The organism is Sphingomonas sp. AC435, from assembly GCF_979253005.1.
On sequence record NZ_CEEDCJ010000002.1, the window covers coordinates 1 to 113671 of the forward strand.

A 113671-nucleotide genomic window follows, 5' to 3' on the forward strand; every position below is an offset into this window, starting at 1 on the left:
CCCCCCTCCCACGCCTAAAGCCCCGAACAAGACGGACCCGGCCCAGCCGGGTGGCTCGGCCCGGCGCCTATCCCCGGGACAGCGCGGCGACCCTGCCGCACACTCGGACTTTCCCCATGACCATAATCGCCACGCTTCGCCGCGACTGGCTGTCGAATCCGCGCGCGGACCTGCTCGCCGGCATCGTCGTCGCGCTCGCCCTGATCCCGGAGGCGATCGGATTTTCCGTCATCGCCGGCGTCGACCCGCGCGTCGGCCTCTACGCCTCCGTCGCGATCGCCACCGTCATCGCGTTCACCGGCGGTCGGCCCGGCATGATCTCCGCCGCCACGGCCGCCGTCGCGGTCGTCGTCGTGCCGCTGGTCCGCGACCACGGTGTCGAATACCTTTTCGCCGCGACGATCCTGATGGGCCTGATCCAGATGCTGGCCGGCCTCGCCCGGCTCGATCTGCTGATGCAGTTCGTCTCGCGCTCGGTCATCACCGGCTTCGTCAACGCGCTCGCGATCCTGATCTTCATGGCGCAGCTGCCGCAGCTGATCGGCCGCGGGTGGGAGACGTACGCGATGGTCGCGGCCGGGCTGGCGATCATCTACGTCCTGCCGCGCCTGACGAAAGCGGTCCCCTCCCCGCTCGTCGCGATCCTGGTGCTGGCGGCGATCGGAATCGGCCTCGACGTGCCCGTCACCACGGTCGGCGACATGGGCGCGCTGCCGCAGGGGCTGCCCAGCCTGCACCTTCCGCAGGTGCCGCTGACGCTCGACACGCTGCGCATCATCCTCCCCTATTCGCTGACGATGGCCGCGGTCGGCCTGCTCGAATCGCTGCTGACCGCGCAGATCGTCGACGACATGACCGACACCGACAGCGACAAGCGTCACGAGTGCGCCGGTCAGGGCACTGCCAACATCGCCGCCGCGCTCGTCGCCGGCATGGGCGGCTGCGCGATGATCGGGCAGTCGGTCATCAACGTCACGTCCGGCGGCCGCACCCGCCTGTCGACGCTGACCGCCGGCCTGTTCCTGCTGTTCCTGCTCGCGGTCCTCGGCCCCTTCGTCGGCCGCATCCCGATGCCGGCGCTCGTTGCCGTAATGGTCATGGTGTCGATCGGCACGTTCAGCTGGAACTCGATTCCCAATCTGCGCCGCCATCCGCCGACCTCCTCGGTCGTCATGCTCATCACGGTCGCGGTTGTCGTCCTTACCCGCGATCTCGCGCAGGGCGTGCTGGCGGGCGTGCTGCTGTCCGGCATCTTCTTCGCGAATAAGGTCCGCCGGATGTTCACAGTCGAGCGCACCCAGGACGGCACCGTCCCCACCTATGTCGTCACCGGCCAGATCTTCTTCGCCTCGGTCGACCGCTTCACGCGCGCCTTCCGCATGCCGGAGCCCGCCGCCCACGTCCTGATCGACGTCACCGCCGCGCATTTCTGGGATATCTCAGCCGTTGGCGCGCTCGACAAGGCCGTCGCCCGCCTGCGCCGCGACGGTGCGGAGGTGACGGTGATCGGCTATAACCGCGCCAGCGCCGATCTCGTCGACCGGTTCGCGCTCCACGACAAAACGGGAGTGGAGATGGGCGTCACTCCGCACTGACGCCTGTTCGCCGCGCAACCGGCGTGGCAAGGCACGCGCATGACGCTCGTTCCAGTCGCCGAAGCCCAGTCCCGCCTGTTCGCGCTGAAACCGCCGGTCGCGACGGAGGACGTGCCGCTCCCGCACGCCGCTGGCCGATGGGCCGCCGCCGACATCCTCGCCGCGCGGACCCAGCCAGTGGCGGACCTGTCGGCGATGGACGGCTATGCGATCCGCTTCGCCGACCTGCCCGGCCCCTGGACGGTGATCGGCGAAAGCGCCGCGGGCCGCCCCTTCGATGGGACAGTCGACGCTTATCAGGCCACGCGCATCTTCACCGGTGCGGCGATGCCTGCCGGTGCCGACACCGTGCTGATCCAGGAAGAGGCCGGCCGCGACGGCGACCGCCTGACGCTGACCGGCGAAGGCCCCGGTCACCTCGGCCGCAACACCCGCGCGCGCGGCCTCGACTTCCACACCGGCACCCGCCTCATCGCGACCGGCGACCGCCTGACCCCCGCGCGTATCGCCGTCGCTGCCACTGGAGGCCTCGCCACCCTGCCCGTCCGTCGCCGCATTCGCGTCGCGATAGCCGCGACCGGCGACGAACTCGTCCCTGCCGGAACGATGCCGGTCGGATCGCAACTGCCCGAATCGAACGGCGTCATGCTTGCGGCGATGCTCGCGGACCTGCCCGTCGACATCGTCGATCTCGGCATCCTGCCCGACCGGCTCGACGCCTTGCGGGACGCCTTCGCTGCGGTCCAGGCCGACCTGCTCGTCACCACCGGTGGCGCGTCGGTCGGCGACCACGATCTCGTCCGCCCCGCGCTGGAGGCGGCGGGCGGTACGATCGACTTCTGGCGGATAGCGCTGCGGCCCGGCAAGCCGATGATGGCCGGCCGCCTTGGCGATGCGGCGGTGCTCGGCCTGCCTGGCAATCCGGTGTCAGCCTTCGTCACCGCGACGTTGTTCGTCCGCCCGCTCATCGCGCATCTCGCCGGCGCACGCGATCCGCTGCCGCAGACCGGCACGGTGCTGCTGGGCGAGGACCTGCCCGCGAACGGCCCGCGCACCGACTATCTGCGGGCGGAAATTCGCGAAGGCCGTGCCTATGCCTCTACGATTCAGGACAGTTCGATGCTGCTGACGCTCGCGCGCTCGACCTGCCTCATCGTCCGGCCGACCGATGCACCGCCCGCAAAGGCCGGCGACTCGGCGCAAATCTTGGGGATCGCTTGACGGCAAGTTTTGCGTTCCATATAGGTTCCTCGTCTGTTCTGAAGGACAGCCGGGTTCCGACGGAGGGAAACGCGATGCTCACGCGCAAGCAGCACGAGCTGATCTGCTTCATCAACGATCGCCTCGCCGAGACGGGGGTGTCTCCCTCGTTCGAGGAGATGAAGGATGCACTCGACCTGAAGTCCAAATCGGGCGTTCACCGCCTGATCTCCGCGCTGGAGGAACGCCAGTTCATCCGCCGTCTCCCCAACCGCGCCCGCGCGCTGGAAGTGTTGCGCATGCCCGAGCGTGCCGACGCCAAGAAGGCACCAAAGACGAAGGCTCCGACGCCTCCACTTCCTCCACTTCGCCAGCCTGCGAACGACGTGGTCGAGATTCCCTTGCACGGCCGCATCGCCGCCGGTGTTCCGATCGAGGCGTTCGAAGGCTCCTCGATGCTCGCCGTTCCCGCCGCCTTGCTCGGCGCGGGCGAGCATTACGCGCTCGAAGTCGCCGGTGACTCGATGGTCGAGGCGGGTATCCTCGACGGCGACTATGCTCTCGTCCGCCGCACCGAAACCGCCCGCGACGGCGAGATCGTCGTGGCGCTGATCGAGGACGCCGAAGCGACGTTGAAGTATTTCCGCCGCGAAGGCGCGATGGTCCGCCTGGACCCCGCCAACCGCGCCTACGATCCGCAGCGCTACAGCCCGCAACAGGTCCGCATCCAGGGCAAGCTGTCCGGCATCCTCCGCCGCTACGACTGAAGCGGCGGGCGCTGTCCTACAGAGGGGAGCTGCGTTATAGCGGAAGAGTGAGCCGTCTGCGCCATTCTGCTCCCCTTCCCTCGGGGAGGGGCTGGGGGAGGGCCTCGCCGCAAGCGCGTCATTCAAGATATCGGACCGCCCAAAACGCCGCATTGGACTAACCTTAGCCTAACCTTCCAGCGGTCCGATCCCGCAAGGCACTGAAAACGCTCAACGTCGGAAACGACGGAACCCCGCCCCCGCATCCTCTTGCCCAGCCGCGAGAACCCACGGATGCTCATCCCCGGCCCGCCGTACCGTCGCCGTCCACCCCCCGCTCAGCCCGACGGCAACACCCCCGGTCCGCGCCAGCACATCCCGGTCCAGCCGCAACCACCGCGGCCGACACCCGACCGGCAAGCGCCGCTCGCTCACCACCACATCCGCCCCGGCGCACGCCGCGATCAGCGCCCTTACCGGCACCAGATATGCACTCCGCGTCATCACCACCCGCCGCCCGGCAACATCGACCGCACACAGGTCGGCACTGCACGCCGCCCCCGGCAAACCGTCGAGTGTCATCGGCGCACCCTTCACACCGCCATTCTCGCTCAGCACGTTCTGCATATACTCGCCCGCCCGCTCCCTCAGCAGCGCCATCGCCCCATATTCGGTCCGCACCGCCGCATGCCGCCCCGTCCCCGCTCACCAGCAGATCGGGCGCCGGCGTCATCGCCGCCCACAAGGAACCGACGGCCAGCGGCGCCAAACCCCAGCGCCGCCACCCCGTCCGCCACAGTGCAATCCACAGCCCGCCGACGACGATCAGCGCATACGCCGCGTCCGGCATGACGGGCCACGCCCGCACCGCCCCCGGAGCCGCCGCCACCATTTGCGCCAGCCACAGCAGCGCCCACAAAGCCCGCTCCACCAGCCACCACACCGGCGCACCCAGCCCCGCCACGTCCAGCAGCAACGCCAGCAGCTCCAACGGCATGACCACGAACGTCGTCCACGGGATGGCGACCATATTGGCCAACGCCCCGTACAATCCGGCACGATGGAAGTGATACACCGCGATCGGCATCAGCGCCGCCTCGACGACGATGCCGGTCATCAGCAGCAACACCGCACCCCGGCCCCATCGCCGCAGCAGGCCTTCCTCCCGCACCTCGGCGAAGCCACGCATCCACGGATGGTCGTGCAGCGCCACGATTGCGGTGATGGCGGCAAACGACAATTGGAAGCTCGCCCCGGCCAGCGACTCGGGCCACGCGACCAGCACCACGATCGCCCCCGCCGCCACCAGCCGCAGCGTCATCGCCTCCCGCCCCAGCGCCAGCGCCGCCAGCACCAGCAGCGCCGCCACGCACGACCGGATCGTCGGCACCTCCGCCCCCGTCAGCAGCGTATACCCGACCGCCGCCCCGGCCCCCACCGCAGCGGCGACGAGCGGCAGCCGCGCCCGCAATGCCAGGGCCGGCCAAAGCGCCAGCAGCCGCATCACGATCAGCATCGTCGCACCCACGACAGCAGTAATGTGCAACCCGCTCACCGACAACAGATGCGCCAGCCCCGCCGCGCGCATCGCCTCGGCATCCTCCTCCGCGATCGAGCCGACATCGCCCGTCGCCAGCGCCGCCGCCACGCCGCCGGCACTCCCCGCCACCCGCTCGGTGATGTGCCGCGTCAGCGTCGCCCGCAGCCCCAGCTCGACATCACCCGGCGACACGATCCGCACCGGTGCGAAGCCCCGCCCTGTCGCCCCAACCCCGGCGAACCACGCCGCGCGGGCATAGCTGTACGCCCCCGGCACCGCCGCATCCGGCGGCGGCAGCAGCCTCGCCCGCAATCGGATAACCGCCCGCCGCGTCAGGCCCGCCGGCACATCCGCTTCAGCAAGATTAACCCGCACCCGCCGCGGCAGCGCCGGCGCATCGATCGGCGCCAGCGTCAGCCGCACCAGTTCACGTGCCACCAGCGGCTCGACCCGCTCGACGCGGGCGTCGAACGCCGCCACCGCCGGCCGCGCCAGCACTGGTGCCGCCACCCGCTCCGCCCGCCACCATATCAGCGCCAGCCCAACCGCCATCGCCAGCGCGCCGACCGCGACCGCCCTGCTCGCCCTGCCGCCGCGACCCAACGCTGCCGCGAGGCACGCCGTCGCCGTCAGTGCCAGCAGCACCGCCGTCCACTCGCTCCGCCGAAGCAGTACGAACCACGCCGCCACCCCCGCCCCGAGCATCACTGGCAGCCACAACACCAGCTGGTCGCGCTCGGCCTCCAGCAACGTTTCCAGCCTATGTTGCACAGCCGCAATTTGTCGCCGCGCGGGGTGCGTGCTAGGGGCTGCGGCGGCTGAACTGGCCATTCGATCCACAGTCTGGGAGCACGCGCGCTTGAGCGCAACATCCGTTCCGGGCAGCACGCCCGAACCCACCTCCGTCGTCACGCGGTTCGCGCCTTCGCCGACCGGATTCCTGCATTTGGGCGGTGCGCGCACCGCGCTGTTCAATTGGCTGTTCGCGCGTCACAATGGCGGCCAGTTTCTGCTTCGGATCGAGGATACCGACCGCGCCCGCTCGACGCAGCCGGCGATCGATGCGATTTTAGCAGGCATGCGCTGGCTGGGGCTCGATTGGGACGGCGATGCCGTGTTCCAGTTCGCCCGCTCCGATCGTCATGCCGAAGTCGCGCATGCAATGGTCGCGAACGGCCACGCCTACCGCTGCTGGATGACGCAGGAGGAAATCGCCGCCCAGCGCGAGGCGGCGCAGGCCGCGAAGAAGCCGCTCCGCATCCGCAGCCCGTGGCGCGATCGTATCGACGGCCCGGCGGACCAGCCCTTCGTCGTGCGTTTGCGCGCACCGCAGGAGGGGTCGGTGACGATCGAGGATCGCGTGCAGGGCGCGGTGACGGTGAAGAACGCCGAACTCGACGACCTCGTCCTGCTGCGCTCGGACGGTACGCCGACCTACATGCTTGCGGTCGTGGTCGACGATCACGACATGGGGGTGACCCATGTCATCCGCGGCGACGATCACCTCAACAACGCCTTTCGCCAATTGCCGATCTACCGGGCGAACGGCTGGCCGGAGCCGGTCTATGCGCACATCCCGCTGATCCACGGCTCAGACGGCGCGAAGCTGTCGAAGCGCCACGGTGCGGTCGGGATCGAAGCGTATCGCGACGAACTCGGTATCCTGCCTGAGGCGCTCGACAATTACCTGCTCCGCCTCGGCTGGGGTCACGGCGACGCGGAGATTATCGCGCGGGACGAGGCGGTGAAGTGGTTCGACCTTGCCGCCGTCGGTAAAAGTCCTTCCCGCTTTGACCTGAAGAAGCTCGAACATCTGAATGGCCACTATATCCGCGAAGCCGACGACGCCCGTCTTGCCAGCCTCGTCGCGGCCCGGATGACCGGGGCCGACGAAGCCCGCCTGACCACCGCGATGCCGGCGTTGAAGCCCCGCGCGGCCAACCTCAACGAGCTGGCGGACGGCGCGCAGTTCCTCATCGCCGTTCGGCCACTCACGATCGACGAGGCGGCGGCCCCGCTCCTCGCGGGAGACGCACCGGCTATCCTGGCGGAGGTTCATGCGGCGCTTGACGCGCTCGACGGCTGGGATACGGACGGAATCGAAGCTGCGGTACGGCGGGTCGCCGACGCGCGGGGCTTGAAGCTCGGCCAGGTCGCGCAACCCCTTCGCGCCGCGCTGACCGGACGACGCACGTCGCCCGGGATCTTCGATGTCGTCGCGCTGCTCGGGCGCGAGGAAAGCCTGGGTCGCATCGCCGACCACATGGCCAGCTAAGAATACCAGCTAGAACAAGGATGGTGGAATGACCGACGCCGCGAAGCTCTCCCTCGGCTCCAAGCAGCTCGATTATCCGGTCATGTCCGGGACGATCGGGCCCGATGTGATCGACATTCGCAAGCTGTACGCGCAGACGGACGCCTTCACCTACGATCCGGGGTTCACCTCGACCGCATCGTGCCAGTCGACGCTTACCTATATCGACGGCGATCAGGGTGTTCTGCTCCACCGCGGCTACCCGATCGGCGAATTGGCCGAACAGTCGAGCTTCATGGAGGTGTCGTACCTGCTCCTGAACGGCGAACTGCCGTCCAAACAGGAGCTGGAGAATTTCTCGACCACGATCACGCGCCACACGATGGTGCATGAACAGCTTGCGACGTTCTTCCGCGGGTTCCGGCGCGATGCGCATCCGATGGCGATCCTGTGCGGCGTCGTTGGGGCGCTGTCGGCCTTTTATCACGACTCCACCGACATCCACGATCCGGCGCAGCGCGTCATCGCATCGCACCGCCTGATCGCCAAGATGCCGACGATCGCGGCGATGGCGTACAAGTACAGCGTCGGGCAGCCGTTCCTGTATCCCGACAACTCGCTCAGCTACACGGGCAACTTCCTGCGCATGACGTTCGGTGTCCCGGCCGAGCCCTATGTCGTCAATCCGGTAATCGAGAAGGCGCTGGACCGCATCTTCATCCTGCACGCCGATCACGAGCAGAACGCGTCGACCTCGACCGTCCGTCTCGCGGGATCGTCCGGTGCGAACCCGTTCGCCTGCATCGCAGCGGGCATCGCCTGCCTGTGGGGACCGGCGCATGGCGGCGCGAACGAAGCGGCGCTTAACATGCTGCGGGAGATCGGAACGCCCGATCGCATCCCGGAATATATCGCCCGCGCCAAGGACAAGAACGACCCGTTCCGCCTGATGGGCTTCGGCCACCGCGTGTACAAGAACTACGATCCGCGCGCGACGGTGATGCAGAAGACGGTGCGCGAGGTGTTCGCCGAACTGAAGGTCACCGACCCGCTGTTCGACGTGGCGTTGCAGCTGGAGGAGATCGCGCTGAACGATCCCTATTTCGTCGAAAAGAAGCTGTTCCCGAACGTCGACTTCTACTCGGGCGTCATCCTGTCGGCGATCGGCTTCCCGACGTCGATGTTCACCGTGTTGTTCGCGCTCGCCCGCACCGTTGGCTGGGTCGCGCAATGGAACGAGATGATTACCGATCCCGACCAGAAGATCGGCCGTCCGCGCCAGCTCTATACCGGGCCGACGCAGCGCAGCTACGTTCCCGTCACGGAACGCTGAGCCGATCATGCGGCCCCTGCGCGCGATCCTCCTGATCCTCGGCGTCCTCGCGACGCTCATGGGTTTGCTCTGGATCGGCCAGGGGCTGGGTTACATCCGGTGGCCCGCCTCCAGCTTCATGCTCCAGCAGCGCGTCTGGGCGGACTACGGTGCGGCGCTCGCCGTGGCGGGCTTGCTGATGCTGCTGGTGGCGCGGCGTCTTCCCAGGCGCTGAACGAAAATCCCATCCTCAAGGAGCGGAGGATCTGAGCGACTCACGAGCCGCCTACAACTCCGCCGGCAACGACAGCGTGAACTGCGCACCTTCGCCCGGTACGCTAGCCACGGTCAGGTCGCCGCCCATCGCCCGTGCCAGCCGACGCGCGATGAACAGGCCCAACCCGTTGCCGCCCGGCTCGGTCGGATCGACCCGTTCGAACTTATCGAAGATGCGCGCCTGATCCTCGGGGGCGATCCCTTTGCCCGCATCGATCACGGTCACTTGCGCCCGGTCGCCGACCATCGCCGTTTCGACCCGCACATTGCCGCCACTGTCTGTGTAGCGGACGGCATTGCCGACCAGATTTACCAGGATCTGCAACGCACGCCGGAAATCGCCCAGGGCAGGAACCGTGTCGTCGAAGCGGGGCCGGTCGATCGTCACGCCCGCCATATCTGCCCGCACCGTCAGCAGGCCCGCCGCACGTCGTGCGACATCGGCAAGATCGATCGATTCTATCGTCGGCCGAAACTCCGCCCGCTCGATCGCCTGAAGGTCGACCAGATCGTCCACCAACGACAACAGGTGCCGCCCCGCACTGGCTATATCGGCGGCATAATCGGCATAGCCCGGCGTGATCGGCCCGTCCGCCTGCGCGTGGATGCTGTCCGCATTCGCCACGATCCGCGCCAGTGGTCCACGCAGCGCACGGTCCAGCCCCTGCGTGAAGCTGGCCGGCAGCGTCTCTTCGACGTCTACCGCCACAGGCTCCTCACGCTCCGCCACCGATCCGACCAGCCCCGCAAACTCGCCGAGCGCATCGACCCGCGGCCGCGCTGACAAGACCACCGACCGCCCGTTCGGCTTCAACACCGCCGCCTGTCCCTTCAGCACGCGCCGACGCGCCAGCGCATCGAGGATCGGCATCGCGCCATCCGCATTCTCCGCGAAGCCGAACAATGCCGACAGCGGCTTGCCGAGCAGCCCCAGAGGATCGAACCCGTAGAGTGTCCCCGCGTCCAGCGACACGAAGGTCAGCCGCAACGTCGCGTCCGTCTCCCACCGCCAACGGCCGTCGCCGGGCACAGCATCCGGCACGTCGTCGATCGGTGCCCAGGCCGGCGTCTCCCCCCAGCCACTGGCGGCGAGGCGGACCTGCCCGCCCTCCGGCTGCGCGCGCACCCAAAGCGCAACATCGCTTTCATCGTCCGCGACGATCACGCGCCGCGCGACGACGATCCCCAGCCGCCGCGCCAGCCGAGCCACCGTCGCCAACTGCGGGACGGCCAGCATATGCCCCTCCGCGCCCCCCGCGCGGCGATTGAGCGAGGCGATGGCGGGGTCGGCGGATACCAGCAGCCCATCGAGATCGATCACGGCGTGCGCGACGGCCGCGGTCATCCGCCCTGCCCCTTCAACGCACGAATCGCGTCACGATAATCACGGTGCAGCGTCAGCGACGCCAGCGCCGCGCGGGCGTCGCCAACCAAAACCGCGGCGATGGCGTCGAGATCGTCCGCAAAGGCCTCGATATCGCGCGTCGGATCGGCATCGGTGAGAGCCAGCGCGATCTTGGCGATCGTCGCCCGGTCGAGATCGATCGCGCGGCACGCCAGCCACAGCCGATCGCCCGCCGGCTCCAGCGTGACGGTGCGTGCCTGATCCGTCGGCCAGTCGAGCGCCTGCGCCAGCAGCGCCACGAACAGCCGCAGACGTCGATCGCCCAGCGTTTCGACCAGCAGCTCGGGCAGTTCGCTCCGCCGCGGCGCGATCGCCGCCGCCAGTCGCGATGCGATCGCCTCAACCCGGTCGGTCTCGTCATGCGCGCTGAGGCTGCGCTCGGCCGAAGCGACGATCGCGCGATCCACATCCGCATCGGCATCGGCATCGCCCCGGATCGCCGCTGCGGTCCACCAGACCAGACGCCGATGCAGTTCGACGGGCAGATCGCCGTCGATCCCCGCCCCGCTCTCATTCGCATCCCGCCGGCGATTATCCGCTGCCAGCAGAGCCGCCGCCGCCGCCGCCACGACGCGGTCGGGCGCATTCGCCAGCCGCACCAGCAGGCTTGGCGCGTCCGGCCCCGTTACCACCACGGGCAATGCCGCCTCGATCAGGTCGAGACGCACGCGAGCGATCATCTCGCTCATCAGATCGGCGTCTTTCAGAACGCCCGCGCGCATCAGCCGCCCGAACACGTCGGGGGATCGCGTCAGCACCGTTTCCGCTTTGTCAGGTCGTTCCTCGTCGGCCAGCAGCCGCGCCGCATGACGGCGGATGTCGGCCTCCACCCCTGCAACGACACCTCGCATCGTCGCGGCCAGTGCGGCGCGCGTGCGATCATCCAGCCGCGTTTCATTGCTCAGGAAGAAGTCGGCGATCGCCCCGCTCAGTTCCACATCCGCCCGCTCGCCGACCCGCGCAGCCCGCGCCGCGACCGCATCGCGGTCCCAGGCGGGGACAGTGTCCGAGGGCGGTGATGGCGACATGGCGCGATGTCTAGCGCCAACGTCGTTAATGAGGGCCTAAGCCTGCCGGGCGCTAAGCCTTTTCGCGCAGCGACTCGACCGCCGCGGTCAGCGTCGCCGCCGCATAGGTCGCCGCCAGACCCAGCCCCGCTACCGGCCAGCCGATCACCGCACCCAGCGTGGCGGCGAGCAGGTAAGCGGGCGGCCCGCCCCACCAGCGCCGCCGCCGATCGCGCCGGATCGCCCGCTCCGCCAGCCCGCCGAGGAACAGCAGCCCCCCGGCCAGCAACGGCGCGACCCCGCCGCCGCTCCCAACGACCACGCCCGCCACCGCGAACGCCAGCGCGGGTAAGGTCAGGGTGCCGAGCCGCCCCACCTGCGCCAGCCGCTCCTCGTCCCTGAGCGCCGCCAGCACACGCGCGACGCCCAGCGCCAGCACGCCGACCAGCACCAGCGCCAGCCCCAGCCACCCGGGCCCGAACGCTTCCGTCGCCAGCCCCGTAAGTCCGACCGCTACGCCACCGCCCACGACGGCTTCGGTCGCGATGTGGCGGTCGAGCAGCTTCGGCGTCACCGACCGGGCGATCGGCCCGAGGATCGCGGCGTTGAACCAGTCTCGCCGGTCCGCCACCGTCGCGGCCAGCACCATGCGTCCACGCAAAGCGAAGGCGACGGCGCTGTGTTCCAGCCCGTGGCCGTCCCGCACATCCTCCAATGCCAGCGGCACATGCACGGCCTGCGCCTGTTCGGCGAGGCGCAGAATGCTGGATTGCAAGGCATAGTCGTTCGGCAGGGCGGCGACCTCCGCGATCCGGCGCGGATCGATGCGACCGACGCCGCCCCACGCAAGCTGTCCGCCTAACCGCTCGTAATCGGGTCCTGCGGTGTCCGTCGGCAGCACCAGCAACGCGTCGCCGCCCGTGTCGCTCTTGGCAAAACCGTCGATCAGCCCCTGCGTCGTGATAAGCCCGTCGGCGACCATCACGATCGTCGACAGCGGATGCAGGCGCGCCTGCGCCTCCACCGCCGACCGCACCGTATCGACAACGATGCCGCGCTTGCCGATGCGCCCCAATGCACCGATAAGTTCGGGTGTCAGCCGGCCGACCGACACGATGATCTGCGCCGCGCCCGCCGCGATCAGCAGCCGCGCCTGATATTCGATCACCGTCCCGCCGCCGAACGGCAGCGTCGCGATCAGCGTCCCCGGGCGGTCGAGCGCCTCGAGTTCGGCAAAAAGAAGCCCCGCAAGCATCGTGGGGCTGATAGGGACCGGGCGGCGAGGGTCAACCGCCCTTCTGTTGCTGGCGGCGTGTCCGGTGCGGCAGAGGCGCCAGCGTGCCCCGCGAGGCTCAGCGCTTGGGAGAACACCCTCCCCGAACCTCTAAATCGCCCCTTCACCGTCCAGCCGCGCCACGGCACGCTTGAGCTTGGACAGCATCACCGCATCCCCGACGCGCCCGTCGGCCGCGGTCGCCGCCAGCGCCATCAGGCGCACCGCGCCGAAACTCGCCGCCAGCCCCTTCAGCCGCGTTGCCCCCGTCCGCCAGCCGTCGACCTCCGTCGCAGATGCCATTTGCGCCAGCGCCTTGACCGCACTCTCGACGAACGCGACGCGCAATTCGGCGATCAGGCCGGGTTCGTCGCCGACTGCCGCGGCCAGGGTCGCATCGATTGCTCCGGGATCATAAGCCATGTCCCCGGTGCTACGCTGCGTTCGTTAACGACCGGTTGCCGCACGAGGCTGGCCGTGGCGTGGAAAAATGCTAAGCAAGGCCAAATCCATCGGCGACCAAGGGGGATACGCTGGGCAATCACGATCTCTGGCCGACCGCCGATACGGCGTCCGATTACCGCCGCTCAGACTATGAGGTCGAGCCGCAGGAGGAGGACGTGCTCGATCTGGTGGAGGCGGACATCGTCGCACCGCGCGCCGGATGGCTGCTGCCGACGCTCGCGATCCTGCTGTCGCTCGCGTGGGTTGGCGGGATGCTGGCGCTGACGTGGGATTCTTTGGCGACGCTCCGGCCGGTCGAGCTGGTGCAGTTCGTTGCGGCACTCGCCACCGTGCCCGCGCTGATCGGCATCGTCTGGCTCCTCGCGCAGCGGAGCAGCCGGGCGGAGGCACGCCGGTTCGCGTTGACCGCCCGCGCGATGCGCAGCGAGGCGCAGGCGCTGGAGCGTCGCATCCACGCGTTGTCGCAGTCGCTTCACCTGCAACGCGAACAGATCGCCCACCAGCTTTCGACGCTGGCGTCGGTCGGCGACGTGGCGGCGGACCGGCTGGAGTCGGTCGGGCGTGGACTGTCGACGGAGGTCGACGCCGCCCGCGCCCACGCCGCAACCCTTGCCACCGCGGCCGAGCGCGCCCGCGCGACGGTCGGCGAACTGCTCGCCGCCATGCCCGCGGCACAGGCCGATAGCGAAGAAGTCGGCCGCCGCATCGAGCAGGCCGGGCTGGGTGCCGCCGCGCACGTCGCCGCGCTCGATGCGCAGCTTTCCGCACTGACCGACCGCGCCCGCGAAGCCGACACGCTGTCGACCACCGCCGTCGCGTCGCTGGCCGGCCACCTTCAGCGGATCGGCGACAGCGGCCACACGGCCGGGTCGAAGCTGGAACAGGTCGCCGCGGCGATGGCGGAGACGGTGGAGGTGCTCGCCACCCGCGCCGCCGCAACGATGGAACGCTCGCGCGCGGATTTGGCGGATCAAGGCGATTCGATGCTCGGCCTCGTCGATCAGCGTCAGGCCGCGCTCCACGCCGCCGCGCACGACAGCGTCAGCGCACTGGGCGAGCGGGTCGGCGCGATCGACGCCGCGATCGAACTCATCGCCAACCGCCTGCACCAGCAACACGGCGCCAGCGACGTACTGGTCGGCGGCCTCCACGACGGCATCGCGGCGGTCGAACAGCGGCTGGACGCGCTGCACGCGACCGGCGTCGACCGGACGCAGCATTTGGCGGCATCGATCAGCGCGCTCGGCGGCTCCGCGGATGCGATGACGGAGGCGCTGAAGACCGGCGACGCGATGGCGATGAAGACGATCGGCACGACCGAGGCGCTGCTGCTCGCGCTCGACGCCGCCGCGCGCGAGATCGACGAGACGCTGCCGGAGGCGCTCAACCGCCTCGACGAGCGCATCGACGGCAGCCGCAAGGTCGTCGGCCAGGCCAAGCCCGAACTGCTCGCGCTGGTCACCGCCGCGGAAAGCACGCACGACGCGATCGAGGCGATCGCCGCCGTCATCCAGGATCAGCGCAAGACGCTCGACCAGCTATCGATGGCACTGCTCGACACGCTGGAGAACGGCCGCGACAAGGCGGACGCGCTTGGTGCGATGGTGGACGAGACGATCGGCCGCACCAATCGCTTCGCCGACGAGGCCGCACCCCGCCTGCTGGAGGCGCTGACCCGCGTCCGCGAAACCGCGCAGATCGCTGCCGATCGCGCGCGCGAGACGCTGGCGCAGGTCATCCCCGAAGCCGCCGCCGCGCTGGAGGACTCGGCTGGCGACGCGATGCGCCGGGCGACGACCAACACCGTCGAGCGTCAGGTCGATGCCCTCGCCGAGGCGACGCGCGGAGCCGTCACCGCCGCGACGGGAGCGACCGAGCGCCTGGCTGCTCACGTCCAGCGCATCGCCGAGCAGACCGCATTGGTCGAGGCGCGACTGGAGGAGGCGCGCGAGGTGCAGGAACAGGCCGACAGCGCCACGCTGTCGCGCCGCGTCTCGCTGCTGATCGAGGCGCTGAACTCCGCCTCGATCGACATCGCCAAGGTCTTTGGCCGTGACGTATCGGACAGTGCGTGGGCGGCTTATCTGAAGGGGGATCGCGGCGTCTTCACCCGCCGCGCCGTCCGCCTGCTGGAGGGTAGCGAACTCGCCCGCGTCGCGCGCCTGTACGACGACGACGCGATATTCCGCGACAACGTCAACCGCTACATCCACGATTTCGAGGCGATGCTGCGCGGCATCCTGACGCAACGCGACGGATCGCCGCTGGCGGTGACCTTGCTGTCGTCGGACATGGGCAAGCTCTACGTCGCCCTCGCCCAGGCCATCGAACGGCTGCGCTAACCGATTTCCTCGCGCTGCGAAGGACTGTTCTTCTCGATCTCGCTCAAAGGATCGCTGCGAAACCGCCGCCGCGCAGAGGTTCATCGTATCCTCTGAGATCGTGCGGTAGTCGGGGTTGCTAGGCGAACGCGCTTCTGTCTTCGCGCTTGGCCAGCATGGTTACCTGGCGCGGTTGACGGGTAAGGTCGACTGGACGACGCTGAGAATGGTGCTGTGAGGTTTGCGGCCGTACCTGCGTTCAGCCTCGTTACTGATGCTGAAGGTCTTTGCCGCAAGCGAGTACACAACAGAGGGAACAAAGGACGGGATTAAGCCTAAAAGACAGGATGCGGTTCCACCGCCTCGTCGGTCGGTCGCTGAAGGATATGCCACCGTATCACAGCACCATCTCCGGTTCCGTAATCCGGTGTATATGGACGTGGCCGGCGCTGATCCCGGCCAACGTCCACGACGCGGCCCCTCCCGGCGATCTGGTCCGCGGCGACGAACAGACGGTCGATGTCCACGAGTCCTACGCCACGCGCCCCGCGCCCCGCGCCCCGCGCCCCGCGCCCGGCCGCGGATGACTCCACACGCTGGCTATGACCATACTTCGCGTCAACAGCCTCAAAAGACGCGACGACAGGCGATCTTGCCGACGCTTGCTCCCCCTTTCGACAAGGGGGAGCTTCCCGTCAGAACTGGACGCTCGCCCCCAGCGTGAAGGTGCGGCCCAGCCTGTAGCGGTTGATGTCCACCGTCGCGCCGTCGAACGCCTGGAACTCGCGGTAGCCGGTGCCGGTCAGGTTGCGCGCCTCGGCCTTGATCTCGAACTGCGACCCCAGCACCTTGATGCCCTGACGCGCGACGAGGTCAAGGCGGATGCCCGGCTTCTCGATCAGGTCGGGCAGGCGCGTGCCGCCGCCCCCGCCGATCGGACCGCGGTTGGTCACGCGGTTCGAAGCGTAGTTGAACAGCACCGTGAACTGGCTGAGCGACGCCTTGTCCTCAATCCCGAGTTGCAGGTTCACGAGGTGGTCCGACTGACCCACCAACGCCGCGCCGTCCTGGAACAGAATATTCGCGGGGCGCAGGATCGGGCTGGTGCCGACCGACAGCGGGCTGGCGATTAACTGGTCGCCGGCATCGATGCTCGATTTAGTGTAGGTATAGTTGACGATGGCGACGAGGCGGCGCGTCGCGAAGAAACCGTCACCCAGCGAGTCGAGCGGCACGTATTTCTGCACCTCGACTTCGCCACCGTAGAGCTTGGCGCGCGGAGCGTTGGCAAACCCGGTCTGGAGCGTGTCCGACCCCGCCGGGAAGAAGGCCACCGCCTCGATTGGATCGTCGATCCGCTTGTAGAACCCGGCGAGGCTGAAACGCTGATCTCGGGCGAAGTACCATTCGCCGCGCAACTCGGCGTTGTACAACTGCGAGTCCTTGAGGAATGCGTTGCCGAAGAACAGGCGGTCGCTCTCGAAATCCTGATATAGCTGTGGCGCGAGTTCGCGAAACTGCGGGCGGGCCAGCGTCTTGGACAGATGCGCCCGAAGCTGCATATCCTCTGCGAAATTCCAGGTGACCGTGACCGCCGGCAACCAATAATCGTTCTTCAGACTGGTACCCGCCGCACCGCCCGACGGCGTCACCCGCTCCGTCGCCGTTTCGTACCGGACACCGGTCGTTGCGCGCAGACCATCGGTGATCTCGCCCTCGACCTGCGCATAAGCGCCGTGGACGCGCAGCAGCGCATCATAGGCCGCCGCACCCTGCCCCGTCGACGTGTTGCGCAGGTTGATCCCGTAAGCCTGGATCACATAGTCCGAGAGCAGATAGTCAGGCCGCAACTGCGGTGCCGCACCCAGGACCGGGCCGTTGTTCGGTCCCGAATACTGAAAGGTGTAGCGGCTCGAGTCCCGCTGCGTATCGGTATAGGCATAGCCTACCGAGAAGGCGAAGGGCCGGTCGAACGGCACGTTCCAGGTCAGGTTGGCCTGACCTGAATATTGCGTTTCGTCTAGTTCGGAAAAGGCGATCGAGGCCGCCTGAAGACCGGACAGGTTGTTTTGATAGTCGCCGATCGCGGGATTGTACTGATAGGTGAAGCTACGCTCGTACGGACTGTTGCGGCTGGTCTTCGCATAGGCGCCACGAGCGTCGAGGCTGAATTGATCGGAGAGCTTGAATTCACCGACGAGCTGCGTGTCGAACAGCTCGCGCTCGAACCAGCTCGTGTTCTGAACTAGGAAGGGCTGGATGCCGTCCGCGCCGACGCCGATGTTCGCCGTGCTGCCGCGTGACAGACGACCCTGCTTGACGGTGTCGTGCAGGTACAGATTGGTCCAGCGGATCTTGTTCTCACCGAACTCCGCACCGAATCCCAGCAGACCGTTCACGACGGCGCGGTTGTCGGTCAGGACGGTGCGGAAGTCGCGTGTGAGGATACCCGTAGGATCGTCCGTCGACTGCTGCGTATTGTCGCGCGTGCGCCACGTGTTGCTGATGCCCGCGGCGGCAATCGCGCCGACGCGGACCGTGCCGATGTCGATCGAGCTGCCCAGGCTGAGCTCGCCCGACAGGTTCGCCGGCAACTGGTTGTTGCGCTGAAGCAGCGTCGTCTGCGCGTTGTTCAGCCCGATGATCTGGCTCGACGTCAGCGACGTACCGTTCTGCCCGGCCTGATCGATGAAGCCAGGAGTCTTGCGAACCCCGGAATCATAGCCCGTCCAGTCACGGCTGCCGCCGTCATAGACATAGCCAAGCTCGGACGTCGTCACGGTGTCCGCGCCGACCGATCCACCCATCTGGAAGAACGTTTCGTCCGGCACGGCCTTGGTCGTGAGATTGATGACGCCGCCGCCGAATTCGGCGGGGTAATTCACCGAGTAGCTCTTCTGCACCAGCGCCGACGCGATGACGTTGGTCGGGAAGATGTCGAGCGGCACGACGCGGCGCAGCGGTTCGGGCGACGGCAGCGGCGACCCGTTCAGCAGCGAGGAGGAATAGCGGTCACCAAGGCCCCGGACGTAGACGAAACCGTTGCCGACCACCGACAGACCCGTGACGCGGCTGAGCGCGCCAGCGATGTCGCCCTCGCCGGTGCGGGCGATGTCGGCCGTCGACAGGACGTTGATGACTTCCGGAGTCGCACGGACGGCATTGGGGATGTTGCGCCCCACGACGACGATGTCGTCGGTGTTGGCACCCCCGGGTGTGGAGACCTCGACCTGGTCCTGCTGCGCCTCCGCGGCGGCGGCAGGATCGGCGGCATCGATGGCCGGCTGACCGGCCTGCGGCGACACGACGCTGCCCGCAGGCGCGCCGGCTTGACCACCGGCCGGCGCGGCCTGCGCGAAAGCGGCAGCGGGCGCGAGCATCGTCGTCGCGAGTAGGAATGCGTGGATCGGATGCTTCATGGCGGCCCCGGCTCTCGAAAAATATGGGATGCAGGCGACCTCCCCCGGCCGCCGCCTCGGACGTGACGGGGCGGCGAACCGATCGCCGCCCCGTCGCTCAATCAGTTCGGCAGGCCGGTGCAGCTGCCGCTGGTCGAGCCGAAGTTCGCGCGGTTGGAATTGCAGGTCCAGCCGCGGAAGCTCGTGTCGTTCGGGCCGCTCACCGCGCCGACGAAGCTCGTCTGCACGAAGAACGACGTGTTGGCCGGATTGAGCGTCGCGGCGTTGAACGGCGTGGCCGTCGTCGCCGCGCCGGCGGGCAGAAAAATGCCCGTCAGCAGGCCGGTGCCGGCCTCGACGTTGTTCGTGCCGGCCGTGAATACGGTACGCTGTTCCGCGATTGTGACCGTCACACCGTTGACCGTGGTTTCGGCATAGGGCGACGCGCCGCCGCAGCTGAACAGCACCGAGTCGAACATCGGCGGGCCGTTATCCTCCAGGCCGGCATTGGCCGGACGGATCGTCGACTTGCCGCTGGCGTCGATGCCCGCGATGATGTTGAGGCATGCCGCCGGGCTGACAACGATACCATTCACGAAGCGCGCATCGGCGCCGCCGCGAATACGGATCGCGGCATTGGTCGCGGTCGAGCTCTGCACGAAGGTGAAGTTCGCCAGGTTGTAACGCTGCCGCGGCAATGCGTCTTCGTTGCCGTTCGAGTCGATTTCGGTGGAGTAGTTATCGGTCTGCGTGTTGGTCGGCTTCTGCACGGCGAGCAGGAACTGGACCTGACCCTGCCAGCCCACATCGGTATCCAGGCCGTCGTCGTCCGACCCGGTCAGTGCCAGATAGCGCAGGTTGGTACGGCCGCCGAAGATCTCGATGCCGTCGTCCGACGAATTGTGAATCTGGATGTGGTCCAGCGTCGTGCCCGAGCCGGTGCCGCCCAGCGTCAGGCCCTGAAGCTCGTTGTTCGGGCTGATGATCGTGCCCGAATAGCGGATCTGGACATAACGCATCGTACCAGAGCTGTCGTTCGCGATGGCACCGCCGTAGAGTGCGGTGTTGGTGCCCTCGACGACGTTCTCGCAGCTTGCGGTGCCACCGGCGACGGCCGCGTTGCAGTTCGAGATCGGCGCGCGGCCGGCCAGAATGACTCCGCCCCACAGGCCCTGGCTCTCGTCGGTGACGCCACCTGTCAGGTTCTGCTGCGCAGTGAAGATGATCGGCTGGCTTTCCGTACCCTCGGCGTTGATGCGCGAGCCGCGGTTGACGATGAGATAGTCGTTATCGGCATTCGTGGTGTTGGCGTACAGCAGTACACCCGGGTCGATCGACAGCACGGCCGACCGGCCACCGGGGGCAGTGCCCGCGCCGCCGACATCGACGCCGACGTTCACCGCGCCGCTGATTTCGTAAGCGACGCCGGCCAGCTTCTGCAGCCGCAGGTCGCTGGTGATGCTGGAGGGGAGACGGCAGCCACGGTAATTGCCGACCACGCCGGCATCGTTGGTACCCGCCGGGCACGACGCCGCCGGCGTACCGGGTGCGGGCGTCGGCGTGGCGGTGGGCGCGGGAGTCGGAGCCGGTGTCGTGGGGACGACGATCACGCCTTCGCCGGGCGAAGCGACGCTGTCCGCGCCGTCGCAGGAAGCGAGCAGCATGCAGGCGGTGCCCGCCAAGAGGATGCGGGTCGTGCGCGCGAAATGGGCCATTGGTCTGATTGCTCCCGGTCGATGTCTGTCAGGCGTGTTCGCCTTCGGATCGACCAAGGTCCCCCCTGTCGATCTCATCGCTGCGACTAGGGGAGTTCGATGACGGTAAAATGCCGTTTCGGCGTCGGTTGCGTGACTCGCAGGTTTCGGTTTTGTGACGGCGCCCCAGATCGGGACGGAGCGATCCGCCCCGTCCCACTGATGAATTAATCCAGCGTCAGCACGATCTTGCCCCGATCGTGCCCGGTTTCCTGCCGGTGCTGCGCGGCGGCGACGTCCGCCAGCGGGAAGGTGGCGGCCACTGTCACAGACACGCTGCCCGACTCGATCAGGTCGGCGACTTCGCCGAGCTGCGCGGCATTGGGATCGACCACCCAGCGCGGGACGGTGCGGACCTTGTGGCGGGCGGCCTCGTCCGGATCGGGGCTGTCGAGCGTCGAGACCAACATTCCGCCTTCGCGCAACACGCCCCACGAGCGCGCCCGCGTCTCGCCGCCGATCAGGTCGAAGACGAGGTCGACATCGGCCAGCTGCTCTTCGAAAGGCTGGACGCGATAGTCGATCGCCCGATCGGCACCGAGATCCCGGACATAGTCCAGATCACGTTCGGAGCAGGTGGCGTACACCGTCGCACCCCGCGCCTTGGCTAACTGGATCGCAAGATGCCCGACGCCGCCGGCGCCACCGTGGATAAGAACGGACTGCCCGGCCTGGAGTCCGCCATGATCGAACATACCCTGCCACGCAGTAAGGGCGGCGAGCGGTACCGCAGCCGCCTGCACGAAGTCGAGCGACGTCGGCATCGCCACCATCTCCACCGCGCGCACGACGACATATTCCGCCTGCGCGCCGCGATCGAAGCCGAGATAGGCGAAAACGGGATCGCCGTGGCGCAGCATGTAGTGCGCGCGGGTCCCGACCGCCTCGATCGTGCCCGCCAGATCGCGGCCCATCGTGATCGGCAGCGCGTCCTGCTTCAGCCGATCGAACTTGCCCGTCCGCATCTTGCGGTCGACCGGGTTGATGCTGGCCGCGCGCACGCGGACCAGTACCTCGTCGTCGAGCGGCTGCGGGATCGGCACCTGCTCCAGCGTCAGGACATCCGCGTCTCCGAACCGCGGCAGGCGGACGGCGGTCATCGTGGTCGGCAGCGTCATCGGCGGGACTCCTGAGATACCGCCGAAGAACGACTTGGACCGTGAGTTCGCTCCGACCCCAAAGCGCCTGCGAATCAAATCCTCCCCGTTTACGGGATGGTGGCACGCCAAGGGCGTGACGGAGGGGCGGCCACCCGCGTTTCCGTCTTCGGCTCTTGCACGGCTTCACGCGGGCCGATGTAAACTGCGCAACGACCAAAACCAAAAAGCCCGCCGCTTCCTGCTGGAAACGACGGGCCGTATTGGTGGGCGCGACAGGGATTGAACCTGTGACCCCACCCGTGTGAAGGGTGTGCTCTACCGCTGAGCTACGCGCCCGATCCCGCGGTCCTCAGGACCCCGGGAAAAACCGGAGCCGCGCGTCTATCCACCGACGCGCGGCCTGTCCAGTGTCAGTTGACCGAATCCTTCAGGATCTTGCCGGCCTTGAACTTGGGCTGGGTGGACGCCTTGATCGTCATCGGCTCGCCGGTGCGCGGATTGCGACCGGTAGAGGCTTTGCGCTTGGAAACCGAGAAGGTGCCGAAACCGACCAGCCGGACCTCGTCGCCCTTCTTCAGGCTCGCCGAGATCGCATCGAATACGGCTTCGACCGCCCGCACCGCATCCGCGCGATTCAGCCCCGATGTATCGGCGACCGTCGCGATCAGCTCCTGCTTGTTCATCCTTTGAAATCCCCCGATTCGACTCGATACTTGACGCCCCGGTGGATCACCGGCGCGGAGGCGTCACTAAGGCGGCGCGACCCCCCGGTGTCAACCACCGCAGCGGCTAAGCTGCGGTGGTTGGACGTTTAACGCAGTCGTGACCGGATGCTATTGCGTCACCTTCAGTGATGACGCTCCACCCCGGCCGGCGCGATCGCCGGCGGCGGCAGTGCCGCAAGCTCATCGGCATCGGTCCAGTCGATCGCCTCCAGCGGCTCGGTCAGCGCCAGCTTCAGCACCTCGTCGACATGACTGACAGGGATGATCGTCAGCCCTTCCTTCACATTGGCGGGAATGTCGGCGAGGTCCTTCTCATTCTCCTGCGGGATCAGCACCGTGGTGATGCCGCCGCGCAGCGCCGCGAGCAGCTTCTCCTTCAGCCCGCCGATCGGCAGCACGCGACCGCGCAGCGTCACCTCGCCGGTCATCGCGACCTCGCGCCGCACCGGCACGCCGGTCAACGTCGAGACCAGCGACGTGACGAGGCCGATGCCCGCCGACGGACCATCCTTCGGCACCGCGCCCTCGGGCAAATGGACGTGGACGTCCTTGCGGTGGAACACCGACGGCTTGATGCCATAGCTGGGCGCACGCGCCTTGACGAAGCTCCACGCCGCCTCGACCGATTCCTTCATGACGTCGCCGAGCTTGCCGGTGGTCTTCACCGCCCCCTTGCCGCCGACCGTCACACTCTCGATTGTCAGCAACTCGCCGCCGACCTCGGTCCACGCCAGCCCGGTGACCGCACCGATCTGATGCTCCGTCTCCGACAGGCCGTAGCGGTACTTCAGCGTGCCTGCGAACTCGTGCAGGTTGTCGCGGTCGACCGTGACGCTCGTCGCCTTGCCCTCGAGAATGCGGCGCAGCGCCTTGCGGCACAGCTTGGCGATCTCGCGCTCCAGCGTACGGACGCCGGCTTCGCGCGTGTAATGCTGGATCAGCGCGCGCAGGCCGTCCTGCGTCAGCGTGAACTCGCCCGGCTTCAGCCCGTGCGCTTCTACCTGCTTGGCGACCAGATGCCGCTCGGCGATCTCGACCTTTTCGTCCTCGGTATAGCCTTCCAGACGGATGATCTCCATCCGGTCGAGCAGCGGCTGCGGCAGGTTCAGCGTGTTCGCGGTGCAGACGAACATCACGTCCGACAGATCGATGTCGATCTCCAGATAATGATCCTGAAACTTGCCGTTCTGCTCCGGGTCGAGCACCTCCAACAGCGCAGACGCGGGATCGCCGCGGAAATCCTGACCCAGCTTGTCTATTTCATCGAGCAGGAACAGCGGGTTGGCCGCACCGGCCTTTTTCAGGTTGGTGACGATCTTGCCCGGCAGCGAGCCGATATAGGTGCGGCGATGGCCACGGATCTCGGCCTCGTCGCGCACGCCGCCCAGCGACTGGCGGATGAACTCGCGCCCGGTCGCCTTGGCGATCGACTTGCCGAGCGAGGTCTTGCCGACGCCGGGCGGTCCGACGAGGCACAGGATCGGCCCCTTCAGCTTGTTGGTGCGCGCCTGCACGCCGAGATACTCGACGATCCGGTCCTTCACCTTTTCCAGCGCATAGTGATCCTCGTCGAGGACCGCCTGCGCCGCCGCGATGTCGCGCTTGATCTTCGACTTCTTGCCCCAGGGCAGGCCGAGCAGCACGTCGAGATAGTTGCGCACGACTGTCGCCTCGGCGCTCATCGGCGCCATCGTCTTCAGCTTCTTCAGCTCGGCGGTCGCCTTGGTCCGCGCCTCCTTGGACAGCTTCAGCGTCGCGATCCTCTGGGTCAGTTCGGCGATCTCGTCGCCGTCGCTCTCGTCGTCGCTGTTGCCCAACTCGCGCTGAATCGCCTTCAACTGCTCGTTGAGGTAATATTCGCGCTGGGATTTCTCCATCTGGCGCTTCACGCGGCTCTTGATCTTCTTCTCGACCTGAAGAACGCCGAGTTCGCCTTCCATCAGAGCAAACGCCATCTCCAGCCGCTTGGCCGGATCGATCTCGACCAGCAGCGCCTGCTTGTCGGCGACCTTGACCGCGATGTTCGCGGCGACGGCGTCGGCGAGACGCGCGGCCTCGTCGATCTCCGCCAGCTGCACCGCGGTTTCCGCCGGCAGCTTCTTGTTGAGCTTGGCGTAGTTTTCGAACTGGTCGACGACCGAGCGCATCAGCGCCGACACCTCGGTACCCTCGACCGCCACGTCCTCGATCATCGCGACCGTCGCAGCTAGGTAGCCTTCGGCCTCCACCAGTTCGCCAAGACGCGCCCGCTGCTTGCCCTCGACCAGCACGCGGACCGTGCCATCGGGCAGCTTCAGCAGTTGCAGCACGGTGGCGGTGACGCCCATCTCGTACAGGCTGTCGCGCTGCGGATCGTCCTCGGCCGGGTCGAGCTGCGCGACGAGGAAGATCTCCTTGTCGGCAGCCATCGCCGCTTCCAGCGCCGCGACGGATTTGTCGCGGCCGACGAACAGCGGGACGATCATGTGCGGAAAGACGACGATATCGCGCAGCGGCAGCACGGGGAAAGTCTGGGTCATGCAAGCTCCGGTCGGGCACCGTACGTGGTGCCCCGTTTCACCGACTATATGGTGATCGTTCCGATTCCATCAATCGTGCCTCTTGCGTCACGGCGTGAACCCGGCAACCATCGTATACCATGATAGCTTCCATTCTCGCACTCGCTGCCGCGCTCCAATCGGCTGCCACTCCCCCCGCCAAGGGCACTCCCCCGATCACGGAGCAGACACAAAAGTCCGGAGGCGTGCGGCCGGCCGAGCAGTTGGCGGTGACGTTCGATTCGGCCGACCTCCAGTTCGAGGTGCTGCCGGAGACGTACAGCCTGAACGGCATCGCGACGCTGGGCTTCACCGCCAAGTCGCCGGTGTCGCGCCTGCTGATCGACCTCGACAAGAACCTGCCGGTCACCGCCGTGTCGATCGACGGCACCGCTTTAAATGCGGGATCGTGGTCGAACCCCGACGGGCAACTCGTCATCCGCCTGCCGCGCCGCCTTGCCAAGGGGCAGCGTGTGTCCGCGAAGATCACGTACGGCGGCGTGCCGCATGTCGCCGTCAACGCACCGTGGGACGACGGCGTCGTCTGGTCGAAGACACCGGAGGGCAAGACGTGGTTCGCGACGACCGCGGAGGGCTATGGCTGCGACCTGTTCTGGCCGTGCATGGACTTCCCGGAGGGCGAGCCGACCGTCGTCACGCTGCACATTACCGTCCCGAAGGGGCTGAAGGCGCCATCGAACGGCAAGCTGATCGGCGTGGATACGCTGCCGGACGGCCGCACCCGCTGGAACTGGCGAGCCAAGCGCACCAACACCTATGCGATCGCGCTGAACGTCGGGCCGTACGAGGAGATCAGCGGATCGTACAAGAGCCGCTTCGGCAACACGATCCCGATGTATTACTGGTATCTACCGGGCGAGAAGGCGCAGGCGGAGAAGCTGTTCGCGGAGTTCGCGCCGACGCTCGACTTCTTCGAGGCGCTGGTCGGCCCCTATCCCTTCGGCGACGAAAAGGTCGGCGTGGTCGAAACCCCGCACAAGGGCATGGAGCACCAGACGATCAACGCCTACGGCAACGGCTATGCCAAGGCGATCGAGGGGTTCGACTGGCTGTTCCAACATGAATTCACGCACGAATGGTTCGCCAACCAACTGACCGCCGCGAATTGGGACGATTACTGGCTGCACGAGGGATACGGCGCGTACATGCAGCCGGCGTACGGCCGCTGGCGCGAGGGCGAGGCGCGCTATGCGGCGATGATGCAGTCGCAGCGCGGCACGATCATGAACAAGGTCCCGATCGTCCGCGGCAAGATCATCTCCGAGGAGGAGGTGTACGAGGCCTCGAAGGGCGGGCCGGGTCAGGACATCTACGTCAAGGGGTCGTGGATGCTCCACACCCTGCGCAACCTGATCGGCGACACGGCCTTCTGGGATGTGACGCGACTGGCGGTCTATGGCCGCGCCGATCCGAAGCCCGGAAATTTCGAACCGCGCTTCGGTTCCACCAAGGAATATGAGGGCTTCGTCCGTCAGGTGACCGGCAAGGATTATGGCTGGTTCTTCGACGTGTATCTGCGTCAGGCGGCGCTGCCCGAGTTGGTCGAGACGCGCAGCGGGAACACGCTGGCGCTGTCGTGGAAGGTGCCGGACGGCGGCGCGTTCCCGATGCCGGTCGAGGTGCAGGTCGGCGATCGCATCGAGAAGCTGGCGATGACCGGAGGGCGTGGCACGCTGGAAGTGCCGGCCGACGCGCATGTGGTGATCGATCCCTGGGCTCGCGTGTTGAAGCGTTCGACCGCCGTCGAGGAGCTACAGGCATGGAACGCCAGCCGGAAGAAGTGACGAACACCCAACTCGGCATCCGCCGCGCCGCCGAAATGGCGGCGGTGTTCATGATCGGCGACGGGCTGCTGGGCATGCTCCAGCCGAGTCGTCACGTCGATCTCTGGCGATCGGACGTGGCGGCTGTCGATATTCTGGTGAAGCCCTTCGGCGGGAAACCGGGGCGGCGGCGGGCTTACGGGTTGCTTCAGTTTGTGGCCGGCGTCGCCCTGGCCTCTCGCCTCTCTCGCTGAACGACAAAAAAGAGGCCGCCCCGGTCACGCGGGACGGCCTCGAGATGCTGGGAGGGTGTCGTCGCTCAGGGGCAGGACACGCAGGCGCCGATGACGGCGGCCAGCGGGATGAGAGCGAAGACGAGGGGAAAAAGCTGCTTCATGACGCACCTGATGGTGAGAGGTCTTACCCGACATAATGCAGGTCAGCGGCAAAGGTTGCGCTGCGGTGAACGACGAACCTACGCCCGACGTACCGATCCGGGACGCCCGCTCAGACGCGGACCGTTGCATCCTCCCGCCCCTCATGTCCGAAAATCCGCAGATAACGGGCGATCTCGTCGGGCGGACCGCTCGCCTTGGCGGGATTGTCCGAGAGCTTCACTGCCGGTCGGCCGTTCGCCGCGACCACCTTCGCCACCAGCGAGATCGGCGCGAGCGCGTCGCCACCGCCGCTGTCGCAGCCGCGAAAGTCGTTGGTCAGGTTCGTACCCCACCCAAAACTGGTCCGCACCCGCCCGTGGAAATGGCGGTAGACGCGCCCGATCGACTCCACATCCATCCCGTCGGAGAAGATGAGCAACTTCTCGCGCGGGTCGCGACCATGCGCGGTCCACCAGTCGATGATCGCCTCCCCCGCCGCGATCGGCGGCGCGCTGTCGGGGCGAAAGCCCGTCCAGTCCGCCACCCAATCGGGGGCATCGCGCAGGAACGCCGCCGTCCCGAACGCGTCGGGCAACACGACCAGCAGATTGCCACGGTAATGCCGCTGCCACTCCTCCAGCACCCGGTAGGGCGCGCTCGCAATTGCGGCATCATCATCGGCCAGCGCGGCGAGCACCATCGGCAGTTCGTGCGCGTTGGTGCCGATCGCCTCCAGCCCGGCATCCATCGCCAGCAACACGTTGGAGGTGCCGATGAAGCGCTCGCCCAGCCCCTCCTGCAACGCCTCGACGCACCAGCGTTGCCACAGAAAGCCGTGCCGGCGTCGTGTACCGAAGTCGGACAGGACGAGGTCGGGCAAGGCGGCCAGCCGCTCCACCTTGTCCCACAACCGCGCCTTGGCCCGCGCGTAGATCACGTCGAGTTCGAACCGCCCCCGTCCCTTCAACGCCGCGCGTGACCGTAGCTCGTTGACGATCGCCAGCGCCGGCACCTCCCACATCGTCGTGTGCGTCCACGGGCCGGCGAAGCGGAGTTCGAATTGGCCGTCGACCGTCCGCAGCTCGTAATCCGGCAACCGGAACTCCGCGAGCCACGCGATGAAGTCGGGCGCGAACATCCGTGCCTCGCCATAGAAGCTGTTGCCGGCCAGCCAGATCAGCTCGCGCTTGTCGAACCGCAACGTGCGGGCGTGATCGAGCTGCGCCCGCAACTCGCCCTCGTCGATGATGTCGGCCAGCCGCACGGACCGCGTGCGGTTGATCAGCGTGAACGTGGCGTCGACGGTCGGATGCGCGTTACGGATCATCTGCAGCATCAGCAGCTTGTAGAAATCCGTATCGAGCAGGCTGCGTACGATGGGATCGAGCCGCCAGCCGTGGTTCCACATCCGCGTGGCAATGTCCGTCACCGGCATGAGGCGCCCTGCCCACTCGTCATCGTCTCGCCCCTTGCATCGGAACGCTACGATCAGCATCGCCGACCGTTCCGTCTCGCCCCGGTCGACACCCTAACCCCATGGGAAACTTCATAAACTATGTTGGACTTGGCGTCGGTGCGGGGAAATCATCCGGGGCGGTCGCGTTCGACCACGAACTGCACCGCATCCAAGAGGTCCCGATGAGCCAGCCCGCCCCGCCCGATCACCGTTATCTGCGCATGGTTATCGGCGGTATCATCGCCCTCGTCGCGCTCATCATCGTCATCAGCACCGCACAATATTGGGCGACCTTCAACTAAGCCGCTACTCCGCCGCCATCCGCGCCCGGAACAGCTGACCGCGCTCGATCAGCAGCACCACGACGAGCACGGCGAGTCCGATGCCGAGATACCCGATCGCCAGCGGCATCGTCGTGCCATTATACGCCTGACCGATGATCGATCCGACGATTACCGCGCCGATGCTGGTGATGAAGCCCTGTACCGACGACGCGCTGCCGGCGATGTGCCCGACCGGCTCCATCGCCATCGCGCCGAAATTCGATCCGCACAGGCCGATGCAGGTCATGCTCAACGCCTGGAACAGGATGTAGCTGACGAGCGACTCGTTTCCGCTGGCGATCACCGCGATGTGGACGATCGACAGTCCGATCAACGCGAACACGCCCGCTTGCGAGATCAGCCGCGTCCCCAACCGCTCCACCAGCCGGCTGTTGGCAAAGCTCGCACATCCCATCGCGAACGCGCACAGCGCAAACAGCAGGGTAAACCGCTCGCCCGCGCCGAACTCGTCGACGAAGATCTGCTGCGCCGACGAGACGAACGCGATGATCCCGCCGAACGTCAGCGATGCGGCGAAGGCGTAGCCGACTGAATAGCGATCGGTCAGTGTCGTGCGGTACGCGTTGCCGAGCGACGCCAGCGAGATCGCCCGCCGCCGCGCCACCGGCAGCGTCTCCGGCAAACGCAGCGCGCTCCACGCCAGCACGAACGCCGCGAACGCGCCGAGCGCGTAGAAGATGAAGCGCCACGGCCCGAATGCGAGCAGGCCCTGACCCAGGGTCGGCGCGAGGATCGGCACGAGGAAGAAGATCATCTGCGCCAGCGACAGCGTCCGCGCCATCTGCCGGCCGGAGAACTTGTCGCGCACGATCGCCACTGCCAGCACGCGGGTCGATGCGGACATCAGCCCCTGCAACATCCGCGCACCCAGCAGCGCTGCGAACGTCGCCGATCCCGCCGCGAAGATGCTCGCCGCGACGAAGCCCGCGAGCGTGACAATCAGGATAGGCTTGCGCCCAAACCGGTCGGCGAGCGGACCATAGACCAACTGGCCGGTCCCAAACCCGAGCATGTAAGCGGTGACGATCCACTGCCGATGATTGGCGGTCGCGATCGCAAGGTCGTGGCCGATCTGCGACATGGCGGGCAGCATCAGGTCGACGCCCAGCGCATTCACCGCCATCACCGCCGCAACGAAGGCGACGAACTCCTTGGGGTGCATGTCGGTTCTGGGCGGGTCCGCGGCAGGCGTGCCGGTTTCCGGCGTTTGTTCGGTCATCCCGGCCGCTTAGCGCGGGATCGACGACGAAACCATGACGTCATGAGCCGGCCGGTACCTTCTCGACCGGATCAATGCGATGAGTCGTTTCAAGTCCTGGCGAATAGGGCGACTGCACGATCTTGCCGTCGTCATGGTCCTGAAGGGCCCTGGGCAATTCTGGTGGACACAGCCCAAACCGCGGTGATAACTTCGCGGCGCACGTGATCTTGGGGAAGGTCACCGGTTTCCGGGGGGAAGTCATGCCATATCGCAACGCCTGGCCATTCATCCTTGCGCTTATAGCCGCGACGATCTTCGCGTTCTGGCGCAGCTACTTCGGTCGACTGTCAACCTCGTCGATCGGATTTCACATCCACGGTGTCACGGCGGGCCTGTGGCTCATGCTGCTGCTCGCGCAAAGCTGGACGCCGCACCACGGCCGCATCGCGATGCACCGCGTGCTGGGGAAGACGACGTTCGTCGCGATGCCACTGTTCGCCGCCGGTTCGATGGGGGTGATCCACTCGATGGCGGCGGGCACGGTCGGGGGCGATCCGTTCTACGCGATCTGGGGCGCGCGACTGGCCTATATCGACGTGCTGGCGCTCGCCGCGGTGCTGTACGGCGTCGGCATGGCGCTGCGCCACCGCCGCAACATGCGGCTCCACGCCGGCTACATGCTGTCGACCGCGCTGCCGCTGGTCAGCCCGGTATTGGGCCGCGTCTTCAACCAGACCGTGCCGGGCATCGTCATCCGCGGACCGCAGGATTTCCACCTGTTCGGGTGGGGCGTCCAACTCGCCAACCTCGTCGTGGTCGCCGTTGCCCTGTGGCTCTGGCGCCGCGACCCGCGCACCGGCCGACCCTGGGCGGTCGCGCTGGCCGTAGTCGCCGTCCAGATCGTCGGATTCGAAACACTCGCCGCCACCGATGCCTGGCACGGCATCTTCACGACGATCGGCACGCAGCCATTGCCCGCGCTGATGACCTTCGGTCTCGCCGCAGGCATCGTAACGATCGCAGCCGGCTGGTCCTCGTCGATCCGCACGAACACCTCACCGGCGGCCGCGGTGTAGCTGGTACCGCGCATCATCTCTCGAAATGCTTGAGTTGGTATCGAAGCATCCCCGTGCGACTATTCGTCGAACAAGACGGGCCGGGCCGACATCTACGATAGCAATTGCGTTCATTGTCTATCCCTGTCAGCCTCAACTATCGACTTTGGGGTGGGTGCCATGATCTGGACTGCGATACTGGCGCTTCAAGCCGCCACCGCCAGCTTCGACGCAGTCGTCGCCGCGCCCGACAGCCACCATATCCTATTGGAGGACGACACGATCAGGGTCTTGCGCGTGGAGGTGGCGCCCGGTCAGACAGAACCCGTTCACGATCATCGCTGGCCGAGCGTGATGTACTTCCAGAGCCCTCAACCCATCACCTACATCGTTTACAAGCTCGTCGATGGCCGACCGGTCGAAGTCGAACGCATGGATGCTCCAGCGTTCGAGGCATCCAAGACGGTCAGAGGCGAGCCGGAAGGGTTGCACGCCGTCAAGAACCGCGGTTCCGCACCCTTCGTCGCCGTGAGGGTCGAATTCAAGAACGGCAAGCCTCCGTCCGCCGATGCTGTAAAGCCGTAGCGTGCGTGCGGCCGCTAGCCAATGAATTCCTCGGCGAGCCAGTTTCAGTTCCGCCGTCCGACGCGATGCTGCCCTGGCGTTCACTTCCGCCCGAAGAGCTTCTCCACGTCACTCATCTGCAACTTCACCCAGGTCGGTCGGCCATGATTGCACTGGCCGGAATGCGGCGTGGCCTCCATCTCCCGCAGAAGCGCGTTCATCTCCATCACCGACAGTACCCGTCCTGCCCGAACCGATCCGTGGCAGGCCATCGTCCCCGCCACCGCATCGAGCCGCTCGCGCAGCGATAGCGCCTCGTCGAATGCGGCGAGTTCGTCGGCGAGATCGGTGACCAGCCCGCGAGGATCGGATTGGCCCAACAGCGCCGGCGTCGCGCGGACCAGCATCGCGCGCGCGCCAAACCGCTCCAGCTCCAGCCCGAACTCCGCCAGTTCGTCCGCCCGCGCCTCCAGCCGGTCGCACGCGGGCTCGTCCAGTTCCACCACCTCCGGCAGTAGCAGCGCCTGCGCCGCGACTCGACCGCCGGCCAGCGCCGCACGCATGCGTTCCAGCACCAGCCGCTCATGCGCGGCATGCTGATCGACGATGACGAGGCCGTCCTCCGCCTCCGCGACGACATAGGTCCGCGCCACCTGCCCCCGCGCCACCCCCAAGGGATGCGCGATCGTCGCAGGAGGCGCAGTGTGCGCGGGTTCGGCCCGTGCCTGGGGCGGCGGGGCGTTGAAGTAGCCGGGGCGGCGATCGAACAGGGTCGTCGCGACGGGCGCAGGCTTCGACCAATGCGGCACCGCCGCGACCGGCTCCGGCTGCCACCGCGTCAGCGCGTCCGCGGCCGGGCGCTGCACGCTGCGATGACCGGCATCGTCCAGCGCGCGGCGCAAACCCGACACGATCAACCCCCGCACCAGCGCCGGATCGCGGAACCGCACCTCCGTCTTCGCCGGGTGCACGTTCACGTCGACCTGCTCGCCCGGCAGGTCGAGGAACAGCGCGACGACGGCATGGCGGTCGCGCGGCATCATCTCCGCATACGCTCCGCGAATCGCCCCGATCAGCAGCCGGTCCTTCACCGGACGGCCGTTGACGAACAGATACTGGTGGTCGGCCACCCCGCGATGGAAGGTCGGCAGACCGGCGACACCGCCCAGCACCACCTCCTCGCGCACCCAGTCGATCGCGACGGCGTTCTCCGCCAGCGCCCGGTCGGTCAGCGCCGCGACCCGCGCCGGCCGGTCCTGCCCCGGCGGCACCGACAGCACGCGCCGGCCGTCATGCTCCACCGACACCCCGACATCGGGCCGCGCCATCGCCAGCCGCCGCACCGCATCGAGGCAGGCGGCATACTCGCTGCGCGGGCTGCGCAGGAACTTGCGCCGGGCGGGCACGCGCGCGAACAGGTCCTCGACCAGGATGCGCGTACCGGGCGGCAGCGCAGCCGGCCCCTCCTCGATCACCTCCCCGTTGTCGACCACGCGTCGCCAGCCGTCCGCACCCGCCGGCCGGCTCTCCAGCGTCAGCCGCGCGACGCTCGCGATCGAGGGCAATGCCTCGCCGCGAAAGCCCAATGTCGACACCGCCTCGATCGCCTCGTCCGGCAGCTTCGACGTGCAATGCCGCTCCAGCGCCAGCGCCATGTCGTCCGGGTTCATGCCGCAGCCGTCGTCCGCGACCTCGATCCGCGTCAGCCCGCCTTCGGAAAGGTTAATGGCGATCCGAGTCGCCCCCGCGTCGATCGCGTTCTCGACCAGTTCCTTCAACGCGCTGGCGGGCCTTTCCACCACTTCACCGGCAGCGATACGATTGACCAGATGCGTGGGGAGACGCCGTATTGACATGGGGCCGGCACTTAGACCAAGCGCAGGCATCCCGCGACCCCGCACGATGTGAGAAACCGCCGCTTACTTTTGTCGGGGCGGGTTTCGGGGGATGCCGACGCGATTGCCCGACGACCCGAAACTTTCCGACCCCAGCGGCCGGCCTGATACGGAACCCTTCATGAATCCCTTCCGCTTCTTCAAGTTCATGTCGCAGGATATGGCCATCGACCTCGGCACCGCGAACACGGTGGTGTATGTCCGCGGCCGCGGCATCGTGCTGAACGAGCCGTCGGTGGTCGCGGTGGAAACGCTGAACGGCGTGCGCCGCGTCAAGGCGGTCGGCGACGACGCCAAGCTGATGATGGGCAAGACACCCGGCACGATCGAGGCGATCCGCCCCCTGCGCGATGGCGTCATCGCCGACATCGATGTCGCCGAGGAGATGATCAAGCACTTCATCCGCAAGGTGCACGGCCCCCGGAAGTTCGCGCGCTGGCCGGAGATCGTGATCTGCGTGCCGTCGGGATCGACCAAGGTCGAACGCCGCGCGATCCGCGACGCCGCATCGAATGCCGGCGCCAGCCAGGTGTTCCTGATCGAGGAGCCGATGGCTGCCGCGATCGGTGCCGACATGCCGGTAACGGAGCCGATCGGGTCGATGGTCGTCGATATCGGCGGCGGCACGACCGAAGTCGCGGTGCTGTCGCTGCGCGGGCTCGCCTACACCACATCGGTCCGCGTCGGCGGCGACAAGATGGACGAGGCGATCGTCAGCTACGTCCGCCGCAACCACAACCTGCTGATCGGCGAGGCCACGGCCGAGCGCATCAAGCAGGAGGTCGGCTGCGCGAAGCCGCCGGCTGACGGCATCGGGGCGGTCATCTACATCAAGGGGCGCGATCTGGTGAACGGCGTGCCCAAGGAGATCCAGATCAATCAGGGCCAGATCGCCGAGGCATTGTCGGAGCCGGTGGCGACGATCGTCGAGGGCGTCCGCGTTGCGCTGGAGAATACTGCGCCCGAACTCGCCGCCGACATCGTCGATCAGGGCATCGTCCTGACCGGCGGCGGTGCGCTGTTGCAGGGTCTGGACGAGGTGCTGCGCGACGAAACCGGCCTGCCGGTGATGGTCGCCGAAGACCCGCTGACCTGCGTCGCGCTCGGCACCGGTCGCGCGCTGGAGGATCCGATGTTCCGCGGCGTCCTCCAGAACGGCTGACCTCCAGGGAAGGAGGCCGGCGCATGGCGCCCGTCCACGACCGCAGGGCCGGATTTTCAAGGCGGCGGCAATACAGCATGTTCATCGGCTACGTTCTGGCCGTGGCCGGAGCGGTGGTGGGTGGCGTGTTGCTGGTCGCCAGCCGCTTCGACCCGCCACTGTTCGCCGGCATGCGCATGGCCGCGGCGGGCGTGACCGCGCCGGTGTCCTCCGGGCTGTCGGCGATCGGCCGCGGCATCGCCGTCGTGCCGGAGACGATCAACGGCTGGATCTTCGCCCACCAGGAAAATGCCGCGATGAAGCGCGAGCTGGCGGTCACCCGGCCACTGCTGTCTCGCGCCCGCGTCATCGCCTATGACAACCGCCGGCTGCGGACGCTGCTCGCCCTGCGCGATCGTGACGAGCAGGTCGTCGTCACCAGCCGGCTCGTCAGTTCCTCCGCGTCCAGCGGGCGGCGGTTCGCGCTGCTGAACGCCGGGCGGCTGAACGGTGTTCTGCCGGGCATGCCGGTGCGTGGGCCGGAGGGGCTGATCGGCCGCATCACGGAGACGGGGCTCAACGCCGCGCGCGTGCTGCTGCTCTCCGACCCCGACAGCATCGTCCCCGTTCGCCGCACGCGCGATGGCCTACCCGCGATCGTCGCCGGGCGCGGCGACGGCGCGGTCGATCTGCGCTCCGTCAACGCCACCAACGTGCGCTTCTCCCCCGGCGACCTGTTCGTGACCAGCGGCACGGGCGGGCTCTATGCGCCCGGCATCCCCGTCGCGCGCGTCGTCAAGGGCGGGTCCGACACCGTCATCGCCCGCACCTTCGCGCAACCCGACAGCTTCGACTTCGCCCTCGTCAGTCGTGTGTTCGTGCCGTTGCCACCACCGCCGCCCGCGCCGGCCGCCGCGCCTTGAGCACGATCGAGTACAACCCCTTCGCGCCACCGCTGGCGCCCGGGCGCGCCCGCGCCTTGCCGTGGATGACGGTGATGGCCGGATCGCTGACGACGGCGGTGCCGGTGATCGCGACCATCCCGATCCTGCCGCCACTCGGCCTCCTGATGCTCGTCACGTGGCGACTGCTGGCGCGGTTCGCCTTGCGTCCGTGGGCCGCGGCACCGCTCGGCGCGTTCGATGACCTACTCAGCGGGCAGCCGCTGGGATCTTCGGTGCTGCTATGGTCGCTCGTCTTCCTGGGCATCGACCTGATCGAGCGACGACTGGTCTACCGCGACTTCTGGCAGGACTGGCTGATAGCGTCGGCGGCGATCATTCTGTGCCTGGCCGGCGGGCGCATCCTGGCGGTGCCGATGGGCGCGCAGGTCGACGGCGCGATGGCAGCGCAGGGCGTCGCGACGATCCTGCTGTTCCCGGTCGCCGCGCGGCTGGTGGCGTGGATCGACCGCAAGCGCGGCATGAACTCCGGCCTGCCGACCGGGGACACCGCATGAGGCGCAACCCGAAGATCGTCACCGAGGCGATGCAGTCCTACAGCTTCTCGCGCCGCGCATGGCTGCTCGGCGCGGCGCAGGCCGGCGTCGGCGTGATGCTGGCGGGTCGCATGGCGTGGCTCTCGATCGCGCAGAACGAGCATTACAGCGACCTTTCCGAGTCGAACCGGGTCAACTCCACGTTGATCCCGCCCCGGCGCGGCTGGATCGTCGATCGCAATGGCGTACCGATCGCCAACAATCGCACCGACTTCCGCGTGGACATCATCCCCGATCGCCTGCGCGACGAGGATCGCGTGCTGGGGCTGCTTCAGCAACTGCTTCGCCTGACGCCCGAGGACATGGCGCGCGTCAAGATCGACCTCGATCGCGCCGCGGGGTTCCAGCCCGTGCAAGTCGCGGAACGTCTCGACTGGGATCGGTTTGCCGCCGTCAGCGTGCGCCTGCCCGAACTGCCGGGCGTACAGCCCAGCCGCGCCTTCGCCCGCCACTACCCGGCCGGTGCCGCCGTGGCGCATCTGACCGGCTATGTCGGTGCGCCCACCGCCGAGCAGTTCAAGGCCACGCGCGACGGCCTGCTCGTGACGCCCGGTTTCAAGCTCGGCAAGGATGGACTCGAGAAGGCGCTAGAAAAAGGCTTACGTGGTCAGCCCGGTGCAAAGCGGGTCGAGGTCACGGCCCGCGGCAAGCTGGTCGCCGAACTCGCGACCCGGCCCGATGTACCCGGCAAGACCGCCAAGCTGACGATAGACGCCGGGCTTCAGGAATATGCCGCCCGCCGGCTCGGCACCAACTCGGGCTCGGCCGTGGTCATCGATTGCCGCACGGGCGAGATGCTGTGCATGGTGTCGGTGCCCGCTTATGATCCCAACAGCTTCTCGGACGGGATCAGCCATTTGGAATGGCAGATGCTGTCGGAGGATGACCATGTTCCCCTGATGAACAAGGTCACGCAGGGCCTCTATCCACCTGGATCGACCGTCAAGCCGATGAACGCATTGGCGCTGCTGGACGCCGGGGTGTCCGCCGATCAGCGGGTCAATTGCACCGGCGCGATGCGCGTCGGCACGGGCGTGTTTCACTGCCACAAGCGCGGCGGCCATGGCCCGCTCGACATGAAGGGCGCGGTCGCTCAGTCGTGCGACATTTATTTTTACGAAATGGTCCGGCGGCTCGGCTACGACCGGATTGCCCCGGTCGCGCGCACCGTCGGGCTGGGGGAGAAATTCGAACTGCCCTTCACCACGCAACGCTTCGGCACCGTGCCAGATTCGGCGTGGAAGCTACGAAAATACAAAGACGAATGGCGCGTCGCGGACTCGCTGAACGCGTCGATCGGCCAAGGCTACGTTCTCGCGAACCCCCTCCAGCTCGCGGTGATGGCAGCGCGCCTTGCGTCCGGTCGCGCGCTCCAGCCGAGCATCCTCGCCGATCGGGTGCACCGCGACGCGCCCGCCCTGCCGTACCAGTCGGAACATCTGCAACTGGTGCGGGAAGCGATGTGGGGCGTCGTCAACGGCGGCGGCACCGGCGGCGCGGCACGGCTGCTGATCCCCGGCGTCCAGATTGCCGCCAAGACCGGGACTGCGCAGGTCCGGCGCATTACGATGGCCGAACGCCGGTCGGGCGTGCTCAAGAACGGACAACTTCCCTTCAAGCTGCGCGACCACGCGCTGTTCGTCTGCTTCGCGCCGGCCGACAACCCGCGCTATGCCGCTGGCGTGGTGCTCGAACATAATGGCCACACCGTGCGCAACCTGGATACGCCGTTGATCGGCCGCGACATCATGACCTATCTGCTCGATCGCGAGCGCGCGCTCGCCAGCCTCGCCGAGGTCGAACCGACCTGGGGTGGCGACATCGCCACGCGCATGGCGGCGACCGAGGCGGCGTACCGCGCCGCCCGCAACCCGCCTCCCGCCGCCGCCGCGACCAAGACCGACGCGGTCGTCCCCAGCGACGCGCCCGCGGTGGAGCGCGCGACCGACCTCGCCAACCAGACACAGGCTGCGCTCGCGACCAACACGGTCGCCGAGGAAGGCTCCACCGAAGGCACGGAGCGCGACGAATGAGCGGCCGCACCGTCCCGGAGGGCCTCGCCCGCCTGCCCTGGAAGGTCATCCTGCTGGTGATCGCGATCGGCGTGTTCGGACAGGTCGTGCTGTACTCGGCCGCCGGTGGTTCGTTCAGCCCCTGGGCGAAGTCGCAGGGGTTGCGGTTCTTCGTCCTGCTCGCCGGTGCTGTCGCGATCTCGCGCGTGCCGGAGCGCGCGTGGAAGGCCGGCGCGTTGCCCGCCTATGCGCTGATCCTGATCGCGCTGGTGCTGGTCGAACTGCTCGGCGCGATCAAGGGCGGCAGCCAGCGCTGGCTCGATCTGGGTTTCATCCGCCTGCAACCGTCGGAGTTCATGAAGCCGGCGATCGTCCTCGCCTGCGCAAAATTCTACGACATGCTGCCCGCGGGCGAAACCCGCCGCTTCTCCGCGATCTGGCCCGCAGCGCTGCTGATCGGCCTGCCCGCCGCGTTCGTCATGAAGCAGCCGGATCTCGGCACCGGCCTGATGATCTGCGCGGGCGGTGCGACGGTGATGTTCCTCGCCGGCATCCCGCTCCGCCTGTTCGTCGGCGGCGCCCTTGCCGCGGCGGTGGCGATCCCGCTGGCGATCAACTTCGTCCTGCACGATTACCAGCGCAATCGCATCCTGATCTTCCTCGATCCGGAAAGCGATCCGCTTGGGACCGGCTATCACATCAGCCAGTCGAAGATCGCGATCGGGTCGGGCGGTATCTGGGGCAAGGGATTCCTCAACGGAACTCAGAGCCACCTCGACTATCTCCCTGAAGGTCATACGGATTTTGTATTCGCGACAATGGCGGAGGAGTGGGGGCTGGTCGGCGGCTGCCTGCTGATTCTCGCCTTCCTGCTGGTCATCCGCTGGGGCATCGATGTCGCGCAGGCCGCGGAGGGGCGCTTTGCCCGGCTGACTGCCGCCGGGCTGGCGACGACGATCTTCTTCTACGTCGCCATCAACCTCATGATGGTGATGGGCCTCGCCCCCGTCGTGGGGATTCCCCTGCCGCTGGTGAGCTTCGGCAGCTCGGCGCAGCTGACTGTGCTGCTCAGCCTCGGCATCCTGATGTCGATCGACCGCCAGAATCGCCGCCGCCCGCGTTGGTGAGATTTGGCGCAAACGCAAAAAGGGGGTTGCGCCCCTCGCCCACGCTGCTAACAGCGCGCTTCCCGACGCGGGGCGGCACACTCAGCCACCCGATGAACGGTACGGACGCATAGCTCAGTTGGTAGAGCAGCTGACTCTTAATCAGCGGGTCCTTGGTTCGAGCCCAAGTGCGTCCACCAGATTTTCCAGGGGCTTCGCGGTGACGCGAGGCCCTTTTGGTTTGTGGCTTCCCCGACTATCATCACCCTGGGCGATCACGCCCGCAACAGCGGAACCCTACATGGCAGGCTTCAAGGCCCCCGATTTCAACGAGCGTAACGCCGCCGCGCGCGACGCCAGGCAGCGCGCGCTGGAGCAACTGCGCGCGAAACCCGCGCTCGACCCCGAGGTCGTCGCCGAGCGCGCGGCCAAGCAGGCTGCGAAGGAGGCTGCGGAGGCCGAGAAGCGGGCCGCCAAGGCCGCCGCGATCGCCGCCGCCAAGGCGGAGCGCGAAGCCGCTGCCGCCGCCAAGGCTGCCGCAGAGGCCGAAGCCGCCGCCGCCAAGAACCCGGCCCGGCTGCTCCCCACCGAGGCCGAGCTGAAGGCCGCTCGCGATGCGCGCTATGCCGCGCGTAAGGCCCGCAAGCGTTGACCCCACGCGAGTTGCTGGGCATGGCGGAGGTGCCGGGCGGTCCGCCGCTCCGGCTGTTCCGCCGCGGTGGCGACTTCATGATCGTGCTCGAACGCAACGAGCTGATGAGTACGCGGATGAACGGGTCGGAGATCGCGCTGGGCACGATGGCGTGCGAGCGTCTGGGCGACCGCCCTGCCCCGCGGCTGCTGATCGGCGGCTATGGCATGGGGTTCACGCTCAGGGCGGTGCTGGGCCTGCTCAAGGCCGATGCCAGAGTCGTGGTGGCCGAGCTGGTGCCCGGTATCGTCGAATGGGCCCGCGGACCAATGGCGGCGCTGACCGATGGCTGCCTTGACGATCCCCGTGTCGATCTCCGCCTGACCGATGTCGGCGCGGTGCTCGATGCGCCGGACGGTCGCTTCGATGCGATCCTGCTCGATGTCGATAATGGCCCCGACGGGCTGACCCGGCCAGCGAACGACGGGCTCTACACGGCCCGCGGACTTACCCGCGCCCGCATGGCGCTGCGGCCGGGCGGCATCCTCGCCATCTGGTCCGCCGCGCCCGACGCCGCCTTCGCGCGGCGGCTGTCGCAGTCCGGGTTCGAGGTCGACGAGGTCCGCACCAAGGCGCGCGACAACGGCAAGGGACCAACCCACGTGATCTGGTTCGCGACCCGGCGCTAGGTCACTCGGCCAGCGGCCCCAACCAGCGTTCGTAGGGCCGCCATGACTCCAGCGCCGCCATGCTGATCGGCTGGCGCACCTGTTCGGCGCTGGGCGTCCGGATCGCCCGCTCGGTGCGATGGAAGTCGAGGCACGCCTGCTCGAACGGCAGGCCGAGATGATCGAGCAGGCGGCGCACGGTCGTCTCCGTATCGATCACCAGATCCTGCAATTCGACCCGGTGGACGGCGCCCGGCAGCAGATCGTCCCAGAGCGCCATCATCCGCACATAGCCGCGCCGATAGGCCGCGACATCTGCCAGCGCGTTCGCGAAGGTGAAACCGCGCGAGAAGAGCTGTTTATAGATCGACAATCCGCCACCCAGCGCGTCGCGGCGCACGTCTATAATCTTCGCGTGCGGCAGGATCGCCTTGATGAGGCCGACATGGCGGAAGTTCGCGGGGGCCTTGTCGATGAACAAGCGCCGCCCCGTCCGGCGATGGCTTCGCGTGCGGCGCAGATATTCGCGTCCCAGCGCTTCGAGTCCCTTGGCGTCGGTCGCTGCGAGCGTCTGCTGATACGATATGCCCCTGCCTTGCGGCGACAGCGCGATGTGCCGGACGATCGCCTCCAGGTCGCCGAGTTCGCGCGTCGCCTCGATCGCGGAGTGACTGGCGAGGATTTGCTCCACCAATGTGGAGCCGGACCGCGGCAGGCCAACGATGAAGATCGGGCCCGGCTCGGCGCATCCGGCGGCGGCGCTGCGCTCGAAGAACGCGGGCGTCAGAGAGCGACGCGTCGCTTCGATCTCCGCGTCGATCGCGCGAGCGTCATGCGGCTGTTCGGCGCGTTTGTCATGGTTCGCGGCCTGATATTGCGCGAACGCCGCGGCGTGATCGCCCGCAATCTCGCGCGCCCGCGCCAAGGCGAACGAGAGCGGCGTGCGGTCCGCCGCCGACAGGTCGTCTCGCGCCAGCCAGCCTTCCATCGCCACGACCTCGTCTTCGGTGAAGCGAAACATCTTGATGTCGGACAGCGCCCAATACCCCCGCCCGACTTCCCTGCCGGTAGAGATCGCACGGCGATAGCTGCCGATCGCCGCATCGGTGTCGCCCAGCGTCCGCTGCGCGTTGCCCAGCGCCAGCAGCGCTTTCGCGTCGTCCGGATCGGCATCGACGATCGCCTGCAACCCGTCGCGCGCGCCCACATGATCGCCACCCTGCTCCATCAGGTGCACCGAGATCGTGCGATACGCGGCGACGTCGGGCCGCGCGCTGCGTCGCACCGCGACGATCGCCTGCGCATCGGCTATGGCGAGCCGATCGAGCACCTCGACCAAGGCGGACCAGATGTCGTGGCGGTCGGGCGCCTGTTCCGCTGCGGCGATCAGAAGTTTACACGCCGACGCGTCCTGCCCGGCCTGAACGCCGATCCGCGCCATCATCAACAGGGCCGGCACGTTGCCGGCATCGTCCTGAAGTATCTCGGTCAGTGTCGAATGAGCATTGCGGACGTCGCCTGTTGTCAGGAACCGTTGCGCCGCCTCAAGCCGGGCCGATGCTACTGCGGTTTGCCGGGGGTTTGAAGGTCGCGAGCGGGTCGTCTGGGTCATCGGCCAGACAGTAACTCCCTTTAGTGCCAAGTTTCCAGCCGTCGCGTAGGCAGCCGCCCCTACCCCACCGCCCGATGGTTGAACCGGACACGATGTCCGTTTATGGGCGACACCAAGCCTTTTCAGCCGAGCGCATCATGACCCAGGACGATTCCGCCGACCCCGCCGCGGTCCAGCACGACGGTCATGGCCGGCACGATGCAGAGCCCGGCGCGGACACAGCCCCGCCGGCCAAGCGCAAGCTCAGTGGCCGGGCGAAGGCGATCCTGCTGATCGTCGTGCTCGGGCTGATCGTCGCCGGCATCCTGTGGTTCATCGATTACCGGGCGCACGTCCAGTATCTTCAGGAAACCAACGACGCGACGATCCGCGCCGACGCCGTCACCGTCTCCCCCAAGACGGCCGGCTATGTCGCGGAAGTGCTGGTCACGGACAATCAGGATGTCGCCGCCGGTCAGCCGCTCGTCCGCATCGATCCACGCGACTACCGTGCCCAGATGGCGCAGGCCGACGCGCAGGTCGCCGTTGCCCAAGCGCAAGCGGACAGCGCCCGCGCCCAGATTCGCGAGCAATATGCCACGATCGAACAAACCCGTGCGCAGCTGGTCGCCGCACGGGCGCAGGCGGCGTTCGATGCCTCCGAAGTGGCGCGCTACACGCCCCTCGCCGCGTCCGGCGCGGAAACCCGGGAAAAGCTCGCCCAGCTTCGCGCCACCGCCACCCGCTCCGCCCAGGACGCCCGCGCGCAGGCGGCGGGGCTGCTGACCCAGCAACGCCGCATCGCCAGCTTCACGTCGCAGGTTCGCCAGGGCGAGGCGCAGGGCCGCGCTGCGCAGGCCCAGAGAGAGGCCGCCGATGTCGATGTTCAGGCGACGCTGCTGCGCGCGCCGATCGCCGGCCGCGTCGGCGACAAGACCGTGACCGTCGGCCAATATGCGCAAGCGGGAACCCGGCTGATGTCGCTCGTCCCGCTCGACAAGCTCTACATCGTCGCGAACTTCAAGGAGACGCAGTTGGCCCTGATGCGCGTCGGTCAGCCTGCGACGATCAAGGTCGACGCGCTCGACGGGGTCGAACTCCACGGCCGCGTCGTCAGCCAGTCGCCGGGCACTGGTGCGCAGTTCTCGCTGCTCCCACCCGAGAATGCGACGGGCAACTTCACCAAGATTACGCAGCGCGTGCCGGTCCGCATCGCGCTGGAAGCGACGGCGGACGCCCGCCGCCTGCTCGTGCCGGGCCTGTCGGTCACGGTTACCGTCGACACGATCTCGGCCAAGGGCGATCTCGACCGCATCCGCGACCAGCAGAAGCAGTTGCAGGACCGGCAGGCGCGCTGATCATGGCCAGCGTCGCCCTCGACCGACAACCCGCGCGCAGCCTGCCGGAGAAAGCCGACGCCGCCGCGTGGCTGGCGGTGGCGGCGGGAACGATCGGCGCGCTGATGGCGACGCTCGACATCTCGATCGTCAACTCGTCGCTGCCGACTATTCAGGGTGAAATCGGCGCGAGCGGTACGGAGGGGACGTGGATCGCCACCGCCTATCTGGTGGCGGAGATCGTCATCATCCCGATGTCGGCGTGGCTGACCAGGCTGTTGGGTCTTCGTACCTTCCTGCTGATCGCGGCGGGGCTGTTCACGGCCTTTTCGGTGCTGTGCGGCATTTCCACATCGCTGCCGATGATGATCATCGGTCGCGTCGGTCAGGGGTTCACCGGCGGCGCGATGATCCCGACCGCGCAGACGATCATCGCCCAGCGCCTGCCCCGGTCGCAACAGCCGATCGGCATCGCCCTGTTCGGTGTCACCGCGATCATGGGCCCCGTGCTCGGGCCGCTGATCGGCGGCTGGCTGACGGAGAATGTCAGCTGGCACTACGCCTTCTTCCTCAACGTACCGATCTGCGCGATCCTCGTCGTACTGCTGCTCGTCGGACTGCCGCATGACAAGCTGCGGCTGGACCTGATCGGGGAGGCGGACTGGTTTGGCATTGCCGGCCTCGCGCTCGGTCTCGGCGGGCTGACCGTGTTCCTGGAGGACGGCCAGCGCGAACAATGGTTCTCGTCCGAACTCATCCGCTGGATGGCGTTCGTCTCCGCAACCGGTTTCGCCCTATTGTTCTGGGGGCAAGCGACAGCGCGAAGACCGATCATCAAGCTCAAGCTGCTGCTCGACCGCCAGTTCGGATCGGTCGCATTGATGGGCATCGTGCTCGGGATGGTGCTCTACGGCACCTCCTATGCGATCCCGCAATTCCTGTCGGCGATCGCCAATTACAATGCGCTGCAATCGGGCAAGGTGGTGCTGCTGTCCGGCCTGCCCAGTCTGGTGATGATGGCGATCGTCCCGATCCTGCTGAAGCGCGTGGATATCCGGCTGGCGGTGGCCGCCGGCCTATTCATCATGGGCGGATCGGCGCTGCTCGACTCGAATCTGTCGCTGGCGTCGTCCGGACCCGACTTCACCGTCTCGCAGCTGCTGCGCGGTGTCGGCCAGATCCTCGGCATGCTGTTCCTCAGTCAGGCCGTGGTGCGCTCGGTCCCACCCGAGGATGCCGGCGACGCGTCGGGCCTGTTCAACGCCGTCCGCAATCTCGGGGGCAGCTTTGCGCTGGCCGGCATCTCCATCTTGCAGGACCAGCGCATGTGGTTCCACTCGCGCCGGCTGGAGGAGACGCTGAACGCCAATTCCCCCGCAGTGCAGGACTATGTCGGGGGGCTGTCGCAGCAACTCGGCGGCACGCCGACGGCGATGCGACTGATCGGGCAGCAGATCCAGGGGCAGGCGCTGGTCATGACGTACAACGACATCTTCTGGATCATGGGCATGGGAACGCTCGTCGTCCTGCCCCTCGTCCTGTTCCTCCGCCCGCTCCCGAAGGACGCCGCGCCCGCGGCGATGCACTGATGACGACACGCGCCGCCCTGATCCTGTTGCTCGCCTCGCTCTCCGCCTGCACGGTCGGCCCGAACTATCCCGGCCCGCCGAGCGTCGCGTCCGACGCCGCAACCCGCGGCACCTTCGTCCGCGCGAGCGATGCAGCGCTGACCCCCGCCCCCGGTCTGGCGCGCTGGTGGGAAGCCCTCGGCGACATGACGCTGACGGCCCTGGTCGATGACGCGCTGGCGCACAGCCCGACGATCGATCAGGCGCAGGCCCGCATCCGCGAGGCGCGCGCGCAATTGACGCAACGGCGCAGCGCGCAGCTTCCCGGCGTCAGCGCCAACGGCACCTATCTCCGCGCCGAAGTGCCCGGCGTCGACCTCGGCGGCGGCGAAAGTGGCGGTGGCAGCGGCGGCTCGACCAGCCTCGCCTTCTACAATGCCGGCCTCAACGCCTCGTGGGAGGTCGATCTGTTCGGCGGTGCGCGCCGCGGCGTCGAACAGTCGGAACGCACGATCGAGGCGCGCTTCGCCGACCTCGCCGACGCGCAGGTCAGCCTCGCCGCTCAGGTTGCGCAGGGCTACGTCTCGCTCCGGGACGTGCAGACGCGCATCCGTCTCAACGCCCGCTCGACCGCGTTGCAGGAGCGACAGGTCGCGCTGACGCGGCAGCGCTATGCCGCCGGCACCGCCTCCGCGCTCGACGTGGAGCGGCTCCAGACCGCGCTCTCGAACACGCAGGCGCAGGCGGTCCCGCTCGGCTCCCAGCGCGACGAATATCTCAACCAGCTGGCGGTCCTGACCGGCCGAACCCCGGGAGCGCTCGACGCGACGCTCGGCACCGTCGTGCCGGTGCCGCTGCCCCCTGCGAACGTTCCGATCGGCGACCCCGCCAGCCTGATCGCCAACCGCCCCGACGTACGCTCGGCCGAGCGGCAACTCGCGGCGAGTACCGCCGCCATCGGCGTCAACCGCGCCAAGCAACTGCCCGGCATCCGCTTCCTCGGCCTGCTCGGGCTCGGTGGCACCAGTCCCGGCGACATCTTCGATCTCGGCAAGCTCACCGCGCTCGCCGCACCATCGCTCAGCTGGTCCTTCCTCGACTTCGGGCGCGCCGCCGCCGCGACCCGCGTGTCGGAGGCGCAGCGCGATCAGGCGGAGGCGAAGTACAAACAGGCGGTCCTCACCGCGCTTCAGGATGCGGAGACCTCGCTGTCGCGCTTCGGCAATCTGCGCCTGCAACTCGCCAGCCTGATCCGCGCCCAACAGTCCGCCGCCCGCGCCGTCGCGCTCAACGATCAGCGAGTCCGGGCCGGTACCAGCACGACGATCGATCAACTCGACGTCGAGCGGCAGCGTCTGTCGGCGGAGATCGCCGTGGCGCAGGCGACCGCGCAACTGACCAACAGCTACGTCGCGGTCCAGAACGCGCTGGGGCTGGGCTGGACGGTACCGCCGGCGTCCTGATCGTCGCTGAAGCTAGCCTCTCGGCCGCAGGCCGTGGAGCAGCACCGGCATCGCCTCCGCCAGCGTCGCCTCGGCATCCTCGCGCGAATGCTGCGGCAGCAGCAAACCGCCCAGCATCCGCAGCGCCAGCATCGCCTGACGCGCGGTGACGCGCGGATCGAGGCTGCCGTCGGCGTGCCCACGATCCACGAACGGCGAGAGTATACCCTCCAGCCGCAAGGCGAGGTCTTCCAACGCGATGCGGGTTTCACCCTCCATCGGCAGATCGGCCGCCAGCCGGTCGAACAGCGCGCTCGCCTGAACGCCCGCCAGTGCCATCGCCATCATCGCTCGATCAAGCGGGAGGGCGGCGTCCAGCCCCGCGGCGATACGGTCGAGCTCGGCATGGAACACCGCGATCAGCAGCGCGACGCGGTCTTTGAAGTTGCGGTACAATGTCCCGCGCCCGACCCCCGCCAGCGCGGCGACCTCCTCCAGCGGAACGAGATAGCCCTTGGCACGGAAACAGTCGGACGCCGCCGCGATCAGGGCGTCGCGGCGCGCCTGCGCGTCACGCCGCATCGTGACCGGTTCGGAACGGCGGGAACGGCGGGAACGTCATCCCGTCCTGATGCCGCCCCGCCCCGGTTCGCGCAACCCGATCAGTCCTTCTTGCCCTTCAGCAGGTCGTTGAGCTTGCCCGCGATAATGCCCAGCGGATCGAGCAGCGACGGCGTCGGCCCGCTGCCCTTCGCCTTGTCCGCCGCCTTTGCAGCATCCTCGGCCGCCTTGGCAGCGTCCTTCGCGGCCTTGTCCTGCGCCTTCGTCGCATCGGCCGCGGCCTTGTCTGCGGCCGCCTGAGCATCCTTGGCCGCCTTCTCGGCCTCCTTGGTGGCCTTGTCGGACGCGGCGTCCGCGGCTTTCGCTGCGTCCTTGGCGGCCTTGTCGGCAGCCTTGTCGGCAGCATCCTTGGCCGCATCGCGGGCGACCTTGTCGGCGTCCGCCTTCATCGCATCCTCGGACGCCTTGGCGGCATCCCTGGCAGCCTTGTCGGAGTCCTTTGCCGCCTTGTCCGCAGCCTTGGCCGCGTCCTTCGCGGCCTTGTCAGCGGCATCGCGCGCGGCCCGTTCGGCATCCTTGCCAAGCTGGGCCGCCGCATCCGCCGCCGCCTTGGCCGCATCCTTCGTCGACTTGTCGGCTGCTGCGGCGGCCGCCGCCGCGCTGGCGCGCGTCGCGTCCTCGGCTGCGCGAGCCGCGACCGCCGCCGCCTGCGCCGCCGCAGCCTGAGCGCCAGGATCGCCCACTGCCGCTGCCGCATCCTGCGCGGCTTTGGCGGCGTCGCGCGCGGTCTGGTCCGCCATCGCCTGCGCCGCGACCTGATTGGCTTCCTGAGCAGCCCGCTGCGCTTCCGCCGCAGCGGCGGCGTCCGCCGCACGCTGCGCCGCCTCGGACGCCTGCGCCGCGGCTTCGGACGCCGACCGCGCGGCATCCTGCGCCGAACTGTCTGTCATCATCTGTGCGGCCTGCGCGGCAGCTTGCGCCGCGGCGGCGGCGGCGGCCTGCGCCTCCACCTGCGCCGCCGCTCTCGCGAGCCGCTCCGCCTCGGCGGCTTCGGCAGCCGCCGCCGCGCTCGCAGCAGCCTTCGCCGCATCCTCGGCCGATTGCCGCGCAGCCTGATCGGCTTGAACACGGGCCGCAGCGGCAGCGGCGGTCTCCTGCGCGATCCGGTCCGCGTCCGCTTTCGCCTGTGCTGCTGCGGCGGCGGCCGCGTCCGACTGACCGGCGGTGGTCACCGCCTGATCCTGCGAGGTTTTCGCCTCCATCATCACGGCCGCCACCTCAACGGTTTTGACGGCAGCGGTCGAGGCTTCGGTCGCAACCCGCGTGGCGCTCGCCACGTCGGCCACGGCCGCGGCGATGCCGCCGCCGATCGTTCCGGCGACCAGACCGCCGGTCGTGTCGGCCAGCGAGACGGGTGCTTCGTACACCGCCGTCGTCACCGCCACCGGTTCGGCAGCTTCGGGAGGAGCGGTCGCTGCGGCATCCGGCGCAGCGACCGCTGGGACCGTCGGAGACTCGCCCGCCGCGCCCGGAGCCTCGACGACCCGCGTCACCCCGTTGCTCTCCACCTGCATGCGCGCGCGATCACCCGCTCCGACCAGCGCGACCGCGCCCGGCAGGATCAGGTCGTGCGCGCGGCCATCGGCGGTGGCGACATCGACCGCACCTTCCAGCACCTGCACGGACGCGCCCTTCGCGTCGACACCGACGGAGAAGGTCGTGCCCTTCACGACGGCGGCGAGGTACGGCGTCTTCACCTCGAAATGTGGCGTCATCTTCTTCTTGATCATGAAGACGATGTTGCCGAAATCCTCCCATACGCGCGTCACGCCGGTGGCCGGCTCGACGTCGGGCAGGCGAAGCTGGGACGACGGAGAGACCATCATATATTCGGTGCCGCGGATCAGCACGACGCGCCCGCCCTTGCCCGTCGTCACGGTGTCGCCCGGCGTCACCGCCAGACCACGCGTCGCGATCTTGCCGATACCGGCGCGCGAGACCTGAACCGGCCCCGACATCTCGCTGATCGTCCAGCCGCCGGGTCCCGCCAGCGCCGCCGTGGAACAACTGATGGCCAGCAGGGCCAGGACTCGTTTGTGCATCACCGTCTCCCGGTGGCCGTCATCGGACAGTCACCCATGCCCCCTCTCGCGCGGCCAAGGTGTCGGTCGCGTTGCGAGACGGAGTTAATGCAGCGTTAGGTCCAAGTTGCGGGAGATAACCTTTTGCAAAGGCTTCAGAGGCTAGGTCGGGCTCCACACAGCTGGACGACCCGATGCCGCGCCTTCGACGATTTCTTGCCACCCTGCTCATCGGTGCCGGAGGCACGCTGGGGTCCCACTGGGCAGACGCTCAGGTCCGGCTGGACCGCGCCGATCCCAGCATCACCGAACAGGCATTGCCGCAAGCGACCAAGCCTGGCGAAACGGTGACCGCGGACCCGGCGGTGGAAGCCCCCGCCGCCGTTGTCGAGAATTTGGCCGGTGCCACGGGTGTCGTCGCCGCGATCACGGTAACGGGCCGCACGCAACTTCCCTCGTCGGCATTCGCCGCCGTCCTCACCGACTATGTCGGTCGCCAGCTCGGCCGCGAAGAACTCGCCCGGCTCGCCGGCGCGGTTGCCGGCGTGGCGCGCCGCAGCGGCTATCCGTTCGCCAGCGCCTCGATCGAGCCACAGGCGATGCGCAGCGGCATCCTGCGAGTCACGCTGGACGATGGCCGTGTCGATGCGGTGCGCGTGATCGGTGCGATCAATCCCGTCGCCGATCGGCTACTGACGCGGGCGCTGGTCACGGGGCGTGGCGTGCGGCAGTCCGAACTCGAACGCGCGATCCTGCTGGTCAGCGACATCGCCGGCGTGACGGTGAAGAGCAACCGCTACACGCGCCAGGACGGCTTCGGCATCCTGCTCGTCACGATCGCGCAGGATCGCGCCAGCGCTTACGTCCAGGTCGACAATCGCGGCAGTCGCGAGGTCGGCCCGATCCGGTCGACGATGCTCGCCAGCCTGCGCGGATTGGCCGGTGCGGGAGACGAGTTGTCGCTGATCGCGGCGCAAACGCCGTTGAACCCGTCGGAATTCGCCTTCCTGCGCGCCCGCTACGCCGCCCCCGTGGCGAATGATGGATCGGTCCTGTCGGTATCCGGTTCTTATGGCCGTTCCAATCCCGGTGCCTCGCTCGCCCGCCTGGATGTTGTCGGCAAAAGCGTCGACCTGTCCGCCGCCTATGCTCGCCCCCTGATCCGCAGCCGCGCACGCAGCCTGTGGAGCACGCTGGAGTTCAGGGCGATCCAGATCCGGCAGACGCTGGCAGGCGTGCTGCTGCGCGACGACCGGCTGGCGACGCTGACCGGCTCGCTCAACGGTGCGGCTCGCGTCGGCGGCGGCGTGCTGCGTGCAGAGGCATCGGTAGTCGGCGGACTGCCGCTCTCGGGTGTCAGTCACGAGGGAGATGCGCGGATCTCCCGGCGCGACGGTGACGCGCGGTTCGCAACGATCGGTTACACGATCGACTGGACACATACGCTGTCCGGCCCGATCAGCCTCGTTCTCGGCTCCTCTGGTCAGCTTGCGTCCCGCCCGCTGCTCGCCACGGCAGAAATCGGTGCGGGTGGCCCATCCTTCGGTCGTGCCTATGATTATGCGGAACGCACCGGCGACAACGGTATCCTCGGCTCGGCAGAAGTGCGCGGCGACCTCGGCCGGATCGCGCCGGGCGTCGTCGAGGGGGCGCAGCTTTATGCATTCGTCGATGGCGGCACCGTCGGCAACTGGCGCAACGGTGTCGGCGGCGGGTCGCTCGTGTCGAGCGGCGCGGGCGTCCGCGCAGGCCTGTTCGCGCGCCTCGACGGGATGATCGAGGTCGCAATACCCTTGAACGCCGACCGATTCGACACGCGCAATCGCCGCCCGCGCCTGTCGTTCCGTCTGTCGCGCAGCTTCTGATCGACTCGCCCATGTTCGCTCGCTCACCTTTTGCGTTGTTTCGGCGGGCCCGCGCCTCCTCATGGGCGATCCTCGGCATTGCGCTGGCGATCGGAGTCGCGATCGGTGCGACCCGCCTCGGCGATACCGCCGACCATATGCTCGACACGCTCCGCTTCGAGGCGGCGACCCGCAGCGCCAGTGGCGGAGTCGCTATCGTGGAAATGGACGCCGCCAGTGTATCAGCGATTCAGCGTTACCCCTGGTCCCGCGCGCATTATGCCCGCGTCGTCGATGCCCTGCGCCGGGCGGGCGCGGCCTCGGTGGTGTTCGACGTCGATTTCTCGTCCGGTTCGGACACCGCCGGCGACACGGCCTTCGCGGCGGCTCTCGCGCGCGCCGACGGGCTGGTGACGCTCCCGACCTTTGGACAACAGGCCGGCGCGGGCAGCACGCGGACGATCGATGCGCTGCCGATTCCTGCTCTGCGTCAGCATGTCGCCCTCGCCTCCGTCAGCATCGCCCCCGACAGCGATGGCGTCGTCCGCGCGATGCCGCTGGCGACGATGACCGCCGGCGTCCCCCGCCCCTCGCTCTCGGCCTATATCGCCGGCCGACCGGGCACCGCCGACCGGACCTTCCCGATCGATATGGCGATCGATCCCGACACGATTCCGCGCCTCAGCTTCGTCGCGGTCGAGCGTGGCCGGTTCGATGCCGCCGCCGTACGAGGCCGCAACGTCCTGATCGGCGCGACCGCGATCGAGATGGGCGATCGGTATGCGGTACCCGTCTGGGGAGTCCTGCCCGGCGTCGTCGTTCAGGCACTCGCGGCGGAAACGCTGCTCGACGGTGTCCCCGTTCTCGGCGACGGTCTCATCCCCGCGCTGCTCGCGCTGTTGCTGGCGACCTGGGTGCTCGCCCGTCGGTCGATGCGCGCCGTACTCGGTGGTGGCATCGCGGCCGGTACCGTCATCATCACCGCGGTCCTAATCGCGCAGCACGGTTTCGGCACGCTGTATCCCCTTGCGGGGGCACTCGCGATCCTGCTGGGCGCCACGCTCGGCGCTGCGGCGCGGCACGTCGCCGGCCGCTTCCAGGCTCAGCGTACCACCGACGAGGCGACCGGGCTGCCCAATCGGCACGCGCTGCCCGTTACCACGGACGGAGCCTTCGTCGTTGCGCGGCTGGTCAACATCGACAGCCTTGCCGCCGTCCTCGACCGCCAGTCGCTCGCCGACGCCGTCGTCCGCACCGCGGAGCGACTGCGCTTGATGAGCGCGAACGCCACCGTCTACCGCCTCGACCGCCACCATCTCGGCTTCGTCATGGCCGATGGAGCCGAGCCGGAGGGGCAGCTTCAAGGCTTGCGCTCGATCCTGCTGCAACCGGTCGAGGTGGGCGGGCGGCGGATCGACGTCGGCGTGGCGATCGGGCTGGCGGAGGCCGGCGAGGTCGAGCGGCAGGTCGCCGACGGCATGCTCGCCGCCGACGCCGCCCAGCGCGAGGGTGTGTTCTGGCGTCGCGCCGCCACCAATCTCGACCAGATCGAGCGGCAGGTGTCGCTGATGGGCGAATTGGACGATGCGCTCGCCGCCGGTCAGATCGAGGTCTTCTATCAGCCCAAATTGTCGCTCGCGCAGGGTCGTCCCACCAGCGTCGAGGCGCTGGTGCGCTGGCGTCATCCCGAACGCGGCTTCGTCGGCCCCGACCTGTTCATCCCCCTCGCCGAGCAGACCGATCGCATCGCGCCGCTGACGCTGTATGTCGTGGAGCGAGTCCTGACCGACATCGCGAACTGGCGCGAGCTGGGCCACGATCTCGCCGCCGCGATCAACATCTCCGCCAAGCTGCTCTCGGCACCCGCCTTCAACGCGGCGATCGAACGGCTGCTGGAGCGATCCGCGATCCCGACATCGCTGCTGATCTTCGAGGTCACCGAGTCGGCGGCGATGTCGGACCCCGACAAGGCGGTCGCGGCGCTGCGGCGCTACCGAGAACTGGGCATCGCCGTGTCGATGGATGATTACGGCACCGGCCAGTCGACCCTCACCTACCTGCGACAACTGCCGCTCAACGAACTCAAGATCGATCGCAGCTTCGTGCAGTTCGCGCATCAGAACCGCAACGACGCGGTGCTGGTCCGCTCCACGATCGACCTTGCCCACGATCTCGGGCTGAAGGTCGTGGCGGAGGGGGTGGAGGACGCCGAATGCCTGGAATTCCTGCGCGCCGCCGGCTGCGACATGATCCAGGGCTATCACATCAGCCGACCTCTCCCGCTCGACGCGTTGCTGACCTTCATCACCACGCCGGTCGCCGCCGCCGCGTAGATCGGTCAGCGTGTCGCCAGCGCCCGGCGCATCGCGGGGATGGTCATCGTTCCCATCCGGTCGACGAGCCCGAGCGACAGCGCGTCGTCGACGGCCCACCGACCCGATCGCCGGTCCAACGCCACCACGACGGGCGTGCGCCCGGAGGCGTTCGGGGACGATGTGTCATAAACGAACCCGATACGCGGCATCGGTCCCGGCACCGCGCCGACCGCGGCCAGCCCGTCGCAGGACACCGTTTCGGTGTTGCCGATCCCGATTGTCTCCACCGTCACCGCCCCACGCCCCGGCGTGGTCAGCGTGACGCGGCATCGGTAGGGGGAGTTGAAGGGGGACTGACCCGGCGGCGTCTCATACCGGATCGACCGCACGACCAGCGACGGCAAACCTCGCAGTTTCAGCGTCACGGCCGGATGGACGGCGCGCCCGCTCGAAACGGCCGCGACCACCGACGTCGTGCCCGACATCAGTCCGCAGACCGCGGCCAAAATGACCACCCTCATCGCTTCGTCAACGCGGCATAAGCATCGGCCATCTTCGTATCATACGCATTGTCGGCGTATTTGGGTCCATTGTAGATCCTGGCGAACGTTGCCCATTCGCGCTTCCGGAGCGCGGTCTTCAGGCGCCCGTCCGCCCCGATGAAGGACACGAACGCCGCGAGGTGGCGGCGTTCCCCCTCCAGCATGGCATCGACGAACGATGCGACGTTCTTAAATCCGCACGCCTTGAAATTGTCGCCCATGATCTGGAACTTGCCCCACGACGCCGACCGCAGCGCGGCATCCTCGTCCAGCATCGCCGCCCGGATCAGCTTCGGATACTGCGCAGCGAACTTGCCGTAGCCGCCCGCCGATTTCGCCGAGATATCCGTATGGCTGCGGTCGAACGCGCCTTGGGTGAGGCGTGAGAAATAATGTCGTTCGAACAAGATCGTGGGCCGCCCGACATTGTCCCAACTCGACGATTTCGTTTCGGTGTCCGCCACCGCCCGGATCGCAGCGGCATCCGCCCCCAGCGTCTTGGCCGCCGCCTCGTAATCCTGCGCGGTCAGCCCGTCATCGATATGCGCCCAGCAGAAGGGCGTGAACACCCGGTGCCGCGGTCCCGCGATGACCGCCTTGTCCAGTGCCTTGAACGTATAGCCACTCGGCGAGATCACGCCGTCCGGCTTGGCAAGCGCCGCACCGTTCGCCTGAAACGCACGGATCGCACGGTCCAGCTCCGCGTCGAACGGACCCTGCTCCGGAGGGGGCGACAGCGGCTGCACCCAGCGGGCGTGCCGGCGTAGCAACCGCCGGACCAGCGCTACGTCGTCTGCAAGGTTCGCGCTGCCGGTGCCGACACTGGCCGTGATCCTGTTCATGACCTCGTCTCCCCCGACCAAGTCATACCACGGATACGATAAAGGGGAGTAGCGGCATCCCGCTACTCCCCTCCTTGGCGCTTCGAGTAACTAAGCCCTTACAAACCCAGCCAAGCCTGCGTGCCCGGACGCAACTTCTCGGCCGCCGCCTTGCGCACGCCGATCAGCTGGATCGTCTGCTGCGCCGGCTTGCGCGCCGGCTCCGGCAGATACTTGTCGGCATAGGCCCGGATCTTGCCCGGCATCGCCGGATCGTTCGATCCGCCACCCAGCCCGGCGACATAGCCGCCGCGCTGGCTCTGCTCGACGAAGGTGTCGACCAGTTCGCGGTTCGCGATCGCCCAGTCGAATGCCAGATCGGGGTGACGGCCCGCGACCGACCGCAACAGGCTGGCCTTCTGCGGCGGCGTCAGCGCGTCCGTCTTGATCAGGTCCAGCGCACGCTGACCGATCGCCGGATCGCGCGCCGCACCCAACAGCGAGACGTAGCGGTTCTTCACCACCGGCGACCGCTCCGCCTGCATCAGCTTCAGCAACTGATCCCACTCCGCCGACGTGGCGTTGATGGCATAGGTCGACAGGATCGGCTGGCGGATCGATGCCGGGATCGCCGTCGGGTTCGTCGCAAGCTGCGCGACATAGCTGCGGGCGCGGGCGACGACCATCGGATCGCCATTGGAGCCCAACCGCCCGACCAGCGTCTCGCGCAGGTTGTTCGCCAGCGGCTCCTCGCCCGGGCGCGCCTCGAACCCGATCCGCGCCAGCACCGGCGACAGCATCGCGTTGGTTTTGGTACGCAGCGGCTGCTCCAGCGGAGTCTGGTCGAACAGACCGGTCAGCGTGCCCAGCTTCGACGCCACGACCGACCATTCCAGCGGATCGGAGCCGGCATTCACCCGGTCCTGCACCGCGAAATAGCGGGTAAGGTCCTGATAACCTCCGAGCGCCAGTCCGAAATCGTCGCCGAGCGTGCCGACCCGGTCCTCCAGCGTCAGCTTCGCATAGTCGCGCACGATCGCGGAATGCCCGGCCTCGTCGTACAGGACGCGCGTGTAGCTGCCCTTGCCGCGGTTGAGCACCACGGTGCCGCAACCCTTGACCTGCACCGGCGTCACCTGCGCGCCCGATACGACGGCGCTGGTGCTGCCGCCGCCAACCATCGCGACGACCAGCGGTACGTGCCACGTCTGCGCGGTCTTCGACGGCGCGTCGAGGCCATAGCGCCCCTGCGACAGCGACACCGTCGTCACGCCCCCGGCGCAGCGCGCGCCGGTCATCGTCACCAGCGGCACGCCGCCCTGCAACGTGAAATCATGCGCGATCTTCGTCACGTCCCGGCCCGCCGCGGCCGACAACTCGGTCCAGAGCTGGTCGGTGACGGTGTTGCCGTATTTGTATTTCGCCATGTACCGGCGGATGCCGTCACGGAACTTCACCTCGCCCAGCGTCGACTCCATCATGCCGATGACGGCCTGACCCTTGGAGTAGGTGATGCCGTCGAATGCCTGACCGATCTCGTCGACGGTCTGGACGTGGCGGATGATCGGGTGAGTCGCCGCCGTCGCGTCGAGCTGCATCGCGCCCTCCCGCTCATAGGCGACGGCGACCGCATCGGCCTTCCACGTCGGGTTCAGAACGCTGGTGGCCTTGCCCTCCATCCAGCTCGCGAAGCCCTCGTTCAGCCACAGATCGTCCCACCAGCCCATCGTGACGAGATCGCCGAACCACTGGTGCGCCATTTCGTGCGCGACGACGCTGTGGACCTGCTGACGACCGCTCTCCGCGGTGCGGGCCGCGTCGAACAACAGGGTCGGCTCGAAATAGAAGATCGCCCCCCAATTCTCCATCGCGCCGAAAAACTGGCTGGACCCCGGACCGGCGATCATGTCCATCTTCGGCAGCGGATAGGGCTGGCCGAAATAGTCGTTGTAGTAGGCGAGCAGCCGCTTCGCCGCGCCCAGCGCGTAATCGCCCTGATCGACCACCCCCTTGCGGGTGATGACGCCGATCTCGACCGGCCCGCCCTTCACCGTCTTGCGATCGACATCGCCCATGCCGAGGAACAGCAGATAGCTGGACATCAGCGGCGTCTCGCCGAACTTGTACAGTTGCGACCCGTCCGCCTGTTTCGCCACGTTGCTGGCGGGCATGTTGGAATAGGCCAGCTGCCCCGCGGGCGCGGTGGTCGTCAGGCGGAACCGCGCCTTGAACGACGGCTCATCCCACATCGGTGCGAACTTGCGCGCGTCCGGGGCCTCGAACTGGGTCGCCAGCATGCGCGCCGGCGTGCCGTCCGCATTGCTGTAATCGATCGCGAAGAAGCCTGATGCCGACTGGCTGATCTTGCCCGTCCACTGGAACGCCACCGCGTGGCGACCCACCGTCGCCGGTGCCGCCAGCGTCAGGGTCAGCGTCTGCGCCTCCTTGTCCATTGCGATCTTCGCAGGCTTGCCGTCGAACGTCGCGCTGGTCACGTCGAGATCGGCGGCGTTCAGCACGATCGTGCGGGTCGCTTCCCGCACGTCGACCGTCACTGTTTCCGACCCCGAAAAGGTCAGCGTCTTGGCATCCGGCCGCACGCTGATATCGTACAGCACGGGCACGACGTTGCGTGGCAATTGCCCGGAAGACGTAGCGGCGGCGAGCGCCGGCGCGGACACGGACAGCGACAGCAGGACTGCGACGGCGAGCTTCATGAAACAGAATCCCCTATTCGGTGTATGGTGAGTGTCATACGCCATCCGAAGCGGGTTTCAACGGGTGGTCGCTGGACAGCATCGTCTCGTCCCGCCAAGGTTCGCGGCATGACGCTTCCCGCCCTGTTCGATCGCCTACGCCTGCCGGTCATCGGCTCGCCGCTGTTCCTGATTTCCGGCCCGGAACTGGTGATCGCGCAGTGCAAGGCGGGCATCGTCGGCTCGTTCCCGGCCCTCAACGCGCGCCCCTCTGCGATGCTCGACGAATGGCTGCACCGGATCACCGAGGAACTCGCCGCGTACAACCGCGCCAATCCCGATGCCCCCGCCGCGCCATTCGCCGTGAACCAGATCGTCCACCGCTCGAACGATCGGTTGGAGGCGGACCTGATCACCTGCGCCAAATGGCAGGTGCCGATCGTCATCACGTCACTGGGCGCACGCGAAGACCTGAACGCCGCCGTTCACGGCTGGGGCGGCATCACGCTGCACGACGTCATCGACGACACCTTCGCCCGCAAGGCGGTGGCGAAGGGCGCGGACGGCCTGATCGCAGTCGCTGCTGGTGCGGGCGGGCATGCCGGCCGCCAATCGCCGTTCGCACTCATCCAGGAAATCCGGCAGTGGTTCGACGGACCGTTGGCACTGTCCGGGTCGATCGCCAACGGCGGCGCGGTGCTGGCCGCGCAGGCGATGGGCGCGGACCTCGCCTATATCGGCTCCGCCTTCATCGCCACCGACGAAGCCAACGCCGACGCGGCCTACAAACAGGGTATCGTCGACGGGCGCGCCAAGGACATCGTCTATTCCAGCCTCTTCACCGGCGTTCACGGCAACTATCTGCGCGGCTCGATAGAAGCGGCCGGGCTCGACCCGGACGCTCTACCGGAGGGCGACTACAAGACGATGAATTTCGGCCAGAGCAACGGCGGCGAAGGCAGCAAGGCCAAGGCGTGGCGCGACATATGGGGGTCCGGCCAAGGCATCGGCGTCATCGACGCGGTCGAACCGGTCGCAGCGCGCGTCGCCCGGATGCAGGCGGAATACGACGCCGCAAGGGCGCGCATCGGCGCCTGAGGGCTGGAACGCCTGCCCGACCCCGTTCCCCTCCTTATTTTCGCCTTCAGGGGATTGATGCGGATCGCTCTCCCCTAAACGGGATGCCTCCTTTCTACTCGCTCCCCTTCAGGGGAGGGGTTGGGGTCGGGCCTGTCCGCCGGTGACTCGCCACCGAAATCAGCCTTACTCCCGTCAGCCGATCTAAAACGACGCAGCCAACCGCCGCTGCAACGAATGCACGCCACACGCCGCCGTCGGCACGTCACCCGCCAGCGTCCGGTCCATTGCCGCAGCGCGGCGGTGCAGCGCCGCACTTGCCGCAATCAGCCGCCCTGCCCGCGGCGGCAACGTCGCCGCGACGTCCGCATCATGAGCGGGAGCATCGCCCAGCCGGCGAGACGGATCGGCGGCGGCCCGCGGGGTGAGTTCGCCCGCCTCGACCGCGCGTTGCGTCATCAGCCATGCTATGACGTGCATCAGCCGTGTCGTCACCTTCAGCGACTCGCACGAGAACGTCACGCGGGCGAACGGATCGAGCGACTCCCGCTCCGCCCGGCCGGCCTCGTCGAAATACGCGCGCGCCTCGTCCGCCAGCAACATCGCGTCGGTGTAGAGCGCATCGACGAAGCGGCGATCGAGCCGCGAATCAGGCGTGGTGCGGGTCATGACGGATAATTTACACGAGCGGCGTGACGCGACCATGCCCTACGCGCGCGCCGTGCGTCCCGAAGTCGCGCGTTAAGCAATAATGTCGGGGACCAGTTGGTCTTCCAGCATCGCAATCTCATCGCGCAGCCGCAGCTTGCGTTTCTTGAAGCGTGCGAGCTGGAGCTGGTCGGGCACCGGGACGATCGCCAGCGCAGCGATCGCGGCGTCCAGGTCGCGATGGTCCTGCCGCAGCACGTCCAGCCTGGCGATCAGTTGCGTATCGTCCACTTGCGTCCCCAACCCCGTGCGATCGGCTCTCTGTAACGGAAAAGCGGCCCGTGGAAACGGCCGACGGACGATCGCGCACGGAACATCGCAATCGGTTTCGATCGCATGGCGACAAAACCACGCGTGCGTGGTTTACTCCATTCCCCGTTAGCAAAGGAGACCCTGCCCATGCAGTCGACCGCGCATCAGACAGCCCTGGAGGGCAAGCATGCCACGCTTGATCGGCGCATCGCCGAAGAAGAGCACCGGCCGCTTCCCGATGCTGTGACGTTGGCCGCACTCAAGAAGCAGAAACTCAAGCTCAAGGAAGAGATCGCCGGACTGTAGAGCCGGTGATCGCAAGCCCTGCCTCGCCCACTTCAGCGGCGGGGTAGCGGCTTGGCATAGAAGGGCGTCGTCGTGCCGCCGCCGATCGGTTTCCGCGCCAGTTGCGGGTCGATCGCCTGGTCAAGCGCGATGCCCAGCCGCCCCTCGGCGCACCACGCCACCTTGCCGGTGACCGCGCCGACACCGCGCATGTCCAGCCATACCGGTGTGCTCGCGGCGACCCGCGCCGGATGCTCCGCCATCAGGCCCCCTGCCGACAGGTTGCGGATGCGAACGTCGAATACGGTCGGATCGTCGCCGATTTTCAGATGGGCGCTGAGCAGCAGGCTGTCGCGATGCCGCTGCCGGGAGCCCGACCCGCTATCGGCATCCCCGCCACCGCCATGATGCGCGTCCGGCTCCGCTCCGTTCCACTCGCGTGAGATGCCGTCCATATTCACATGCGCCCGTATGACCTGACCGAGCGTCCGCGTACCCGGCAGAACGTCGCCAAATCCTTAAAATGAGCGCTCGCGTTCCCTGAAGCGTCCCGCTTCGGGACGGTTTAATCCTCGCGGGAAACCTTCTCGTTACGCTCGTGCCGCTCCTGCGCCTCGACCGTCATCGTCGCGATCGGCCGCGCCTCCAGCCGACCCAGGCTGATCGGCTCGCCGGTAACCTCGCAGTACCCGTATTCGCCCTCGTCGATCCGCCGGATCGCCGCATCGATCTTGCTGATCAACTTGCGCTGCCGGTCCCGCGTCCGCAACTCAATCGACCAGTCGGTCTCGCTCGATGCACGATCGGTCAGGTCCGCCTCGCGCAGCGAGTCGACCTGAAGCTGCGAGAGAGTCCCCTGCGCCTCCAGCAGGATCGATTCTTTCCAGCACAGCAATTTGTCACGGAAGTATGCCTGCTGACGCAGGCTCATGAACGGCTCGTCGGCCGTGGGTCTGTAGCCGTCGGCATCGTTCGCCGCGCCCAGACCGGAGGGAAGCTCATCCACGCGATTCAACACGGTCGCCATGCCCCACTCTCCTTCGACCCATCGTGCGCGGCATGTTTGCTCGCGGCATCGGGTCGCCCCCAAATATCGATGCGCCTATAGTAGCGGATCGAACGCCTCACAAGCGGACGGTGAAGAAACCGGGTCCGTGTTTTCAAACCGATGTGGCGGGAAAACCACGCTCTAGCCGCGCTGCGTAGGTGCCACAGTGGTTACGAGGTCTGCGCTGTATCATTGTGGCACGTTAACCCCGCGAAGCATGATCCATGCGGTCGTTCCGGAGCAAAACTCCGCCAAATCGTGGTTAACGCGATTGCGCTTAAGAGTTTGTTGGCCCCCTTACTCGCACAGCGGGTAGGTGCCGCCGAATCCCGGGTGTCCGGGCTTTGGTTGCGACGCAAACGGGAAAGCGACCGATCTTATGTCTGTGCGGATGGCTCTTGCAAAACTCTGCGCTTGCGCCTGCGGCGGAGCCGTGATCGGCGGCGGCGCTGTTCATGTCGCCGAGCGTCCGCAACGCGTCGCCTATTCCAAGCAGAAGATGGTCAAGCGAGTCGCCCATCGCCAGGTCGCCAGCAAGCCGCGCGTCCGCCGCGTCACGACCCGCACGACCACGACCTGCGCGCCCGCGGTCGTCACCGTCTCCACCCAATCGCCGCCCGTTCCGATCCCCGAACCGATGGGCAGCCCGTTCATCGGCGGCGGTGGCGGCTTCGCGCCGGCGGTGATCGGTGGCGGCTTCGGTGGCGGTCCCGGCTTCGGCGGCGGATTTGGCGGGGGCTTCGGCTTTGGTGGCGGCGGTGGCGGCGGTTCGGTGGTCATCTCGTCCACCAGCTCCGGCGGCAACGTCATCTCCAGCTCCAGCTCGGGCAATGTCTCGAGTTCGACCGGCGGCGTCTCCAGCTCGTCGGGCAACGTGTCGACCTCGTCGGGCAGCGTGTCGAGCTCCGGCGACGTTTCTACCTCGAGCGGGAACGTCTCCACGTCGTCGGGCGTGTCGACATCGTCGGGTGTTTCCACGTCGAGCGGCAACGTGTCGACCTCGTCTGGTGTCTCCACGTCGTCCGGGGTTTCGACCTCGTCGGGCGTGTCCACGTCGTCGGGGGTCTCCACCTCCTCCGGTATCTCCAGCGCCAGCTCGGCGTCCAGCGCCAGTTCGGCGTCGAGTGCGAGTTCGGCCTCCAGCGCCAGTTCCGCCTCGGGCAGCAGCGGCTATCCGGGCAAACCGGGCCATCCGTCGTCGAGCGGCGGCTGGTCGTCGAGCGGCGGGTGGAGCTCCAGCGGCGGCTGGTCGTCGAACGGCTCGTCTGCGAGCAGCGCCTCCTCGGCCTCGAGCGCGTCCAGCGCATCGTCGGCGTCGAGCGCCTCTTCCGCCTCGTCCGCCTCGTCCGCCAGCAGCGCATCGGGCAGCACCGGCTCCAGCGGCGGCCCGCCCACACCTGTTCCGGCCCCCCCGATGGTCCTCCTGTTCGGTGCAGCGGCCGCCGCGCTCGTCGCACGTCACCGCCGCGCCAAGCCGCAGGCCGCCTGATCCGCTGACATGAAAAAAGGCTCCTGCACGAAGCGGGAGCCCTTTTCCGGTGCGGTACGGTCGTGCCGCGTCGTTACGCCGACCGCAGCGCCTGCTCGATATCGGGCACTGCATGCCCGGTCAGGTCCTTGGCCAGTTCGCCCGTCAGCCGGTCGCTAACCGCTTTGTGGTAATGCTTGCGCAGTTCGCCCAGCGTCTTCGGCGGCGCGACGATGATCAGCGATTCGAACTCGTTCGCGAGCGCCCGGCGCTTCAGCATGTCGGCAGTCTCCGCAGCGAAGCGGTCTTCCTCCTGCTGATGATAGTCGGTTTCACCCATCGACCCACGCGACGGGGCGAACTGCGCGCCACCGCCCGAGGCGTGGTTGCTGCCACCCTGCGCCACCGCGGGGGCACCCGCACCGGTCTGCGTCGAGCGCGCACCGCCAGCGGCATCCGTCTTCTGGTCGCGATCGGCCGGATTCACAAGCTCCTGCGCGTGTTCGACCTGCAAGTTCGGGAATTCGGCATCACCTTCGTTGCGGAAGAACAGCGCCTTGCGACCGTCGGCCACGAGCACGAACGCGTTGTGGGGAACCTGCATCGTCTCATCTCCTGATTATCGTGCATCTGGAGGGTGTAACGCCGGCCGCGGCGAGAGGGTTGCCGGTCCCTTGCTCAAGTACGCTCGCCCGCGCAGTCGGACGCCCGTCTTGCGTGGCTTCCCCGCGCCCGGCATAGCCCCGCGCCATGCACGACATTCGCGCCATTCGGGACGATCCCGCCGCTTTCGACGCCGCCCTTGCCCGCCGCGCGCTGCCTGCGCAGGGCGAGTGGCTGGTCGCGCTGGACGAGCGCCGCCGCCGCACCACCGCCGCCGCGCAGGACGCGCAGACCCGCCGCAACGACCTGTCGAAGCAGATCGGTCAGGCCAAGGCGCAGAAGGACGAGGTCCGCGCCACGGCGCTGATGGCGGAGGTTGCCGACCTCAAAGCGCGCTTGCCGCAACTGGAAGAGGAAGAACGCGCGATCGGCGCGGAACTCGACGCCGCTCTCGCTGCGATCCCCAATCGTGCCGCGGCCGACGTGCCGGAGGGCAAGAACGAGGACGATAACCGGCTGGTGTCCGAATGGGGCACCCCGCGCGCGTTCGACTTCGACGTTCGCGAGCATGACGCGATCGGTCCCGCGTTGGGCATGGATTTCGAGGCGGGGATTGCCATCGCGGGTGCCCGCTTCACGCTGTTGCGCGGCGGCATCGCCCGCCTGAACCGCGCGCTCGGCCAGTTCATGCTCGACCGCCTCGTCGCTGAGCACGGGTATGAAGAGGTTGCGCCGCCGGTGCTGGTGCGCAGCGAGGCGCTGTTCGGCACCGGCCAGTTGCCGAAGTTCGCCGACGACCTGTTCCGGACGACGGACGATCGGTGGCTGATCCCGACGGCGGAGGTGTCGCTGACCAACCTCGTGCGCGAACGCGTGCTGGCGGAGGCCGAATTGCCGCTGCGCCTCGCCGCGCTGACGCCCTGCTTCCGTTCGGAAGCCGGCGCGGCGGGGCGCGATACGCGCGGGCTGATCCGCCAGCACCAGTTCGACAAGGTCGAGATGGTGTCGATCGTGACGCCCGATGCGTCCGATGCCGAGCACGAGCGCATGACCCGCGCCGCCGAGGGTGCGCTGGAAGCGCTGGATCTGCCGTATCGCCGGATGCTGTTGTGCAGCGGCGACATGGGCTTCTCCGCCGCGCGCACCTATGATCTGGAGGTCTGGCTGCCGGGTCAGACGGGGTATCGCGAGATTTCGAGCTGTTCGACCTGCACCGACTTTCAGGCGCGCCGGATGAACGCCCGCTATCGCCCGGAAGGCGGCAAGCCGCATTTCGTGCACACGCTGAACGGGTCCGGCCTCGCGGTTGGGCGCACGCTGGTCGCCGTCATCGAGAATTATCAGCAGGCGGACGGTTCGGTCACGGTCCCGGCGGTGTTGCAGCCGTATCTGGGTGGCATGGCCGTGCTGGAGCCGGCGCGCTGATGCGAATCCTGCTGACCAACGACGACGGGTATCATGCTCCCGGCCTGAAGGTGCTGGAGCGGATCGCCGCAGCATTTTCCGACGATGTCTGGATCGTTGCGCCCGCCGACGAACAGTCGGGCGCGGGCCACTCGCTGACGCTGACCCGGCCGCTTCGCGTGCGCCGCCACGACGACAGGCGTTTCGCCGTCGCCGGCACGCCGACGGACGCGGTGATGATGGCGGTGGCGAAGATCATGGCCGATGCGCCGCCCGATCTGATTCTCTCGGGCGTTAATCGCGGCGCCAATCTGGGTGAGGACGTGACCTATTCGGGCACCGTGTCCGCCGCGATGGAAGGTGCGCTGGCCGGCATTCGATCGATCGCATTGAGCCAGGTGTACAGCCGCGACGGGCTGGGCGATGCGGTTCCATTCGGGGTGGCGGAGGCGTGGGGCGAGCGGGTGCTGCGGCCCCTGATCGACGCGCCGATGACGCCTCGCACGCTGGTCAATGTCAACTTTCCGGCCGTGCCGGTCGACGCGGTGAAGGGCATCCGCGTCGCTCCGCAGGGCCTGCGCGATTACGGGCGGCTGAAGATCGTCACCAACACCGATCCGCGCGGCTACGACTATCACTGGTTCGCCCTCGGCGTGACGGAGCATCGCCCCGGCAGCGACGACGATCTGGCGGCGGCGGCGGAGGGCCATATCTCCGTCACCCCGCTGCATCTGGACATGACGCACGCAGCGTCGCTCGCGATGCTCGAACGGGCGTATCGCTGAGCGATGCGGACGCGGGCGCTCCTGCTGATCGCGGTCGGTCTCGCCGGCTGCATCCCGCAGGTCGAGCCGCCTGCCTCCTACAGGACCCCGCCATTCGGAGGGCCTGCCGAACGACCTGCGGAACCGGTCGCAGACCCCGTGCCTGACGAACCGCCGCAAGATACATTGGGCGCGGCGGAGGAGCCGGATCGCCGCGTCGGCACCGTCGCGCTGCCGGCCGCCAGTTCCAAGCCGGCCTGGGAAGCGCGCCCTGTCGCAGCGGATGCAGTGGAGGTCGAGGCATCGACCTACACCGTGCGGTCCGGCGACACGCTGCGCCGGATCGCCGACCGCACCGGCGCGGGGCTGGACGCGATCGCGCGCGCGAACGGCATCGCCTCGCCCTACACCGTGCGGATCGGACAAAGGCTTGATATCCCGGCGGGGCGCTATCACCTCGTCCGGTCGGGCGAGACGGGGATCGCGATCGCCCGCGCCTACGGTGTGGAATGGTCGCGGATCGTGTCCGCGAACGTGCTGGCGGAGCCGTACACGCTCAGCGCCGGGCGGCGGATCGTGATCCCCGGCACCGCCGCCGGCCAATCGCGCGCGTCCGAACGCGCGGCGGCCTTCCGCCTCGACGTCGACGACATCCTGACCGGCGGCGAGCCGGCGCTCGCCCAGAACCAGGCACCCGCGCGGCCGGTGTCGCGACCGACCCGCAAGCTGCCGCCCACCACCCCGGTCGCGCCGCCGGTCCGGCTGGCGGGGGGCGGCTTCGGCTGGCCGGTCGACGGCCGCGTCGTCAAGCGGTTCGGCCCCGGTGCCAGCGGCGAACGCAGCGACGGGATCAAGATCGCGGTGCCGCTGTCGACCCCCATCCGTGCGACCGCCGACGGCGTCGTCGCCTATGCCGGCGACGGCATCAAGGCGCTGGGCGGCCTCGTCATCATCAAGCATGGCGGCGGCTGGACAAGCGTCTACGGCCATGCTTCGAAGCTGCTGGTCAGCCGCGGCCAGAGCGTCAAGCGCGGCCAGACGATCGCGCTGTCGGGCGATACGGGCTTCGCAGCCGACCGGCCAGAAGTGCATTTCGAACTGCGCAAGGGCCGGACTCCCGTCGATCCGCAGGCGCAACTTCCGCAGACGTGACGCAATCCGCGGGACGTGACGCCGCGCCCGCGAGTTGCTAACCGCCGGCCATGTCCTACCAGTCCGACCTGCTCACCGTCCTCGGCAACCGCGGCTACATCCACCAGCAGACCGACGCGGTGGCGTTCGATGCGCTGGCGGCGAAGCAGATCGTCCCCGGCTATATCGGCTTCGATCCGACCGCGCCGTCGCTGCACGTCGGCAGCCTGGTGCAGATCATGCTGTTGCGCCGGCTTCAGCAGACCGGCCATAAGCCAATCGTGCTGATGGGCGGCGGCACCGGCAAGATCGGCGATCCGAGTTTCAAGGACGAGGCGCGCAAGCTCCTGGGCGAGGACGGGATCAAGGCCAATGTTGCGTCGATCCGGCGGATTTTCGAACGCTTCCTGATCTTCGGCGACGGACCGACCGACGCGGTGATGCTCGACAATGCGGACTGGCTCGACGCGCTGGAATACATCCCGTTCCTACGCGATGTCGGCCAGCATTTTTCCGTCAACCGGATGCTGTCGTTCGATTCCGTCAAGCTGCGGCTGGATCGCGAGCAGTCGCTGTCGTTCCTCGAATTCAACTACATGATCTTGCAGGCGTACGACTTTCTGGAACTGTCGCGCCGTGCCGGCTGCCGGTTGCAGATGGGCGGCAGCGATCAGTGGGGGAACATCGTCAACGGCATAGAACTGGCGCGGCGGATGGACGGCACCGAAGTGTTCGGCTTGACGACCCCACTCATCACGACCGCGGATGGCGGCAAGATGGGCAAGACGATGTCGGGTGCGGTGTGGCTGCACGAAGATCAGTTGCCGCACTTCGATTACTGGCAGTTCTGGCGCAACGCCGACGATCGCGATGTCGGGCGCTTCCTGCGCCTGTTCACCGACCTGCCGCTCGACGAGATCCGCCGGCTGGAAGCGCTGCCCGGCGCGGAGATCAACGAGGCGAAGAAGGTGCTCGCCAACGAGGCGACGGCGATGTGCCGCGGCCGTGCCGCCGCCGAGGAGGCTGCCGAGACTGCGCGCCGGACGTTCGAGGAGGGTTCAGGTGGTGCCGCACTGCCGACCTTGATGGTGAGCGGGTCGATCGGCGTGCTCGACGCGCTGCTCGGGCTCGGGCTCGTGAAATCCAAGGGCGAAGCGAAGCGCCTGATCGCGGGCGGCGGTGCGCGCGTCGACGGCGAGGCGATCGGCGACGACGCGGCGTCGATCGCCGTTGCTGCACCGCGCCGGCTGTCAGCGGGCAAAAAGCATCACGGAATGCTGGTTCCCAGTAATGCAGATTAACGTCCGGTAAGGATTCGCACCGGTATACGAAGTTCGCGTCATCGGAGCCGACGCGACGAGGATCGAGAATGAACAGCGCCGGCCTTCGCACCAGCATCGACGATCGCAGCGAACCCCGCATCGACGTCATCCACCGCACCCGTCTGGCGTGCACGGATGGGATCGAGCGGTTGGCGACGGTCGTCAACGTCTCCGCCCGCGGGCTGATGGTACGAGTCGACGGCGAATATGGCGAGGGCGACCGCATCCAGATCACGCTGCCGCGGGTCGGCAAGGTCGCCGCCGAGGTCCGCTGGTCGCTGGGTGGTCGCATCGGGTGCCGGCTGGAGCGGATGATCGGGATGTCCGACTATCACCAGCTGTTACAGGCGATCCGCCGCGCCTGAACACAAAACAAGCCGCCGATCTTGCGACCGGCGGCTTCCCCCGACGGACATCGGGAAGGCTGGGCTGGACGGCAGGATCACTCCCGGCCCGACCCTCTGGATACCTGCATGATCTTCTAATGACAGCCGGTCAATACGCATCCGTCACGGCTTTGTAACAATTCGGGACGCCGGGTCAGCGTCTTAGCCACGCCGGACCAGCAGCACACCGGCGATGACCAGCGCGACACCACCGATCCTCGCCACGCTGACGGGCTCGACCTTCAAGCCCAACAGCCCGAAATGGTCGAGCAGGATGGCCGTGACGAGTTGCCCTGCGACCGCGATCGTCAACGTCGAGGCCAGGCCCAGCCGCGGCGCGGCATAGGCCAGGGCGGCGACGAAGCACGCACCGTACAGCCCGCCGGCCCACGCCCAGCCAGGTGCCCCTTTCAGGGCGGAGAGCGGTGTGCGGTCCAGCGCGGCCCATCCCGCCGCGAGCACCATCGTACCGACCGCGAACGACACCAGCGAAGCGAGCCAGAGCGACCCGGATATCTTCGCGAGCGCGGCGTTGGTCGGCGGCTGCACGGCGACGCCAACACCGGCGAGCAGGACGATCAGGATGGGGATCAGGGCAGCCATGACCGCGATCGTTGGCCGCAAGGGCCGAACCCGTCAATGCTGCTAGCCCGACCGCAGCCGCGCCACCCCCGCATCGCGTTCGAACAGGTACAGCGCTATCCGCGCCGCCTGCCCCCGCTCGCCCTCCAGACCGCCGTCGCGATCAACCAGCAGCCGCGCATCGTCCTGCGCGCATTGCAGCAGGTCCGGCAGCAGGTCGGGTGGCGCAAGGCGGAAGCCCTGCTCCCCGGACTGGCGCGTCCCCAGCATCTCGCCACCCCCACGCAGCCACAAATCCTCCTCGGCAATGCGGAAGCCGTCGTTCGTCTCCCGCATCAGCGCCAGTCGCGCGCGCGACGTCTCGGACAGCGATGATCCCCGCACCAGCAGGCAGCGCGACAGACCGCCGCCGCGCCCCACGCGTCCGCGCAACTGATGGAGCTGCGCCAGCCCGAAACGGTCGGCATGCTCGATCACGATCAGCGTCGCGTTCGGCACGTCGACGCCGACCTCGATCACCGTCGTCGCGACCAGCACGCCCAGCGCCCCCGCCGAGAACGCCGCCATAACGTCGTCCTTCTCCGTGGGCTTCATTCGGCCGTGAACGACGCCGACCTTGCCCGGGAAGCGCCGCCCGAGTTCCTCCGCCCGGGCCTCGGCTGCAGCGAGATCCGACTTCTCGCTCTCCTCGACCAGCGGACACACCCAATAGGCTTGCCCGCCTTCCGAAAGGTGGCGACCCAGCGCATTCACCACCTCGTCCAGCCGATCCTCCGATATGACGCGCGTCTCGATCGGCTGCCGGCCCGGCGGCATCTCGTCGAGCCGGCTGACGTCCATCTCGCCATATTGCGCCAGCGTCAGCGTACGCGGGATCGGCGTCGCGGTCATCGCCAGCAGGTGCGGAGGGCGCGCGCCCTTGGCTTGCAGCATCAGCCGCTCGGCGACACCGAACCGGTGCTGCTCGTCCACCACCACCAGCGCCAGATCGCGATAGCCGACCGCCTCCTGAAAGATCGCGTGCGTACCGACGAGGATATCGATCGATCCGTCGGCCAGCCCCATCAGCGTCGCCTCCCGCACCCGCCCCTTGTCGCGCCCGGTCAGCACCGCGACCTCCAGCGGCAGCCCGGCGAGCGTGCGCCGCAGCGTCTCGTAATGCTGCCGCGCAAGGATCTCGGTCGGGGCGAGCATCGCCGCTTGCGCCCCCGCCTCCACCGCGACCAGCGTCGCCATCGCCGCGACCAGCGTCTTGCCCGACCCGACATCGCCCTGAAGCAGCCGCAGCATCGGTGCCTCCTGCGCCAGATCGCCCTCAATCTCCCGCACCGTCCGCGCCTGCGCGCCCGTCAGGCTGTACGGCAGCTTCAACAGGTCGCGCAGCCGGCCATCGCCCGCCAGCGCCCGGCCTCGGCGTTTGCGCGTGTCGGCGCGCACCAGCGTCATCGCCAGCTGGTTGGCGAACACCTCGTCATAGGCCAGCCGCGCCCGCGCCGTCGCGTCGGCGGGATCGGCGTGGATGCGGACCAGCGCCTCGCGCCAGTCGGGCCAGTCACGCTTCGCCTTCAGCCCCGGCTCGATCCACTCGGGCAGCACCGGTGCGCGCTCGATCGCCTGCTCGACGAATCCCGACAGTCGCCGCGACGTCACCCCCTCGGACAGGGGATAGATAGGCTCGCGCGCCCGCAGGACCTCACCCGGATCGGCCAGTTCGGGGTGTACGATCTGGAGATCCTGGCCGTACTGGTCCAGCCTCCCCGACACCAGCTTCGGCTCGCCCAGCGGCAGCAGCTTCTTCGCCCAGCCGGGATGCCCCCCGAAATAGGTCAGGCTGACGGCATTTCCCGCGGCGTCGAACGCGTTGACCCGGGTCGGTCCGCGCCCGTTCGACTCGCGATAGCTGCGCGGCGTCAGCACGATGGCGATGATCCGGCCGGCATCGGCCGCGTCCAGTTCCTCGCGCGCGACCCGATCGACCCAACCCGTTGGCAGGTGGAACGCGACATCGACGACACGCGCCAGCCCGAGCCGGTCGAGCGGCTTGGCGAGCGCCGGCCCGACGCCCTTCAGCGACGTGACCTCTGCGAACAGCGGATTGAGGATAGCGGGACGCATGACTAGATACGCTCCTATACCCCAGCCGACGGGCGCCGCCAGCGCCCGCCGGCTCATCGCCGTTGGGAGCCTTATGGATCACGAAATCCGCATCAAGCGTCTGCGATTCCGCAGTTGGCACCGCGGCACGAAGGAGGCCGACCTGATGATCGGCGGTTTCTTCGACGCGCATCACGCCGGCTGGACTGCCGACGAGCTCGACTGGTTCGAGACGCTGCTGGAGGAACAGGATGTCGACATCATGGCGTGGGCGATCGGGTCGCTCCCCTGTCCGCCGCAATGGGACGGCCCGATGATGCATGCGATGCGCCAGCTCGGCTACGTCCCCATCGCCAAATGACTTAGCCCCTCCCGCATCGGGAGGGGGGAGATACCATGCCCGACCTGAAGACGATCCTGACCGCCAAGACCCCGCTGACCCTGTCCGGCGTCCCCGACGGGTTCCGCCCATCGCTGCTCGCCGATCTGGCACGGGCGGCGAAGACGCGGCTGGTGTTCGTCGCCGCCGACGATCAGGCGATGCGCGCGATCGCTGCGACCGCACCCTATTTCGCACCCGATCTGGAGGTGGTGCAGTTCCCCGCCTGGGACTGCCTGCCCTATGATCGCGCCTCCCCCACGCTGCGCATCATGGCCGAGCGGATCGCCGCGCTGCATCGGTTGCAGGCCAAGCCGAAGACGCCGCAACTGGTGCTGACGACGGTGAACGCCGCGACCCAGCGCGCGCTGACGCCATTCCGCATCCGCCAGCTGGTCGCGACGCTCGCGCCGGGCGAGCGGATCGGCCGCGACGATCTTGCCACACTCCTGCAAGCCAATGGCTATGTCCGGACGGAAACCGTTCACGATCAAGGAGATTATGCTGTTCGAGGCGGCATCGTCGACCTGTTCCCGAGCGGGGAGGAACAGGCGTTGCGCCTCGACTTCTTCGGCGATGAGATCGAGAGCGTCCGCACCTTCGATGCGCTGGACCAGCGCACCACCGGCCGCATCGACGGCTTCACCCTCCTGCCCGCGTCCGAGGCGCTGCTGGAGGAAGAGTCGATCAAGCGCTTCCGGACGCGCTATCGCGAGAGGTTCGGCGCCACCGCGACCGGCGATCCGCTGTATCAGGCGGTGTCGGACGGTCGCCGTCTCGCCGGCATGGAGCACTGGCTGCCCCTGTTCGAGGACAAGCTGGTAACGCTGTTCGATCATCTCGACGCCGAGGCCGTGATCGTCCGCGACGGCGTCACGGGTGCCGCAGGCGAAAGCCGGTTCGAGGCGATCGCCGACTATTACGAAAACCGTAAACGCGCGGAGGCGGCGCAGCCGGGTAGCTATCGCCCCCTGCCCGCCAAGGCCCTGTACCTCGATGCCGACGAGTGGCGCGCCGCGCTGGATACGGCGACCACCCACGTCACGACCCCCTATCACGAGCCAGAGTCGAAAACCGTCCTCGACTTCGAGGTCGACGGCCCCCGTGACTTCGCCCCGGAGCGCGCCGCGCAGACCAACGTCTACGAAGCGGTCGTCGAGCATCTGGAGAAACTGCGCAAGGACGGTCGTAGGCCGGTCCTCGCCAGCTATTCGATCGGCGCGCGAGAACGCCTCGGCAACCTGTTGAAAGATCACGGGTTGAAGGGCGGCAAAACGGCGGAGACGTGGCAGGAGGCGCTGGGCGTCGCCGATACCGCCAAGAGCTTCGGCGTCGCGCTGGTCGTGCTGCCGCTCGACCACGGCTTCACGGCCCCCGGTGTCGCCGTACTGACCGAGCAGGATATGCTCGGCGACCGGCTGGTCCGCCGGACCAAGCGCAAGAAGTCCGCCGATGCGTTTCTCGCCGAGCTCGCGACGCTGTCGCCGGGCGACCTCGTCGTTCACGCCGATCACGGCATCGGCCGTTATGTCGGGCTGACCTCCGTCCCGGTCGGCAAGAGCCCGCACGATTGCGTCGCGCTGGAATATGCCGGGGGCGACAAGCTGTATGTCCCGGTCGAGAACCTCGAAGTCCTGAGCCGCTACGGATCGGGCGAGGAAAGCGCCAGCCTCGACCGACTAGGCGGCGAGGCGTGGCAGCGTCGCAAGTCGAAGATGAAGGAGCGCATCCGCGAGATCGCGGGCGACCTGATCCGGACCGCAGCCGAGCGCGCGCTGCATCAGGGGGACGTCATGGAGCCGGACGCCGCGGGCTATCCCAGCTTCGTCGACCGCTTCCCCTATTCGGAAACCGACGATCAGGACCGCGCGATCGACGACGTGCTGAACGATCTTGCCGCGGGCAAGCCGATGGATCGGCTGATCGTCGGCGATGTCGGCTTCGGCAAGACCGAGGTGGCCCTGCGCGCCGCCTTCGTTGCGGCGATGGCCGGCAAGCAGGTCGCGGTGGTGTGCCCGACGACGCTGCTCGCGCGTCAGCATTTCAACAACTTCAGCGCCCGGTTCGATGGCTTTCCGATGAAGATGGGGCGCCTGTCGCGTCTCGTCACCGCGGGGGAGGCGAAGGCGACGCGCGACGGATTGGAAGCGGGCACGATCGATGTTGTCATCGGTACGCACGCGCTGCTGGCGAAGAACATCGACTTCAAGCGGCTGGGGCTGGTGATCGTGGACGAGGAACAGCGGTTCGGCGTCACGCACAAGGAGAAGCTGAAGGCATTGCGGGCGGACGTCCACATGCTGACGCTGACCGCGACGCCCATCCCGCGTACGCTCCAGATGGCGATGTCGGGCCTGCGCGAACTCTCGGTGATCCAGACGCCGCCGGTCGATCGCCTCGCGGTGCGCACCTATGTCATGCCCTGGGATCCGGTCGTGCTGCGCGAGGCCCTGCTGCGCGAGCATTATCGTGGCGGACAGAGTTTTATCGTGACGCCGCGGCTTGCCGACCTGCCGGACCTCGAAGATTACTTGAGGAAGGAGGTGCCCGAAATCCGCTACGTCGTGGCGCATGGCCAAATGAGTGCGACCGATGTCGAAGAGCGGATGAGCGCCTTCTACGACAAGAAGTTCGAGGTGCTGGTATCGACCACGATCATCGAGAGCGGCATCGACATCGCCTCCGCCAACACGCTGATCGTCAACCGCGCCGACCGCTTCGGCCTTGCCCAGCTCTACCAGCTACGCGGGCGCGTCGGCCGCGCGAAGACGCGCGCCTATGCCTATCTCGTGACTCCGCCGGAGCGGCAGATGACCGACGCCGCGGAAAAGCGGCTGAAGGTGCTGTCCGATCTCGACTCGCTGGGGGCCGGGTTCCAGCTGGCCAGTCATGATCTCGATATCCGGGGGGCCGGTAACCTGCTGGGTGACGAACAATCCGGTCATATCAAGGAGGTTGGCTACGAACTCTACCAGTCGATGTTGGAAGAGGCGATCATGGATGCGAAGGCCGGCGGCCTGCGCGATCGCCCGCGCGACTTCAGTCCGCAGATCACCGTGGATGCGCCGATCCTGATCCCGGAGGATTATGTCCCCGATCTCGACCTGCGCATGGGCCTCTATCGCCGCCTGAACGAGCTGGAGGCTTCGCAGGAGATCGAGGCGTTCGCGGCGGAGCTGATCGACCGGTTCGGGCCGCTGCCCGACGCGACGGACAATCTGATCCGCGTCATCGAGATCAAGCTCAATGCGCGCAAGGCCTGCATCGCCAAGATGGACGTCGGCGCGAAGGGCGTACTGGTCAGCTTCCATGACAATAAACCGGCGAATATTGATGCCTTGCTGGCCTATGTCGACAGGCTGAAGGATGTCGCGAAGCTGCGCCCCGACGGCAAGCTTGTCCTCAACCGGGCGTGGCCCGACGCCAAGGCTCGACTGCATGGCGCGCTGCAATTGTCGAAGGGGTTGGCGAAAACGGCAGGGTGAGAGGCGGAAGATATCCGACCTCGCAGTGCCTAATTACAAGCGATCAAACGCGTCGCCCCTGCTGCGTCATGCCGGACTCGTCCGGGCATGATGGAGAGGGTGACAACATGAGTCCCACCGCCTGCCAGGATATAGCGCCGCCGCGACTGCCCGGGGTGGCCCCCTACCGATCAGCTACTATGGTCGCTCAGGATCAGCCATTTGCCACCGCGCTTCTCGAACACCAGCGTCGTCATGCCGGTCTCGATCTTGTCGCCGGTCAGCGTCCACCGCGCGATGTACAGCCGGTGCGTCGGATCGAGCGCCTTCTCCACCAGCGGCTTGAAACTCAGCGTCCCGCGCAGCTTGCCGGTCGCGCCGTAATTCTTCCGGTACCGGGCCGCGATCGCTGCCTTGCCCCGCGCGAGCCCGTCCCCGTCGCCGGTCACGAACACCGCATCGTCGGCATACACTGCCAGGAAGCGATCGAGATCGTTGGTGTTCCACCCCGCCGCGCTTTCCGCCATCGCCTTCCCGACACCGTCTTCTGCGGGAGCCTGCGCCACGATCGCGGCGGGAGCCAGCACGAGCATCATCGACGAACCGATCATTGTCCCTCCACCATCCGCACCAGCGCAGCCTCGTCGAGCGGGCCAGCGCGCAGGAAGCCCTGATACCAGCCGCATCCTTCCGCTGCCAGCAAGGCCAGTTGCTGCGGCGTCTCGACCCCTTCGGCGATCACCGCCAGGCCCAACGCCCGGGCGATCTCGATCACCCCTCGCACGACGACGCGGTCGCGAGGATTGCCGGTAATGTCGCGCGCCAACGCCTTGTCGATCTTCAGATAATCGAGCGGCAGCGCCTTGAGATAAGCCAGACTGGAATAGCCCGTGCCGAAATCGTCTATCGCCACCCGGCACCCCGCCCCGCGCAGTTCGGCGAGCAGCGCCGCCGCGGCATCCAGTTCGCGGATCATGCCGGTCTCGGTCACCTCGACCGTCAAACGTCCGCGCGGAAAACCGCTGGCGTCGACGCGGTCGAGGAACAGCCGCGCGAAGCCGGCGCGGGTCACGTCGGCCGCAGTGAGGTTGACCGACAATCGCAGGGTACCCAGCGACCGCGGCCACGCCGCCGCCCGCGCCAGCGCCAGTTCCTGGATATGATCGGACAAGGCGATGCCGAGGTCTGCGCGGTCGGCGGCGGCGAACAACTCCTCCGCGCCCAGCGACCCCAGCCGCGGATGCGACCAGCGCGCCAGCGCCTCCACCCCGACGATGCGCCCCGTCGCGATCTCCACCTGCGGCTGGAACACCACCGCGATTTCCCCGGCCGCGACCGCATGATGCAGGTCGATCGCGAGTTCGTCGGGCGGCGCCGCCCCCTCCCGCGCGGCGACCCGCACGGTCGCGCCGTCGCTCGCGCGGGCATGTTCCAGCGCGTCGATCGCGCGGCGAACCAGCGCGGCGGTATCGTCGCCGGCCTCCGGCTGCGCCAGTCCCAACCGCGCACCCGCCATCACCGGCACGTCGCCGATCGCATAGGGCCGCGCAAGCGCCTGCGCGATCCGGGCGACAGCGGCGGCCGCCTCGCCCTGGTGCACTGCCACCAGGAAACGTGCCGCTGACAGGGTCGTGACGGACGCCCCCGTCGCCGCGGAGATACGTTCGGCCGCCTGCAACAGCGCCGCATCGCCCGCGCCGCGCCCATGCGCGGCGTTGAGCAGGTCGATCCGCGAGAGAGCGACCGCGATCACCGCCTTGTCGCGTTGCGCAGGGAAAGCGTTCGGTATGTCGGCCGCTTCGCCTAGCGGCGTGCGCCGCTCGTGCAGTCGGGCCATGGCAGCGAACCGGCGGGCGGCCGTCACGGATGCGTCATCGCACGGCTCGGTCAGGAAATGGCTCGCTCCCGCCGCGGCATAGGGCAGCGGGTCTTCGCCAGCCGCGAGCAGGACCAGCAGCGGTCCTCCATCGGCGGCGAGCGCGACGACCTCCGTCAGAGCCGCGTCGGGCCGACCACGCGCATCCACCAGCGGCACGGCCCCGCCCTGCTCTTCGCCCCCGTTCATTGCCCGATCCTAGGGGAAAGCCGCACGTCGTGGGAAGAGCATGTTCGGCATCGCGGTGAAAGGTTGCGCTCGCGCGGAGAAAAGTCGGGCTTGCCGCCGCCCCTCCCGCATCCTAGCTCCTTTCGTGATGAGTTGCGCCACCACCAACCCGATGATCGACCCGCACGGCCGAACGATCCGCTATCTGCGCATCTCCGTCACCGATCGTTGCGATCTCCGCTGCCGATATTGCATGTCGGAGAAGATGACGTTCCTGCCGCGATCGGCACTGCTGAGCCTGGAAGAGATCGCGATCATCGCCGAACGCTTCATCGCGCGCGGCGTCACGAAGATTCGCTTGTCGGGCGGCGAGCCGCTGGTCCGCCGCGATGTCGGCGAGCTTGTGCGACGGCTCGGCCGACTGGTTGGCTCCGGCCTCGACGAACTGACGATGACCACCAACGGCACGCACCTCGCGGAACATGCCAGCGAGATGGTCAACGCCGGGATCCGCCGCGTCAACGTCAGCCTCGATAGCCTCGAACCCGACACCTTCCGCTTCATCACCCGGCACGGCGACGTAACGCAGGTTATCGCCGGCATCCGCGCGGCCCGCGATGTCGGACTACGGGTCAAGATCAACGCCGTGGCGCTCAAGGGTCTCAACGAACACCAGCTTGCGCCGATGCTGCGCTGGTGCGTCGAGGAAGGGCTGGACCTGTCGCTGATCGAGACGATGCCGCTCGGGGCGATCGACGAGGATCGCACGGACCGTTTCCTGCCGCTCACTTCGGTGTTCGACGCACTGTCCGCGGAGTTTCCGCTGGTCCGTGATTCGCACCGCACCGGCGGACCGGCACGCTATTGGCGGGTAGAGGGCACCGACACGCGTCTCGGCCTGATCTCGCCGCTGACCGCCAATTTCTGCGACGGCTGCAACCGCGTGCGGCTGACGACCGAGGGCAAGCTGTACCTCTGCCTCGGTCACGACGATCAGGTCGATCTGAAGGCTGCGTTGCGCGACGGCGGCATTGGGGCGCTGGACGAGGCGATCGACATCGGCCTCGGCCGCAAGCCCGCGCGCCACGACTTTCGGATCGAGGCCGGCTCTGCCCCGGCGGTCGCCCGGCATATGAGCGTCACCGGCGGATGAGCCAGCCGCCGCGGCGGGCGCTGGTCGCCTCCCCCACCGCCCCGGCGCAGACCGCCGCGGCGGAACTGGCGGATGCGCAGGACTGGGTGGATGTCGAGGATGCCGACCTGATCGTCGCGCTCGGTGGCGACGGTTTCATGCTCCAGACGCTGCATCGCATGCTGGAGCGTCGCAAGGCGCCCGTGCCGGTGTTCGGGATGAACCTGGGCACCGTCGGCTTCCTGATGAACGAGTGGCGCCGGCATGGTCTGGAGGGGCGACTGGAACAGGCGCGTCCGTTCAAGGTCACGCCGCTGCAATGCACCGTCACCGGCAGCGACGGGCGCATCCACTCCATGCCCGCGATCAACGAAGTGTCGCTGCTCCGCGAAACGCGCCAGACCGCCAAGCTGGAGGTGATGGTCAACGATCGCATCGTCCTGCCCGAGCTCGCCTGCGATGGTATCCTCGTCGCCACGCCCGCAGGATCGACCGCGTACAATTTCTCCGCGCAGGGCCCGATCCTGCCGCTGGGATCGAACCTGCTGGCGCTGACGCCGATCAGCCCCTTCCGCCCCCGGCGCTGGCGCGGCGCCATCCTGCCCGACAAGGCGCGGATCGCCATCCGGGTGCTCGACTCCGGTAAGCGACCGGTGTCGGCCGTCGCCGACCAGCGTGAGATCCGCGACGTGGCGGAGGTAACGATCTGCGTCGATCGCGCGCGCGAACTGACGCTGATGTTCGATCCCGAACATGCGCTCGACGACCGCATCACGATGGAACAGTTCATCGCCTGACCACCACAGTCCGGCGGTCGTGAACGGATTGTCGCAATATGGTCACGCAAGGGGTTGCGCCGCCGTTTCGACCGTTTATAGGACCGCGGCACGGCATTCCCTGATAGCTCAGCGGTAGAGCTCTCGACTGTTAATCGAGCGGCCGTAGGTTCGAATCCTACTCAGGGAGCCAGCCCCAACATCGTCGGAATACCGCCTCCGCGCGATGTGGTGGCTGCTCGGTGGAACCGCCACTGGCGGATTCTGCCGCGCCTTTTTCAAGCCGCGGGCTGGATCACGTGGCCTGCAGTTCCACGCCGCGACGTCGGCTCGCCCGAGCCACCGCGCAGACGCCATCCTTCTGACCGGCAGACATCCCGTCGCGTGGGTGGACGGCGGGACGCTCGTCCCGCTAATTGCGCCCAGGCACCCCGGTGCGGCGACGTGCCAGCGCGTTTTCGGCGTTGACACCGTTCTCATTGTCGATCGTCGCCCACTCCCGGCGCGTGTGGCATACGCTCTTCGACAGGAAGCTCCCCAGCGCCTGCTCACGGCGGCACACCTTCTTGTCGGGATCGGGCGTGGCGGAGGGCGTCTCCTTGCTCGCAGGCGCGTCCTGAGCGCCTGACGAGGCTGCCACCAGCAGCGCGGCGGCCGAGGCGATCATGATCGTCATCTTCGTCATGCGATGTTCCTATTCAACGAGCGAATTCTTGGCGACCCACGGCGACCGTCGTCCGGGCGTAAACACACGAAAAAGGGGCCCTGGCGAATATCGCCGAGGCCCCTTTTTCTTCGTCATACCGGCTTAGAAGCCGAACTTGACGCCGGCGCGGAACTGACGGCCGAAGATGCCCTCACCCGCCTGCACCGGGTTGTAGAGATACGCACCATAGGTCGCCGGATCGAGCGGCGGCAGGTCGTTGAGCAGGTTCAGGACGTTGAAGTAGAAGCTGAACTTGTCCGTGACCTTGACCGTGCCGACGAGGTCGACGGTGATGTATCCGTCGACATTCTCCGGCAGGTAATCGACCGCCAGGCCGCCGTCGCCGCGCACGCCACCCTGATCCTCCGCCGACAGGTTATACCCGGCGACGTAGTTCACCGTGCCGCTGAGGCTGAACTGGTCCTGGATGTCGAGCGTCTGCGTGACGTTGGCGCGCCAGCGGGGCGTGCCCGAACCCGCCGTCAGGTTGTAGTTGCCAAGCGTGCCGACATACTTCTCCTTGCGGCCACCCGGAAACGTCGTGCTCAGGTCGAACAGGATGCTGCCTTCGCCCGAGATCGTGTAGCGGAGGCCGTCGGTCAGGTCGAAACGCGCCGTGCCGCCAATATCCAGGCCCTGCGAGTGGATCGTGTTGGCATTGACCAGCTGCGACCGCACCAGACCAACGCGCGGCGTGGCGTTTTCGAACCCGACGCCAACCGCGTCCGGAATGACCTCGAAGCCGTCAGGGATGGTCTCGCCTGCGTAATAGGCGGCCAGTGCGTCGCCCGCCGTCAGCGTCGTGATCGCACCCGTCTTCTTGATGTCGAAGAAGTCGACCGTCAGGGCGACGTTGCGGATCGGCTCGAACACGATACCGGCGGTGAAGCTACGCGACTTTTCCGGGTTCAGGTTCTGGCTGGCGAGCGTCGTCTGACCGTAGCTGCCGGACCGGATGTAGGTCGGACAGTCGGCGAACGTGGCGACCGTGCAGCCATATTGCGCCAGGTACGTGTCGTTGAACAACGTCGCATTGTTCGTGACATAACCGGTCGTCGGCAGAGCGTTGGCCTCACCGAAGCTTGGGATGCGGAAGCCGCGCGACCACGTTCCCCGCACCGCCAGCTGGCGGAACGGCGTGAACTTGGCGCCGATCTTTGGCGAAAAGTTGCTCTGGCCCGACGAATAATGATCGTAACGGCCCGAGGCGTTCACCAGGAACTGCTCGACGATCGGCAGCTGCAACTCGCCGAAGGCCGAGCTGACCGTGCGGTTGCCGCTGGTGCCGAACGCATTGATCGTGAAATACCGCTGCGTCGGACCGTTGATGTCCGGGTTCGCCGACGGCGCGTCAATTGCCTCGTAGAACACCGATCCCCCGAATGCGAGCTGAGCCGCGCCACCCGGAAGCTGGAACAGCTCCTTCGAAACCGACGCCTGCAACTGGTACAGGTCCGAGCTCGAGTCCGCGATGTTGGTCGGGGTCAGGTAATCGCGCGTCGCCTGCGAATTCTGCGACGGGTCGAGGAAGTTGTAGCTGCCGTCCGCGATCACATCCAGCAGATGCTGGATATAGACATAGCCTGCCTGCGTGCGACGCAAGTCGGTGTGCATCGCGGTCGCATCGACGCGGTAGTTCCAGCCACCGTCGATCGTGCCCTGCACACCAGCTGCCGCACGATAGACGCGGTTGCGCGTGGCGTTGTACGTCACCGAGTTCGGCAGCGTACCGAGCAGCAGCGCCGTCTGACCGGCCGCCGCGAAGGGGTTGTTTGGGTTGAGCGTGCCGTTGGTGGCGCCGCAATTCACCGTACCACGCGGGCAGACATAGACCGGCAGCGTCAGGGGAGCCGAGCCAGGAGCATATTGCGCCGCCGCCGACGAAGTCGAGAATTGCGGGAAGAGGATGCCCGCCGGCGCGTTGCCGCGGATGACCGACGGATCGCCGCTGTAGTTGGACGAGGACTGCTGGAAATTGACCTGGAAATAGGCCTCCGCATTGTCGCCGACCTTGCCGGTGAACCGCGCCGACGCGCCGAAACGCTCGATGTTCGGCGACACCACGCCGTACTGATTCACCAGATCCTGCTGGCAGACGACGTTGGCGATCGCGCCGTTGTTGGTCTGCGCACGATCGGCGTCCGTGGTGTTGTACGGGGTGCCGTTCAGACAGCCCGGTGTCAGCAGCTGATATCGCGATCCGGGGACGGCCGTCGTGCCCGTCGCGGGACGCACGAAGAAGTTCGCGCCGGCGATGACGCCGTTGTTCGGCAGCAAGCCGTCGGAACCGAGGCCGTTGGCGATGTTGTTCGGACCACCCGTGCCGACGCCGCGCTGGTCGGCGGAGTTGAAGGGATAGGGCAGGTCGCGATTGTAGACCGCCTCGCTGCGGAAGAAGAAGCCGCTGATGTAGGCGTTGTAGCCCTTCTCATCCAAATCGCCGGTGCCGGCGGTCAGCGTCAGGCGCTGGTTGGCCGCGACGCCGTCCTGGCTGATGCCCGCTTCCGCACGACCGCTGATACCGTTGAACTTGCGCTTGGTGATGACGTTGACGACGCCCGCGATCGCGTCCGCGCCGTAGCTGGACGATGCGCCGTCGCGCAGGACCTCGATGCGGTCCACGATATCGTCGGGGATCGTGTTGAGGTCGACGAAGTTGCGCGTCGCATCGTCGGCGAGCGGGTAATAGGCCGCGCGCAGACCGTCGAACAGCACGAGGGTCGAGTTGGTCGACAGACCGCGCAGCGACACCGCCGACGCACCGCCGGCGAAGGCGCCGTTGGCGGTAAAGGAGTTGGTCAGCGCCGGGCCGTTGTTCGATGCCAGCGACTGGATCGCACCCTGCACCGTGTTGATGCCGCGCGCGTCCAGATTGGCCGCGGTGATCGTCGTGACCGGCGACGGCGTCGCCGAGTCGGTCTGACGCAGCAGCGAACCGGTGACGACGATCTCGTCGTTGCCTTCCGTGGCCGCACCCGTGGCGTCGGTCGCGTTCTGGACCTGCGTGGTGGGTTCGGCCGAGCGGGCTTCGGCGTTGGCCGCGTCCTGCGCGGGAGCCGGCGCGTTCTGCGCTGCCGCGGGGGCGCTCATGGCGAGCAGAACGGCCAGCGTCGAGACGCTACCGCCGAGTGCGCGCCACTTGGTCGCTGAGCTAATCATGGTGTTACTCCCCTTACGCGGCCACCTCGGGCGGTCCGCTCACGTGCGTGCAATCATCACCGGGCTGACCCGGAACGGACGCTGCATAAGCCGCTATGTGGCTGAGTAAACTTGACGATTTTGGTAAATTGGTTTTCGTCAGAACCGTTGCAACAAGGTCACAGTTTATGACCTATTCGGACCTTTCCGGACACGTACGACAAGGCTGGCTGCGCGCGAATGTCATCGCCGCGGCCTGCCCGACCTGCCGTAATATGCCGGTCAGATCCGCACTACCGACCGGCGTTCGACGCGGTACCGCATTTCCGCAGCGAAGCTGCGCGCGGCGGCCTGCTGGTAGACGCCGGCGTCGCCATCGCGGCCCAGACGCTCCAGTTCCGCGAAAGCACGTGCACCGTGGCGCTTACTGGCGAACAGCTCTGTTGCCGTCTCGGCGACGATCTTGCCACCGCTCGGCCATGTCGACAGACAGGCAAGGCCGGCGACGACCTCCCGGAGTTGATCGGGTGCGATGTCGGTACGCTTCAACAGCGAACCGCGCCGATACGCGTCGGGATAGTACCGCTCGAACCGCGCGATCGTCTCCGCCTCGACCGACGCGCTTACAGTGTAGGGCGACACACAGCCCGGCGTCGTATCGGCCGCGGCCAGCGCTACCGCCGCTGCGGGTGACGTCATGCGGCCATCGACCCAGTCGAACTGCACGATCTGCCGCGACACCGGGTCGGGCATCGCAACGCTCGGCGCTCCGGCGCGCAACCGCAGCGTCGCGCCGTCGGCACAGGTGCCGAACGGTGCGGACACCTGCAATGCCCCCGTCGCTGGCTGAGTCACGATGACGTACCGCGCCGGACACTCGCCAGCCGCCGCGCCGCGAACCAAATGATAGCGTCCCGTGCGGCCGCGCACGGTGCCGACGACGCGGACCTGATCGACCAGCGTAGCGCCGAACGGCCGGGCCACGACCTCCTTGCCGATCCGGATCGATTGCGGGTCCGCCACCGTCGCCTTGCTGGCGGACGCCTTCGCCGGCGCCCCGCCGGTTTGAGCCTCTGCGCTGCCGGCAATCGCCAGCACGGCGGTCAGGACGAGCAACCTCATTGGCGAATTCCCCTGCTTCTGCCGCTATAGACCGGCCAAACGCCTGGAAGTTCCGGGCGATGACTGCCGGGCTATTCGAGGCCGACCGAAAGTCGTGCCGCAGCGGCATTGACCCCATCGATCACGCCGTCGATGCCGCTATGGTTACCGCCGGCGCCGTTTCCGTTGACCGACGCATCGAGCGCCTGCCCCATCGCTGCGATCTGCTGATCCGCCGATCCGCCCGACAGGCCGGCGACATGCACCACCGCGGCACGCGTGAAATCCTCCAGCGCGCGGTGCAGTTCACCCGACTGCGCCGGCGTCGCCCCGAACCGATCAGACAGCATGTCCGTCAGCCCCTTGAGGCCATAGACGTCGCCGCCCCGCGCCAGTTCGGCCATGTCCGGCCTAAACCCGTCCGACACGCCCGCCTGAGCCGTCCACGCTTCCGCCGGTGCGGAGGTCGGAGCCACGGCTCCTACCCAGGCGAGCACGCGGTGCCCGACCTGCCCCAGCGCAGCGCGTGTCGCGTCGGCGGCAGTCTCAACGGAGGAAGTGCCCGGCTGAGCAGCGGGCGACAGGGATGAAATGCGGTCGATCGGTGTCATGGCTATTGCTCCAACGTGCTCCCGATATGCGAGCAAGGCGGACGCGGCGCCATAGTCGCTCCGACTAGTCAGCATCGGCGGCCCTCTAAGCGTTTCGATTAGACGTCTAGTCGATTTGCTGAGCGCGCCCGCCGTCGGAAGTCGCCATAAAGAGTCGGCAAGGCGGCGATCGGCGTCGCCCTTCGACCCCCCGGACCGGGCTCACCCGCCGGGATGATTGATGGGAGAATGACAATGTTCGGTATCAATCTCAACGCTGTATCGCTTCTCTCCACGGTTGCGCTTGGACCTGCCGGCGGCATCGGGGTTCAGCTCGCCACGCAGCTGTTCGGCAACATGAGCCAGCAGCTGCTCCAAGGGATGGGCGAGCGCCTTAACCTGCCTCAGACTGACATCAGCGCTGCAATCGGCAGCCATATCGGTTTTGGCGGCCCTTCGAATCAGGACCTGCAAAGCTCGATCAACGACATGGGTCAGCGCACCGGAGCCAGCATCTCGGATATTGCCACCGCACAGCGTGAGACTCAGGCAACCTTGGACAATGTGCTGAACGAACTATCGCAGGGCGACGACGTCAAGGATGCCAAAGCCGGCGGCAAGGGCAAGGGCTGGCTGATGGCCCTCGCCGAGGTCTTGGGCGCCAAGATGGACGACCTTGCCGATCGCATGGGATCAATGGCGCGCGAAATTAGCGATGGCGCGGCCAGCAAGTCCAGCGAGTTCACCGTGCTGGCGCAGGAATTCGGTCTGGTGATGAACGCCGCCAACACGTCGATCAAGACGATCGGTGAAGCGATGAACAACACCGCCCGCAAGGGTTAAGATAGCCGACATAGCCCGGGCGGCCGGGGGTGGAGCAACTGTTCCACCCCCTGTGTCGTTAGGCTCACGGCAGGTTCATTTAGCGATGGCTATGGTGATCATGCTGTACTGCTGACCGAGGAGGAAACGATGCTGAGGGTCCCCATCGCTGCTGGTCTTCTGGCCGGTATACTTATCCCGTCCGGCGGGAGCGCCCAGATGACGCCCATTGATCCGGCCGCGTGGTCGACGCCAAACGTCATGGTCGAGGGCATGCGAAATCAATCGCGCAGCAGAAATCGGTCTGTGCCCAGCGGCGAAGCCTCCGCAATCCGGACGTGCCAGAGCCTGCCCACCTTTCGTAGAAAACTCGGCGCGAGAGATCCAAAGATCATCAAGCTTACCAGCCTCTGCCGCCAGGCGGGCTATCTCTGACCAGGCGTGCGATCTCTGAACAGCGGGCATTTAGAGAGGTGACATGCTGAGGCACCAAGCTCTTCTTTGCACGCTGTTATCGATAGCGTCGCCCGTCGCAGCGCAAGACGTGCTCGGACCGGTCAACCCGGTCGATTATATGCCCGCGATCACGATGGGATCGGCGATCGAGGCGGATGTCCGGAGTTCCTCTCGCCGCCGCGCAGCTCGTTCGCGGAGCGTTTCCGATGCGCAGACCTGCCGCGAGTTGCCGATGTACAGATCGAAGCTTGGGGCCAATGACTCGCGGATCGTCCGCCTGACCAGAGCGTGCAGGCGGGCAGGATATCGGTGATCGCCGGCAATGTGACCGTTACGGAGAAAGCCTTATGCACCATCTCGTATATTCGGGAGCGCTGGTCTTGATCGTAGCCCCCGCCGCTGCGCAGGACGTGCTCGGCCCCGTCAACCCTGTCGATTATATGCCGGCGATCACGATGGGCGCCGCCGCCGAAGCCTCCACCCGGTCGTCTGGCGGGAAATCGCGCGGCCGGGGCGGATCAGATGCGAATACGCGCCGCACCTGCGCGAAACTTCCGACCTACCGCGCACATTATGGCCGATCCAATCGCCAGATCATCCGGCTGACGCAGCTTTGTCGCAAGGCCGGATACCGATGAGTGCGACGCGTTCCGCCGCACCCCGGTACCCGACGATGCTGGCTCTCGCGGCTACGGCTCTGCTCGCCGGATGCGGCACGCATGCCAGGGCGCAGGATTTGTACACCAGCCCACTCGATCACACCGGCGTGATGGCGCTCGGCTCGGCAGCGGACGCACAGGCCGAGCAGGTCGCTCGGCAGGACCGGTCGAAGCGGCGATCGACCGCGCGACAGCCCAGCACGCGTCGCGCCTGTTCCGCAATACCGTCGTTTCGCGCCAGATTCGGTGCTTCCGATCCGCGAATCGTCCGATTGGCACGGCTCTGCCGTCGGGCTGGTTACCGGTGACGTCAGGATGGTCAGCCGAAACCTGGGTGATCGAACTCGTTGTGTCGTTGTCGGAGGAAGCCTGATGAAGCCCAATCCCTTTCCCGCCCTGATCGCTTTCATGGCCTCCGGACTCGCCGTGGCTCCGGTCGGTGCGCAGTGGGACCCCGGCCTCGTCGCGCAGGGTCAGGTCCTGAGCGGCACGGCGCGCGGGTATGCGGAACGCGGAGGTGTGCGAGATCGGGCCTCGAGTCGCACCTCCGCAAGCGACGCGAGGATATGCGCGTCTCTTCCTCAGTACCGAGCGCGCTGGGGCCGCAAGCACCCCAAGGTGCTGGGACTCGCGCGTCTTTGCCGGAAGGCGGGGTATTGACGGTGTCCCGGTCGGCGCAACCTGCCGGTCTTGATATCGAACGTGGCCGACCCGCATCGGCTTAGGCGCTGGAGCAATTGCATGTTCAAGGTTCGTGGCATCCCGGTCGTCGCTATCGTCACCACACTCTGGTGTGCGCCGGTGGCGGCACAACTCGATCCGGCCATGATCGCGCAGGGACAAGTGTTGAGCGGCACGGCGCGCGGCTACGCGGAACGGGGCGGCGTGCGCGACGACGGCGGCCGGGGCTCGCCCGAGAAGACCGCCCGGATTTGCGGACAGGTGCCGAAGGTGCGCGCCCGGCTTGGCGCGAAGAACCCGCGATATCTGGAACTGGCGCGATTGTGCAGGAAAGCCGGCTATCCCTGAGCGCTTGACCCTGACGGTCGCCGGCCTCGCTCAATCCGCAGGGTAGAACAGCATCCCCGCCAGCGCGGCGAGTTCGCGCATGCCGTCCAGCTCCAGCTTGCGCGTCACGTTCGACAGATGCACGCGCACGGTGTTCTCCGAAATCAGCAGCAGCGTCGCGATATCGGCGTTCGCCCGGCCCCATCCCAGAAAACGGATGCAGGTCAGCTCCATCGGCGTCAGCTTCAACAGCGCGTCGCGGTGGCGCGCGGGGACCCGCGCCGCCTCCACGATATGCTCGCCGAGCGTGACCGGGGCTGCCGCGCCGGGCTGCGCATCCGCCTTGCGCAGCAGCTCCGCGATCGCCGCGAGCCGCTCGGCATCGTCGGTCACTTGCTCAGGCCCTTCAGGATGCCGATCACGACATCGGGCCGACTACGGATGTCGCGCGCGACGATCTCCACATACGATCCCGCCAGCATGAACAGCACCAGCGTCGCGGCGAATGCCTTGATCGACAGCGACAGGGTGAAGACGTTCAGTTGCTGCGCGAAGCGGTTCATCAGGCCGAGCGCCATGTCGATCAGGAACAGCACCGTCAGCACCGGTGCCGCGAATAGCGTGGCGAGCACCGTCAGCCGTCCAAACTCACCGATGAACAGGTTCAGGCCGCGCGCATCGAGCACCGGCATGGTCGAGGCGATCGGCCACAGCGCGTAGCTTTCCATCAGCACGCCGATCAGCAGCGTCAGTCCGCCCGAGGCCATGAACACCACACCCGCCAGTCGGCCCAGAAAGGCACCGTTGAGCGAGGTCTGATGCCCCGACAGCGGGTCGACGATCTGCGCCAGCGTCGCGCCGACCTTGGTATCAATGATCTGCCCCGCCGCCTCCAGCGCCCACAGCACCGACCCGAAGAAGAACCCGACAACGAGGCCAACGAACACTTCCTTGGCGAAGATCTGGAGCCACTGACCGGGCCCGAGCGCGAGAATGTCGATCGCCGGCTGGAGGATGAACGACACGAGGCCGAGCGCGATGAACACGGAATTGCGGACCAGCGCCGGCACCGTCTCGCTGGAGAAGATCGGCAGCAGCAGGAACGCGGTCGCGATCCGCGCGGTCGCCATGCCGAGCAACAGCGTCTGGTCGGCCCAGCCGTTCACCTGGCAACGCCGTTCATCTTACCCGATCACTGTGACGTGATGACCGCGAACTCCGTGAACACGCGGTCCCCGAAGCGATACAGCGCACCCGCGAGCAGCGAGGCCGTGACGAACAGCGTCAGCACGATCGCAAAGAACTTGATCGTGTATTGCAGCGTCTGTTCCTGGATCTGCGTCGCCGCCTGCACGACGGCGACCAGCAGTCCGGCGACCGACGCGACGATGATCGGCGGCGCGGACAGGATCAGCACCAGCCACAATGCCTCGTTGGTCAGCGTGACGAAATCGCCGTTCATCGCGCGTGCCTCCCGTCAGACCCGTTCCCGTCAGACATAGGATAGCACCAGCCCGTGCGACAGCTTCACCCAGCCATCGACCAGCACGAACAGCAACAGCTTGAACGGCAACGATATCGTGGTGGGGGACAGCATCATCATGCCCATCGCCAGCAGGATGTTGGAGATGACGAGGTCGATGACGAGGAACGGCAGGAAGATCAGGAAGCCGATCTGGAAGGCGAGGCTGAGTTCGCGCACCACGAACGATGGCACGACGACGATGAAGTCGCGGTCCGTCATGGTCGAGGCGACTTCCGGATTGCCGACGCGCTGCGCGGTGCGCAGAAAAAAGCCGCGCTCGGTCGGCGAACTGTGCTTGATGAGGAACGCGCGCAACGGCTCCTTGCCGGCGTCGACCGCGGTCAGCATCGTGCCCGTCGATCCGGCGATGGCGCTGCCCGCCGCCACCGACTGGTTCTGCTGGATCTGCGCCTGCATCTGCTGGCCGACAGGGTACATGACGTACATCGTCAGGATCAGCGAGAGGCCGTTCAGGACGATGTTCGGCGGCACCTGCTGAAGGCCCAGCGCATTGCGCAACAGGCTCAGTACCACGACGATCTTCGTGAACGACGTCACCATCACCGCGAAGAACGGGGCGATGGCGAGCGCGACGACGACGACCAGCGCGGAGCCGGGCGTGAAGGTGGAAAGATCCACGCCTCAGTCGCCGGGTGAGAGCGGCACGTCGGTGACGAGCACGCCGAACCCGTCGCCGATTGCGACCAACTCGCCATGCGCGACCACCGTGCTGCCCGCGAGCACCCGCACCGCGAGCGTGCCGCCGGGTGACGGCAGCGGCAGGACGGTGCCCGGTGCCAGCGTCGCCAGCGTTTCGGTGCTGATCCCGTCGCCCGGCAGCTCAATGACGGTCGGGATCGACACGCCGGTCAGGTCGACGGACGGCCCAGCCCCCCCGGCGACCGGAGAGGGTATCGGCTCGTCGCGCCGCTCCTCGATGGAGTTCAGCGAATGGTCGGCAGCATGTTCGTGCACGATGTACGCTCTCCCGGCGACGTCGATTCGTCCCACAGCCATATCGTTTCGTCCCGGCAACGCCAATCGCGCGCTCAGGGGCGATGTCCCCAACAGGATCAGATCGCCCCGCGCCAGAGCCTGCAATCGCTTGACCGGCAGCGATGGCCCGGCCCACCGCAAGCGCCAGCGCAGGTGAAGCGATGGCATTGCCTGCGCCTCGAGTTCGCCGACTTCCAGCGGCTCGACGTCCAGGTCGCTGGGTAGCGCAACGATCAGGCGGCTATGCGCCTGCCCGCCATGGCCGCCGTCGCGGTGCGCGTCGATGCGCAGAAAAAGATTTTCGCGCGGTGCCTCGCGGATCAACCCGGCTGGGAACAACTCGGTGCCGAGCACCCGCTCCAGCGTGGCGACCACGGGCTCGATCCGCAGCAGCGCCGCCGCCGCGCTGGCCGCATCGGGCTCTCCGCCCGCGGTCGTCATCGGCGCCAGATCGCCATCCAGCAGCAGCGGCGACACCAGCACGGCACGGCCCCGCCCGTCGAAGCGGATCCACGCCCCCGCCGCACGGCGATCCCGCTCCGTGGCGAGGCGCGCGCGGGTGCGCAGGCGATCGACGACGCGACGGTTCAGGCTGGCGATCAACAGGCTCTGCAGCTTGGCTTCGCCGGGGTCGAGCCGCCGCAGCGCGTCGCGGATCGGGCTGTGCCGGTCGCTCACGAACGAACCTCGGTCTCGGCGTCGACGGGTCGCACCGTCGTCCGGCCCCAGTTCTTCAACAGGCTGACGCCGCCGCTCGCGACGCCGATCAGCATCAGCTCGCCCTCCGCCTCGACCAGGATCAGTCGTTCGCGCTGACCGACCGCCAGTGCGCGCACGAAGCGCAGTTCGCGATCCGGCTCACCCAGCCGCCGCCCCATGCCGCGGTCCTGCCAGTGGCGCATCAACCGGATCGCGCCGTATGCGAGCCCGAGCACGATCGCGAGCGCGATCACCATGCCGAACAGCCCCGAAATCGCGGTGCCGAGCGTCGAGTCCATCAAGCATTCTCCGAAAGGTCGACGGGCCGGTCACCGGCCTCGCCGTCGCGGACGCGTTGCGCCCACAGGATGATCTGCGCGATCGCGTCGAACATGTCGCGCGGGATCACGTCGTCGACGCCGCAATCCTCGTACAGCTTTCGCGCGACGGGAACGTGTCGAATGATCGGCACGCCCGCCTCTTCCGCGGCTTCGCGCATCGCTTTTGCCAGCGGTCCCTCCCCCTTGGCGCTCATGGTCGGCACGGGGCAGGTTTCGCGGTCGTAATCGATGGCGATGGCGATGTGCGTCGGATTCACGACCAGCACATTTGCCGAACGCGCCGCGCCGACGGAATTCTGGCTGGACCATTCCTCATGCAGTTGCCGGCGCTGCTGCTTGATCTGGGGATTACCCTCGTTTTCCTTCGACTCGTCGCGGATGTCGCGCAGGCTCATCCGCAGCTTCTTCGTGTAGCTATGCTTCTGCCAACCGAAGTCGAGCACGGCGACCAGCAGGAACACGCCGAACGTCCACAACAAAGCGTCGCGGACCAGCTCGCCCGTGAACGCCAGCGCCGCCGCCGCCGCGGGACGCCCGTCGACCTCCGTCTCGCCGACCAGCAGCGGCCCGGTCTTGCCGAGGATGTCGCCGAGCGAGCCGCGCAGCACCAGCCAGATCACAAACACGATCAGCGCCGCTTTGGCGATCGTTTTCAAAAGCTCGATGACGTTGTCGAGGCTGAACATGCGTTTGATGCCCTCGACCGGGTTCATCTTGTCGAACGACGGCGTCATCTTCTCCATCGTGAAGACGCCGCCGGCCTGGAGGAACTCCGCCAGCACTCCCGCCAGCGCGGCCGGAACCAGCGCGACGGCGGTGATCACCAGCAATGCGACGACAGACGCGTGGCCGAGCGACGCCAGCGCGATAGGAAACGGATCGCCCCGCCCGATCATCGTAAACCCGGCATCGAACAGCCCGACGATGTAGTCGCCGGCGAACCGCACGCCGAACGCCATCACCACGAACCAGACGAACAGCACGGCGGTCGCGGTGACGTCCTTCGACTTGGCGACGTCGCCCCGCTTGCGCGCGTCCGCCAGCTTCTTGGGCGTCGGCTGTTCGGTCTTGTCGCCACTGTCGTTCTGCTGAGCCACGACATCCTCCCGAACCTTGCAGCAACGCATTCCGTAACGTCGCGGCGACTGGCCGTTTGCGATGCCGGCGGGGTCATCCGCCGACCGGTCGTGGGTAGACCGGCAATTGCACCGCCAACCACCATTGCGGGTCAGGCTGGTTTATTTGCGGGACAAAATGTTCACAATGCGGGTAACAACCGTCATCTGGCTGGCCTAGCCTAATCATGCGTCAAGATTCGACAGGCCGCGACAGGATTGTTTCACGACGACCCTGCGGCGGTTCCGGACCCAGAAACGGAGAATCCCATGCCCGCCACGACCCGATCGGCCACCCGGTCGCCGCCGATGTTAGGCTGCTATGTGGTCGGGGCGATGCTCTTCGCCGCCCCCGCCGTCGCCCAAAGCTGCGATACGGCGGCGCTCGGAGCGCGCTTCACCGAGGCCGCCGCTCTGTGCGCCGATCAAGGCGCGCCGGTCTCGCGCAAGGCTGCATCGGCTCCGTTGCCGGCCAGCGTTCCTGCAGCGCCGGTTACGGCACCGGCTGTGGCCACCGCGGCGATCGCGGCGGTCCGGCCCGGCATCGCGGCACGGGAGCCCGTGTCGATCCAGATGACCGGCTACCGCCGCCGTCTGGCCAAGGCGGTTGCGACGGTCGAGGCGCGCCGCGGTCCGGTAGATTCGCGGTTGCTGAACGCGGTCGGCCAGCGCTATCGAATCGATCCGCGTCTGCTGGCGTCGATCGTCCATGCGGAGTCGGCCGGTCGGCCGACGGCGGTGTCGAACAAGGGTGCGCTTGGCCTTATGCAGGTGATGCCGGGCACCGCACGTGGCCTGGGCGTCCGCGATCCCCAGCAATTGCTCGGCAACCCCGCGCTCGCGCTCAGTACCGGTGCGGTCTACCTCAAGCAGTTGCAGCGGCAGTTCGGCAACAACGTCCCGCTCGTGCTGGCGGCGTACAATGCCGGGCCGGGTGCGGTGATCCGAGCCGGTCGCCGCGTACCCCGCTACCGTGAGACGCAGGGCTACGTTGCCAAGATCATGGGCAGCTACACCACCCGCGCCGCCGCCGCGCGTCGCTGATCCGGTTCGGGGGGCAAGCGGGCATGAGCGTCGAACGATATCTGGCATCGCAGGACACCGTGCCGCGCACGGGACTGTTCGCGCGCATCGCCGACCTCGCGCTGCCGATGGGCGCGGTGTCGATCATCGCGCTGATGATCCTGCCGTTGCCGACGTTGCTGGTCGACCTGCTGGTCGGCATCAACATCACGTTCGGCGTGATGCTGCTGATGACGACCCTGTATATCCGCGGGCCGCTCGATTTCTCCAGTTTCCCGTCGATCCTTCTCGTGTCGACGCTGTTCCGGCTGTCGCTGTCCGTGGCGACGACGCGGATGATCCTGATCGACGGCCACGCCGGCAACATCATCCAGACGTTCGGACAGATGGTGGTGGGCGGCAACATCGTCGTCGGGCTCGTGGTGTTCCTCATCATCACGGTCGTGCAATTTATCGTCATCGCCAAAGGCGCCGAGCGTGTGGCCGAGGTCGCCGCCCGGTTTAGCCTCGATTCGATGCCGGGCAAGCAATTGTCGATCGACAGCGATCTCCGTTCCGGCCTGATCGACAAGGACGATGCGCGCCGCCGCCGCCGCACGCTGGAACAGGAGTCGAAGCTGCACGGCAGCCTCGACGGTGCGATGAAGTTCGTGAAGGGCGACGCGATCGCCTCGATCGTCATCGTCGTCGTCAACCTGATCGGCGGTCTCGCGGTCGGCGTCATGCAGCAGGGCATGGCGCTGGGCGACGCCACGCATAAATACTCGATTCTGACGATCGGCGAGGGCCTCGTCGCCCAGATACCCGCACTGCTCGGCGCAATGGCGGCGGGCCTGATGGTCACGCGCGCGACCGATGACGAGGACGACGCGAATCTGGGTCAGGTCATGCACCGCCAGTTGGTCGCCAATCCGCGCGTGCTGCTGTTCGTGGGCGCGACCGCGTTCCTGATGGCGCTGGTCCCGGGCTTTCCGACGTTGGTGTTTCTGTTCCTGGGCTTCTCGCTGATCCTCGGCGGGGCACTGCTCCATCCCAAATTGCAGCCGCATCTGATGCGCCACATCGCGCCGTTGCGGTCGCAGGTGATGCGCGGGCGCGAGCCGGAGCGGCTGGCGACGATGCACACCGCGCCCGCCCTGCCCCGGCCCGTCGTCCCGCTGCTGCTGGAACTGCGGGGCGCGCGCCCGACCCAGTCGGAGGAGGTCGCTCTGTCGCAGCGGCTCGGCGCCTCGCTCGATGCTCTCCAGCATCGCTCGGGCGTGCCGCTGCCGCGGCTGGCGATCCACTTTCTCGATCCCGAAGCACCGCCGTCGTGGCGATTGCTGGCATTCGAACTCGGCGTCGCGGGCGGGCCGATGGACGATCTCGGCGACGTGGCCGATACCGTTCCCGATCAGGTCCGCCGGCTGCTGCCGCGCTTCCTCGGCGTGCAGGAGGCGGTGACGCTGCTCAACCGCGTCGGCGAAACCTATCCGGAGGTCGTGAAGGAAGCGGTGCGGGCGATCCCGTCTGCGCGGATCGCCGAAATCCTGCGCCGGCTGGCCGAGGAAGAGGTCAGCATCCGCAACATGCGCGACGTGCTGGAGGGGATGACGGAGGCCGCCGGGCAGGAACGCGACATGGCGCGGATCGCCGATCTGACGCGCATCGCGCTGAAGCGGTACCTGATGGACCAGATCGCACGCGACGGGACGGTGCGCGCGCTGGTGGTGAAGCCGGAGCTGGAAACCCGGCTGCGCGATTCGATCCGGCTGGTGGACGGCGTCGAGCGAGTCGCCCTGCCGCCGGACGTCGCGCGTGAGCTGGTGTCGACCATTCTGGCGACGGCCGAGGCGACGCAGGCCGATGCGCTGGTCACCAGTTACGAGGTACGCCGCGCGACCCGCAAGCTGATCGAGCCGGATATCTGGAACCTGCCGGTCCTAGCTTTCAACGAATTGACCCCTACCACGCGGATCGAGATCATCGGCCAGATCGGCCTGCCGGCGGTGACGCTGGCGGACCCGAACGCCGGTGCGGTCGCGACCACAGAATCGGAGTGACGATGCAGATCAGGACGACCCGCACGATGCCGCTGGCCGCGGCCTTGCTCGCCACGGTTGGCGGCTTCGGGCTGCTGGCGGGCGCGCCCGGCGCGGCCCCCGCGGCGGTGTTGCAGGCGGTGCCGCCGCGCACGCCCGCCCCGAATCCGGCGACCGTGCCCAGTGGGGTGACGATCACCGCGCGCGAGCAGCCGATCGCCCAGTTCCTGCGCGACCTGTTCGGTCGCGTCGGCCGCCCGGTCGTGCCCAGCCCGAAGCTGACCGGGACCGTCAACGGCGTCTTCACCGGATCGATCGACAAGATCTACCGGGACATCGCCCGCGCGTTCAACCTCGTCAGCTATGACGACGGGGCGGCGCTCTACGTCTATGCGGGCAGCGAAGTGTCGGTGCAGACGCTGAACGTCGGTACCGACGGTGCGCAACGGATCCAGCGTCAGGCGCGGGCGCAACGGCTGATCGACGGGCGCAACACGCTGCGCGCGGCCGGAGACGGTACGCTGGTCATCAGCGGCACGCCGCGCTTCATCGAACAGGTCACGGCGCTCAGCCAGGGCGCGAACTCCGCGCCCCTTCCCGGCCCGGGTTTCGGCGGCAGCGGCGGCGGTTTGTCGACCAGTTTCACGCCCCCGCCTCCGCAGCCGCTGGAATTCCGCGTCTTCTATCTGCGCTATGCCCGCGCGGAGGATACGGTGATGAACGCCGGTGGTCGCGAGGCGCGGATACCCGGCATCGCCACGATCCTGCAGAACCTCGTCCTCGACCAGCGGCCGGGCGGCAGCGCGCTGGGCCAGACCACGACGCAGTTCGGGGCGCGTCTCGTCCGCCAGAGCCAGCCGCGGCTGCGTGGCCTCGGCCTCGACTCGGTCGCACCCGATTCCAGTCAGGCGTCGTTGCTGGCGCAGAGCGACATTCTCGGGCTGGGCGCGAACGCGGGTGGCGGCGCTATCGGCGGTGGCGGCGACGTGGTCGCCCCGCTGACCAGCGATATCGTCCGGATCGAGCCGAATCCGGCGCTGAACGCGATCATCGTCCGCGACGTGCCGGAACGGATGGCCGCCTACGACTCGCTGATCCGCGCGCTCGACGTGGAGCCGCAGATCGTCGAGGTCGAGGCGACGATCATCGACATCAACATCGACAAGTTGCGTGAACTCGGCATCAACTGGCGGCTGTCGACGGGCGGGTTCGGGGCGCTGTTCGGCAATGGCGATGCGACGTCGGACGGTCGCCTGCTGCCGATCCCCGGATCGCGGCGCGGCAACGTCGACAACATCTCGCCATCCGGGAACGGCGGCACCATCTCGACGATCATCGGCAGCCAGCGCGAGTTCCTCGCCCGCATCCGCGCGCTGGAACAGAAGACCGCCGCGCGCGTGATCGCCCGGCCGCAGTTGATGACCCTCTCCAACAGCGAGGCGGTGTTCGATCGTACGCGCACCTTCTACGTCCGCGTCGCCGGGCGGGCGGAGGTCGACCTGTTCAACGTCACCGCCGGCACCGTCCTGCGCGTCAACCCGCACGTCTTCCGCGATCACGACCAGACGCGCATCCGGTTGATGGTCAATATTGAGGACGGCACTTTGACGGGGCAGTCGATCGAGAACCTGCCGATCGTCGAGCGCGCGACCGTCGCGACGCAGGGCATGGTGCTGGACGGCGAGAGCCTGTTGCTGGGCGGGATGACGATCGATTCCGATCTGGACATCGAAACCAAGATTCCGCTGCTCGGTGACATTCCGGTGCTCGGCAACCTGTTCAAGACGCGCAGCCGCAATCGCAACCGGACGGAGCGGCTGTTCCTGATCACGCCGCGCACGGTGACGCTCGGATCGCGCCTGTCGCCGTCCGCCGCCAGCATCGCCGGCGCGCCGATGCCCGCGCCGGGCGCTGTGCCGCCGATGCCCGCCGTTCCCGTCCGAAACACGGGAGTGCCCCGATGAGCGAGGGCGGCAACGTCCTGCGCGTGCTCGGCGGCCGGCTATCGGGCACGCAGAAGCAATTGCCGGACGACGGCCGCATCTCGATCGGTCACCAGTTCTGGCAGGACGTCGTGATCCGCGATGCCGCGGTGAAGGGGCATGCCGTCGATCTCGTCGTCAGCGACGGAGGCGCCGCTCAGGTGACTGTGCTGGAGGGGTCGATCGAACTGCTCGGCTCCACCGTCGACGCCGGCCAAACCGCCCTACTGCCGCCCTACGTCCCCTTTACGATCGGCGGAATCCCCCTGGCCTGGGGCGATCCCGAAAGCCCACGCTGGAGCGAGGCAGGCGGACTTGCGCTGGCGAAGCCGTCGCCGCCGCCCCTGCCGCCCTCGGCGAGGGAACACGCGGTGACATGGGCACGCGGGGTCGGCGGACAGATCGATGCCGGCATCACGCGCAAGGTCATCGGAGCCGGACTGGCGCTGCTGCTGGTCGTGGCCCTGCTCGTCGGCCTGATGCCGGCGATCGACGCGCTGGGCCTGCGCGGCAGTCCGGCTGAGCGGGTGCAGCGAGCGCTGACCGCGCGCGGTCTGACCGATTTGCAGGTGGTGCGGGATGGCGATGCGGGCGGTGTCGTCGTGCGGGGGCTGGTTCGATCCGATGCCGACCGACAGAAGGTGGAAAGCGTGTTGCGCGACACCTACTCACCGGGCCGCGTCGAGGTGCAGACGACCGAGGAACTGGCGCAGGCGAGCGTCGATGTCGCCCAGATGCGCGGCTTCACCGCCAATGCCCGATCGTTGGGCCGCGGCGTGGTTGAGCTGCATACGACACCGCTGTCGGCGGAACAAAGACCGCAGTTGTTCCGTGCCGTGAACACCGACGTTCGCGGCATCAAGCGACTCGTGATCCGGGACGATCTGCCCGCAATCGACGACCAGCCGCTGAAAACGATCAGCGACGCCACCAAGAAAGTGTCGACCGTCGTCGTCGGGGACCCTTCTTTCGTTCAGACCGTTGATGGTGGTCGGTACTTTACGGGTGCTTTGATGCCCAGCGGGCATCGGCTCGTCCGATTTGAGGGGGATACTGTCGTATTCGAGAAGAACGGCAAGCTCACCCGGGTTAGTTTCTGAACGAACGAAGGCCCCGCACTCGGCGGGTATGACGCAAACGGACACAGGAGAAGGCACATGACTTCCACCCCCGTCACGAGCAGCCTCGGCATGATGGCAGCCTCCCCGCTCACCAGCAACCGCTCCAGCAAGGGCGGCGACACCGGCCAGTGGTTCGAAGCGCTTGCCAGTGCCTGGGGCCAGACGCTGGATCAGCAGGCCGGCCGGATCGAGCAGATGTCGAACCAGATTTCCGATGGTGGCGACAATCCGTCGCAGATCACCAAACTGACGGCCGAATCGATGCGGATGTCGTTCATGGCGAACAGTTCGTCCACGTCGATCGACAGCGTCGGCAAGGCGCTGGAGACGATGGCGCGCAAGGGCTGATCCGCTAGCGAGAGGGAGACGACATCATGTCGATCGAAGCAATCGCGGCCACCGGGGCGGGTGTGGCCCCGCCGCCGACCGAGACGGTGCAGGCGCCCCCCAGCGCCTCCATCTCCGATATCTCGGGATTTCAGGATGCCCTAACCACTGGCAACATGAACGGCGCTGCCGCAGTCGGTGGGCCGGATGCTATGTCTCCGGCACTGAAGGCGGTATTCGGACAACTCGAGAGCGTGAACGGCGAAGCGAAATCCATCGCCGATTACGCAAAGGTTGCCGAAGCCAAGGGCACGGAAATGACTCCGGGCGAGGTCGTCAACCTGACGATGCGCAGCCACGAATTCATGTTCCATTGTCAATTGACGTCCAACATCGCCAATCGGACCTCCGACGGGCTTCAGCAGTTGTTCCGCCAACAGTCCTGAGGGGGAACACATGACGATGCACGCGAACATGAGGCGGACGCTCGCCATCATCGCCTGCGTGCTGCTCGCGGCCTGCGGCCAGACGGAGCTCTACAGCAAGCTCAGCGAGTCGCAGGCCAACGAGATGATCGCCGTGCTGCAAACGGCTGGCATCGACGCTTCCAAGACGGAGGTTGCCGAAAAGGGCTGGACGCTTTCGACTGCGCAGGGCGACTTCGCGCAAGCCGTCAAAATTTTGCACACTCAGGGGTATCCGCGCGAGGAATTTGCCTCGCTCGGCACTGTCTTCAAGAAGGAAGGTTTCGTGTCCTCCCCCACGGAGGAGCGGGCGCGCTTGCAATGGGGCCTCAGCCAGGAACTGTCGCGGACCGTGTCCGAGATCGACGGCGTGGTACAGGCCCGCGTTCATGTCGCGCTGGCCGATGACGACCGGCTGGGCGACCGCAAGCGCCCCGCTTCGGCCGCGGTGTTCATCAAGTATCGGCCGGGCGCGAATATGGATGCGCAGGTCGGCAAGGTAAAGGCAATGGTCGTGAACGCGGTCGAAGGCTTGAGCTACGAGAAGGTATCCGTGTCGACCTTCCCGGCGCAGCCGCTGCCCATTGCAGCGCGGGCACCGGCCGACAACATGGTCCGGGGCAGCATCGCTGCGCTGGCAGTGCCGATCGTGCTGCTGGTTGCGGCGTTCTTCGGTTACCCCGGTTTCCGCCGCTGGCAACAGCGTCGCCGCATCGCCGCTGCACTGCCCCCGGTTGAACGATGACGGCGGTCGCTGAACGCGCCCGGCTGGGAGCGATCGGTACCGATCTGATCGGCGTCGATGGCGGCCCTGCCGAGCGCAGGGTTGCGCGCTTCGTTGCCAGCCTGAGCGGCAATCCCATCACCATCACGCATTTTTGCGATCTGGGTACGACGCCGGTCTGGCGACGTTGGCCGCGGGCGGCTCAACGGCGACTGGCGCAGCGCGTAGCGCTCGCTTCGATCGCCGACGCGGTGGCCGGGTCGATTGACGGCGAATGGCTGGGAGCGTTGGCGGACGTTGCCGGCGAGGACGCACTCGACTGGGCCGCGTACCAGGCGGAACGGGTCGTAGCAGGCGACATGTCCACGCTGGCACCCAAGGATCTGGAAGCACGCGGCTTCGCGCTGCTCGCGTCGACGGGAAACGACCACCGAACGGCGAAATGGATCGCGGCAGCGATGAAGGTGGGGGCATGAGCTATATCCTGCTCCGCGCCGATGCCATCGCGACCACGCTGGCCGAGGACCCCGTGGTTCCGGCCGCCGATGTCGGGGCACTGACCGACGCGATGGCGTTGCTGGATGCGGCGGCCAAGGCTCGTGCCGATACGGATGCCGCCGTTGCGCGCGCCACGGAAGCCGGTCGAGCCGAAGGGTTCGCTGCCGGGCTAGAGGAGGGTCGCGTTGCCGTCGCTGCGGACATCGACGCCGAACGCTTCGCGCTGGCGCTGCGCGACCGGGAGGTGCTGGCCGAGCGGCAGGGCGCGATCGCTCACCTCGCGCTCGAGGTCGTTCGCCGGATCGCCAGCTTACTGGGTCCCGAAGAAACGATGGCAGGCATCGTCGCGCGCGCAACGGCAGACGTCGCACCCGATACGTCGCTCACTGTTCGCGTCGCGCCGGCAGTGCTGGATGCCGTGGCGGAGCGGCTGGGTGATCGTGCCGGCCTGACGGTCGAGGCCGATCCTGCGCTCGATCTGCTCGATTGCGTGATCGAGACGGCGCTCAGCCGGGTTCAGGCCGGGCTCGATACGCAGCTTGCGCTGATCGAGCGACATTGGTCGTCACAGTGACGGACGGATCTCACTCGATCGTCGAACGGCTGCTCGCCGGACTCGATCGGGTCGACACCGTCGAGCGTCGGGGACGGCTGGTCGAGATCCTTGGCACGACGATCAAGGTCACCGGCATCGCCGCGCGGATCGGTGCACAGTGCGAGATCGTCGAACCGTTGACCGGACAGGTCGTTGCGGCGGAAGTGATCGGCATCGACGGCGATGCCGCGATCCTGACGCCGCTGTCGGACGTACGCGGCCTGTCGCCGGATGCCGAGGTGCTGGTTCGCGAGAGCGACGGCAATGTCCGTTACGGCGAGGCGCTGCTGGGACGCGTGCTCGACGGTCAGGGCCGGCCGATCGACGGCAAGGGGCCGCTGCCGGACGAGCTCGCGGCGACGCCGCTGCACGCGCCGGCACCGCTGCCGATGGACCGCGCGCTGATCGACACGCCGGTCGCGACCGGGGTGCGGGCGATCGACACGCTGCTGACGCTCGGCACGGGCCAGCGGATCGGCGTGTTTGCGGCGGCGGGCGGCGGCAAATCAACGCTGCTCGGCATGCTGGCACGCTTTGCCGACGCGGACGTGATCGTCATCGCGCTGATCGGCGAACGTGGCCGCGAAGTTCGTGAGTTCATCGTCGACAGCCTGGGCGAGGAGGGACTGGCACGCACCGTCATCGTCTGCGCCACCAGCGATCGCGCCGCGATGGAACGCGTCCGCGCCGCGCATCACGCGACCGCGATCGCCGAGGGGTTCCGCAGCGAGGGCAAGCGTGTGCTGCTGCTGATGGACTCGGTAACGCGCTTCGCCCGTGCCCTGCGCGAGATCGGGCTGGCGGCTGGTGAACCCGCAGTGCGGCGCGGTTTTCCGCCTTCCGTCTTCGCCGAACTGCCGCGCCTGTTCGAGCGCGCGGGTAATGACGATCGCGGCTCGATCACCGGCGTCTACACCGTGCTGCTGGAGGACGAGGACGAGGGCGATCCGGTTGGCGAGGAAGTGCGCTCGATCCTCGACGGTCATATCGTGCTGTCGCGCAAGCTGGGTGCGGCGGGGCATTACCCGGCGATCGATGTGCTCGCGAGCCTCAGCCGATTATTCCCCCGGCTGGCGACGAAGGAGCATCGCACCGCCGCCGGTCGCCTCCGCCAACTGATGGCCAAATATGCGGAAATCGAGTTCCTGGTACAGGTTGGCGAGTACAAGCCGGGCGGCGATCCCCTCGCCGATCGGGCACTGGCGGCGCGAGCGGAAATCGAGACGCTGCTGAAGCAGGATGCGCTGGCGCACGAGCCGTTCGATACCGCGATCATGCGGCTGCGCGCGGTGGCGGGATGAGCGTCCGCGAGGACCTTGCCCTGGCGCACACCCTGGTCGGGCTTCGGGCGATGCGGATGCGCGTCGCTGCGACCCGGTTGGCGGAGGCGACCCGATTACGCGAGCGGGCAGAAGCGGAGCGGGCCGCCGCCGATGCGACGTCCGCGCAGGAGGCCGAGTTGCACGAAGCTGCGCGCGAGGACCTCGCCGCCGATCCCGCCGCGGCGGAACTGCGGCTCGCGGTGCTGGACGCCGCGCGCTTCCGCACCGCCGTTGCGGGACAGGCGCTGACCGATGCGCGTCGCGTCGAGGACGAGGAGCGCGGGGCGGAGGCGGAACGGCGGCGTCAGGTACTGCTCGCCAACCTGCGCCACGATGCGCTCGCCGAACACGCCCGGACGCTCGCACACCGCCATCGTCGCCGCGCTGAGGCGCGCGTGGCCAACGAGTAGGAGGACCCATGACCTCGATCGACAGCAGCCGCTCCGCATCGCAGCCCCAGCGGACGTCTCGGACGGCATCTCCCCACCAGCCCCAGCAGCAGCCCGCCGATGCGAAGGCGATGGGCGAGGCGCTGGCGAGTGCGCGCCGGCAGATGCCGCCGGTACCGGCCCGGCCGGGCGGCATGCCGCAGCGCGCGCCGACGAGCGCCGCGACGGCGGCACAGCGAGACGGGACGGCGGGGGAGATGGCAGCAGCACTGTCGGCGGCACGCGGTCGCGACGGCGACGCCGCGCTCGCGGACCGCTTCCGGCTCGATCGCGAGGGTGGCGACGGCAGCGCCGGCTTCGGTCAGGCGCAGACCGCCGCGCCCCCTGCCCCGCTGCCGATGCCGCAGATGCCCAGCGCGATGATCGATCCCAGCGGCTTCGCGCAGATGCTCGCCGACCTGTGGACGCGCGAGAACGGCAAAGGGCACAAGGAGGTGCAGGTGCGCTTCGGCGACGGTGCGTGGCCCGCCACAGGCGCACGCCTCGTCCGGAATGCCGCAGGAACGCTGGATGTCGCGCTGCTGGTGGACTCTGCCGCAACCGGCTTCGGCGACCGCCTGCCCGGTTTGGAACGGCATCTGGCAGATGCAGGCGTCGCGGTCGGGTCGCTGGCGATGGAAGCCGACGGGTGACCCGCCCTCACTACTGAACGGACGCCCCGTCCTTCGCGTTCGCGGCGATGAGCGCCAGAACCTTTTGCGGCACCCGCTTGGCTCCGCGCGCACCGGCAGGGGGCCAGGCACCGTCCAGCGCCAGGCGACGGACCGTCCGGGGATCGGGCGCGGGGTCGGGCCAGCCGAGCGCCGACAGCCGCGCCTTCAAACGTTGCTGCGCCTCGCGTTCCTCCTGGCTGTCGGTCAGCATCGGTGTCGAGGCGGAGGTCCCGAGGTTAGCACCCCCGACATCGATCGCGAACGGGTCGGCCCCCTTCGCCAGCAGCAATTCGGCGATCCGGAACCGCTCCATGTCAAGAGCGATGTGCAGCGGCCGCTTGCCGCTGCCACTCATCGCGTCAGGATCGGCGCGGAAGTCGAGCAGCATCGTCACCGCGCCGACCGAATTGCGTGCGATGGCGTCGCGCATCGGGCCGAGCGGCGCGGCAAGGGGCGTCGCGCTGGCCCCAAGCGACAGCAAGCGGTGCGCAAGTGCCGGATCGTTCGCGTTGAGCGCGAGCCGCAACGGATAGCCTTCGCCGTTCAGCCCGTCGGCGGGCGCGCCGGCGCGGCGCAGCAAGTCGATCGCCTCAGGCTTGCAGCTCGCGACTGCCAGCGTCAGCATGTCGCGACGATCGTCGATTCCAGCCTTCGCAAGCGCCGGGTCAGCGTTCAGCAGCCGCCCGGCCGTATCGAGATCGCCGGCCAGGAGCGCCTCTCCTAGGTCGCGAGCCGATTGGCCCAGCCCGGCCTTTTGCAGCATTGCCGCGTCCGGCAACGCCGTATCAGCGGGAAAGCATCGCGCATCCGCGGTCACGCCACAACCACACAGCAGGCCGGCGAGCAGGAGGGGAGCAAGGATCGTTCGCACATGACGTACACTCGGCCCGGCGATCAGCCCGGTCAACAGGCGATGCGCCGGCGTCAGCGCAGCGCCGCCGTGCCCGCAAGCACCCAGTCCATGCTGTGGCGGTCGATCACGTTCAGCCCTTCGAACCAGTTCACGCCCTCCGGTCGCACGTCGGGCAGTTCGTGCTGCGTCCCGTAAGCCTCGGGCAAATCCGCAATCGCGACACCCGCTGCCCCGCCCCAGCCGCCGCTCACGACGGTGCCGATAATGCCGCCGACAACCCGGTCGCCACCCTCCTGCAGGGCGGTCAGTATCTCGTTCGGCACGCGATAATTGTCGACGGACGCGCTTCCGCGGCCGGCCGCGGTGGCAATCGTCGTCGCATCCGCGATCGTGTCGCCGTGCAGGCCGGCGGCGTTGAATGTATCGGCCGGACTGCCCGACGCGATGCCGGCGGTGCTTGCCAGTCCGCCGCCGAGCGAGTGGCCGGTCATGACGAAGCTGGCGTCGGAGCGAGCCGCCGCCCGCCCGATCTCCAGCGCGCGGGCGTAATGTTCGGAATCAAGGCCGATGCCCTGCTGCGCGTTCGACAGCCAGTCGGCGCCGCTCTGGCTGCCACGAAACGCGATGACGAAGTCTTCGCCGGGCGTGTCTGAGGCGTATACCCGTGCGCGAAAGGCGTCGGTGCCCGGATCGAGCTGGTCGGGATCGAGGCCGAGGCGTTCCAGTTCTGCCGACGTTGCGACGCGGTAGCCCGCAGGCGGCGAGGCCGTATCGTTGTAGACGTCGGCGGCAAGCTGCGCATGCGCATGCACGGTGGCGGGATCGGACCGCAAGGTCGCTGTCGCCGCCGCACCGACGCTGCCGGTGGTACCGCCCGGCGTAGAGGGCAGTGCGTCCCACTCGGCGCGATACGTCCGGAGCCCGGCATCGGCGGTCTGGTGCACGGACGGCGGCACGATCGATGGAGCGCTCGTACCTGCGGATGTAATCGCCACCATCGAACGGCTCCTCGCCATTATTCCGTCTGACGATCGTGGGACGACGGAAGCGATCCGCCTATACTCGTTTCGACTAGGACGCTGCTGAGAGCGCCCTTGCATTCGTCCTGGGTTCCCTCACGCGATTGCGGTCTTCGCCCGTCGGGCGCACAGCAGGATATGCCCCCAAGCCGATCCGACCTCGCCGATTTCACCTACTTCCTCGCGATCGCCCGGCATCGCAGCTTTCGCCTTGCCGGATTGGAACTCGGCGTCAGCGCCTCTGCGCTGAGCCACGCGCTGAAAGGGCTGGAAGGGAGGCTTGGCGTCCGCCTGCTCAACCGCACCAACCGCAGCGTGACGCTGACCGCGGCCGGCGAGGAATTGCAGGCCGCGATCACCACCCCGTTCGAAGCGATCGGTGCGGCCGTCGAGGGCCTCAATCGTTACCGTGACGGACCATCGGGCCGCGTCCGCATCAACGTGGTCGTGGATGCAGCGCCGCTGCTGCTGGCGCCCGTCATGCCGACCTTCGCCGAGCAATACCCGGATATCGAAGTGGAGATCGCCGCCAACAACCACATGGTCGACGTGATCGACGGAGGTTTCGATGCCGGCATCCGCTATGGCGGCACCGTGCCCGAGGACATGGTGGCGCAGCGGCTGTCCGCCGATCTTCGCTGGGTGGTCGCCGCCTCGCCGGCGTATCTGGAACGCTACGGCGAGCCGCTGACGCCCGACGACCTCCAGAACCATCAATGCATTGGAGTCCGGATCGGCGACGGCAGCATCTATCGCTGGGATTTCGAAGGTCCGGCGGGTGAATTCATGGTGCGCGTGCTCAGCAAGATCACCGTCGATGAAACGCGCGCGATGCTGTCGCTGGGGCTCGCCGGGATGGGCGTGATGTACGGGTTGGAACCGGTGTTCGCACCATATGTGGCCACCGGCGAACTGCGGATCGTCCTTCAGGACTGGGCGACGTTCGGACCCGGCTATCACGCCTATTACTCCAGCCGCCGGCAACTTCCGACCGGACTACGCCTGCTGATCGACCTGATCCGGCAGATACAACCGCTCGGGCTGTGATGCCGGCCGTCTGGCCGTGATCTTTGGCTGGGGCGGCAGGATTCAGGGTTTTGTCGTATGATCCTCAATTCTCTTGTTATTTACTACCCCACCTCCCCTTCTACCATCATCTAAGGTCAGGACTCATTGGTCATAGCCAGAAGATGACGGTGGCATCGAGGGCAATGGCGGAGAAGAAGACCGTAGGGCATCGGTCGTAGCGAGTGGCGACGCGGCGCCAGTCCTCGAGGCGGCCGAACATGATCTAGATGCGGCTGCGGCGTCGATAGCGGCGCTTGTCGTATCTTACTGGCTCGTTGCGGGATTTTCGACCTGGGATGCAGGGTTGGATGCCCTTCGCTTCCAGCGCATCCCTGAACCAGTCGGCGTTATAGCCGCGGGCGCCGAGCAGCGACTGCGCACTAGGTAGATCGTCCAGCAGCGCGGCTGCGCCGGTGTAGTCTTACCTGCCCGGCTGTCATGAAGAAGCTCAAGGGGTGACCGTTCGCATCGGTGACGGCGCGAAGCTTCGTGTTCATGCCGCCTTTGATGCGGCCGATCAGCCGGCCAAGACCCTCTTTTTAACCCGCAGGCTCGATGCCGTGCGATGTGCCTTCAGGTAAGTCGCGTCGATCATGACGGTTTTCGGTACAGCCTCCGCTGCTGCGAGCCCCTCCATCATGCGCAGAAAGACACCCCGCTCACCCCACCGCTTCCACCGGTGGTAGAGCGTCCTCTCGACTGCGCTCGAGACAGGCTTGTACGGGCCGTAGGCGCGCGGCGCATCAAACCAGCGCAGGCCGTTGCGGTTGAAGAAGACGATGCCGCTCAGCACCCGACGATCATCAACCTGAGGCTTGCCAGGGCTCTTGGGGAAGTATGGCCGCAGACGCGCCATCTGCTCATCCGTCGGGGCGATCGCCGTCTGGTCGGGAGCGTGGCTTTTGATCGCAAGACGTACCGCGAACTCGCAGAGGAAGTGCGCAAGGCGGGCACGTCCCATCCTGCGGCCGACATTGAGCAGCCATTCGCGTTCGATCGACGCCTCAATGACGTTGTCGATCGTGATCGCCTTCAGGACATTAGGGTGTTTGTCGGCAATGATCTGCAGGTCGCCTCGAGCTATCTCGATCAACGTGATGGCGGTCAGCGCCTGGATGTTGTGATCGGCCTCGTCAAAGTAAAGTTGCTGGAGATCGGACGCGGGAGACGATGGTGTCGGCGACGCAAGCACTGCCCGACCAAGCCCTGACCGGCATCGCCGGGCTCGACGACATCCTGAACGGCGGCCTGACCCCACACCGCATGTATCGGGTCGAGGGCACGCCGGGCACCGGCAAGACTACTCTTGGCCTTGGCTTCCTGTTGGCGGGTGCCGCGGTCGGAGAGACCGGGCTCTACATCACGCTAGCGGAGGCCGAGGTCGAGCTGCGCGCCGCGGCCACGACGCATGGCTGGACGCTCGGTCCCGTCGAGTTGTTCGAGATGGTGCCTGCCGACGGACTAGGCGAGGATCAGGAGCAGACGTTGCTCCGTCCCAGCGAGGTCGAACTTGGTGAGACGGTGCGCGACGTGATGCCGGGCGGCGGTCGGCTGACGCTGACGGTCGCGGATGTCGTTGTCGACCAGCGCAACGCTATTCGGCTCGAGGCCGGCGGCTATGTAAGGCTACTCGCCGTCGATACGGGTACCGGGATGGACCGTACGACGCTCGCCCGCGCGACGGAGCCATTCTTCTCGACCAAGGGGATCGGCTAGAGCACCGGTCTCGGCCTGTCGATGGTCAACGGGCTCGCCGCGCAGTCCGGCGGCACGCTCAGGCTCTCGGACGAGCCGGGCTCGGGCACCACGGTCGAGCTGTGGCTGCCGGCGACTGACGAGCCGGTGAGCGAGGGGGGCGAGCAGCGAGCCGAGCCGATCGCCGCCCGGCGGGCCGCGACCGTGCTGCTGGTTGACGACGAGGATCTCGTGCGCGCCGCCACCGCCGACATGCTGCGCGACCTGGGCTACACCGTTGTCGAAATGAGCTCGGCGTCGCAGGTGCTGGCAGCGGTCCGGGCCGGACTGGAAGTCGACATTCTGGTGAGCGATTACCTGATGCCGGCCATGACCGGCGGTCAACTTATCAGCGAACTGCGAACCTCCGGCGTGCGGCTGCCGACCTTGCTAGTGACTGGTTATGCGGCAGCGGGCGATGACGTACCTCCCGATGTTCCGCGCTGGGCAAGGCCATTTCGGCATGTCGATCTCGCCGCTCGAGTGGATGACCTGCTGCGCCCTACTCACGACTCCGCAGCACATCTGCGGGTTGTAAAATAGACGCTTGGTCAACACTAGCATTGCCATTTGGACGTGAAAGACGGAGCCGCTGACCGCGGCTTGAATGACTGATTGGATGTTTTTTGAGGCCGATTATCTAACGGGAGGCGTGGTCTTGTTGGCATCGCGCCTCAAATACGTGATGACACACAAGCGGTCACTCCGCGCCCTTAATCCAGCCTCCCACAACGAGACGTCCGTTTCATCCGAGGCGGGCGGCCGCTCTGAAGCGGATCCACGGCTTACGATCGTCTGGTCGCGCAAGCCGTCAATGGAGTTCGGCTCCACCTGACGAAGGTCGCGATCATACGGGCACTCCTCTACGCCTCAATGTGCCCGAAACCAGCTACGTGTGGGCGTAGAGCAGCCATTGCCGCAGCAGCATTGTCACCTCTCCCGGCCTCTCCATTGGTGAGAGGTGGCCGCAGTGATGCAACTCATGGAACTTCGCAGGGGGAATGCGGTCGGCCAGTTCGCGCGCATCGGCGGGCAAGCAAATCCGGTCCCGATCGCCAACTGCGACGAGTGTTGGCACGTGAACCGCGGCGATGGCGGGTTCGATATCGGGCCGGGCCAACAGCGCGCGCTGCTGACGCTCGAACACATCGGCGCCGACTCGTTCCGCCATCGCCTGTACCGGCCCGCTGATGATCGATGTCAGCATCGGGTCGGAGTGCGGCGCGGTCGCCAGCATGCCCTGCTCCCCTACCGTTCGTGGCCGCATCTGCATCGTCGCGCGGGTGCCGAATAATGCGATACGGTCGATCCGGTCCGCCGCCTGACGCACCATTTCGAGCGCGACGTAACCGCCCAGACTAACCCCGGCGACGGCAAAGCGCGGCGGCGCATAGGCCAGCACGCGAGCCGCCATGCCGGCCAGTGTATCGTCCACTGTCAGATCACCCAATTCAGGATGCGCGACGTCGCCGAGATCGACGACCTGTCGCGCCCACAGTTGCCCGTCGCACCCCATCGCGGGAAGCAGAACCAGCGGCATCGGCTTGTGGATCATGATGTGGGTTCCTCACGGGTTGGACGGAAGGCGAACGGCGCCGCGACGAGGACGATAACGACGCGGGCGAGGTGGTGGACGATGACGACGCCGGGTTCGAGCGCGAGGCTGAGCGCGACCATGCTCATCTCCGCCAACCCGCCCGGCGAATAGGCGAGCGCCAGCAGCGCCGGATCGAGGCCGGTCGTGCGGCCGAGGATCAGCGCGAAGGCGAAGGTGAGCACGAGGAGGATCAGCGTCGATCCCGCCGCCAGTGCGAGTATGCGGACGAACGCGCGCAATGTCAGGCCGCCGAACCGGCAGCCGATCGTCGCCCCCAGCCCGACCTGCGCGGCGGCGAGCAGCCAGCCGGGCACGCGGAAGTCGGTGATGCCGGTCGCGTGCAGCGTCGCGCTGACCGCGAGCGGTCCCATCAGATGCCAGGCCGGGAGGCGCAGCGCGCGGCCGATCAGCAGGCCGACGATCATGCTGCCGCCGCCCCAGAGCAGCAGGGACACGTCGGGCCACGCCGATGCCGCGGTCACCGGGGTCGCCGGCACCGCGGCGGGGGCGTGGACGTGACGGATCACGAACGGCAGGGTGAACACGACGAGGAATATCCGCGCGGCGTGTATCAGCCCGACGGTGCGCTCGTCCGCACCACGCTCCCCACCCATCAGCACCATCTCCGCGATCCCCCCGGGCATGCCCGCGAAGTAGGCGGTGGCGGGATCGAAGCCGGCGACGCGCCGGAACCATGCGACGCAGGCCAACGCGGCGATCCCGAGAAAGACCGGCAACATCGCCAGCGGCAGCCACCATTCGCGCGCCGTTTGCCACAGGCCGGGATGGAAGGAGCAGCCCAGCACCACCCCGATCACCGCCGCCATCGGCCGGCGTGTCGCCGCTCCGGCCGCGACCGGCAGCCCGGCGATGCTGGCGAGCGCACAGGCCGCCATCGATCCCAGCACCCAGGGCAGCGGTGCCCGGATCGCCACGAACGCGGTGCCGCCCGCCGCACCCACGGCCACCGCCGCCGCGAAGCGTAGGACGATGCGCGCGGCATCGCCGTCCGGGACGAAGCGCCTGCTCATCCGGCCCCCCCCCCCCTTTCTCCTCCTCACCCGACGAAGGGGAAGGCGAGGACCAGCATGCCGACCACCGTCATGACCGTGCATACGAGAATGGCCGGCACCAGCGTGAACCGCTGGTGATCCGCCAGATCGACGCCGGCGAGGCTGACGAGCAGGTAGGTCGACGGGACCAGCGGGCTGAGCAGATGGACCGGCTGCCCCATCAGCGAGGCGCGCGCGATCGCCATCGGCTCCACCCCGTAATGCGTCCCCGCCTCCGCCAGGATCGGCAGCATCCCGAAATAGAAGGCGTCGTTGGAGATGAAGAAGGTGAAGGGCAGGCTGAGCAGTGCGGTGATCGGCGCCATGTACGGCCCGAGCGCAGGCGGGATGAAGCCTACAACCTCCTTGCTCATCGCCTCCACCATGCCGGTGCCGGCCAGGATTCCGGTGAAGATGCCCGCCGCAAAGATCAGCGATACGACCGACAGCACGTTGCCGGCATGCGCGGCGATCCGCTCCTTCTGTTCGGCGACCTGCGGATAGTTGACGATCATCGCCACCGCGAAGGCGAGCATCATCAGCACCGACAGCGGCAGGATACCCGATACCAGCCCGGCGAGCAGAAGCACCGTCAGCGCGGCGTTGAACCAGCGCAGCTTCGGCCGGCGCGCCTCTGGAAATTGCGACACGGCCATGCCGCTGAATGCGGTCGGCTCGTTCGACTTCACGTGGCCGATGCGCGCGCGCTCCTTGCGGCCGAACCAGATTGCCAGCCCTACGAGGAAGGCGAGCCCCGCGAGCATGCCGGGGATCAGCGGCAGGAACAGTGTTGCCGGATCCAGCTTCAGCGCGCTTGCCGCGCGTGCGGTGGGCCCGCCCCAGGGGGTCAGATTCATGATGCCGCTGGTCGCCATCAACAGGCAGCACAGATACAGTCGGTTCATGTCGTACCGCTTGTACAGCGGCAACAGCGCGGCGATCGTGATGATGTACGTGGTCGACCCGTCGCCATCCAGGCTGACCATCGCGCACAAGGCAACGGTGCCGATCAGGATCTTCAGCGGGTCGCCGTGGACGAGGCGCAGCAGCCGGTTGACCAGTGGATCGAACAGGCCGGTATCGGTCATGATCGAAAAGAACAGGATCGCGAACAGCAGCATGACGCCGGTCGGCGCGAGATTCTTGATCCCCTCGATCATCATCTCGCCGACGCCGCCCGCAAAGCCGGCGATCAGTGCGAAGATGGTGGGGACGACGATCAGCGCAACGAGGGGTGTCATGCGCTTGGTCATGATAAGGGTCATAAAGGTGGCGACCATCAGGAAGCCGTACAGGGCAAGGCTCATGCGATGCTTCCTCGATAGGTGGTGGAGCCGGACGGCATCAGAATGTCACCGCGACGCGCGCACTGACGGTTTCGCCGTCGTCGGGGCCGATAAAGGCGCCGCTACGATTGTCGGTGTTCCAGTGGATCGCGTTGACCTGAATGCGGGTGAAGCTGTTGAGATACCAGTTGACGCCGACCGTCGCCGCCCAGCCCTCTCCACCGGTCAGCAGGTCGGTATAATCGAGGTTCTCGTAGCGCGCGGTCAGCTCGATCGCGCCCGGCCCGCCCTCGAAAAGGGGGTCGAGCACGCGCGGCTGTCCGAAACTGCCGAGGCGCGGATTGTACGGCGGCAGGTCGCCGGTCAGGAACCAGCCACCCGACAGGCTCCACGCCTTGCTGACAAAATCCGATCGGCCACCGTCGAGCCGTGCGTTGCGCCGCCCCGCCTCGCCCATGATCCAGACCGGGCCGGCGTAGCCGCCCAGTTCGGCACCATAGCCGGTGGTGCCGGTGCCGCCGGTCAGCGGCCCGCTCGACACGCGCAGCGCGCCGTTGAAGCGACCGCCGATCACCGTGTTGCGGGTCAGCGTCGTCGCCGCGCTCGACAGCGACTCGTCGAAGCCCCACAGGCCGAGGTGGAGCACGCCGCGATCGGTCTTGATCGGGTTCCAGTGGACGCGCCCGAGCAGCGTGCGGCTGTCGCTGACCGCCTGATTGCCGTCGACACGGTCGCCGGTGATGGTGAGCGACGCGTGCCCGGTCTTCCAGAACAGGCGCGGCATGATGCCGAGACCGTAGAAGCCGCGTTGCGGGATGATCGCGGTGGAGACGGTGCTGCGTTCCATGAACGGCGTCGAGTCCGACCCCGTCGACCCTTCGAACGCGCGATCGTTGAACAGGTGGCCGGCGCGCACGTCATAATCGAGGCCGGGCGCTATGCGGTTGCGCCAGCCGATGAAGGCGGTGACGACATCGACCTCGTTCTCCGAAAAGTCGCTCTCGAACTGATAGAAGAAGTGCGTGCCGACGCCGCCTTCCAGTCCCAGCCGCAGTGCGCGCATGCCGGTGGTGGTGATGTTGCGGTCGTCATATCTCGACCCGAGGCTGGAGCTGACATCGGTCAGGATGCGGCCACGCGGCTTGAACGTGTAGACGCCGTCGGCCGAGTGGAACACCGGCAGGCCCGCGCCCCACTCGGTGGTGACGCCGGCATCGTTCGCCTCCCGCGCCCGGCCGACGTCGCGCTCGGCCGGTCCGGGCGGAACGAGTTGCGGCGCGAACGGCGCAGTGACCTGAGGGCGACGGGTCTGCTGCGCGACCTGCACCGGCGCGGGGGCGCTGGCGGAGGTGGTTGCCACCGTACCTGGGGTGGCGGGCGCCGGCATGGCCGCGATCTGTTGCGCGCCCTCCAGCCGGTCGAGACGCGCCTTCAATGCCGCGATCTCCGCGGCCTGCGCGCGGACGAGGGTCGCCAGTTCGTCCGCGCTGGGTGTCTGGGCCAGCGCCGGGGTGGCGACGACGAGCGCGATCAGCGCGCAACCGGTTCGCAACAGGGTCATCGTATGTCGGCTCCTTCAACGAGGATGGCGTTCCAGTCGGCGAGGAAGCGCCGACGCTTGATCGAATCGAGGTTCACGAGCAGCTGCGGTCCGACGCGGATCGGCCGGGCCCGGTCAGGCCCCAGTCGCGGCGCGCGAACGTCGGCGCGGACCGGCAACAGCCATTGCCGCGCGAGCAGCGCCTGACCGGTGCGGGACAGCAGGAAATCGAGGAACAGCTTCGCCGCGGCAGGACGGCGGGCGTTGCGCGCGATGAACGCGACGCGCGACGCCACGAGCACGTAGTCGCGCGGAAACACGACCCCGATCCGCGGGTCCTTGCGCGCGCGGGTCAGCGCATAGGGACCGACGACGTTGTACGCGATCGCGGCGCGCCCGGTTGCGACGGCGTCGAGCATCGGTTCGGTCGTGCGCGACAGCAAAGGCCGGGTCGCCGCCATCGCGCGCAACAGCGACCCTGTGTCGCGCGTGATCGCGTAATCCTCCGTCAGGTACAGATACCCGACGTTGGACCGCGCCGGATCGTAGGTTGCGACGCGGCCATTCAGAGCGGACCGGCGATCCCGCAACAGCCTCTCGAACGCCTCATGCGTGCGCGGCACGCTGGCCGACGGAATCAGGCGTTTGTTGTAGACGAAAGCGACAGGCTCCGACGTGACGCCGTAGCCCATGTTCTTCCACACCGCGGCCGGCGGCAGCGCTGGCTTCTCGGGGCTTTGATAGCTTTGCGCATAGCCGTCGTTGATGAGTTTCGCCTGAAGATCCATCGCCGACGACCAGACCAGATCGGCAGTCGGCCGGTGTAAGCG

General features: G+C 67.5%; 102 protein-coding genes, 3 tRNA genes, 1 pseudogene and 1 other annotated feature (1 of these 107 cut by a window edge). Of the genes and pseudogenes, 56 read left to right on the forward strand and 50 right to left on the reverse strand.

Features of this window, described 5'->3' with window-relative positions:
• The first annotated feature begins 30 nt into the window (after positions 1-30).
• Positions 31-84: a sequence feature (sul1 is cis-regulatory element that is thought to sense ions involved in sulfur or methionine metabolism; They are found in Alphaproteobacteria), on the forward strand.
• A gap of 32 nt (positions 85-116) precedes the next feature.
• The 3 genes from AC0CH8_RS03640 to lexA all read left to right on the forward strand — a co-directional run bounded on the left by AC0CH8_RS03640 (position 117) and on the right by lexA (position 3562).
• The gene (locus tag AC0CH8_RS03640; RefSeq protein ID WP_465238733.1) at positions 117-1595 is read left to right on the forward strand and encodes a SulP family inorganic anion transporter; all 1479 of its coding nucleotides are present in this window, start codon (positions 117-119) and stop codon (positions 1593-1595) included.
• Positions 1596-1634: 39 nt separating this feature from the next.
• Entirely contained in the window at positions 1635-2816 is a 1182-nt protein-coding gene (locus tag AC0CH8_RS03645) for a molybdopterin molybdotransferase MoeA (RefSeq protein ID WP_465238734.1), read from the forward strand.
• Between the two features lie 74 nt (positions 2817-2890).
• Positions 2891-3562: a transcriptional repressor LexA gene (gene lexA / locus AC0CH8_RS03650; protein ID WP_465238735.1), complete on the forward strand. Its 672-nt coding sequence runs from the start codon at positions 2891-2893 to the stop codon at positions 3560-3562.
• A 277-nt stretch (positions 3563-3839) separates the two neighbouring features.
• Here lexA and AC0CH8_RS03655 read toward each other — a convergent pair whose 3' ends face one another.
• Positions 3840-5852: a ComEC/Rec2 family competence protein gene (locus tag AC0CH8_RS03655; protein WP_465238736.1), complete on the reverse strand. Its 2013-nt coding sequence runs from the start codon at positions 5850-5852 to the stop codon at positions 3840-3842.
• Positions 5853-5940: 88 nt separating this feature from the next.
• Here AC0CH8_RS03655 and gltX point away from each other — a divergent pair, with 88 nt between their 5' ends.
• Genes gltX through AC0CH8_RS03670 form a run of 3 tightly spaced genes read left to right on the forward strand, consistent with a single transcriptional unit; the run spans position 5941 to position 8882 of the window.
• The gene (gene gltX / locus AC0CH8_RS03660) at positions 5941-7356 is read left to right on the forward strand and encodes a glutamate--tRNA ligase (RefSeq protein ID WP_465238737.1); all 1416 of its coding nucleotides are present in this window, start codon (positions 5941-5943) and stop codon (positions 7354-7356) included.
• 28 nt (positions 7357-7384) lie between these two features.
• Entirely contained in the window at positions 7385-8668 is a 1284-nt protein-coding gene (locus tag AC0CH8_RS03665; RefSeq protein ID WP_465238738.1) for a citrate synthase, read from the forward strand.
• A 7-nt stretch (positions 8669-8675) separates the two neighbouring features.
• Positions 8676-8882, forward strand: coding sequence for a hypothetical protein (locus tag AC0CH8_RS03670; protein WP_204193860.1), 207 nt, complete (start codon positions 8676-8678; stop codon positions 8880-8882).
• 51 nt (positions 8883-8933) lie between these two features.
• On the opposite strand, the gene AC0CH8_RS03675 is transcribed toward AC0CH8_RS03670, so the two are convergent.
• From AC0CH8_RS03675 to AC0CH8_RS03690, 4 genes are all read right to left on the reverse strand, one after another.
• A complete protein-coding gene (locus tag AC0CH8_RS03675) occupies positions 8934-10268 on the reverse strand; it encodes a sensor histidine kinase (protein ID WP_465238739.1) in 1335 nt (444 codons plus the stop codon).
• Positions 10265-11356 carry a DUF2336 domain-containing protein gene (locus AC0CH8_RS03680; protein ID WP_465238740.1) on the reverse strand — a complete coding sequence of 364 codons (1092 nt, stop codon included), beginning with the start codon at positions 11354-11356 and terminating at the stop codon, positions 10265-10267. Before AC0CH8_RS03680 ends, AC0CH8_RS03675 begins: the two co-directional genes overlap by 4 nt.
• A gap of 52 nt (positions 11357-11408) precedes the next feature.
• The gene (locus AC0CH8_RS03685) at positions 11409-12590 is read right to left on the reverse strand and encodes a hypothetical protein (protein ID WP_465238741.1); all 1182 of its coding nucleotides are present in this window, start codon (positions 12588-12590) and stop codon (positions 11409-11411) included.
• Between the two features lie 129 nt (positions 12591-12719).
• A complete protein-coding gene (locus AC0CH8_RS03690) occupies positions 12720-13031 on the reverse strand; it encodes an Hpt domain-containing protein (RefSeq protein WP_465238742.1) in 312 nt (103 codons plus the stop codon).
• A 197-nt stretch (positions 13032-13228) separates the two neighbouring features.
• On the opposite strand from AC0CH8_RS03690, the gene AC0CH8_RS03695 reads away from it, so the two are divergent.
• Both AC0CH8_RS03695 and AC0CH8_RS03700 read left to right on the forward strand, forming a co-directional pair.
• Positions 13229-15415: a coiled-coil domain-containing protein gene (locus AC0CH8_RS03695; RefSeq protein ID WP_465238743.1), complete on the forward strand. Its 2187-nt coding sequence runs from the start codon at positions 13229-13231 to the stop codon at positions 15413-15415.
• Between the two features lie 326 nt (positions 15416-15741).
• Positions 15742-15981, forward strand: a complete 240-nt coding sequence (locus AC0CH8_RS03700) for a hypothetical protein (RefSeq protein ID WP_465238744.1) — start codon at positions 15742-15744, stop codon at positions 15979-15981.
• A 108-nt stretch (positions 15982-16089) separates the two neighbouring features.
• On the opposite strand, the gene AC0CH8_RS03705 is transcribed toward AC0CH8_RS03700, so the two are convergent.
• The 6 genes from AC0CH8_RS03705 to lon form a co-directional block, all read right to left on the reverse strand.
• On the reverse strand, positions 16090-18813 hold the full coding sequence (locus AC0CH8_RS03705; RefSeq protein WP_465238745.1) for a TonB-dependent receptor domain-containing protein: 2724 nt from the start codon (positions 18811-18813) through the stop codon (positions 16090-16092).
• 101 nt (positions 18814-18914) lie between these two features.
• Positions 18915-20507, reverse strand: a complete 1593-nt coding sequence (locus AC0CH8_RS03710) for a hypothetical protein (RefSeq protein ID WP_204193876.1) — start codon at positions 20505-20507, stop codon at positions 18915-18917.
• Positions 20508-20713: 206 nt separating this feature from the next.
• Complete coding sequence (locus AC0CH8_RS03715) at positions 20714-21664, reverse strand: NADP-dependent oxidoreductase (RefSeq protein WP_465238746.1); 951 nt, start codon at positions 21662-21664, stop codon at positions 20714-20716.
• A gap of 243 nt (positions 21665-21907) precedes the next feature.
• Positions 21908-21982, reverse strand: a tRNA-Val gene (locus AC0CH8_RS03720).
• Positions 21983-22056: 74 nt separating this feature from the next.
• Positions 22057-22347 (reverse strand): HU family DNA-binding protein, encoded by a 291-nt coding sequence (locus AC0CH8_RS03725; protein ID WP_318293467.1) that lies wholly within the window; start codon positions 22345-22347, stop codon positions 22057-22059.
• A gap of 146 nt (positions 22348-22493) precedes the next feature.
• Positions 22494-24890 carry an endopeptidase La gene (gene lon, locus AC0CH8_RS03730; protein WP_465238747.1) on the reverse strand — a complete coding sequence of 799 codons (2397 nt, stop codon included), beginning with the start codon at positions 24888-24890 and terminating at the stop codon, positions 22494-22496.
• A 119-nt stretch (positions 24891-25009) separates the two neighbouring features.
• Between lon and AC0CH8_RS03735 the strand changes: the two genes are divergently transcribed.
• Positions 25010-26713 (forward strand): M1 family metallopeptidase, encoded by a 1704-nt coding sequence (locus AC0CH8_RS03735; RefSeq protein ID WP_465238748.1) that lies wholly within the window; start codon positions 25010-25012, stop codon positions 26711-26713.
• Positions 26689-26946, forward strand: a complete 258-nt coding sequence (locus AC0CH8_RS03740) for a hypothetical protein (RefSeq protein ID WP_465238749.1) — start codon at positions 26689-26691, stop codon at positions 26944-26946. Before AC0CH8_RS03735 ends, AC0CH8_RS03740 begins: the two co-directional genes overlap by 25 nt.
• Positions 26947-27199: 253 nt before the next feature.
• On the opposite strand, the gene pncB is transcribed toward AC0CH8_RS03740, so the two are convergent.
• The gene (pncB, locus tag AC0CH8_RS03745; RefSeq protein ID WP_465239147.1) at positions 27200-28504 is read right to left on the reverse strand and encodes a nicotinate phosphoribosyltransferase; all 1305 of its coding nucleotides are present in this window, start codon (positions 28502-28504) and stop codon (positions 27200-27202) included.
• 101 nt (positions 28505-28605) lie between these two features.
• Between pncB and AC0CH8_RS03750 the strand changes: the two genes are divergently transcribed.
• On the forward strand, positions 28606-28827 hold the full coding sequence (locus AC0CH8_RS03750; protein ID WP_465238750.1) for a hypothetical protein: 222 nt from the start codon (positions 28606-28608) through the stop codon (positions 28825-28827).
• A 4-nt stretch (positions 28828-28831) separates the two neighbouring features.
• Here AC0CH8_RS03750 and AC0CH8_RS03755 read toward each other — a convergent pair whose 3' ends face one another.
• Positions 28832-30031 (reverse strand): multidrug effflux MFS transporter, encoded by a 1200-nt coding sequence (locus AC0CH8_RS03755; protein WP_465239148.1) that lies wholly within the window; start codon positions 30029-30031, stop codon positions 28832-28834.
• 299 nt (positions 30032-30330) lie between these two features.
• Between AC0CH8_RS03755 and AC0CH8_RS03760 the strand changes: the two genes are divergently transcribed.
• Entirely contained in the window at positions 30331-31146 is an 816-nt protein-coding gene (locus AC0CH8_RS03760; RefSeq protein WP_465238751.1) for a hypothetical protein, read from the forward strand.
• A gap of 159 nt (positions 31147-31305) precedes the next feature.
• On the forward strand, positions 31306-31710 hold the full coding sequence (locus AC0CH8_RS03765; protein WP_465239149.1) for a cupin domain-containing protein: 405 nt from the start codon (positions 31306-31308) through the stop codon (positions 31708-31710).
• Positions 31711-31790: 80 nt separating this feature from the next.
• Here the strand turns inward: AC0CH8_RS03765 and mutL are convergent, their stop codons facing one another.
• Positions 31791-33545, reverse strand: coding sequence for a DNA mismatch repair endonuclease MutL (gene mutL / locus AC0CH8_RS03770; RefSeq protein ID WP_465238752.1), 1755 nt, complete (start codon positions 33543-33545; stop codon positions 31791-31793).
• Between the two features lie 160 nt (positions 33546-33705).
• On the opposite strand from mutL, the gene AC0CH8_RS03775 reads away from it, so the two are divergent.
• The 8 genes from AC0CH8_RS03775 (at position 33706) to AC0CH8_RS03810 (ending at position 40661) form a co-directional block, all read left to right on the forward strand.
• On the forward strand, positions 33706-34746 hold the full coding sequence (locus tag AC0CH8_RS03775; RefSeq protein WP_055848136.1) for a rod shape-determining protein: 1041 nt from the start codon (positions 33706-33708) through the stop codon (positions 34744-34746).
• A gap of 23 nt (positions 34747-34769) precedes the next feature.
• Positions 34770-35648 carry a rod shape-determining protein MreC gene (locus AC0CH8_RS03780; protein ID WP_465238753.1) on the forward strand — a complete coding sequence of 293 codons (879 nt, stop codon included), beginning with the start codon at positions 34770-34772 and terminating at the stop codon, positions 35646-35648.
• Positions 35645-36184 carry a rod shape-determining protein MreD gene (mreD, locus tag AC0CH8_RS03785; RefSeq protein WP_465238754.1) on the forward strand — a complete coding sequence of 180 codons (540 nt, stop codon included), beginning with the start codon at positions 35645-35647 and terminating at the stop codon, positions 36182-36184. The genes AC0CH8_RS03780 and mreD overlap by 4 nt, the downstream gene beginning before the upstream one ends.
• Positions 36181-38256: a penicillin-binding protein 2 gene (gene mrdA / locus AC0CH8_RS03790; protein ID WP_465238755.1), complete on the forward strand. Its 2076-nt coding sequence runs from the start codon at positions 36181-36183 to the stop codon at positions 38254-38256. Before mreD ends, mrdA begins: the two co-directional genes overlap by 4 nt.
• Positions 38253-39362, forward strand: coding sequence for a rod shape-determining protein RodA (rodA, locus tag AC0CH8_RS03795; protein ID WP_465238756.1), 1110 nt, complete (start codon positions 38253-38255; stop codon positions 39360-39362). The genes mrdA and rodA overlap by 4 nt, the downstream gene beginning before the upstream one ends.
• A gap of 103 nt (positions 39363-39465) precedes the next feature.
• Positions 39466-39541, forward strand: a tRNA-Lys gene (locus tag AC0CH8_RS03800).
• Positions 39542-39642: 101 nt separating this feature from the next.
• Positions 39643-39993, forward strand: coding sequence for a DUF6481 family protein (locus AC0CH8_RS03805; RefSeq protein ID WP_204193900.1), 351 nt, complete (start codon positions 39643-39645; stop codon positions 39991-39993).
• Positions 39990-40661, forward strand: a complete 672-nt coding sequence (locus AC0CH8_RS03810; RefSeq protein WP_465238757.1) for a spermidine synthase — start codon at positions 39990-39992, stop codon at positions 40659-40661. The genes AC0CH8_RS03805 and AC0CH8_RS03810 overlap by 4 nt, the downstream gene beginning before the upstream one ends.
• A 1-nt stretch (position 40662) precedes the next feature.
• Here the strand turns inward: AC0CH8_RS03810 and AC0CH8_RS03815 are convergent, their stop codons facing one another.
• Positions 40663-42252: a tetratricopeptide repeat-containing sulfotransferase family protein gene (locus AC0CH8_RS03815; protein WP_465238758.1), complete on the reverse strand. Its 1590-nt coding sequence runs from the start codon at positions 42250-42252 to the stop codon at positions 40663-40665.
• A 137-nt stretch (positions 42253-42389) separates the two neighbouring features.
• On the opposite strand from AC0CH8_RS03815, the gene AC0CH8_RS03820 reads away from it, so the two are divergent.
• The 3 genes from AC0CH8_RS03820 to AC0CH8_RS03830 are packed head-to-tail and all read left to right on the forward strand — an operon-like array spanning position 42390 to position 46599.
• Entirely contained in the window at positions 42390-43589 is a 1200-nt protein-coding gene (locus AC0CH8_RS03820; RefSeq protein ID WP_465238759.1) for an HlyD family secretion protein, read from the forward strand.
• A gap of 2 nt (positions 43590-43591) precedes the next feature.
• Positions 43592-45157: an MDR family MFS transporter gene (locus AC0CH8_RS03825; protein WP_465238760.1), complete on the forward strand. Its 1566-nt coding sequence runs from the start codon at positions 43592-43594 to the stop codon at positions 45155-45157.
• Positions 45157-46599, forward strand: a complete 1443-nt coding sequence (locus AC0CH8_RS03830) for an efflux transporter outer membrane subunit (RefSeq protein ID WP_465238761.1) — start codon at positions 45157-45159, stop codon at positions 46597-46599. The genes AC0CH8_RS03825 and AC0CH8_RS03830 overlap by 1 nt, the downstream gene beginning before the upstream one ends.
• A 12-nt stretch (positions 46600-46611) precedes the next feature.
• Here AC0CH8_RS03830 and AC0CH8_RS03835 read toward each other — a convergent pair whose 3' ends face one another.
• Both AC0CH8_RS03835 and AC0CH8_RS03840 read right to left on the reverse strand, forming a co-directional pair.
• Entirely contained in the window at positions 46612-47160 is a 549-nt protein-coding gene (locus AC0CH8_RS03835) for a TetR/AcrR family transcriptional regulator (RefSeq protein ID WP_465238762.1), read from the reverse strand.
• A gap of 80 nt (positions 47161-47240) precedes the next feature.
• On the reverse strand, positions 47241-49241 hold the full coding sequence (locus AC0CH8_RS03840; protein WP_465238763.1) for a FecR domain-containing protein: 2001 nt from the start codon (positions 49239-49241) through the stop codon (positions 47241-47243).
• A 173-nt stretch (positions 49242-49414) separates the two neighbouring features.
• Here AC0CH8_RS03840 and AC0CH8_RS03845 point away from each other — a divergent pair, with 173 nt between their 5' ends.
• Both AC0CH8_RS03845 and AC0CH8_RS03850 read left to right on the forward strand, forming a co-directional pair.
• On the forward strand, positions 49415-51085 hold the full coding sequence (locus AC0CH8_RS03845; RefSeq protein WP_465238764.1) for a ShlB/FhaC/HecB family hemolysin secretion/activation protein: 1671 nt from the start codon (positions 49415-49417) through the stop codon (positions 51083-51085).
• Between the two features lie 35 nt (positions 51086-51120).
• Positions 51121-53397, forward strand: coding sequence for a putative bifunctional diguanylate cyclase/phosphodiesterase (locus AC0CH8_RS03850; protein WP_465238765.1), 2277 nt, complete (start codon positions 51121-51123; stop codon positions 53395-53397).
• Between the two features lie 5 nt (positions 53398-53402).
• On the opposite strand, the gene AC0CH8_RS03855 is transcribed toward AC0CH8_RS03850, so the two are convergent.
• From AC0CH8_RS03855 to AC0CH8_RS03865, 3 genes are all read right to left on the reverse strand, one after another.
• Entirely contained in the window at positions 53403-53894 is a 492-nt protein-coding gene (locus AC0CH8_RS03855) for a hypothetical protein (RefSeq protein WP_465238766.1), read from the reverse strand.
• Positions 53895-53896: 2 nt separating this feature from the next.
• A complete protein-coding gene (locus tag AC0CH8_RS03860) occupies positions 53897-54763 on the reverse strand; it encodes an N-acetylmuramidase family protein (protein ID WP_465238767.1) in 867 nt (288 codons plus the stop codon).
• Positions 54764-54861: 98 nt separating this feature from the next.
• Positions 54862-57459 carry a M1 family metallopeptidase gene (locus AC0CH8_RS03865; protein ID WP_465238768.1) on the reverse strand — a complete coding sequence of 866 codons (2598 nt, stop codon included), beginning with the start codon at positions 57457-57459 and terminating at the stop codon, positions 54862-54864.
• Between the two features lie 108 nt (positions 57460-57567).
• Here AC0CH8_RS03865 and AC0CH8_RS03870 point away from each other — a divergent pair, with 108 nt between their 5' ends.
• Complete coding sequence (locus AC0CH8_RS03870; protein ID WP_465238769.1) at positions 57568-58536, forward strand: NAD(P)H-dependent flavin oxidoreductase; 969 nt, start codon at positions 57568-57570, stop codon at positions 58534-58536.
• Between the two features lie 183 nt (positions 58537-58719).
• On the opposite strand, the gene AC0CH8_RS03875 is transcribed toward AC0CH8_RS03870, so the two are convergent.
• Together AC0CH8_RS03875 and AC0CH8_RS03880 are read right to left on the reverse strand one after the other, a co-directional pair.
• A complete protein-coding gene (locus AC0CH8_RS03875; protein ID WP_465238770.1) occupies positions 58720-59184 on the reverse strand; it encodes a DUF1465 family protein in 465 nt (154 codons plus the stop codon).
• Positions 59185-59256: 72 nt separating this feature from the next.
• Positions 59257-59454: a YdcH family protein gene (locus AC0CH8_RS03880; protein WP_211534347.1), complete on the reverse strand. Its 198-nt coding sequence runs from the start codon at positions 59452-59454 to the stop codon at positions 59257-59259.
• 168 nt (positions 59455-59622) lie between these two features.
• On the opposite strand from AC0CH8_RS03880, the gene AC0CH8_RS03885 reads away from it, so the two are divergent.
• Positions 59623-59781, forward strand: a complete 159-nt coding sequence (locus AC0CH8_RS03885) for a DUF465 domain-containing protein (RefSeq protein WP_082474815.1) — start codon at positions 59623-59625, stop codon at positions 59779-59781.
• Positions 59782-59813: 32 nt separating this feature from the next.
• Here the strand turns inward: AC0CH8_RS03885 and AC0CH8_RS03890 are convergent, their stop codons facing one another.
• From AC0CH8_RS03890 to AC0CH8_RS03910, 5 genes are all read right to left on the reverse strand, one after another.
• Entirely contained in the window at positions 59814-60215 is a 402-nt protein-coding gene (locus AC0CH8_RS03890) for a PilZ domain-containing protein (protein ID WP_465238771.1), read from the reverse strand.
• Between the two features lie 110 nt (positions 60216-60325).
• Positions 60326-60787: an RNA polymerase-binding protein DksA gene (gene dksA / locus AC0CH8_RS03895; protein ID WP_204193934.1), complete on the reverse strand. Its 462-nt coding sequence runs from the start codon at positions 60785-60787 to the stop codon at positions 60326-60328.
• A 504-nt stretch (positions 60788-61291) separates the two neighbouring features.
• Positions 61292-61879, reverse strand: a complete 588-nt coding sequence (locus AC0CH8_RS03900) for a hypothetical protein (RefSeq protein ID WP_465238772.1) — start codon at positions 61877-61879, stop codon at positions 61292-61294.
• A gap of 99 nt (positions 61880-61978) precedes the next feature.
• Positions 61979-62203, reverse strand: a complete 225-nt coding sequence (locus AC0CH8_RS03905; RefSeq protein WP_465238773.1) for a hypothetical protein — start codon at positions 62201-62203, stop codon at positions 61979-61981.
• 167 nt (positions 62204-62370) lie between these two features.
• Positions 62371-62880, reverse strand: coding sequence for a host attachment family protein (locus tag AC0CH8_RS03910; protein ID WP_465238774.1), 510 nt, complete (start codon positions 62878-62880; stop codon positions 62371-62373).
• A 146-nt stretch (positions 62881-63026) separates the two neighbouring features.
• Here AC0CH8_RS03910 and serS point away from each other — a divergent pair, with 146 nt between their 5' ends.
• The 5 genes from serS to AC0CH8_RS03935 all read left to right on the forward strand — a co-directional run bounded on the left by serS (position 63027) and on the right by AC0CH8_RS03935 (position 67865).
• A complete protein-coding gene (gene serS, locus AC0CH8_RS03915) occupies positions 63027-64304 on the forward strand; it encodes a serine--tRNA ligase (protein ID WP_465238775.1) in 1278 nt (425 codons plus the stop codon).
• Entirely contained in the window at positions 64304-65068 is a 765-nt protein-coding gene (surE, locus tag AC0CH8_RS03920) for a 5'/3'-nucleotidase SurE (RefSeq protein ID WP_465238776.1), read from the forward strand. The genes serS and surE overlap by 1 nt, the downstream gene beginning before the upstream one ends.
• A 3-nt stretch (positions 65069-65071) precedes the next feature.
• Positions 65072-66199: a peptidoglycan DD-metalloendopeptidase family protein gene (locus AC0CH8_RS03925; RefSeq protein ID WP_465238777.1), complete on the forward strand. Its 1128-nt coding sequence runs from the start codon at positions 65072-65074 to the stop codon at positions 66197-66199.
• Positions 66200-66249: 50 nt separating this feature from the next.
• On the forward strand, positions 66250-67479 hold the full coding sequence (gene tyrS / locus AC0CH8_RS03930; protein ID WP_465238778.1) for a tyrosine--tRNA ligase: 1230 nt from the start codon (positions 66250-66252) through the stop codon (positions 67477-67479).
• A gap of 68 nt (positions 67480-67547) precedes the next feature.
• Positions 67548-67865 (forward strand): PilZ domain-containing protein, encoded by a 318-nt coding sequence (locus AC0CH8_RS03935; RefSeq protein WP_465238779.1) that lies wholly within the window; start codon positions 67548-67550, stop codon positions 67863-67865.
• Positions 67866-68048: 183 nt separating this feature from the next.
• Here AC0CH8_RS03935 and AC0CH8_RS03940 read toward each other — a convergent pair whose 3' ends face one another.
• Together AC0CH8_RS03940 and recG are read right to left on the reverse strand one after the other, a co-directional pair.
• Positions 68049-68489, reverse strand: a complete 441-nt coding sequence (locus AC0CH8_RS03940) for a DMT family transporter (RefSeq protein ID WP_204193969.1) — start codon at positions 68487-68489, stop codon at positions 68049-68051.
• A 42-nt stretch (positions 68490-68531) separates the two neighbouring features.
• On the reverse strand, positions 68532-70583 hold the full coding sequence (gene recG / locus AC0CH8_RS03945; RefSeq protein WP_465238780.1) for an ATP-dependent DNA helicase RecG: 2052 nt from the start codon (positions 70581-70583) through the stop codon (positions 68532-68534).
• A 73-nt stretch (positions 70584-70656) separates the two neighbouring features.
• On the opposite strand from recG, the gene AC0CH8_RS03950 reads away from it, so the two are divergent.
• Positions 70657-70923, forward strand: coding sequence for an FAD assembly factor SdhE (locus tag AC0CH8_RS03950; RefSeq protein WP_055847837.1), 267 nt, complete (start codon positions 70657-70659; stop codon positions 70921-70923).
• 35 nt (positions 70924-70958) lie between these two features.
• Positions 70959-74426 (forward strand): transcription-repair coupling factor, encoded by a 3468-nt coding sequence (gene mfd / locus AC0CH8_RS03955; RefSeq protein WP_465238781.1) that lies wholly within the window; start codon positions 70959-70961, stop codon positions 74424-74426.
• A gap of 170 nt (positions 74427-74596) precedes the next feature.
• On the opposite strand, the gene AC0CH8_RS03960 is transcribed toward mfd, so the two are convergent.
• Positions 74597-75001 (reverse strand): YybH family protein, encoded by a 405-nt coding sequence (locus AC0CH8_RS03960; RefSeq protein WP_465238782.1) that lies wholly within the window; start codon positions 74999-75001, stop codon positions 74597-74599.
• Between the two features lie 11 nt (positions 75002-75012).
• Positions 75013-76470: an EAL domain-containing protein gene (locus tag AC0CH8_RS03965; RefSeq protein WP_465238783.1), complete on the reverse strand. Its 1458-nt coding sequence runs from the start codon at positions 76468-76470 to the stop codon at positions 75013-75015.
• 127 nt (positions 76471-76597) lie between these two features.
• Here AC0CH8_RS03965 and moaA point away from each other — a divergent pair, with 127 nt between their 5' ends.
• The 3 genes from moaA (at position 76598) to AC0CH8_RS03980 (ending at position 78550) form a co-directional block, all read left to right on the forward strand.
• On the forward strand, positions 76598-77602 hold the full coding sequence (gene moaA, locus AC0CH8_RS03970) for a GTP 3',8-cyclase MoaA (RefSeq protein WP_465238784.1): 1005 nt from the start codon (positions 76598-76600) through the stop codon (positions 77600-77602).
• Positions 77599-78378 (forward strand): NAD kinase, encoded by a 780-nt coding sequence (locus tag AC0CH8_RS03975; RefSeq protein ID WP_465238785.1) that lies wholly within the window; start codon positions 77599-77601, stop codon positions 78376-78378. Before moaA ends, AC0CH8_RS03975 begins: the two co-directional genes overlap by 4 nt.
• Positions 78379-78475: 97 nt before the next feature.
• A tRNA-Asn gene (locus AC0CH8_RS03980) sits at positions 78476-78550 on the forward strand.
• Positions 78551-78769: 219 nt separating this feature from the next.
• Here AC0CH8_RS03980 and AC0CH8_RS03985 read toward each other — a convergent pair.
• From AC0CH8_RS03985 to AC0CH8_RS04000, 4 genes are all read right to left on the reverse strand, one after another.
• Positions 78770-79042, reverse strand: coding sequence for a hypothetical protein (locus AC0CH8_RS03985; protein ID WP_465238786.1), 273 nt, complete (start codon positions 79040-79042; stop codon positions 78770-78772).
• A 123-nt stretch (positions 79043-79165) separates the two neighbouring features.
• Positions 79166-82222: a TonB-dependent receptor plug domain-containing protein gene (locus tag AC0CH8_RS03990; protein WP_465238787.1), complete on the reverse strand. Its 3057-nt coding sequence runs from the start codon at positions 82220-82222 to the stop codon at positions 79166-79168.
• 261 nt (positions 82223-82483) lie between these two features.
• Entirely contained in the window at positions 82484-83323 is an 840-nt protein-coding gene (locus tag AC0CH8_RS03995; RefSeq protein WP_465238788.1) for a hypothetical protein, read from the reverse strand.
• A gap of 71 nt (positions 83324-83394) precedes the next feature.
• The gene (locus tag AC0CH8_RS04000; RefSeq protein WP_465238789.1) at positions 83395-83913 is read right to left on the reverse strand and encodes a hypothetical protein; all 519 of its coding nucleotides are present in this window, start codon (positions 83911-83913) and stop codon (positions 83395-83397) included.
• Between the two features lie 234 nt (positions 83914-84147).
• Between AC0CH8_RS04000 and AC0CH8_RS04005 the strand changes: the two genes are divergently transcribed.
• The 3 genes from AC0CH8_RS04005 (at position 84148) to AC0CH8_RS04015 (ending at position 86858) form a co-directional block, all read left to right on the forward strand.
• A complete protein-coding gene (locus tag AC0CH8_RS04005; RefSeq protein ID WP_465238790.1) occupies positions 84148-84735 on the forward strand; it encodes a hypothetical protein in 588 nt (195 codons plus the stop codon).
• 782 nt (positions 84736-85517) lie between these two features.
• Positions 85518-85808 carry a hypothetical protein gene (locus AC0CH8_RS04010; protein WP_465238791.1) on the forward strand — a complete coding sequence of 97 codons (291 nt, stop codon included), beginning with the start codon at positions 85518-85520 and terminating at the stop codon, positions 85806-85808.
• Positions 85809-86570: 762 nt separating this feature from the next.
• Positions 86571-86858 carry a hypothetical protein gene (locus AC0CH8_RS04015; RefSeq protein ID WP_465238792.1) on the forward strand — a complete coding sequence of 96 codons (288 nt, stop codon included), beginning with the start codon at positions 86571-86573 and terminating at the stop codon, positions 86856-86858.
• A 30-nt stretch (positions 86859-86888) separates the two neighbouring features.
• Here the strand turns inward: AC0CH8_RS04015 and AC0CH8_RS04020 are convergent, their stop codons facing one another.
• The 7 genes from AC0CH8_RS04020 to AC0CH8_RS04050 are packed head-to-tail and all read right to left on the reverse strand — an operon-like array spanning position 86889 to position 91495.
• The gene (locus tag AC0CH8_RS04020) at positions 86889-87230 is read right to left on the reverse strand and encodes a LuxR C-terminal-related transcriptional regulator (RefSeq protein WP_204194015.1); all 342 of its coding nucleotides are present in this window, start codon (positions 87228-87230) and stop codon (positions 86889-86891) included.
• Positions 87227-88003: a type III secretion system export apparatus subunit SctT gene (gene sctT, locus AC0CH8_RS04025; RefSeq protein ID WP_465238793.1), complete on the reverse strand. Its 777-nt coding sequence runs from the start codon at positions 88001-88003 to the stop codon at positions 87227-87229. Before sctT ends, AC0CH8_RS04020 begins: the two co-directional genes overlap by 4 nt.
• Positions 88004-88029: 26 nt before the next feature.
• On the reverse strand, positions 88030-88299 hold the full coding sequence (sctS, locus tag AC0CH8_RS04030; RefSeq protein ID WP_204194018.1) for a type III secretion system export apparatus subunit SctS: 270 nt from the start codon (positions 88297-88299) through the stop codon (positions 88030-88032).
• A gap of 30 nt (positions 88300-88329) precedes the next feature.
• A complete protein-coding gene (sctR, locus tag AC0CH8_RS04035) occupies positions 88330-89001 on the reverse strand; it encodes a type III secretion system export apparatus subunit SctR (RefSeq protein WP_318293451.1) in 672 nt (223 codons plus the stop codon).
• Positions 89002-89004: 3 nt separating this feature from the next.
• Entirely contained in the window at positions 89005-90036 is a 1032-nt protein-coding gene (locus AC0CH8_RS04040) for a FliM/FliN family flagellar motor switch protein (RefSeq protein ID WP_465238794.1), read from the reverse strand.
• Complete coding sequence (locus AC0CH8_RS04045) at positions 90033-90356, reverse strand: FliO/MopB family protein (protein WP_465238795.1); 324 nt, start codon at positions 90354-90356, stop codon at positions 90033-90035. Before AC0CH8_RS04045 ends, AC0CH8_RS04040 begins: the two co-directional genes overlap by 4 nt.
• Positions 90356-91495 carry an EscU/YscU/HrcU family type III secretion system export apparatus switch protein gene (locus AC0CH8_RS04050; protein ID WP_465238796.1) on the reverse strand — a complete coding sequence of 380 codons (1140 nt, stop codon included), beginning with the start codon at positions 91493-91495 and terminating at the stop codon, positions 90356-90358. The genes AC0CH8_RS04045 and AC0CH8_RS04050 overlap by 1 nt, the downstream gene beginning before the upstream one ends.
• A 288-nt stretch (positions 91496-91783) precedes the next feature.
• Between AC0CH8_RS04050 and AC0CH8_RS04055 the strand changes: the two genes are divergently transcribed.
• The 12 genes from AC0CH8_RS04055 to AC0CH8_RS04110 are packed head-to-tail and all read left to right on the forward strand — an operon-like array spanning position 91784 to position 102671.
• Positions 91784-92557, forward strand: coding sequence for a lytic transglycosylase domain-containing protein (locus AC0CH8_RS04055; RefSeq protein ID WP_465238797.1), 774 nt, complete (start codon positions 91784-91786; stop codon positions 92555-92557).
• A gap of 23 nt (positions 92558-92580) precedes the next feature.
• Positions 92581-94578 (forward strand): FHIPEP family type III secretion protein, encoded by a 1998-nt coding sequence (locus AC0CH8_RS04060; RefSeq protein ID WP_465238798.1) that lies wholly within the window; start codon positions 92581-92583, stop codon positions 94576-94578.
• A gap of 2 nt (positions 94579-94580) precedes the next feature.
• The gene (gene sctC, locus AC0CH8_RS04065) at positions 94581-96521 is read left to right on the forward strand and encodes a type III secretion system outer membrane ring subunit SctC (RefSeq protein ID WP_465238799.1); all 1941 of its coding nucleotides are present in this window, start codon (positions 94581-94583) and stop codon (positions 96519-96521) included.
• Complete coding sequence (locus AC0CH8_RS04070; RefSeq protein WP_465238800.1) at positions 96518-97639, forward strand: hypothetical protein; 1122 nt, start codon at positions 96518-96520, stop codon at positions 97637-97639. The genes sctC and AC0CH8_RS04070 overlap by 4 nt, the downstream gene beginning before the upstream one ends.
• A gap of 57 nt (positions 97640-97696) precedes the next feature.
• A complete protein-coding gene (locus AC0CH8_RS04075; RefSeq protein WP_204194036.1) occupies positions 97697-98008 on the forward strand; it encodes a hypothetical protein in 312 nt (103 codons plus the stop codon).
• Positions 98009-98034: 26 nt separating this feature from the next.
• A complete protein-coding gene (locus tag AC0CH8_RS04080) occupies positions 98035-98433 on the forward strand; it encodes a hypothetical protein (protein WP_465238801.1) in 399 nt (132 codons plus the stop codon).
• A gap of 10 nt (positions 98434-98443) precedes the next feature.
• Complete coding sequence (gene sctJ / locus AC0CH8_RS04085) at positions 98444-99196, forward strand: type III secretion system inner membrane ring lipoprotein SctJ (RefSeq protein WP_465238802.1); 753 nt, start codon at positions 98444-98446, stop codon at positions 99194-99196.
• On the forward strand, positions 99193-99651 hold the full coding sequence (locus AC0CH8_RS04090; RefSeq protein ID WP_465238803.1) for a hypothetical protein: 459 nt from the start codon (positions 99193-99195) through the stop codon (positions 99649-99651). The genes sctJ and AC0CH8_RS04090 overlap by 4 nt, the downstream gene beginning before the upstream one ends.
• Complete coding sequence (locus tag AC0CH8_RS04095; protein WP_465238804.1) at positions 99648-100247, forward strand: FliH/SctL family protein; 600 nt, start codon at positions 99648-99650, stop codon at positions 100245-100247. Before AC0CH8_RS04090 ends, AC0CH8_RS04095 begins: the two co-directional genes overlap by 4 nt.
• Positions 100244-101569, forward strand: a complete 1326-nt coding sequence (locus AC0CH8_RS04100; protein WP_465238805.1) for a FliI/YscN family ATPase — start codon at positions 100244-100246, stop codon at positions 101567-101569. Before AC0CH8_RS04095 ends, AC0CH8_RS04100 begins: the two co-directional genes overlap by 4 nt.
• Positions 101566-102000: a hypothetical protein gene (locus tag AC0CH8_RS04105; RefSeq protein WP_465238806.1), complete on the forward strand. Its 435-nt coding sequence runs from the start codon at positions 101566-101568 to the stop codon at positions 101998-102000. Before AC0CH8_RS04100 ends, AC0CH8_RS04105 begins: the two co-directional genes overlap by 4 nt.
• 8 nt (positions 102001-102008) lie before the next feature.
• A complete protein-coding gene (locus AC0CH8_RS04110; protein WP_465238807.1) occupies positions 102009-102671 on the forward strand; it encodes a hypothetical protein in 663 nt (220 codons plus the stop codon).
• A gap of 10 nt (positions 102672-102681) precedes the next feature.
• Here AC0CH8_RS04110 and AC0CH8_RS04115 read toward each other — a convergent pair whose 3' ends face one another.
• The gene (locus AC0CH8_RS04115; RefSeq protein ID WP_465238808.1) at positions 102682-103509 is read right to left on the reverse strand and encodes an ankyrin repeat domain-containing protein; all 828 of its coding nucleotides are present in this window, start codon (positions 103507-103509) and stop codon (positions 102682-102684) included.
• 107 nt (positions 103510-103616) lie between these two features.
• A complete protein-coding gene (locus AC0CH8_RS04120) occupies positions 103617-104543 on the reverse strand; it encodes an alpha/beta hydrolase family protein (protein WP_465238809.1) in 927 nt (308 codons plus the stop codon).
• Between the two features lie 159 nt (positions 104544-104702).
• Between AC0CH8_RS04120 and AC0CH8_RS04125 the strand changes: the two genes are divergently transcribed.
• Complete coding sequence (locus AC0CH8_RS04125; protein ID WP_465238810.1) at positions 104703-105611, forward strand: LysR family transcriptional regulator; 909 nt, start codon at positions 104703-104705, stop codon at positions 105609-105611.
• A 130-nt stretch (positions 105612-105741) separates the two neighbouring features.
• Here AC0CH8_RS04125 and AC0CH8_RS04130 read toward each other — a convergent pair.
• A pseudogene (locus AC0CH8_RS04130) lies at positions 105742-106488 on the reverse strand (IS5 family transposase).
• A 317-nt stretch (positions 106489-106805) separates the two neighbouring features.
• On the opposite strand from AC0CH8_RS04130, the gene AC0CH8_RS04135 reads away from it, so the two are divergent.
• Entirely contained in the window at positions 106806-107348 is a 543-nt protein-coding gene (locus AC0CH8_RS04135; RefSeq protein ID WP_465238811.1) for an ATPase domain-containing protein, read from the forward strand.
• A 15-nt stretch (positions 107349-107363) separates the two neighbouring features.
• On the forward strand, positions 107364-107909 hold the full coding sequence (locus tag AC0CH8_RS04140; protein ID WP_465239150.1) for a response regulator: 546 nt from the start codon (positions 107364-107366) through the stop codon (positions 107907-107909).
• Positions 107910-108255: 346 nt separating this feature from the next.
• On the opposite strand, the gene AC0CH8_RS04145 is transcribed toward AC0CH8_RS04140, so the two are convergent.
• The 5 genes in view from AC0CH8_RS04145 to AC0CH8_RS04165 are tightly spaced (at most 37 nt apart) and all read right to left on the reverse strand, a layout consistent with a single transcriptional unit that may run on beyond the window.
• Positions 108256-108921 (reverse strand): alpha/beta fold hydrolase, encoded by a 666-nt coding sequence (locus tag AC0CH8_RS04145; RefSeq protein WP_204194076.1) that lies wholly within the window; start codon positions 108919-108921, stop codon positions 108256-108258.
• Complete coding sequence (locus AC0CH8_RS04150; protein WP_465238812.1) at positions 108918-109994, reverse strand: AbrB family transcriptional regulator; 1077 nt, start codon at positions 109992-109994, stop codon at positions 108918-108920. Before AC0CH8_RS04150 ends, AC0CH8_RS04145 begins: the two co-directional genes overlap by 4 nt.
• Positions 109995-110020: 26 nt before the next feature.
• Positions 110021-111322 (reverse strand): CitMHS family transporter, encoded by a 1302-nt coding sequence (locus tag AC0CH8_RS04155; protein WP_465238813.1) that lies wholly within the window; start codon positions 111320-111322, stop codon positions 110021-110023.
• 37 nt (positions 111323-111359) lie between these two features.
• Positions 111360-112862 (reverse strand): OprO/OprP family phosphate-selective porin, encoded by a 1503-nt coding sequence (locus AC0CH8_RS04160; protein ID WP_465238814.1) that lies wholly within the window; start codon positions 112860-112862, stop codon positions 111360-111362.
• Positions 112859-113671, reverse strand: the 3' portion of a protein-coding gene (locus AC0CH8_RS04165) for an ABC transporter substrate-binding protein (protein ID WP_465238815.1). Its footprint extends 261 nt past the window's final position; the window shows 813 of its 1074 coding nt (coding positions 262-1074); the start codon falls outside the window, past its right edge; it ends in the stop codon at positions 112859-112861. The genes AC0CH8_RS04160 and AC0CH8_RS04165 overlap by 4 nt, the downstream gene beginning before the upstream one ends.

Excerpts from the sequence above, each read along its gene's own strand:
- AC0CH8_RS03700 (WP_465238744.1), top strand. The coding sequence starts at position 15,742 with ATGCGGTTCCACCGCCTCGTCGGTCGGTCGCTGAAGGATATGCCACCG.
- AC0CH8_RS04150 (WP_465238812.1), bottom strand. The coding sequence starts at position 109,994 with ATGAGCAGGCGCTTCGTCCCGGACGGCGATGCCGCGCGCATCGTCCTA.
- lon (WP_465238747.1), bottom strand. The coding sequence starts at position 24,890 with ATGACCCAGACTTTCCCCGTGCTGCCGCTGCGCGATATCGTCGTCTTT.
- AC0CH8_RS04160 (WP_465238814.1), bottom strand. The coding sequence starts at position 112,862 with ATGACCCTGTTGCGAACCGGTTGCGCGCTGATCGCGCTCGTCGTCGCC.
- AC0CH8_RS03775 (WP_055848136.1), top strand. The coding sequence starts at position 33,706 with ATGAATCCCTTCCGCTTCTTCAAGTTCATGTCGCAGGATATGGCCATC.
- serS (WP_465238775.1), top strand. The coding sequence starts at position 63,027 with ATGCACGACATTCGCGCCATTCGGGACGATCCCGCCGCTTTCGACGCC.
- AC0CH8_RS03735 (WP_465238748.1), top strand. The coding sequence starts at position 25,010 with ATGATAGCTTCCATTCTCGCACTCGCTGCCGCGCTCCAATCGGCTGCC.
- AC0CH8_RS03710 (WP_204193876.1), bottom strand. The coding sequence starts at position 20,507 with ATGGCCCATTTCGCGCGCACGACCCGCATCCTCTTGGCGGGCACCGCC.
- AC0CH8_RS03965 (WP_465238783.1), bottom strand. The coding sequence starts at position 76,470 with ATGAACGGGGGCGAAGAGCAGGGCGGGGCCGTGCCGCTGGTGGATGCG.
- AC0CH8_RS04075 (WP_204194036.1), top strand. The coding sequence starts at position 97,697 with ATGACTTCCACCCCCGTCACGAGCAGCCTCGGCATGATGGCAGCCTCC.
- AC0CH8_RS04090 (WP_465238803.1), top strand. The coding sequence starts at position 99,193 with ATGACGGCGGTCGCTGAACGCGCCCGGCTGGGAGCGATCGGTACCGAT.
- recG (WP_465238780.1), bottom strand. The coding sequence starts at position 70,583 with ATGCGTCCCGCTATCCTCAATCCGCTGTTCGCAGAGGTCACGTCGCTG.
- mrdA (WP_465238755.1), top strand. The coding sequence starts at position 36,181 with ATGAGGCGCAACCCGAAGATCGTCACCGAGGCGATGCAGTCCTACAGC.
- AC0CH8_RS03940 (WP_204193969.1), bottom strand. The coding sequence starts at position 68,489 with ATGGCTGCCCTGATCCCCATCCTGATCGTCCTGCTCGCCGGTGTTGGC.
- mutL (WP_465238752.1), bottom strand. The coding sequence starts at position 33,545 with ATGTCAATACGGCGTCTCCCCACGCATCTGGTCAATCGTATCGCTGCC.
- AC0CH8_RS03675 (WP_465238739.1), bottom strand. The coding sequence starts at position 10,268 with ATGACCGCGGCCGTCGCGCACGCCGTGATCGATCTCGATGGGCTGCTG.
- AC0CH8_RS03825 (WP_465238760.1), top strand. The coding sequence starts at position 43,592 with ATGGCCAGCGTCGCCCTCGACCGACAACCCGCGCGCAGCCTGCCGGAG.
- rodA (WP_465238756.1), top strand. The coding sequence starts at position 38,253 with ATGAGCGGCCGCACCGTCCCGGAGGGCCTCGCCCGCCTGCCCTGGAAG.
- AC0CH8_RS03870 (WP_465238769.1), top strand. The coding sequence starts at position 57,568 with ATGACGCTTCCCGCCCTGTTCGATCGCCTACGCCTGCCGGTCATCGGC.
- AC0CH8_RS03840 (WP_465238763.1), bottom strand. The coding sequence starts at position 49,241 with ATGCACAAACGAGTCCTGGCCCTGCTGGCCATCAGTTGTTCCACGGCG.
- AC0CH8_RS03780 (WP_465238753.1), top strand. The coding sequence starts at position 34,770 with ATGGCGCCCGTCCACGACCGCAGGGCCGGATTTTCAAGGCGGCGGCAA.
- surE (WP_465238776.1), top strand. The coding sequence starts at position 64,304 with ATGCGAATCCTGCTGACCAACGACGACGGGTATCATGCTCCCGGCCTG.
- AC0CH8_RS03760 (WP_465238751.1), top strand. The coding sequence starts at position 30,331 with ATGCCATATCGCAACGCCTGGCCATTCATCCTTGCGCTTATAGCCGCG.
- AC0CH8_RS03935 (WP_465238779.1), top strand. The coding sequence starts at position 67,548 with ATGAACAGCGCCGGCCTTCGCACCAGCATCGACGATCGCAGCGAACCC.
- AC0CH8_RS03640 (WP_465238733.1), top strand. The coding sequence starts at position 117 with ATGACCATAATCGCCACGCTTCGCCGCGACTGGCTGTCGAATCCGCGC.
- AC0CH8_RS03815 (WP_465238758.1), bottom strand. The coding sequence starts at position 42,252 with ATGACCCAGACGACCCGCTCGCGACCTTCAAACCCCCGGCAAACCGCA.
- AC0CH8_RS03875 (WP_465238770.1), bottom strand. The coding sequence starts at position 59,184 with ATGACCCGCACCACGCCTGATTCGCGGCTCGATCGCCGCTTCGTCGAT.
- AC0CH8_RS04005 (WP_465238790.1), top strand. The coding sequence starts at position 84,148 with ATGTTCGGTATCAATCTCAACGCTGTATCGCTTCTCTCCACGGTTGCG.
- AC0CH8_RS03835 (WP_465238762.1), bottom strand. The coding sequence starts at position 47,160 with ATGCGGCGTGACGCGCAGGCGCGCCGCGACGCCCTGATCGCGGCGGCG.
- AC0CH8_RS03705 (WP_465238745.1), bottom strand. The coding sequence starts at position 18,813 with ATGAAGCATCCGATCCACGCATTCCTACTCGCGACGACGATGCTCGCG.
- AC0CH8_RS03765 (WP_465239149.1), top strand. The coding sequence starts at position 31,306 with ATGATCTGGACTGCGATACTGGCGCTTCAAGCCGCCACCGCCAGCTTC.
- AC0CH8_RS03670 (WP_204193860.1), top strand. The coding sequence starts at position 8,676 with ATGCGGCCCCTGCGCGCGATCCTCCTGATCCTCGGCGTCCTCGCGACG.
- sctJ (WP_465238802.1), top strand. The coding sequence starts at position 98,444 with ATGACGATGCACGCGAACATGAGGCGGACGCTCGCCATCATCGCCTGC.
- AC0CH8_RS03995 (WP_465238788.1), bottom strand. The coding sequence starts at position 83,323 with ATGAGGTTGCTCGTCCTGACCGCCGTGCTGGCGATTGCCGGCAGCGCA.
- AC0CH8_RS04080 (WP_465238801.1), top strand. The coding sequence starts at position 98,035 with ATGTCGATCGAAGCAATCGCGGCCACCGGGGCGGGTGTGGCCCCGCCG.
- AC0CH8_RS03865 (WP_465238768.1), bottom strand. The coding sequence starts at position 57,459 with ATGAAGCTCGCCGTCGCAGTCCTGCTGTCGCTGTCCGTGTCCGCGCCG.
- AC0CH8_RS04060 (WP_465238798.1), top strand. The coding sequence starts at position 92,581 with ATGAGCGTCGAACGATATCTGGCATCGCAGGACACCGTGCCGCGCACG.
- AC0CH8_RS03975 (WP_465238785.1), top strand. The coding sequence starts at position 77,599 with ATGAGCCAGCCGCCGCGGCGGGCGCTGGTCGCCTCCCCCACCGCCCCG.
- AC0CH8_RS03690 (WP_465238742.1), bottom strand. The coding sequence starts at position 13,031 with ATGGCTTATGATCCCGGAGCAATCGATGCGACCCTGGCCGCGGCAGTC.
- AC0CH8_RS04055 (WP_465238797.1), top strand. The coding sequence starts at position 91,784 with ATGCCCGCCACGACCCGATCGGCCACCCGGTCGCCGCCGATGTTAGGC.
- AC0CH8_RS04070 (WP_465238800.1), top strand. The coding sequence starts at position 96,518 with ATGAGCGAGGGCGGCAACGTCCTGCGCGTGCTCGGCGGCCGGCTATCG.
- AC0CH8_RS04105 (WP_465238806.1), top strand. The coding sequence starts at position 101,566 with ATGAGCGTCCGCGAGGACCTTGCCCTGGCGCACACCCTGGTCGGGCTT.
- AC0CH8_RS03685 (WP_465238741.1), bottom strand. The coding sequence starts at position 12,590 with ATGCTTGCGGGGCTTCTTTTTGCCGAACTCGAGGCGCTCGACCGCCCG.
- AC0CH8_RS03805 (WP_204193900.1), top strand. The coding sequence starts at position 39,643 with ATGGCAGGCTTCAAGGCCCCCGATTTCAACGAGCGTAACGCCGCCGCG.
- AC0CH8_RS04045 (WP_465238795.1), bottom strand. The coding sequence starts at position 90,356 with ATGGACTCGACGCTCGGCACCGCGATTTCGGGGCTGTTCGGCATGGTG.
- AC0CH8_RS04010 (WP_465238791.1), top strand. The coding sequence starts at position 85,518 with ATGCACCATCTCGTATATTCGGGAGCGCTGGTCTTGATCGTAGCCCCC.
- AC0CH8_RS04015 (WP_465238792.1), top strand. The coding sequence starts at position 86,571 with ATGTTCAAGGTTCGTGGCATCCCGGTCGTCGCTATCGTCACCACACTC.
- AC0CH8_RS03665 (WP_465238738.1), top strand. The coding sequence starts at position 7,385 with ATGACCGACGCCGCGAAGCTCTCCCTCGGCTCCAAGCAGCTCGATTAT.
- AC0CH8_RS03960 (WP_465238782.1), bottom strand. The coding sequence starts at position 75,001 with ATGATGCTCGTGCTGGCTCCCGCCGCGATCGTGGCGCAGGCTCCCGCA.
- lexA (WP_465238735.1), top strand. The coding sequence starts at position 2,891 with ATGCTCACGCGCAAGCAGCACGAGCTGATCTGCTTCATCAACGATCGC.
- AC0CH8_RS03890 (WP_465238771.1), bottom strand. The coding sequence starts at position 60,215 with ATGGACGGCATCTCACGCGAGTGGAACGGAGCGGAGCCGGACGCGCAT.
- AC0CH8_RS03830 (WP_465238761.1), top strand. The coding sequence starts at position 45,157 with ATGACGACACGCGCCGCCCTGATCCTGTTGCTCGCCTCGCTCTCCGCC.
- AC0CH8_RS04120 (WP_465238809.1), bottom strand. The coding sequence starts at position 104,543 with ATGGTGGCGATTACATCCGCAGGTACGAGCGCTCCATCGATCGTGCCG.
- AC0CH8_RS03885 (WP_082474815.1), top strand. The coding sequence starts at position 59,623 with ATGCAGTCGACCGCGCATCAGACAGCCCTGGAGGGCAAGCATGCCACG.
- sctC (WP_465238799.1), top strand. The coding sequence starts at position 94,581 with ATGCAGATCAGGACGACCCGCACGATGCCGCTGGCCGCGGCCTTGCTC.
- AC0CH8_RS03820 (WP_465238759.1), top strand. The coding sequence starts at position 42,390 with ATGACCCAGGACGATTCCGCCGACCCCGCCGCGGTCCAGCACGACGGT.
- AC0CH8_RS03750 (WP_465238750.1), top strand. The coding sequence starts at position 28,606 with ATGGGAAACTTCATAAACTATGTTGGACTTGGCGTCGGTGCGGGGAAA.
- AC0CH8_RS04095 (WP_465238804.1), top strand. The coding sequence starts at position 99,648 with ATGAGCTATATCCTGCTCCGCGCCGATGCCATCGCGACCACGCTGGCC.
- AC0CH8_RS04145 (WP_204194076.1), bottom strand. The coding sequence starts at position 108,921 with ATGATCCACAAGCCGATGCCGCTGGTTCTGCTTCCCGCGATGGGGTGC.
- AC0CH8_RS03950 (WP_055847837.1), top strand. The coding sequence starts at position 70,657 with ATGGATCACGAAATCCGCATCAAGCGTCTGCGATTCCGCAGTTGGCAC.
- sctS (WP_204194018.1), bottom strand. The coding sequence starts at position 88,299 with ATGAACGGCGATTTCGTCACGCTGACCAACGAGGCATTGTGGCTGGTG.
- AC0CH8_RS03845 (WP_465238764.1), top strand. The coding sequence starts at position 49,415 with ATGCCGCGCCTTCGACGATTTCTTGCCACCCTGCTCATCGGTGCCGGA.
- AC0CH8_RS03925 (WP_465238777.1), top strand. The coding sequence starts at position 65,072 with ATGCGGACGCGGGCGCTCCTGCTGATCGCGGTCGGTCTCGCCGGCTGC.
- AC0CH8_RS03755 (WP_465239148.1), bottom strand. The coding sequence starts at position 30,031 with ATGCACCCCAAGGAGTTCGTCGCCTTCGTTGCGGCGGTGATGGCGGTG.
- tyrS (WP_465238778.1), top strand. The coding sequence starts at position 66,250 with ATGTCCTACCAGTCCGACCTGCTCACCGTCCTCGGCAACCGCGGCTAC.
- dksA (WP_204193934.1), bottom strand. The coding sequence starts at position 60,787 with ATGGCGACCGTGTTGAATCGCGTGGATGAGCTTCCCTCCGGTCTGGGC.
- AC0CH8_RS04110 (WP_465238807.1), top strand. The coding sequence starts at position 102,009 with ATGACCTCGATCGACAGCAGCCGCTCCGCATCGCAGCCCCAGCGGACG.
- AC0CH8_RS04125 (WP_465238810.1), top strand. The coding sequence starts at position 104,703 with ATGCCCCCAAGCCGATCCGACCTCGCCGATTTCACCTACTTCCTCGCG.
- AC0CH8_RS04155 (WP_465238813.1), bottom strand. The coding sequence starts at position 111,322 with ATGAGCCTTGCCCTGTACGGCTTCCTGATGGTCGCCACCTTTATGACC.
- AC0CH8_RS03860 (WP_465238767.1), bottom strand. The coding sequence starts at position 54,763 with ATGAACAGGATCACGGCCAGTGTCGGCACCGGCAGCGCGAACCTTGCA.
- AC0CH8_RS03680 (WP_465238740.1), bottom strand. The coding sequence starts at position 11,356 with ATGTCGCCATCACCGCCCTCGGACACTGTCCCCGCCTGGGACCGCGAT.
- AC0CH8_RS03715 (WP_465238746.1), bottom strand. The coding sequence starts at position 21,664 with ATGACGCTGCCGACCACGATGACCGCCGTCCGCCTGCCGCGGTTCGGA.
- moaA (WP_465238784.1), top strand. The coding sequence starts at position 76,598 with ATGAGTTGCGCCACCACCAACCCGATGATCGACCCGCACGGCCGAACG.
- mfd (WP_465238781.1), top strand. The coding sequence starts at position 70,959 with ATGCCCGACCTGAAGACGATCCTGACCGCCAAGACCCCGCTGACCCTG.
- AC0CH8_RS04000 (WP_465238789.1), bottom strand. The coding sequence starts at position 83,913 with ATGACACCGATCGACCGCATTTCATCCCTGTCGCCCGCTGCTCAGCCG.
- AC0CH8_RS03740 (WP_465238749.1), top strand. The coding sequence starts at position 26,689 with ATGGAACGCCAGCCGGAAGAAGTGACGAACACCCAACTCGGCATCCGC.
- AC0CH8_RS03645 (WP_465238734.1), top strand. The coding sequence starts at position 1,635 with ATGACGCTCGTTCCAGTCGCCGAAGCCCAGTCCCGCCTGTTCGCGCTG.
- pncB (WP_465239147.1), bottom strand. The coding sequence starts at position 28,504 with ATGCCGGTGACGGACATTGCCACGCGGATGTGGAACCACGGCTGGCGG.
- AC0CH8_RS03910 (WP_465238774.1), bottom strand. The coding sequence starts at position 62,880 with ATGCAGGTTCCCCACAACGCGTTCGTGCTCGTGGCCGACGGTCGCAAG.
- AC0CH8_RS03990 (WP_465238787.1), bottom strand. The coding sequence starts at position 82,222 with ATGATTAGCTCAGCGACCAAGTGGCGCGCACTCGGCGGTAGCGTCTCG.
- AC0CH8_RS03985 (WP_465238786.1), bottom strand. The coding sequence starts at position 79,042 with ATGACGAAGATGACGATCATGATCGCCTCGGCCGCCGCGCTGCTGGTG.